Consider the following 113457-nt stretch of genomic DNA (forward strand, 5'->3'; position numbering starts at 1 on the left):
CTCAAGCGCTGAAGCAAGCCGCCTCTATTGCACGTAACGACAAAAGTTTTATCGGTGCCAGCCACCGAGCGCGCCTGACCCGGATGGACACCTGTTGCGCGATTAAGGCGACAGCGCATCAACTGGCACGACTGATCTACGCGATGCTGACCAAAGGTCAGCCTTATGTTGAGAAAGGAATAGAGGAATTTGAAGAGCGTAGCCGGGACCGGCAACTGCGCGCCTTGGAGCGCAAGGCGCGAAAGTTGGGGTTGCAGCTGGTTAAAGCGGCTTGATTTTTAAGAGCAAAAACAATGAGTTATTTTTTGTTTGATAAGAGCTGGCTTGCCTGCGATAGCGGTCCGTCAGTTACAAATGTGTTGGCTGATACACCGCTATCGCAGGCAAGCCAGCTCCCACAGTTTGATCCGTGTTATTCAGTTAAGCACCGAGTCATAGGCAAACAACGCCGGTGCCCCGCCGGTGTGCAGGAAAATGATCGGGCCGTCCTCAAACCGCTGACGCCCGATGCCATCGAGCAAACCGGCCATGGCCTTGCCGGTGTAGACCGGGTCCAGCAGCAAGCCTTCCTGGCTGGCTAATAGCTTGACCGCTGCCAGGGTGCCGGCGTTCGGTTCGCCGTAGCGCGGGCCGAAATATTCGTCCCACAGAATCACTTTGAAGGCTTCGGGAATGTCCACGCCCAGCAACTCGGCGGTGCGTTCGGCCAAGCCTTGTACCTTCGGGAACTGGGCTTCTTCGGTGCGCGACACGGTGATGCCCACCACCGGCAGATCCGGCAGCACCTCACTCAACGCCAACGCCAGGCCGCTGTGGGTGCCGGCGCTGCCCGAGGCCAGTACCACGGCGGCAAACTCAATGCCGCTGTCTTCGATCTGCCCGGCCAGCTCCAGCCCGGCGCGCACGTAACCCAAGGCGCCCAAGGCATTGGAGCCGCCGATAGGGACGAGGTAGGGCTTCTTGCCGTTGCTGCGCAGGCGGTCGGCGAGGGCGTTGAGCTGGTCGTCGACGTTATCGAGGTTTTCGACCAATTCGACTTTGGCGTCGAACAACTCCAGCAGCAAGCGGTTGCCATTGCCCAGGTAGTTGGGGTCTTCGGTGCCGGTGGGGTTTTCCAGCAGCGCCACGCAGCCCAGGCCGAGCTTGGCGGCCAGCGCGGCGGTCTGGCGCACGTGGTTGGACTGGATGGCGCCGGCGGTCACCAGGGTGTCGGCACCTTGCGCAAGGGCATCGGCGCCCAGGTATTCAAGTTTGCGCAGCTTGTTGCCGCCCATGGCCAGCGGTGTGGTGTCGTCGCGCTTGACGTAAACGTCCCTGCCCAGCCAGGCCGACAGCCGCTCGAGTTTTTCCAGGGCGGTGGCGCCGCCCAGCAGTTCCAGGCGGTTAAAACGGTCGAGCTGTTGTTTGATCATGGCGACGTACAGTGGCTAAGTGATGGGGGGACTATAGGCAGGCACTTTTCATCGGGCAACCGCCAATCGCTTATGCCGGATAGTTCTTAGCATCACACCATTGGTTCTTAAGGGCGGCCAGGGTGCATACCGTAAAGTGACGGCCATATCGTCAGGAGTGAATACCGTGAGTGAGCGTTCCAGTCATTGGCAATTACAGACCATCGTCAGCCAGCTGCGCAGCGCCCGGGACCAGTGGCGCACGCGCAATGGTCGCCTGAGTGGCGAACACGGTGGCCGTGAGTTGCCGTCCCGCGAGGCGGTGGCGCAGATTCTTGAGTCCTTGTGCGGCGCGCTGTTCCCGATGCGCCTGGGGCCGGTGGACCTGCGTGAAGAAAGTGAAGATTTTTACGTCGGGCATACCCTCGACGTCGCCCTGAATGCCTTGCTCGCCCAGGCCCGTCTGGAGCTGCGCTACGCCGCGCGCCAGGGCGCCAAGGATGACAGCGAGGTCGATGCACTGGCCATCCGCCTGATCCAGGACTTCGCCCTGGCCTTGCCCTCACTGCGCAGCCTGTTGGACACCGACGTGCTCGCCGCCTATCACGGCGACCCGGCCGCGCGCAGTGTGGATGAAGTGCTGCTGTGCTATCCGGGGATTCTGGCGGTGATTCACCACCGCCTGGCGCACCACCTGTACCGCGCCGGGCTGCCGTTGCTGGCGCGGATCAGCGCGGAGATTGCCCACTCGGCCACCGGCATCGACATCCACCCCGGCGCGCAGATCGGCCCGAGTTTCTTCATCGACCACGGGACCGGTGTGGTGATCGGCGAGACCGCGATCATCGGCGAGCGCGTGCGCATCTACCAGGCCGTGACGTTGGGCGCCAAGCGCTTCCCGGCGGATGAGGACGGGCAGTTGCAGAAAGGCCATCCGCGCCATCCGATTGTTGAGGACGATGTGGTGATTTACGCCGGGGCGACGATCCTGGGGCGCATCACCATCGGCAAGGGCTCGACCATCGGCGGCAATGTGTGGCTGACCCGCAGCGTGCCGGCGGCGGCGAACATTACGCAGGCGAATTTGCAGCATGACGACGGTGCGCAGAAATAGTATTTGAGCCAAACACCGATCAACTGTGGGAGCTGGCTTGCCTGCGATAGCGATCTGTCAGTTACAGATTTGCTGACTGACCCACCGCTATCGCAGCGATGCGGCGACCCGACAAGCCAGCTCCCACAGGTTTAACCGCATTTCAAATTAGACCCGTAATCGCTGAACGATTTACCTCTCGCGCCCGTCATACCAATCCTTGAGCTAGTGTAGGAATTGTCTACCACTCAGCCCTGCGATTAGTCCCAAACCGCCTACCTATGTTTAACTTGAATGCTCGTTCAAGTTAAACCCGGTGGTTCGCTGCCCGCTCACAACAGGAGGCTTACCTTTGCTGAGTCCGTTATTTACAGCCACATCACACACCTTCGGGGTGCATCGTTCATGAGTGCATCGTCCACCCCATCCAGCGGCCTGGTGCGCATGAATGCGCCGGTTTTCTACTTTGCCGCAACCTTCATCCTGCTGTTCGGCATCACTGTCATCGCTATCCCGCAACAGGCCGGTGCCTGGCTGCTGGCGGCGCAAAACTGGGCGGCCAACACGGTCGGCTGGTACTACATGCTGGCGATGACGCTGTATCTGGTCTTCGTGGTGGTCACCGCGCTATCGGGCTACGGCAAGATAAAACTCGGTGCCGACCACGACGAGCCCGAATTCAGTTACCTGTCCTGGGCCGGCATGCTGTTCGCTGCCGGGATCAGCATCACGCTGTTTTTCTTCTGCGTCTCCGAGCCGCTGACGCACCTGGTGCAGCCGCCTCAGGGCGCGCCGATGAATGCCGACGCCGCTCGCCAGGCCATGCAGATCCTGTTTCTGCACTGGGGGCTGCATGGCTGGGGCGTGTTTGCCTTTGTCGGCATGGCCCTGGCGTACTTCGCCTACCGGCATAACCTGCCGCTGGCGCTGCGTTCGGCGCTGTACCCGCTGATCGGCAAACGCATCAACGGCCCCATCGGTTATGCGGTGGACGGTTTCGGCATCATTGCCACGGTGTTCGGCCTGGGCGCCGACATGGGGTTTGGCGTGTTGCACCTCAACTCCGGTCTCGACTACCTGTTTGGCATCGCGCACACGCAGTGGATTCAGGTCGGCCTGATCACCCTGATGATGGGCGCCGCGATCCTCGTGGCCGTGGCCGGTGTCGACAAGGGCGTGCGAGTGATGTCCGACATCAACATGCTGCTGGCCTGTGCGCTGCTGCTGTTCGTGTTGTTCGCAGGCCCTACCCAGCACCTGCTCAACACCCTGATCCAGAACATCGGTGACTACCTCGGCGCCTTGCCGACGAAGAGCTTCGATGTGTACGCCTACGACAAACCCAGCGACTGGCTGGGCGGTTGGACGGTGTTCTACTGGGCCTGGTGGATCGCATGGTCGCCGTTTGTGGGCCTGTTTATCGCGCGTATTTCCCGTGGCCGGACCATCCGCGAGTTCGTGTTTGGCGTGCTGCTGATCCCGCTGGGCTTTACCCTGGCGTGGATGTCGATCTTCGGCAACAGCGCCATCGACCAGGTGCTCAACCATGGCATGACCGCGCTGGGCCAGTCAGCCATCGATGACCCGTCGATGAGCCTCTACCTGCTGCTGGAAACCTACCCGTGGAGCAAGACGGTGATCGCCGTCACGGTGTTTATCAGCTTCGTGTTTTTCGTCACCTCGGCCGACTCCGGCACCGTGGTGCTGTCGACCTTGTCGTCCAAAGGCGGCAACGCCGATGAAGATGGGCCGAAATGGCTGCGGGTGTTCTGGGGCGCGATGACGGCGCTGGTCACCAGTGCCCTGCTGTTTGCCGGCAGTATCGACTCGCTCAAGTCGGCGGTGGTGCTGACTTCGTTGCCGTTCTCGCTGATTTTGCTGCTGATGATGTGGGGGCTGCACAAGGCCTTCTACCTCGAATCGCAGAAGCAGATTGCCCAGCTGCATTCGCTGGCACCGGTGTCGGCGGCGCGTAAAGGCCGTGGCGGCTGGCGTCAGCGTTTGAGCCAGGCTGTGCACTTCCCTTCACGGGATGAGGTGTACCGCTTCCTCGAAGCGACGGTGCGCCCGGCGATCGAAGAAGTGACGGCGGTGTTTGTCGAGAAGGGCCTGAATGTGGTGACTCAGCCTGACCCGTCCAACGACAGCGTCAGCCTCGAAATCGGGCATGGCGAGGAGCATCCTTTCGTTTACCAGGTGCAGATGCGCGGCTACTTCACGCCGTCGTTTGCCCGAGGTGGCATGGGTTCCAAAGAGATCAACAACCGCCGCTATTACCGCGCGGAAGTGCACTTGAGTGAGGGCAGCCAGGACTACGATCTGGTGGGCTACACCAAGGAGCAGATCATCAACGACATCCTCGACCAGTACGAGCGCCACCTGCAGTTCCTGCACCTGGTGCGCTGACCCGCCGATCGTTCCCACGCTCCGCGTGGGAATGCCGCCTGGGACGCTCTGCGTCCCGCCGCAGAGGTGACGCAGAGCGTCAATGGATGCATTCCCACGCAGAGCGTGGGAACGATCAAATGCCCGCAAACCCGCGTAATTTAAGGCTTTCTTAAACTTAATTTCATTCGTGAACTAAGTGTTTTGACTCCGAACTGTCATCTGGCCACTGCGTAATTGTGTGAAGCGTTTGACGCTTTCATTTCAGAACAGTGACGGAGACCGGTAACAATGAAGACGTTAATAAGCCCTATGGTGGGTGCCGCCATGGCGAGCTTTATGCTGTCCGCCCATGCCGATTTTATCGACGACAGCCACGCCGACGTGACCCTGCTCAACCGCTATCTCAACCAGCAGGGTCGTGACGTGGTGGGCAGCAACGCCAAGGCGCACAGCGTGCGGGATTGGGGCCAGGGTTTCGAGTTCAACTTCAAGTCCGGCTACACCGACGGCCCGGTAGGTTTTGGCCTGGATCTGCAGGCGTTTTACGGCTTGAAGCTCGATTCCGGCGGCGATCTTAACGACAAAGACCACCAGGGCCGCTACCCCGGCAGTATGTTCCCGCTGGACAACGGCAAGTCCGCCGACCAGTTCGGCGTACTCAGCCCAACGTTCAAAATGCGCTTCGCCAAGGATGAGCTGCGCCTCGGCACCTTGTTCGGCAACAACCCGGTGCTGGCCAACACCGACGGCCGCCTGTACCAGCAGACCAACACCGGCGTGCAACTGGTGTCCAAAGACCTCAGCGACTTCACCTTCACCGGCGGCGATATCTTCAAGACCAAGATCCGCAACGAAACCGGCGACCAGGGCATGATCACCGCCGGCGGCACCAAAGACAGCGATCGTTTCCTGTTCGGCGGGGCGGATTACACCGGCATCCAGAACACCACCGTGAGCCTGTGGTATTCCAACCTTGAGGACTACTACCAGCAGTTCTTCCTCGGCGCCAAGCGCCATGACGCGTTGAGCGTGGGCGCCATCGACACCGACGTGCGCGTGTTCCGCAGCCTCGGTGTGGGCGCCAACGCCGATGGCGATAAAGACTTCACCGGCGCCGGACTCTACGGTGACGGCACCAGCAAAGGCCGCATCAACCAGACCACCGCCAGCCTGCTCGAGAGCTACAGCCTGGACGGCCACACCGTCGGCCTGGGCATCCAGAAAAACAGCGGCGACAGCGACTTTCCGTACCTCGATTCCGGCCTCAACAGCGGCGACAACCGCCAAGGCCCTGGCTCGGGCGCCGACACCCCGGCGCTCACCAACATGCAGTTGAATAAATTTCAACACGCCGGTGAGCGCACTTGGCTTGCGCAGTACAAGTACGACTTCGGTAAGCTGGGCCTCACCGGCCTGACGTTCTCGGCCGCCTATGCCCACGGTGATGACATACGCACCGTGCAAGGCACCACCAGCGAGTGGGAACGCAATATTGCCGTGGCTTACCAGGTACCCACCGGCACCCTCAAGGGCCTGGGCGTGACCTGGAAAAATGCCCACGCCAGCCCGGACATTACCGGTGCCACCGTCCAAGATGAAAATCGCTTTTATGTCAGCTATGTCGTTCCACTCTGGTAGCAAATTGCTGTAGAACGGAACGGCAGGCTCAAGCGATTCAGCTGGTTAAAAGGCCTGGGAATAACCTTATTCCCAGGCCTTATTTGCCTACGTCCAAGAGAGGATTCGATGACTTACATTGCTGCCGAAAACCGCTATGAATCTATCCCGTACCGCCGCGTAGGCCGCAGTGGGTTGGTGCTGCCGGCACTGTCCCTGGGGCTGTGGCACAACTTTGGCGACAGCACCCCGATCGACACCCAGCGCGCCTTGCTGCGCACCGCATTCGACCTGGGGATCAACCACTTCGACCTGGCCAACAACTACGGCCCACCGTACGGCAGCGCCGAGATCAACTTCGGCCGTTTGCTGCGTGAAGACTTCAAGCACTACCGCGACGAGCTGATCATCTCCAGCAAAGCCGGCTGGGACATGTGGCCCGGCCCTTACGGCCAGGGTGGCGGTTCGCGCAAATACGTTCTGGCGAGCCTGGACCAGAGCCTGCAACGCCTGGGCGTCGACTACGTGGATATTTTCTACTCCCACCGTTTTGACGCCGACACCCCGCTGGAAGAAACCGCCAGCGCACTCGCCACTGCCGTGCAACAGGGCAAGGCGTTGTACATCGGTATCTCGTCTTATTCGGGGGTGAAAACCCGCGAAATGGCCGCTCTGCTGCAAGAGTGGAAAGTGCCGCTGTTGATTCACCAGCCGGCCTACAACCTGCTCAACCGCTGGATTGAAAAAGACCTGCTGGACACCACCGATGAACTGGGTGCCGGTGTGATTGCCTTCACGCCGCTGGCCCAGGGTTTGCTCACTGACAAGTACCTCAACGGCGTGCCGGCCGATGCGCGCGTCAACCGCCCGGGTGGCGGCTCGCTGCAGGCCAAGCACTTGTCCGAAGCCAACATCGCCCATGTGCGTGGGCTGAATGAAATCGCCAAGCGCCGCGGCCAGAGCCTCGCGCAACTGGCCCTGGCCTGGACCCTGCGTGACCCAAGGGTGACCAGTGCCTTGATTGGTGCGAGCCGGCCGGAGCAGATCATTGAAAACGTCGGCGCGTTGAAGAACCTGAACTTCAGCGCGGAAGAACTGGCGGAGATCGACCGGTTTGCGCAGGAAGGCGGGATTAACCTGTGGGAAAAACCGTCCACTGCTGAATAAACCGGCACAACCCGGTCAAAAATGTGGGAGCCGGGCTTGCCCGCGATGGCGGTGTGTCAGTCGATGAATGTATGGGCTGGTACGCCGCTATCGCAGGCAAGCCAGCTCTCACTTTTGATCATCGCCAGGCGCTAGAACGGGACGTCACCCAGGATCGTGGCGCGATGCATCACGCGTCGCTGCGGTCGGTAGTCATCCACGGCGTAGTGCTGGGTCACGCGGTTGTCCCAGAATGCCACGTCGTTCTCCTGCCAGCGCCAGCGTATGGTGAATTCCGGCCGCGTTGCGTGGGCAAACAGCAGCTTCAGTATGGCCTCGCTTTCCGCCGGCTCCAGCTCGTTGATTTTGGTGGTGAACCCGTCACTTACAAACAGCGACTTTCGCCCGCTTACCGGATGCGTGCGCACCACTGGGTGTGACAGCGGTGGATTCTTCTTGCGGGTCTCCTCCCAACGCGCCAGGTCTTCGGCGGTGTTGCCAAAGCGCTCCAGCGGGAAGGATTTGGTGAAGTCGTGCGTTGCCGTCAGGCCATCGAGCAGGCGTTTAAGCGGCTCCGACAAGGCTTCATACGCCGCGATGCCACTGGCCCACAACGTGTCGCCGCCAAAGGCCGGCAGCAGCTTGGCGCTGAGCACCGCACCGAGCGCAGGCGTCGGCAGGAAGGTCACGTCGGTGTGCCATACGGCGTTATCGCGTACGTCGGTCACGGCGGTGTCGAGGATCAGCACTTCGGGCTGCTCCGGCACGTTGGGGTAGATCGGGTGAATATGCAGGTCGCCAAAATTTGCTGCAAACCGCGCCTGTTGCTGCGGGGTGACGGCCTGGCCACGGAAGAACAGCACCGAGTGGCTGAGCAGCGCCTGCTCAATGGCGTCACGTTCTTGGAGGCTCAACGGTCGGGTGATATCGACGCCACTGATCAGGGCGCCCAGGGCGGTGCTTATCGGCGTAACGGTCAGGCTGCTCATGCGGTTCTCACTCAATGTGCCTGGCCATGCCAGGGCACCAATTTGCGCTGCAGGGCACGCAGGCCCATTTCCATGGCGAAGGCGATCAGGGCGATCACCAGAATCCCCAGCACCACCACGTCGGTGACCAGGAACTGCGCCGCCGACTGCACCATAAAGCCCAGGCCGCTGGTGGCGGCGATCAGTTCGGCGGCAACCAGGGTCGACCAACCCACTCCCAGGCCGATGCGCACGCCGGTAAGGATGTCGGGCAGGGCGCTCGGCAGGATCACATGGCGAATCAACTGGGCGCGGGTGGCGCCCAACGACTGCGCGGCACGCAGCTTGGCCGGGTCGACCGTGCGCACGCCGGTCGCAGTGGCGATGGCGATAGGCGCAAAGATCGCCAGGTAAATCAGCAACACCTTGGACAGCTCACCGATGCCGCACCAGATCACGATCAGCGGCAGGTAAGCCAGGGGCGGAATCGGCCGGTAGAACTCGATCAGCGGGTCGAGGATGCCACGGGCAATGCGGTTGGAACCGATGGCAATCCCCACCGGCACGGCGGTCAGCACCGCAAAACCCAGGCCCAGGCCGATGCGCGTGAGGCTCGCGCCCAGGTGCTGCCACAAGGTGGAATCCATATAGCCGGTGGTCGCCAGCAGCCAGCCTTTTTGCAGCACGGCGGACGGCGGCGGCAGGAACAGTGGTTCGATCACGCCAGTGGCGGTGACCGCCCACCAGAGCGCCAGCAAGGCGACCAGGGTGAGTACGCTGATCCAGCGCGTGCTCAGGCTACGACGTACCGCAATGACCTTGTGCGTTACCGGCTTGGCAGCCGTGGCGGGAAGTTCGTAGCTGCTCATGCGGACACCTGCCGTTGCGAGAACACTTTGCCCAGCACGTGTTCACGGGTTTCGATAAAGCGCGGGTCGGACTTGATCGCCCGCGCCGATTCACCGGCGGCGTAGCGTTGACCGAAGTCCAGGTGCAGGCGCTCGACGATCTGGCCTGGGTTGGGCGCCAACAGGATCAGGTCGGTGGCGAGAAATACCGCCTCTTCAATGTCATGGGTAATCAGGAACACCGGCTTGGCCGTGCGCCGCCAGACTTGCAGGAGCAATTCCTGCATCTGTTCGCGGGTGAAGGCATCAAGGGCGCCGAAAGGCTCGTCCATCAGCAATACGCGAGGGTCAGCCGCCAACGCGCGAGCCAGGCCCACACGCTGTTTCTGGCCACCGGAAAGCTGCCAGACACGGCGGCTGTCGAAACCGGCGAGGTCGACCAGTGCGAGCATTTCCCGGGCGCGCACTTCACGTTGCGCCTTGGGCACACCGGCCAGCTCCAGGCCGAAGCCGACGTTGGCCAGCACGTCCTGCCAGGGCAGCAGAGCATCGTCCTGGAACACCACGCCGCGTTCGGCGCTCGGGCCTTTGACCGGCACGCCATCGAGGGTGATGAGCCCGGCAGAGGGTTCGACGAAACCGGCAATCAGGTTCAACAGCGAAGTCTTGCCACTGCCGGACGGGCCGAGGGCCACCAGCAATTGCTGAGGCCCAAGGTCGAGTGAAATATCGGACAGTACCGGTTCTGTGGCGCCTGGGTACTGTGCGCTGATGCGCTCCAGTTGTAGCAAGGCCATCGCGAGGAACTCCTTGAGTCAGTTAGTGATGAACTTGGCGCTGACGTAAGGGGCGTAGTCCGGCAGCACGGCCTCGACTTTGCCTTGTTCCTTGAGGAACGCGGCGGTGTCGGTCACAGCCTTGGTAGTCGGTGCGCCCAGCAGGGTCACTTGGTCAGCCGCCAGTGGGTAGACGTTGCCTTGCAGCAGCAGTGGGATGTCACTGGCCTTGGCGCCGGAGAGCTTCACCAGTTTGTCGACATTGCCTTTGTCGGCCAGCCAGGCTTGTGGGTCTTTGCGGTAGGCGGCGTAGGCGTCCAGGGTGACTTTGGCGAAGGCGGTGACGATTTCCGGGTGTTTTTCGGCGTAGTCTTTGCGCACGATCCAGGCATCGAAGGTGGGCGCGCCGAACTTGGCCAGTTCGCCGGAGGTGATCAGCACTTTGCCGTTTTCCTTGGCGATGCCCAGGGCCGGGTCCCACACGTAAGTCGCGTCGATATCACCGCGCTTCCACGCCGCGATGATTGCCGGCGGTGCGAGGTTGAGAATGGTCACTTTGGACGGGTCGATGTTCCAGTGCTTCAGCGCGGCCAACAGGCTGTAGTGGCCGGTGGAAACGAAGGGCACGGCAATCTTTTTGCCGATCAGGTCCTGTGGGCTGTTGATCCCCGAACCATTACGCGCCACCAGCGCTTCGGCGCCGCCGATCTGGGTGGCGACCAGGAAGGTTTCCACCGGCACTTTGCGCGTTACCGCAGCGGTCAGTGGGCTGGAACCGAGGTAGCCGATCTGCACGTCGCCGGAAGCAATGGCGGCAATAATGTCGGCGCCATTGTCGAATTTGCGCCAGTCGATCTTGGCATTGGTAGCTTTTTCATACGCGCCGTCAGCCTGGGCGACTTTCGCCGGGTCCACGGTGGTCTGGTAGGCGATGGTCACATCTGCCGCCTGGGCAAACAGGCTGGCACCGGCCAGGGACAATGCGGCCAAGAGGCGCAATGGGGTAAGCAGTTTCAAGGGGGAAGCTCCTCAATCAGGCGGCCGAGGGTCGGCGTGTGAGGAGACTAAATGATCTAAGAACTCGAAAATAAATAACATTTTCGAATTAGCTTATGAGTAGAAGAATGAGCGCAATCTTCAACCCAATGAAGACAAATGTGGGAGCTGGCAAGCCAGCTCCCACAGGGGACCGAGCAAGGCTTTAGTTACTGATCGCCAGAATGCTTGCCTGGTACGAGCCGACAAACACGTCAAAGTCGCCCACTTCGTTCTGCTCAAGCTCCACCTGCTGAGCCAGCGACTTACGCGCCAGCTCTTCAAAGCGTGCCTGCTCATCGGCCGGTAACGGCTCCTGACGGAAGTGCGCGGCGTGCACCTCGCTCTGGTGCAGGGAGAACTGCGCAAAACTCTCTTTGCGCTCGGCCATCGTTGCCAGTACTTGGGCCGACGGCGTCAGGGACGAGTCCTTGACCTTCGCCAACTGAGCGTCCAGCGCCTGGCTGTGCTCGGTGATGCCATGGCTCTCATCCAGCAAGGCCGCGAGCGGGGCGATCTGCTCCAGCAGCTCGGTGGCCCATTCCTTCATGTCCACCGCCTGGCCGTCACGCTGCAATTGCAGGCCTGGGCGACGGCCCTCCTTGACCACACTGAGGAAGTTGGAGGTGGCATTGCCGCACTCGTTGTTGGCGAACAGCGGGCTGTCGTTCAACGCGCAGTACAGCAGGAACGCATCGAGGAAGCGTGATTCCGGCAGGTCGATGCCCATCGGCAGGAACGGGTTGATGTCCAGGCAGCGCACTTCGATGTATTGGATGCCACGGGCCATCAGCGCCTGGATCGGCCGTTCGCCGGTGTAGGTCACGCGCTTGGGGCGGATATTGGAGTAGTACTCGTTTTCGATCTGCAGGATGTTGGTGTTGAGCTGTACCCACTCACCATCCTTATGGGTGCCGACTTCGACGTAAGGTGCGTAGGGCGTTGCCACCGCTTCACGCAGGCTGTCGGTGTAGCTGCTCAAATCGTTGTAGCACGGCGTCAGGCCGGCTTGGGCGTTGCTCTGGTAACCCAGGTCGCTCATGCGCAGGCTGGTGGCGTACGGCAGGTACAGCGTGTCGGCGTCCAGTACGTCCAACTGGTGCGACCGACCGCGCAGGAAACCCGCGTCCAGCGCCGGTGAGGCACCGAACAGGTACATCAGCAGCCAGCTGTAGCGGCGGAAGTTACGGATCAGCGCGATGTAGGCCGTGGACTGATAGTCGCGGTCGGTGCCGACGAAGCCTTCAGTCTCCTTGAGCAACGGCCACAGCTGTTCCGGCAGGGAAAAGTTGTAGTGGATGCCGGCGATGCACTGCATGGTCTTGCCGTAACGCAGGGCCAGGCCCTTGCGGTACACGTACTTGAGTTGGCCGATATTGGAGGTGCCGTAGTAGGCGATCGGAATATCTTCCTCGGCCGGCAACGGGCACGGCATCGAAGGGCTCCACAGGTACTCGCTGCCGAGCTTGCTGTAGGCAAACCGGTGGATCTTGTCCAGGCTGCTCAGGGTATCGGCCGGGTTGGGCAGGGCGGGAGTGATGAACTCCAGCAGCGATTCCGAGTAGTCGGTGGTGATCAATTCGTTGGTCAGCGCGGCGCCCAGTGCTTCGGGGTGCGGCGTTTGTGCCAGGCGACCCTCACCGGTGACGCGTAGGCATTCACGCTCGATGCCGTGCAAGCATTGCTCTAGCAGGGAGAGGTGTTCGCGCTTGCCGAGCAGGGCCAGGCGGCGGTTGAGAAGTTCGCTCAAGTTGGATTCCTTCACGCGTCAGTCGCCCCAATATGGGGGTGGGCAGGACGGTCTACAAGGGTGAAGTTGAAACTGGCGTTATCGCCTGGTTTAGAGTCGATTTGGCTCACATTGAAAAAGCCTACTTCACTCCATGAATTGGGCTATAGCGCAGCAAGAAAATTCCGACGCTGTTGTCGCAGCGCCGAAATTAACTCAAATCGAGGGCGGGGAGCTAGAGGACAGCGAAGGTGCCTTGTGCTTTTGCGACAAGTCTTTCGCCTTGATACACATCGGCTTCCACCACCAATGTGCGTCTGCCGGCGTGAATCACCCGGCTGGTGCACAGCACATCCCCGTCTTCAACGGCGCGGATATAGTTGATCTTGCACTCGATGGTCGCGCTCTGCTGGTCAAAACCATGGGCGCTGGAACAGGCCAGCCCCATGGTGATATCGACCAGGCTGAAAATCGCCCCGCCATGGAGCTTGCCCGCGCGGTTGCGCAGTTGCGGCTCCAGGGTCAGGGCCACCTCGGCAACGCCCTCGTCCAGGCGTTGCAGGCGGCAGCCGATCAGCTCGCTGAACGCGCTCTGGGTCAAACCGGCCGGGATTTCCATCAGCGTTTCTTCAACTGTTTGGCGTTGGCGAACAACGACGCCATGGCGTTGTTGCTCGGCGCGGCCGTCGCGGTAGGCTCTTTACGCGGCGCACTGCCCTGGGACTGGCGCGGTGCGGAGCCTGGGCGCGCACCACGGGCGCCGTCGATTTTCTCGCCGGGGGTGTCGCTCATGCGCATCGACAGGCCCACGCGCTTACGCGGGATATCGACTTCCATGACCTTGACCTTGACCACGTCACCGGCTTTGACCGCTTCGCGCGGGTCCTTGATGAACTTCTCCGAAAGCGCAGAGATGTGCACCAAACCGTCCTGATGCACGCCGATATCCACAAAGGCGCCGAAGTTGGTCACGTTGGTGACCACGCCTTCGAGGATCATGCCGGGCTGCAGGTCCTTGAGGTCTTCAACGCCGTCCTGGAACTCCGCGGTCTTGAACTCGGGACGCGGGTCGCGGCCAGGTTTTTCCAGCTCTTGCAGGATGTCGGTGATGGTCGGCACGCCGAAGGTTTCGTCGGTGTACTTTTTCGGGTCCAGGCGCTTGAGGAACGCGGCGTCACCGATCAGCGAACGGATATCACGGTCGGTCTCGGCGGCAATGCGCTGTACCAGCGGGTAGGCCTCCGGGTGGACCGCAGACGAATCCAGCGGGTTATCGCCGTTCATGACGCGCAGGAAGCCGGCGGCCTGTTCAAAGGTTTTTTCGCCCAGGCGTGCCACTTTTTTCAGCGCGGCACGGGTTTTGAACGCACCGTTCTCGTCACGGTGAGTAACGATGTTCTGCGCCAGGGTGGTGTTCAGGCCCGAGATACGCGCCAGCAGCGCGACCGAGGCGGTGTTTACATCCACGCCCACCTTGTTCACGCAGTCTTCCACTACTGCATCCAGGCCGCGCGCCAGTTTCAGCTGCGAGACGTCGTGCTGGTACTGGCCGACACCGATGGATTTAGGGTCGATCTTCACCAGCTCTGCCAGCGGGTCTTGCAGGCGGCGAGCAATGGAGACGGCGCCACGGATCGACACGTCGAGGTCCGGGAATTCCTTGGAAGCCAGTTCCGACGCCGAATACACCGACGCGCCGGCCTCGGAGACCATGACCTTGGTCATCTTCATGGCGGGGTACTTTTTGATCAGCTCGGCGGCCAGCTTGTCGGTTTCACGGCTGGCGGTGCCGTTGCCGATGGCGATCAGGTCCACGGCGTGCTTGGCGCACAGCGCGGCCAGGATGGCGAGGGTCTGGTCCCACTTGTTGTGCGGCACGTGCGGGTACACGGTGGCGTGGTCCAGCAGCTTGCCGGTGGAGTCGACCACCGCCACCTTGCAGCCGGTGCGCAAGCCCGGGTCGAGGCCCAGGGTGGCGCGCGGGCCGGCCGGTGCGGCCAGCAGCAGGTCGTGCAGGTTGTGGGCGAACACGTTGATCGCCTCGGTTTCAGCGCCGTCGCGCAGCTCGCCGAGCAGGTCGGTTTCCAGGTGCGTGTAAAGCTTGACCTTCCAGGTCCAGCGCACGACTTCACCGAGCCACTTGTCCGCAGGACGGTTCTGATTCTGGATGCCGAATTGTTGACCGATCATGCCTTCGCACGGGTGCATGGTGCCCGGCAACTCGTCGCCGACTTTGAGTGCGGAGCTGAGAATGCCTTCGTTGCGACCCCGGAAAATTGCGAGTGCGCGGTGCGACGGCATGCTCTTGAGCGGTTCGTCGTGTTCGAAATAATCGCGGAACTTGGCGCCTTCTTCCTCTTTGCCGGCGATAACGCGAGCGCTGAGAATGGCTTCCTGCTTGAGGTAAGTGCGCAGTTTTTCCAGCAGGCCGGCGTTTTCGGCGAAACGCTCCATGAGGATGTACTTGGCACCTTCGAGGGCGGCCTTGACGTCGGCGACGCCTTTTTCGGCATCGATAAAGCGTGCGGCTTCGGTTTCCGGGGTCAGCGACGGGTCGTTGAACAGGCCATCGGCCAACTCGCCCAAACCGGCTTCCAGAGCGATCTGGCCCTTGGTGCGGCGCTTCTGTTTGTAGGGCAGGTAAAGGTCTTCGAGGCGGGTCTTGGTGTCGGCGAGCTTGATGTCGCGTTCCAGCTGCGGGGTCAATTTGCCCTGTTCCTCAATGCTGGCGAGGATGCTGATGCGCCGTTCGTCGAGTTCTCGCAGGTAGCGCAGGCGCTCTTCCAGGTGACGCAGTTGGGTGTCGTCGAGGCTGCCGGTCACTTCTTTACGGTAACGGGCGATGAAAGGCACGGTGGAGCCTTCATCCAATAGCGCGACGGCCGCTTCGACCTGTTGTGGGCGTACACCGAGTTCCTCGGCAATGCGGCTGTTGATGCTGTCCATAAAACCACCTGAAATTCTTGAAAAGCAGCTCGCAGGCCCGGAAAACAAGGCGTTGCGAGGCTGGTTGAGCGGCGCCAGCGGCGCCGCTGCCTGGGTCAAAAGGCTGCCTGTTGACCCTCGAAATCGGGAAATTGCTGCCCAGCGCTGAAAAAACGGCTGAGGCTGCAAACAGTAAAGTCTGACAGTGCCCTGCATGAAGGCGCCGCATTATAACCAGCGTTCTGCCCTTGAGGGGTACTGCGCCGGTGGTGTAGGACGCGGGTTCGCTGGCGGTGGAGGAAAAATCTGCTAACAATGCACACGGTGCGTATAACGGCAGCTACGCCATAATGCGCGCCGAGATAAGAGGAGCATCTAATGAGCAGCACTGCACAAACTGCTGAAGGCGAAAAAATTCTCATCGTTGACGACGATCCGGGGCTGAGCAGCCTGCTGGAACGTTTTTTCAACTCCAAGGGCTACCGTGCCCGCGCGGTGCCGAACACCGAGCAGATGGACCGCCTGTTGGGGCGTGAAGTGTTCAACCTGGTCGTACTCGACCTGATGTTGCCCGGCGAAGACGGCCTTACCGCCTGCAAACGCTTGCGCGGTGCGAACAACCAGATCCCCATCATCATGCTGACCGCCAAGGGCGATGAGCTGAGCCGCATCAAGGGCCTGGAACTGGGCGCTGATGACTACCTGGCCAAGCCGTTCAACCCTGACGAGTTGATGGCCCGGGTCAAAGCCGTATTGCGTCGCCAGGCACCGCCGGTACCGGGCGCACCAGGCAGCGAAGACGAGAGCGTCACCTTTGGTGAATACGAGCTGTCACTGGCGACACGCGAGCTTAAGCGTGGCGAAGAAGTGCACATGCTGACCACCGGCGAGTTCGCCGTGCTCAAGGCATTGGTGATGAACGCTCGCCAGCCGCTGACCCGCGACAAGCTGATGAACCTGGCCCGTGGCCGCGAATGGGACGCCCTGGAGCGCTCCATCGACGTGCAGATCTCCCGGTTGCGCCGGATGATCGAGCCGGACCCGGCCAAGCCGCGGTACATCCAGACGGTGTGGGGCGTGGGTTATGTGTTTGTGCCGGATGGCACTGCTACCAAGTGACCGATGACTTGCAGGCGCGGGCATCCCGGCGTTTGACTCCATGAGGGTCGACGGGATGCCCGGCGTCTGCAATTCTGCGAGCGCCGCTCGTTCCTGCAAGGTGTTTAGCTGTCTCCTATGAAAACCCCGTTGTGGTTCCCGCAAAGTTTCTTCTCTCGCACCCTTTGGCTGGTGCTGATCGTCGTGCTGTTTTCCAAGGCACTGACGCTGGTTTACCTGTTGATGAACGAAGACGTGCTGGTAGACCGGCAGTACAGCCACGGCGTGGCGTTGACGTTGCGTGCCTATTGGGCGGCCGACCCCGAGAACCGCGAGAAAATCGCCAAGGCCGCCACCCTGGTTCGTGTGGCGGGCGCGGGTGTACCGGAGGGCGAGCAGCATTGGCCCTACAGCGAGATCTACCAACGGCAGATGCAGGCTGAGCTGGGTGAAGACACCGAAGTGCGGCTGCGTATGCACGTGTCGCCCGCCTTGTGGGTGCGTGCGCCGAGCCTGGGGCAGGACTGGCTGAAAGTGCCGTTATACCCGCACCCGCTGCGGGGGCAGAAGATCTGGAACGTGCTGGGTTGGTTCCTGGCCATCGGCTTGCTTTCGACGGCGTCCGCGTGGATTTTCGTGCGTCAGCTTAACCAGCCGCTTAAACGCCTGGTATTTGCCGCGCGCCAACTGGGGCAGGGGCGCAGCGTGCGCCTGCCGATCAGCGATACGCCCAGTGAGATGACCGAGGTGTACGGTGCCTTCAACCAGATGGCGGAGGATGTCGAACAGGCCGGGCGCGAACGCGAGCTGATGCTGGCGGGCGTATCCCATGACTTGCGCACGCCGCTGACGCGTTTGCGGCTGTCTCTGGAGTTGATGGGCAACCATAACGACCTGACCGACGACATGGTGCGCGACATCGAGGACATGGACGCGATTCTCGACCAGTTCCTGGCGTTTATCCGCGATGGCCGTGATGAGGTGGTGGAAGAGGTCGATCTCACGGACCTGGTGCGTGAGGTGGTGGCGCCCTACAACCAGAATGGTGAACAGGTGCGTATGCGCCTGGAGCCGATCCAGCCGTTTGCATTGCGTCGGGTGTCGATGAAGCGCCTGTTGAACAACCTGATCGGCAACGCCCTGCATCACGCCGGTTCAGATGTGGAAGTGGCCGCCTATGTGTCCGGCGACAGCACTGCGCCCTATGTGGTGTTGAGTGTGATGGACCGTGGCACGGGCATCGACCCGGCGGAGCTGGAAGGCATTTTCAACCCGTTCACCCGTGGCGACCGTGCGCGGGGCGGCAAAGGTACGGGGCTGGGGCTGGCGATTGTGCGGCGAATTGCTTCGATGCATGGCGGCAATGTTGAGTTGCGTAACCGCGAAGAGGGCGGCCTGGAAGCGCGGGTGCGCTTGCCGCTGGGCTTGATGTTGCCTAGAGACGCCGTCTAACAACCGACATAGTTCAAAGGTGGGAGCTGGCAAGCCAGCTCCCACAGGTTTTTTCGGTGGTGGAAGGCCGGGTTGTATCAACCCTTGCCCTTGGTCCGGGTCATATTCGGCCCACCATTCTTCTCCAGATGCTGAATGATGATCCCCGCCACATCCTTGCCGGTGGTGGTCTCGATCCCTTCAAGCCCCGGTGATGAATTCACCTCCATCACCAGCGGGCCATGGTTGGAGCGCAGGATATCCACGCCCGCCACTGCCAGGCCCATCACTTTGGCGGCCCGCAGTGCAGTCATGCGTTCTTCCGGGGTGATCTTGATCAGGCTGGCACTGCCGCCACGGTGCAGGTTGGAGCGGAACTCCCCTGGCTTGGCCTGGCGTTTCATGGCGGCAATCACCTTGTCGCCAACCACGAAGCAGCGGATATCCGCACCGCCGGCTTCCTTGATGTATTCCTGCACCATGATGTTCTGCTTGAGGCCCATGAACGCCTCGATCACCGACTCGGCGGCAGTTGCCGTCTCACACAGCACCACGCCGATACCTTGGGTGCCTTCGAGTACCTTGATCACCAGCGGCGCACCGTTGACCATCTCGATCAGGTCGGGGATGTCATCGGGGGAGTGGGCAAAGCCGGTCACCGGCAGGCCGATTCCCCGGCGTGACAGCAGTTGCAGGGAGCGCAGCTTGTCCCGCGAGCGGGCAATGGCCACCGATTCGTTGAGCGGGAACACGCCCATCATTTCAAACTGGCGCAACACCGCGCAGCCGTAGAACGTCACCGAAGCACCGATTCGCGGGATCACCGCGTCAAAGCCTTCCAGCGGCTTGCCTCGGTAGTGGATCTGCGGCTTGTGGCTGGCAATGTTCATATAGGCACGCAACGTGTCGATCACCACCATTTCATGGCCACGTTCAGTGCCGGCCTCGACCAGGCGGCGGGTGGAATACAGACGCGGGTTTCGCGACAGCACAGCAATCTTCATGCAGCACCTGGGGCAGAAATAGTAGAGACCGGGAACACCGGCTTGTCTTGAACGTACTTGACGCCGGGGTTGACCACCAACTGGCCGTCAATCAGCGCCTTGGAACCCAGCAACAGGCGGTAACGCATGGCCTTGCGGCAGGCCAGGGTGAATTCCACCCGCCATACTCGGTCACCCAGTGCCAGGGTGGTGCTGATTACATACCGCACCTGCGCGTGGCCGTTGGAGCTCTTGATGGTTTTCATCGTCACCAGCGGCGCTTCGCAGCGACGATGACGCAGTTGCACCACGCTGCCCAGGTGCGCGGTAAAGCGCACCCACTTCTCACCGTCGCGCTCAAAGGGCTCGATATCGGTGGCGTGCAGGCTCGAGGTGCTGGCACCGGTGTCGATCTTCGCGCGCAGGCCGGCCACTCCCAGGTCGGGAAGGGCCACCCACTCGCGCAGACCCACAACGGTCAAATGGTCAAATGTCTTCAATATGGGTAACCGGTCAGTTCGCCCAGGCCTGGGGTGAAACCTCGGCCAAGGCTTTAAACGCAGGCTTGGCGAACCAGTAGCCCTGCATCAGAAATATTCCGCAGTTGGACAGGAAGTCACGCTCGCCGGCACTTTCGATACCTTCAGCAATGACAGTAATCCCCAACTGCTCACAGATTGTGACAATCCCCTGGACAATTACCTGCCGGACACGATCCTGGTCGACATCGCGAATCAGCGCCATGTCGAGTTTGATCAAGTCGGGTTGGAAATCGGCCAGCAGGTTCAGCCCCGAATAGCCGGCACCGAAGTCGTCGATGGCGGTCTTGAAGCCGAATTCGCGGTATTCACGCAGAATATTGGTCAAATGGCGATAGTTATCTACATGCTCGTTTTCCAGCGTTTCGAAAATCAGCCGATCCAGCGGGAAATTATGCGCGCGGGCCGCCTCCAGCGTGCTGCGAATGCACAACTCCGGCCGGTACACGGCATTGGGCATGAAGTTGATCGAAAGATAGCTTTGCATTCCCAAGGCGGCGGCCCCCGCAATCGCCTGAGTACGGCAGCGTTGGTCAAAGCGATAACGGTTGCTGTCGTTGACCTGCTCCAGCACCGACAACGCCCCTTCACCGTGAATACCGCGCACCAATGCTTCGTGGGCAAAAATCGACCGGTCGCGAAGGTCTACGATAGGCTGGTAGGCGAAGGAAAAATCGAAACCCAAGGCTTCGCTTTGCTGGCAACCTACGCAACGCTGGTGGGGCGAGGTGAGTGAGGTGGGAAAGTCGGTCACAGCGTATCCTCGCGAAAACAGGGGGTGTCTGGCGTATCTTAGGTGAGGCTTGGGATTTATGCGTTGAAGAGGTTCAACGGTAAAGTTGCGACATTTTTCAGAGCGAGGAATTCAAGTGGCTCAAAAGCAGGAAGAGGAAGAAAAGGTCCGTTTGGACAAGTGGCTGTGGGCCGCGCGTTTTTACAAAACCCGTGCCCTGGCCAAGGCCGCCATCGAGAGCGGCAAGGTGCACCATCGCGGCGAGCGCTGCAAGCCGGGCAAGGAACCGCGCGTCGGAGACGAGTTGCAGATTCGCACCGGGTTTGACGAAAAGACTGTGGTGGTGCAGGCGCTGTCCGTCGTGCGTCGTGGCGCGCCTGAGGCGCAGGCGTTGTATGCCGAAACCGAAGCCAGTATCGCCAAGCGCGAAAACGCGACCGCTATGCGTAAGGCCGGCGCAACCGGCATGACCACCGATGGCAAGCCGAGCAAGAAGCAGCGTCGCGATTTGTTCAAGTTTCGCGGCAGTGGCAATGATGATTAATGATGAAAATCTTTGCTCAAAAGGAGATCAAAATGTGGGAGCGGGCTTGCTCGCGAATGCGGTAGGTCAGTTAATGAATTCCTCAGCTGACACTCCGCTTTCGCGAGCAAGCCCGCTCCCACATTGAACCTGCGTTGTTACGCGGCTATGCGCATGACACTTAAGCGCCCTATGACTGGCAGCTTCCCGAGCAACCCGAAAACCGGCGCCGTCACCCGCATCAGCAACCCGGACACCTTCGCCGCGAACGGCGTGTAATACCCCCAACCCAACGCCAACAACGCCAGCAACACCCCGCCGATGTAATCGTCCTGGCCCCAATGCGCGCCCGCCACCAGCCTTGGCATCATGAACAACAGCGCCAAGCCCCAGATCACTACCACCTGGGTGAAACGCTGGGAAAACACCGTCATGAACATGCCCCAGATCAGCAGCACCGACGCATGATCGCCCGGGAAACTCTGGCTGGAACGGTCCTTCAGTTCCCAGGTTTTCTCCAGTCCCGGGAAATAATCACTCATATGAATCGCGCCGCTGATCACCATCGACGGGCTGCTGTGCTGCCAGCCCATTTGCGCCGTGAGCTTGGAAAACAGCATGCGGATAAACAGCAACAGCAGCAGAATGCTGAGGAAACCAAAGAACGCCTGGCGCACCTGGATGGCCTTGAACACCCAGTCACCGCGAATCAGCAGCATCAGCAAAATCACCCCGACCACGGCATCGAACGGTCGCAAACTGGCCACTGCCCACACATGCAACCACGTCGAATGACTTGCCAGTGGGTCATTGAGCAGATGAAACAGCCATTCGTCGAAAACCACACACAGCATCTGTCCCGTGGGCCACAGCCAAAAACACAGCAGCCCGATAGCGACTAGATTGCACAAGGCCAACCTCCCGAGGTTCCACCTGGCTTGGAACAAACCCGGATTGTTCATAAACTGTCCCTCTTCGCTCTATAAAAACGCACCAAAAAGGTGCCAAAGCGTTTAATTCTATAAACCTTGTAACCAATTTGTCATCAATTCAGATACCCAGACCTATGACTGATCTACCGGATACCGACTTCACCCAACGCTTTATCTTCGATGAGAACGACGCCCGCGGCGAACTGGTCTCGCTGGAGCGCAGCTATGCCGAAGTCCTCGCCAAGCACCCCTATCCGGAGCCGGTCGCGCAACTGCTCGGTGAGCTGATGGCGGCGGCCTCGCTGCTGGTAGGCACCATGAAGTTCGACGGTTTGCTGATTTTGCAGGCCCGTTCCGAAGGCCCGGTGCCGATGTTGATGATCGAGTGCTCCAGCGAGCGCGAAATCCGTGGCCTGGCCCGTTACGAGGCCGACCAGATCGCGCCGGATGCAACCTTGTCTGACCTGATGGCCAACGGCGTGCTGGCGATCACCGTCGACCCCACCGAAGGCCAGCGTTACCAGGGCATCGTCGACCTTGACGGCGAAACCCTCTCGGACTGCTTCACCAACTATTTCGTGATGTCCCAGCAGGTCGGCACCAAATTCTGGCTCAACGCTGACGGCAAGCGCGCCCGTGGCCTGCTGCTGCAGCAACTGCCGGCCGACCGCATCAAGGACGACGATGAGCGCACCGACAGCTGGCGCAAACTGACCGCCCTGGCCGGTACCCTGACGGCTGAAGAACTGCTGGGCCTGGACAACGAAACCATTCTGCATCGCCTCTACCACGAAGAGGCCGTGCGCCTGTTCGACGCCCAGGGCCTGCGCTTCCGTTGCAGTTGCTCGCGTGAGCGCTCCGCCAACGCCTTGGTCAGCCTGGGCCTGGAAGATGCGCAGCAATTGGTGGTGGAACATGGCGGCAATATCGAGATCGACTGCCAGTTCTGCAACCAGCGCTACCTGTTCGATGCGGCCGATGTCACCCAATTATTCGCCGGTGCAGGCATCGACACCCCTTCCGATACCCGCCACTAAAACGTTTAAGCACAGGTAAATCACCTGACAAACGCCGGATTAGCGCAGTTCTGACGGGAGGGCCCTACTCTTTTTGGGCTTTTCTGGCATAATCCGGCCCACTTTTTTCGCGGTAGTAGTGCGCAACTTTCTACTACAAAACGTTTGGAGCACTCGGCCATAGGCCGACGGGGAACCTCATGACGCAAGCCAATAACGCCGTATACACCGATCTGAGTGTTGACGATCTGGTCAAAGAAGCCCTGCAGCGCGGTGAAGGCGTGCTTGCCGATACTGGCGCGCTGGTCGTAGAAACCGGTCACCGCACCGGTCGTTCGCCGGTTGACCGTTTCATCGTTGAAGAGCCTTCCACCCAGGACGCAATTGCCTGGGGTCCGATCAACCGCAAGTTCCCGGCCGACAAGTTCGATGCTCTGTGGGCTCGCGTCGAGGCATTCAACAACGCGCAAGAGCATTTCGTTTCCCATGTTCACGTAGGGGCTGCAGAAGACCACTACCTGGCCGTGAAAATGACCACCCAGACTGCCTGGCAGAACCTGTTCGGTCGTTGCCTGTTCATCAACCCTGCCCAGTACAACCCGGCCGGCCGTGATGAGTGGCAAGTGCTGAACGTCGCCAACTTCGAATGCGTGCCAGAGCGTGACGGCACCAACTCCGACGGTTGCGTGATCCTCAACTTCGCCCAGAAGAAAGTGCTGATCGCTGGTATGCGTTACGCCGGTGAAATGAAAAAAGCCATGTTCTCGGTGCAAAACTTCCTGCTGCCGGCCGCCGACGTGCTGCCAATGCACTGCGCCGCCAACATCGGCGAAGCAGGCGATGTGACCCTGTTCTTCGGTCTGTCGGGCACCGGTAAAACCACCCTGTCGGCCGACGAAAGCCGTTACCTGATCGGTGACGACGAACACGGCTGGGGCGAAGGCGTGGTGTTCAACATCGAAGGCGGTTGCTATGCCAAGTGCATCGACCTTTCCGAGAAGAACGAGCCGGTAATCTGGAAAGCCATCAAGCACGGCACCGTGCTCGAAAACGTGGTGATCGACGAGGCCAAGCACGCTGACTACACCAACGTCAGCCTGACCCAGAACAGCCGCGCCGCTTACCCGCTGGAGCACGTTGCCAAGCGTTCCGAGAAGAACCTGGGCGGCGAGCCAAACGCTGTGATCTTCCTGACCTGCGACCTGACCGGCGTACTGCCGCCCGTGTCGATCCTCAGCGAAGAACAAGCGGCCTACCACTTCCTGTCCGGCTACACCGCTCTGGTGGGCTCGACTGAAATGGGTTCGGGCAGCGGCATCAAGTCGACCTTCTCCACCTGCTTCGGCGCGCCGTTCTTCCCACGCCCGGCCGGTGAATACGCCGAGCTGCTGATCAAGCGCGTGCGCGGCTTCGGCTCCAAGGTCTACCTGGTCAACACCGGCTGGACCGGCGGCGGCTACGGCGTCGGCAAGCGCTTCAACATCCCGACCACTCGCGGCGTGATCGCAGCGATCCAGAGCGGCGCGTTGATCGGTGCAGAAACCGAACACCTCGACACCATTAACCTCGACGTGCCTTTGGCCGTACCGGGCGTTGATACCGGCCTGTTGAACCCACGTAACACCTGGGCTGACAAGGCTGCCTACGACGAAGCGGCGAAAGCGCTGGCGGGTCTGTTCATCGAGAACTTCAAGAAGTTTGAAGTGAGCGATGCGATCAAGGCGGCCGGGCCTAAGTTGTAAGGTTCGGTTGTTGTGAAAAAGCCGCCTCTTGCAGGCGGCTTTTTTTTAGCTACGTTTTCGTTTACTGGAAAGCTCTTTGTCGAAATCCTTAATTTTCTTTATATCGTTCTCGATTTCATCAGAGTCCGGCATGCTTTCATAAAGACCCGGCGCGGTATCATGGCCTTTGAATAAAGCACTGCATTTACTCATCGCCGACTCAACGAGTTCAATATCTTCGTCGCTAATATCTTTTAAGCGTTTTAGACGATTGGTCTGAATTGCTCGGCCAAAGCGTTCTACGACCTTGTTGAGTAGTTTTTCTTCAACAAGCCTTTCCCATGCCTCCCTTAAATAGCCGTAAAATGAGCCCGCCTGATTGTTATAGTTGGCTTCACTTAGTTGCTCTGTTTTCCTAAGCTCTCGAAGAAGCTCCTCTAGTTGAGTAATCCTTTTTGAGGTGGGCAGAGCATCCCAAGGAAGAGAGTTTTTTACGATCCCTGAGTTTTTTAAGCTACGATCCAGACTTGCGATTTGAATGCTGGAGTTATTAACGGTTTCGGACTCTTCAAGTAATAATTTTAGGAATACGATTTCGTGTGTGAAAATTATAACTTGCCTGTCAATTGACTCTTTTATCAATCGGCGAGCAATTTTTAAGCGCCATTTATGATCTAGCGAGTTAACTGGGTCGTCAAAGATAACGCCAGATCTACGGTTGTCAGCTTTTAACTCCGCAAGGATACTTGCGAGAGCTAAACATTTCTGTTCTCCCTCACTTGCTATCTGATGCACGCCGATGGAATTGGATTCAGCTAAAGATATTTTGAATAGTTGGGAGCCGTTACTGCTTCTAGTATTTGCGGCTACGGTATAATTTTTAAAGCCAAGTTCTTTTAGCTCGTTAGTGAAGTGATCTTTTAAGGAAGCAGTTAAGTAGGTATCACTGATGATGCCACTAAGTAATGTAATGCTTCTTGGGTTGGTTTGAGACTTTATTGTTGAATAGGCCTGAAGTTGTTTTAGTCTTTGTATCTCTGACTCGATGTTTGTTTTGTTTTCAAGTATGGATTTTTTTGCATTAAGTTCGAGGTGTAAGTTTTGCTTGGTTAGGAGCAGGTTTTCTAGCGCGTCATCATCGGTTATTTTTAGTAAGTCGGACTGTAGTAGTTCGGAGTAAGCTATAAGTTCATTGTATGTGGATGAGTCGAACTCTGAAATACATTTGGTGAGATCTTCAATATTCCCATTTAGTATATTTGATTTTATTTCAGAAAAAGATTTTCCTAGAATATCCATTCTGGTTTTGAAGTTAAGTATTTTTTCATTTATTTGTAGAATTATTGACTCGTATGGTCGGAGATCTAATTCAATGGATTTAACGACTAGGATCTTATCGGCTAAGGCTTTGCTGGCTTTATTTGAATTCGTCTGCGTTTGGTCTTTAGCATAGGCTTCAAATCTGGCTAGTCTTGTACCTGCGTTATCAGATATTTTTTGTAAGCAGAGAGGGCAGTTTGTATCAGGCTGTGGTGGGAATGTAGTTTTTTGTCCCGTTGTAAGGAAGAAACTCTCTGCGGCCGTCCATAAAGATTTCCATACTGGAGAACCGACATTTTCAATTGGAAGATCGGAAAACGCATACGCTCGAGCTAATTCTGCCGCGTCATGCGTCGTGACTTTATCATCGCAAAGCTTAATATAGTCCTTGAGGAATTCATTTGAAGTGATGTCTTGAGTTTTTTTTATTGCGTCAGCGAAAGGAGTAATAGATTTAATTTTTAAATTTATTGTTTTTCTTAATTCCTCTGCTGATTTTGACTTTATTAAAAATATTTCGGCTTTAAGTGATTCGAGGTCTAGTGTTTCTTGACCTGAAATGCAGGCGGAGTCCAATTGTGTGGACGTGGTTTTGTGCGAAAGGCTTTTGAGGAATTTACTGCTGCTTGTGGCTCCTTCAAGTGTGGGCAAAGTCAGTGGTTGGTTGATTAATTTTATTTTGTCATCAGCTATTTTTCTTATTTTTTCATTTGAAAGTACTAGCTCGTCCAAGAGGTGTAGGCCTGCGGGTCTATAGTCCAGCTCTCCCTCTTTTTCTAAGTAATGAAATGCTGATTTTGCGTCAAATACGCGTATTGATTTCAGTTCAGTAATTTCATCTGATTTATATTCCCACTCGACATGTGATGGGGCTGCCTCGCCAATTTGATAAGATATGCTAGCGGATAGTTTAGTTGGCTGTGCAAAAAAAGCGTTCCCTATAACTACGGGTTTTTCTCCTCTGGTTAAACACGCATTTTTTAGTATTTTCGATAGGCTGGACTTACCAGAGCCGTTGTCGCCGTAAACTACAGTCAGTCCTGTTCTTGAGAATTCCAATACTTGATCGTTTGCTAAGGCTGAAATGTTATAGATTGGCCCTAAGGATTTCAATGTAACGGCGTGCTCTTCTAGCTTGTATCCGGCTGATGAGATTGGGGTTAAGTATGCCTCGTAGTTATCTATCTTTTCAGGAAATCCTGCCTCTTTTCGCGAAATTTGGTAAAGGAGTTTATGATCTTCTGCATCCAGCTTTTGCTTTTCAATCAGTAAGCGAATTGCATGTTTCCACCATATCGGCCTTGCCGGTTCGTTAATCCAGTCAACAATCTGTGCAATTGCGCTCATTTTAGTATTCCGTATTTTGAGTTAGATTAAGTGCGGGGCTAACGTGGTGCGTTGCTAGTAGGCATACTGTTAAAAAACTGCAGAAAAGAGATTGTTGAAAATTATTAATGAGGGAGGAGTTTTTTGTGTTCGCTTTATTTTTATATGGCTTTGATAGCTGAAAGTTTTTATTTTCTCTTTCAAATATTTGATCGGCCGAGTTTTTTGGGGGGTGACGTTTGGAGCGCACTCCCGTTATCAGCTTCGTAAAGCTTCCATGTTGTAAGGACCATCTTTTCATCCTTGGAATCCCCTTAAGTGGTAAATCCTATCCTTGAGTTCATATGCCCAGACTAAGTCGGAATGGTGTCAATATGCTAGCGCTTGCGCAGTCGTTAGGCTGCGACTTTGGTCGCATTTCAGTTGGCTGTACTCCTTAATCATGCTAGGAAATGTAGAAACATCGCTCCAAGCAGCACTAACACTACGCCCAGCACCTGCACCGCCGACAACCGCTCCCTGAAAAACACAAACCCCAAAATCGCCGCAATCCCCCCCGACAACGTACTGATCACCGTCACCACCGAAACCGAGCCGGCCATCGCGCCCCACGAAAATGCCGAGAAGCCCCCCAGGTTCATCAAGCTCGCGCCCGTCAGTGTTGCGCAGTTTTTCAGTGGCGGAATCTTCAGGCCGTCCTGGATCTTCAGCACCATCACCACCAGCACGCACAGGCCCACCAGGTAACCCAGCCACAGCATGGTGATCGGCCCCAACGCCGGCAGCGTGTAGCGGCCTTGCAACCAGAAACTGGTGCCGTACAGCAAGGCGGCGAGCATGGCGTAGGCGATGGACTGGCGCGGGTTGTTGTGGGGCGTGCCGTTGTCCTTGTGGATGCTGGAAAGGATTACGCCGATTACGCAGAGGCCGATGCAACCGAGTTGGATCAAGTTGATGTGTTCGCCGCTGGCCCAGGACAGCAGGGCGGTGACTACGCCGTAAGAGGTCACCAATGGCGCGACGATGGCGGCTTTGCCCAGTGCGAAGGCCTTGGACAGCGCCAGCGCGCCGGAGACGGTGAGCAGGGCGGCGGTGATGCCCAGGAGCCAGACGCTCAACGGGGCATTCAGGGATTTGAACAGGAAAGCCGGGAAGATCACCAGCAACAGCGTCATGATCAAAAAGCCAAGGGCTTGGCCGAAATACACCGCGCGTTTAACGCCGACGGCTCGGGCGTTGAGGCCCACGAGAAAATCCGTACCGCCCCAGAGCAGAGCGGCCAGCAGGCCCATTATTACGTCCATGTAAGGTCCTTGTTGTTGGCTCAAATCGCCAGATTAACGCATAACCCCTGTGGGAGCGGGCTTGCTCGCGAATGCGGTAGATCAGTGAGAAATGCTCTACCTGACACACCGCTTTCGCGAGCAAGCCCGCTCCCACATTTGATCCTCGGTGGTCTTGGGATCAGCTCAGGTTTTCCAGGGTTTGCGTGTCCCAGCTATGGGTCTTGATCGCCAGGTAGAGCATGCCGATGGTCAGCGGCACCTTGTCGCCACGCCCTTTGGCGCGGCGCTTGAGGAACACATCGAACACCGGCGGTTTGAAGTAACGATAAGCATCGTAGTCGCCCAGGTCGAGGGCAAACTCTTGCTCCATCGCGTCCATCAATTGCTTGGCCTCGGCGCCGTCGCAGCCCAGCTCAAGGTTGATCGAGGTTTCGAGGCGAAGGGTCTTGTGCTTCGGCAGGCCGATTTCTTCGTGCAGCAGTTGCAGAAGCTGCTGCATCACGGGGTCTTCGGGGAAGTTGGGGGCCAGGTTCATGGTGGGCGCACGCAGGAGTGGGTGAGGGGGAGGGTTGCGTTGGCGGCGGTACTTGTTGCGGGTTATGAAGAGTGCCAAGCCTATCAAGAATACGAAGATAGGGAGCAAGGGCATTCTAAGGATTACTGCCATGTAGGGTAATAAGAACGTCAATGCCAGGCCGGTTACGAGGCACGTGGTTGCAAGGCGTTTTCTCAGAATAGAGTCAGTGATCTGGTAATGCAGTAAAACGTAAAAACCAAAGAAACAGGCTATTTGCAGGACGATATTCATGACTCTTGAAATCTCTTTGCTTCGAGTGCCCGTGTGTTCCAGCGTTTGGCTTTGACGGCCTGGTAGAGCATGTCGATGGTGAGCGGGATTTTGCCTTTGCTGCCTCTGTCCACATGTCTCAAATACATGTCAAAGCCTCGACGCTTGAAATAGCGATTGCTCCTGTAGTCTCCGAACGTCATGCCGAAATCTTGCTTCAGTGCGGCCATCAATTTTCTAGCCTCAGAGCTGCTGCATCCGAGATCATGATTTATTGAAGTGCTGAGGCTGAGAGCTTGATGTTTGGGCAGGCCCACGTCTTCATTCACGAGCTGCAGGAGGTGACGCATGACGGGGTCGTCGGGAAAGTCGGCTGCCAGGTTAAGTGTGGGGGCGATGAGCAATGGGTGAGAGGACCTGATTCGGCTATAACGGTGCCGATCCAGATATAGGCCCGAGCCTAATAGCAACGCACCTATAGGCAGGCTTGGGAGTCGGACTTCCTGTGCCCAGTAAGGGAGCCATATTGCGCAGATCAGGCCCACAGCGAACAGTAATAAACCGACATATTTTCTAAGGTTTTTGGACCTCATTTTGTTGTCCAGGACAACGCTCACCACGATAAAAATGATCCATTGGACGTATTCCATCAACGTCTCCCTCCTCCCTGAAATTGAATGACCATTGCAGACATTGAGCGCTGAGGACCTATTCCTCCGTCTACCTGAGCTTCACTTCCGACGATCACATCACCTGCGTGATAACTGCGAATGATGTTTTTGGTGAATAGACCCACTGTGACGCCGACAACGCGTGCTACAGGTTTCGAAAGCGGATGAAGGGGAGCGCTGAAGGCCCCAGCCAGCAGCAAGGTGACGATGGTCCCGCGTTCGTTAAGCAGTTCAGCTTGTTGTCGGGTCAGTGGCTTGGAGATCGCGACTGTCATCTTGCAAGGCAAATCTCGGGCGAACATCTTTTCGTAGAGATCCACCAGTCGATAGCGCACTTCGTTTGCCGAAGTACCAGCTTCCAGCAAGCAGAGGTTTGTCAAAGCCTGCTTGTGGGTGGGCAAAACGGTAAGGCGAATCACCGTGAAGGTGACGCCGTAATGGCCGATGTATTGAGTCCTTTCGATATTCACGGGTTTTTGCCGGGACAGTTGAGAGGTCACCAGTTTCGGTCATATGAAGGGAGGTTATGTAGAGGGTGAGATAGCTGTTTTAAGCAGTTTGGGAAGAGGACTACACGGGGTTTGTCTGCTTCCCACAAAGCTTTCCGGCATTTGCGGTTTGACAGTGATTTTTTTGGCAACACCCAGCCAATGTGGGAGCCGGGCTTGCCCGCGATGGCGGTGTGTCAGGCAGGGAAATATTGCCTGACACACCGCCATCGCGGGCAAGCCCGCTCCCACAGGTTTAGCTCAGGGGTTGGCTTGGTTGTGGCTGCGTGTCGACTGCCGGTTGCAGTTGAACGTGCTGCGTTGCTTCCAGCAGATCACAGCCATCCTGCACCAGCAGATATAGGGCATTGATGATGTGGGAAATGTCTTTGAGGTCGGCGTGTTCGTAGGTCAGGCAGGTGAAGGTTTCCAGCAAGTCAGTGGCAGCGCGGATGCGCTGGTGTGCGGCGCACTGGATATCTTCGGCGGCGGCTTCGGTGTCGATGACGAGAGGGTGGGTGTTGGTGAAGTTGGTGCGTAGCTGACGATAGCGATTGGCAGGGACATTGAGCGTTGTCATAAAAGGGCACTCCGACAAATCAAAGAAATACGCCAAAAAAATTGGCACGTTTATCTCTGCTGTTGTTCGAGTGACCAAGCTCGGTCGCCGTATTGATAGCGACGGAGCGAACCTTAGAAGTCAGCGTAATTTCGAGCAATAAACATATGGTTTAACCACTTAGATCGTTCCCACGCTCCTGCGTGGGAATGCCTTCCGTGACGCTCTGCGTCACCACTGCCGAAGGGTAAAACCGGGCGCGGATGGCGGGACGCTGAGCGTCCCAGGCGGCATTCCCACGCAGAGCGTGAGGAACGATCAGGTGGGCCGGTAATCGCCAAGCCTACAGGCGCGAAGCCGCATCCAGGTCCATCAATCCGCGTCCGTAGGCTTCGCTGTTGGCATAGATCCCCGTCCGATTGGCGGTGCTGAGCAAGCGTTCGCGAACCTGCTGCGGGGTCATTTCGGGAAAGCGGCTCTGCAATGCCGCCAAGGCACCGCTGACCAGTGCAGCGGCCGGGGAAGTGCCTGCGGTCGGCCCATAGCTGCCATCTTTCTGTGTAGTCAGCAGGCCCGCCCCGCCATCGCCGCCCGGCACGGCAATGCACCAGCGCGCGGCAAGTCCGCAGTAGTTGGACTTGAGGTTGATCGCGCTGCCGTCGTTCTTGAGGGCCATGACGGCGATCCAGCCTTTTTCCAGCTCTGGCACCAGTGCAGGCAGGCCGGGTTCGGCAAGAGGCTCGCGTTTGACCTCGTTGCCGGTGGAGAACACAAAGACCGCGCCTTCAGCCACCAGGTGTTTGGCCGCCTCCAGTGAGTCGCCCATCAGGCGTTCATAGATCGGCACTTCATTGGTGTTGGCTTCAATGGGGTTTGCCCAGGAATTACTGAAAAAGCGTGCGCCTTGGGCATGTGCCAGGCGCCAGCCCTGGGCAATTTCGCTGTCGAAATAAAACGGCTCCTTATCGTCGCCGAAGCGCATGGGGATTAACTGGGCGTTGAAGGCGATCCCGTGCATGCCTTGAGCGTTCTTGTTGGCGGCGAGAATACCGGCCATTTGTGTGCCGTGGCCTTTGATGTCGACGGTGCCTGGCTGTTGGCGCACGAAATCGTAACCGATATCGGCCAAGCGCCCTTGGAACTCAGGTAATTCACTGTTGAGGCCTGAGTCTATCAGCGCCACTTTCACGCCTTGGCCAGTGCCGCCACGCGCATAGAGGGTGGAGGCCTTGACGATAGGCAGGGCGTTAGCGGCGAAGTATTCGGGCGTTTCAAAGGCACGCACGGCCAATTGCTCGGAAGTGGGTTTTGGCGGCGCTGCACAGCCCATCACCAGCAAGGGCAATGCGAGAAGCAAAGAAAACGATGGCATGCGAGACATTCACGACTCCTTGTCGGGGCTTGTAATCAAGCGTGCTACTGTCTGCATTTTTGCGCGGGCTTGCTGGTTTTCTCTGTATCAGTTTGTAGCGTTTATCCCCGACCGTTTACCGATCGCTGGTCTATGTTTTTGACTCGTTCAGCGGTCAACGGAGTGACAGCTTATGCACAACACCCTCCAGCAGGTCTTTGGTTATCCACAGTTTCGTTTGGGCCAGGAAGAAGCGGTCAGCGCAGTGCTGGCCGGTCGTTCGGCGGCCGCGATTTTTCCTACCGGGTCGGGCAAGTCCCTGTGTTATCAGCTGTCGGCGGTGCTGTTGCCGCACCTGACGCTGGTGGTGTCGCCGCTGTTGGCGCTGATGCAGGACCAGTTGGGTTTCCTGCAGCGCCATGGCATTTCTGCCGGCAGTATCGATTCGGCGCAGAGCCGTGAAGACGCCAATGAGGTGATGGCCCGTGCGCGTTCGGGGGAGTTGAAGATTTTGATGATTTCCGTGGAGCGCTTGAAGAACGAGCGCTTCCGTAACTTCCTGCAAAGCGTGCAGATTTCCTTGTTGGTGGTGGATGAGGCGCACTGTATTTCCGAATGGGGCCACAACTTCCGTCCGGACTATTTGAAGCTGCCGGACTACCAGCGCCAGTTCAATATCCCACAAGCGCTGCTGCTGACGGCTACAGCCACGCCCAAGGTGATTGCCGACATGCAGGCCAAGTTCGCCATTGCGCCGGATGACGTGATCACCACGGGCTTCTACCGGCCCAACCTGAACTTGCTGGTAGAGCCGGTGAGTGGTCACGACAAGCGTCGGCGCCTGGTCGAGTGGATGAGCGCGCGGGCCAATCAGCCAAGCATCGTTTACGTCACGTTGCAAAAAACTGCTGAGCAGATTGCCGAGCACCTGAATCGCAATGGCATCCAGGCCGAGGCGTACCACGCCGGGTTGCCCCACGATAAACGTGAAGGCATCCAGCAGCGCTTTATGGGCGGGCGCTCCAACTGCATCGTTGCCACCATCGCGTTCGGCATGGGCATCGACAAGAGTGACATCCGCAACGTGGTGCACTTCGACCTGCCCAAATCCATCGAGAACTACAGCCAGGAAATCGGCCGCGCCGGGCGTGACGGGCAGCCGTCCGACTGCCTGGTGCTGGCCAACCGTGACAGCCTCAATGTGCTGGAAAACTTCGTGTATGGCGACACGCCGGAGCAGCAGGGCATTCGCCGTGTACTCGAGGAGTTGCAAGCAGCGCGAAGCGAGGGCCAGTGGGAGTTCCTGTTGAGGTCGCTGTCGGACCACAGCAACATCCGCGAGCTGCCGCTCAAGACGCTGCTGGTGCAGTTGGAACTCAGAGGCGTGATCGCACCGCGCTACGCGTTTTACGCCGAATACCGCTTTAAGTACCTGATCGAACCCGCGGCGCTGCTGGCGCGTTTTTCCGGTGAGCGGCAGCAGTTTGTCGCGGCGATCATCCAGGTATGTAAACGCGCCAAAACCTGGGCGACGGTGGATTTCGATGCGCTGTACCAACAGCACAATGCCGAGCGCAGCCGCGTGGTGAAGGCGCTGGATTACTTCCAGGAACAGGGCCTGATCGAGCTGGAAAGCAAGCAGATGACCGAGGTCTACAGCCTGCTCGATACCGACTTTGATCCACAGGCGCTGAGCGCCGAGTTATACACAGGCTTCAAGCACCATGAAGTGACGGAAGTGGCGCGGATCCACGCCATGCTCGATCTTTTTGCGACCGAGCAGTGCCTGGGGCAGCGTCTGGCCAAATACTTTGGTGATGAAAATGCCCCTCAACGCTGCGGGCATTGTTCGGTATGCCACGGCCACGTCGCACATTTACCGCCGCCACCGAGTCTGCCGCCACTTGTGGATAAAAACTTCATGGGGCTGTGCGGTGATTTTATCCACAGGCATCATGAACACACCACGCACTTGCCAGAAGCGGAACGGCTGACGCGGTTTCTCGGTGGTATCAGCGTACCGTTGTTTACCAAGATGAAGGCGCGGGGCATACCGGGTTTTGCTGCGCTGGAGGATTACCCTTACACCGAGGTGCGTGAGTGGGCGCAAGCCCATCTGAATGACCTGTAAACCCACTTTCCAGAGAGCCGCCCATGCCTGACTCAATGCCGCAACGCGCTGACTACCGTCATTTCCAGCCGATCATCACGCGTTGGCACGACAATGACGTGTATGGCCATGTGAACAACGTCACCTACTACAGCTTTTTCGACACGGCGGTGAATACCTACCTGATTGAAGAAGGTGGGCTGGATATTCATGACGGTGAAGTGGTGGGGTTTGTGGTGAGTTCGGCGTGCGATTATTTCGCTTCGATCGCGTTTCCGGATCGGCTGGATATCGGCCTGCGAGTGGGCAAACTGGGTAACAGCTCGGTGCAATATGAGTTGGCGGTGTTCAAGGCCGGCGAGAATGAAGCCTGTGCGGCGGGGCGCTTTGTGCATGTGTTTGTCGACAGGGCGTCGAACCAGCCGGTGGCGATTGCGGGGAAGTTGCGCGAGGCGTTGGAGCGGTTGGTGGTATGACCTGGCCTTGGCAGGCACCCTGAACCTAATGTGGGAGCGGGCTTGCTCGCGAAAGCGGTGTGTCAGCCAGCAAATTAGTTGACTGACAGTCCGCCTTCGCGAGCAAGCCCGCTCCCACATGGGTTTTTCAGTGTTCTTTAGGCCTTACCGATGGCGGTAGTGGTGTTTGTTCTTGCGATGCCCATAGGCATGCCCGCGTCCACGGTGGTCATCACGGTCATAACGACGGTTGTCGCGCCCGCGGTAGCGGCGGTCGTCGTCATCGCTTCTGTTGCCCATGTAGTTGCCCAGCGCACCGCCTGCGCCACCGCCGGCTGCTGAGCCGACCAGTGCGCCGGTGCTGCCGCCGACACTGCGGCCTACGACGTTGCCGCCGGCTGCGCCCAATGCGCCGCCAATAGCGGCTTCGCCACGGCTGCGCTTGTCGGCACCCACCGCGCTACCGCCTGCGCCACCCAAGGCTGCGCCGATGGTGGAACCGGTGTTGCCGCCCAACTGCTGGCCGACAACCGAACCTAGAACCCCGCCCAATGCGCCGCCCACACCGGCTTCGGTGGTGCCACCGGCCATGGCTGCGCCACTGACCAGGCCAAGGGACAACAAGAGAATCGAGGAGAACTTCATAGAGAGACCTCAAGAGGATGACGGCGCGATCCTGAGGTTGTATCGAGACGCTGACAATCGAAAACCGACCGGCGGTACAGGTTGTATACAATTTGCTAAGTTGCTGTTTTTTATAGGGAACTTAAGTCTGTTTTGTGAGTCTTTAGCTACTTCGGAAGGGCCGCTTTTATGCAAAAGCGGCTTTTTTTGTGCCTGTTGAAAGGGGACGCGGAGCGTCCAGGGCGGCGTTCCCACGCAGAGCGTGGGAACGATCGACTTAGGCTGAGCGGGCCATGATCAAACCACTGTCGCTCGCCGCTTCCAGGCAAATCGCCACGAACTTCGAGGTCGGCGTATGGCTGCCATCCCCGGTGCTTTCCAGCGGCACCAGCGGGTTCACTTCCGGGTAGTAAGCCGCCGCCTGGCCCGCCGGAATATCAAACGCCAGCAAGGTGAAGCCCTTCACGCGGCGCTCGCGGCCGTCTTCCCACAGCGACACGATGTCAGCCTTCTGCCCCGGCTTGAAGCCCAGGCGGATAATGTCGGCTTCGTTGACGAACAGCACGTCACGCTGGCCCTTGACCCCACGGTAGCGGTCGTCTAGGCCATAAATAGTGGTGTTGTACTGATCGTGGGAGCGCATCGACTGCATGATCAGGTCCGGCACCCGGCCTGTGGCGTGGGTGCGTTCGTGGATCAGGTCTTTGGGCAGCACGTTCGGGCGGAAATTGGCGCGGCCCGACGGCGTGTTCCAGCGGCGTGCGCCGGCGGAGTTGCCCAGGTAGAAACCGCCTGGGTGCTTGATACGCTCGTTGAAATCCTTGAAGCCTGGGATGGTGTCGGCAATCAGGTCGCGGATGCGCCCGTAGTCAGCCACCAGCCAGTTCCAGTCCACCGGCTTGCTGCCCAGCGTGGCGGCGGCAATCCCGGCCAGAATCGCTGGCTCGGACTTCATCAGCTTCGACAGCGGCTGCAGTTGGCCGTTGGAGCCGTGCACCATGCTGAACGAGTCTTCTACTGTCACGGCTTGCGGGCCGTCGGCCTGGATATCGATATCGGTACGGCCCAGGCAAGGCAGGATCAGCGCGTCTTTGCCGTGCATCAGGTGGCTGCGGTTGAGCTTGGTGCTGATCTGCACGGTCAGGTCGCAGTTACGCAGCGCTTCAAAGGTGCGCGGGCTGTCTGGCGTGGCTTGGGCGAAGTTGCCGCCCAGGCCGATAAACACCTTGGAACGGCCTTCGAGCATGGCGTGGATCGCTTCGACCACGTTGTGGCCGTTGGTACGCGGCACCTGGAACTGGAAGCGGCGCTCCAGCGCATCCAAAAACGCCACCGGCGGGCGTTCGTTGATGCCCATGGTGCGGTCGCCTTGCACGTTACTGTGGCCGCGCACCGGGCACAGGCCGGCGCCTGGGCGGCCGATGTTGCCGCGCAGCAGCATCAGGTTGGCGATTTCCTGGATGGTCGGCACCGAATGGCGATGCTGGGTGATGCCCATCGCCCAGCACATGATCACGTTTTTGCCTTTGGCGTACATGCGCGCCGCTTGCTCGATCTCGACCAGGCTGAGGCCGGACTGCGCGACGATTTCATCCCACGAGGTGTCGTCGATCTGGCCCAGGTACTCCAGCACATTGACGCTGTGTTCATTGAGGAAATCGTGGTCGAACACCGCTTCCTTGCCTTCGGCCTGGGCCTGGCGCTCCCACAGCAGCAGGAACTTGGCCATGCCGCGCAGGATGGCCATGTCGCCACCCAGCGCCGGGCGGAAGTACGCGGTGTTGGTGGGTTTGTCACCGTTGGTAAGCATTTCCAGCGGGTGTTGCGGGTGCTGGAAGCGTTCCAGGCCACGCTCTTTGAGCGGGTTGATGCACACCACCTGGGCGCCACGTTTTACTGCTTCGCGCAGCGGTTCAAGCATGCGCGGATGGTTGGTGCCGGGGTTCTGGCCCCAGACGAAAATCGCATCGGCATGTTCGAAATCATCAAAGGTCACGGTGCCTTTGCCGACGCCCACGCTTTGCGCCAGGGCGACGCCGCTGGCTTCGTGGCACATGTTCGAGCAGTCCGGGAAATTGTTGGTGCCATAGGCGCGCACAAACAGCTGGTACAGGTACGCCGCTTCGTTGCTGGCCCGGCCCGAGGTGTAGAACTCGGCCATGTCCGGGCTTGGCAGGGCGTTGAGGTGCTTGCCGATCAAGTCAAAGGCGGCTTCCCAGCTGATGGCTTTATAGCGATCGGTCTCGGCGTCATAACGCATCGGCTCGGTCAGGCGGCCCTGGTATTCCAGCCAGTAGTCACTCTGTTCCAGCAGCGCCGTCACGCTGTGCTTGGCGAAGAAGGCGGCGTCCACGCGGCGCTTGGTGGCTTCCCAGTTGACCGCCTTGGCGCCGTTCTCGCAGAACTTGACCATGCCGCTTTCTGGCGAATCGCCCCAGGCGCAGCCAGGGCAGTCGAAACCGCCGTTCTGGTTGGTCTTGAGCATCATGCGCAGGTTTTTCATGGCGTTGTCGCTGGTCAGCCAGGCCTGCGCCACGCTGATCAGTGCGCCCCAGCCGCCGGCCGGGCCTTTGTACGGCTTGTAGCGCGGGGTCGGGGTTTGGTCGGCTTGGTGATGCATGCTCATGGCTGGTTCTCCATCGCAGGGCTGTAAACCCGCGGCGCACTTTTCTGCGGCAGGTGGATGAGATTGAGGTTGTGCCGGCGCGCCCATTGCAGGGCCAGGCCGGTGGGCGACGACAGGCTGACCAGGGTCTGGATGCCTGCGCGCAGCACTTTTTGAATCAATTCGAGGCTGCAACGGCTGGTGACAATGGCCAGGCCACCGTCGGTCGGAATTTTTTGGCGGATCAGCGCGCCGATCAATTTATCCAGGGCGTTATGCCGGCCGATGTCTTCGCGACCCATCAGCAACTCGCCCTGGTTATTCATAAAGATCGCCGCATGCACCGCGCCGCTGTGCTGGCCCAAAGGTTGAAAGGCGCTGATGCGTTGGCGCAGGCCGTCGAGCCATGCGGCAGGCGGCAACGGCGCACCGGGCAGCACTTGCAGGTCTGGCAAGGCTTGCTCCACGGCTTCTACCCCGCACAGGCCGCAACCGCTGGTGCCGGCCAACTGGCGGCGTTGCTGCTTGAGGTTCCAGAAGGCCCGGCTGGAAATCTGCACCTGAGCGTACTGGGCAGAGCCAGCACCGCTGAGTTTTAGATCATAAATGTCGCTAACGTCGGCGATAATGCCGCTGCCGATGCTGAAGCCGACGATGAAGTCTTCCAGGTCGGTGGGCGTCACCAGCATCACCGCCTGGCTGATGTCGTTATAGGCAATCGCCAACGCCACTTCTTCGGCCAATGCAGTGCTGGCGATTTCCGTGTGTTCGAGATTGCAAAACTGGTAGCTCTGGCTGGCGGCTGGCGCGGGCGTTTCGAGGGCAGGCGCCGCGCAGACTGGGCGCTTGGCGTTCATGGGGCAATACCACCGAGGGAATGATCAATCTTTAGACTAGGCGCGACAAAGGGTCGCGTCTAATCGGCTGTACTGATCTATTGATAGATGGCGTCGATCGAGGCGTCTGTAGCGGGCTTATTCCAGGCAGCGCGCAGGCTAGCGTGTTTGGGTCTTTGGCGGGCCTGGAACCCAAGTCTGCAGGACTGGTCTAGTCTTGGGCATCTGGAACTTAAACCCCAAGGAGAGCGCACCATGAGTATTTTTAGCTTTGTTAAGGAAGCAGGCGAGAAGTTGATTGATCTGTTGACGCCGGGTAACGCCAATGCTGGCGAAGAGTTGAAAAAGCATATCGAAGCCGTAGGGCTGGGTAACCCGAACGTTCACGCCACCGTCGACGGTGACAAAGTGACGATCACCGGTGAAGTTGCCAGTCAGGAAGAGAAAGAAAAAATCCTTCTGGCGGCGGGTAATATCGCTGGCGTTGCCAGTGTGGATGACCAGATCACCGTGACTGGCCCAGCCGTGACAGCTGCCCGTTTTGTCACCGTTGAAAAAGGTGACACGCTCAGCGCTATTTCCAAGCGCGTATATGGCGACGCCAACAAATATCAAAAAATCTTTGAGGCCAACAAGCCGTTGTTGTCGCATCCGGACAAAATTTACCCAGGGCAAGTACTGCGTATTCCTGAGTAACACACAGACCTAACTGTGGGAGCAGCTTTATATGGGAGCTGGCTTGCCTGCGATAGCATCACCTCGGTATCACTGATACACCGAGGTGCCTGCATCGCGGGCAAGGCCAGCTCCCACATTTACATTAGAGCCCGGCGATGAGATCTCTGTAATCATCGACTGCCGCGAACTCCCCTGTGTCCTTTGGCCCCTTCTTGCTGTCCGGCTCTTTGACCGCCAGCAAATGCCCCACGCCAAACTCGCGTGCACTGCGCAGGATCGGCAAGGTGTCATCGATAAACAGGCTGCGGGCCGGGTCGAACTGGATGTCGGCTTGCAAGGCGTCCCAGAATTGCGGGTTTTCCTTGGCGAAACCGTAGTCGTGGGAACTGATCAATCGTTCGAAATACGGCGCCAGTTCAATGCGCTCCAACTTCAATGACAGCGAATCACGATGGGCGTTGGTGATCAAAATCACACGCTTGCCGGCCTGTTTGATCGCCGCCAGAAAGGTGTCCGCGTCCGGGCGCAGGGCGATCAGGTGCGCGGTTTCCAGTTTGAGTTCGCGCACCGGGATGTTCAGCTCGGCACTCCAGAAATCCAGGCAATACCATTGCAACTGTCCGGCGTTACGCTCGAACAGCGGTTGCAACTCCATGTCGGCCATGGCCCGGCTCACGCCGTGCAATTGCGCGTAGCGCTGGGGCAGGTGCTCCATCCAGAAGTGGTTGTCGAAGTGCAGGTCGAGCAAGGTGCCGTCCATGTCCAGCAGGACGGTGTCGATGGCGTGCCAGGGCAAAGAGGGCATGGGGCGTTCTCATGTAAGTAAAGATATCCGACACAGACAATCGGAAAAGCCACGGTATAGTAACCCGATCACGCCAAGGAGCCGCTTATGCGCCAGAAACCCACCGTCCTCGCCCGCGAAATAGTCGCCAGTAGCCGTTTGTTCCGCGTGGAGGAAGTGCAATTGCGCTTTTCCAATGGCGTTGAACGGACCTACGAGCGCCTGGTAGGCCGCGGTGCCGGTTACGGCGCGGTGATGATCGTGGCGATGATCGATGCCGACCACGCGTTGCTGGTGGAAGAGTACTGCGGCGGCACCGACGAATATGAATTGTCGTTGCCCAAGGGCTTGATCGAACCTGGCGAGGACGTACTGGCGGCGGCCAACCGCGAGCTCAAGGAGGAGGCCGGTTATGGCGCGCGCCAGTTGGAGCACATCACCGAGCTGTCCTTGTCGCCTGGTTATATGAGCCAGAAAATTCAGGTGGTACTGGCCACCGAGCTGTATGAAGAACGCCTGGAAGGCGATGAACCTGAACCGATGCGCGTGGAGCGCGTCAACCTGCGCGAGCTGTCGATGCTGGCGCAAAACGAGCAGTTCAGTGAAGGCCGTGCATTGGCGGCCCTGTATTTGGTACGAGACCTGTTGACCCAGCGTGGAGCTTTTGTCGCATGAGCGAACTGTTTTTAGGCCATCCGTTTATTGCCCCTGTGATCGAGCTGGCGCGCCAGGCGGGTGAAGTCATCCTGCCGTATTGGCGTGCGGACGTGGCGGTCACCTCCAAGGCGGATGATTCGCCGGTGACGGCGGCCGACCTGGCGGCTCACCACCTGATCCTGGCGGGCCTTACCGCCCTGGACCCGAGCATCCCGGTGCTGTCCGAGGAAGATGCCGATATCGACCAGAACGTGCGCGCCGGCTGGCAGCGCTGGTGGTTGGTGGACCCGCTGGACGGCACCAAGGAATTTATTTCCGGCAGCGAAGAATTTACCGTCAACATTGCGTTGATCGAGCAAGGCCGCGTGGTATTTGGCGTGGTGTCGATGCCCACCAGTGGCCGCTGCTACTTCGGTGGCGCGGGCCTGGGCGCGTGGCGCTCGGATGTAAGTGAAGCACCCAAGCAGATCCAGGTACGCCAGACCCCGGCTGCGGGCGAGGCCTTTACCGTGGTCGCCAGCCGCCGCCATAGCAGCCCGGAGCAGGAACGCCTGCTCAGTGGCTTGAGCGAAGGCCTGGGTGAGCTGAAGCTGGCGAATATCGGCAGCTCGCTGAAATTCTGCCTGCTGGCCGAAGGCAGCGCCGATTGCTACCCGCGCCTGGCGCCGACGTCACAGTGGGACACGGCCGCAGCCCAGGGTGTGCTGGAAGGGGCGGGTGGTGAGGTGCTGGAGTTGAGTGGTGCGCCGTTCAGCTATCCGGCGCGGGCTTCGTTGTTAAACCCGTTTTTTCTGGCGTTGCCGGCCAAGGCAGCGTGGCGTGAAAGGTTACTGACTTTGGCCAGATCTTAAAGCCACAGCAAATCAAAATGTGGGAGCGGGCTTGCTCGCGAATACGGTGTATCAGACACATACACAGTGACTGACACTCCGCTTTCGCGAGCAAGCCCGCTCCCACAGTTGGTTTGTGTTGTGGCAGTTAGCGGTGCAGGACGTATTGGCCAATAAAGTTAACGGCCCGTTCCTCACTGCCCTCATTCACAATCCACGTCTCCAACGCCAGCCGCGCCCGGCCATGGCGCTGGTACGTCGCCACAAAGCGCTTCCACACCTTGTCTTGCGGCGCCGCGCAAATGGCGATCGCATCCTGAGTCACCGGCAGCGGATAACTGATCTGCCCTTCCTGAATCACGATATGCCCGTCTTCAACACCTTCTTCACGCAGTCTCAGGTGCAGCCAACCCCAACCCGCCAACACGGCGCCGCAATAGAGGCTGCCGCCAAACATGGTGCTCTTGTGGTTGATATTGGCCTGCAAGGGCAGGTGCAACTGCAGTTGGCTGTGTTGCCAGTCGAGCACCTTGAGGCCCATTTCCCGGGTGAGGGGAATGTCGTGGTGAAGGATCGATTCCAGGTAGCGGCTGTCGCGGTTCATGGCGGTCTCTTGGCGGGTCATTCGTCGTCGGCGCTGTGGCTGGCGCTGTCGGCGAAATTCAGGCCGTGCTTGCGCAGTTTGTCGTGCAGGGTTTTGCGCGGGATGCCCAGGGCTTCGGCGAGGCTGCGCACCGAGCTGTGGGGGCGGGTCAGTTCGGCGGCGATCAGGCTTTTTTCGAACTGCTCGACTTGATCGCTCAAACCGCCAGAGGTTGACGTCAGCACGCCCGCGGCGGGGTTGTCCGCCGTGGCATCGAGTGCCAGCTCCAGCCCAAGGGCAAAGCGCTCGGCTGCATTTTGCAGTTCACGCACATTGCCCGGCCAGCTGTGGCGCAACAGCAGGGCGCGTTGGCCCGGTTGCAGTTCGTGCAACGGCAGGCCGTGGCGGCTGCTGGCTTCATCGGCAAAATGCTGGAACAACATCAGTGCATCTTCACCGCGCTCGCGCAGCGGCGGAATGCGCAGCGGCGCCACGTTGAGACGGTAATACAAGTCGGCCCTGAAGCGTCCCTGGTCGGCGGCCTGGCGCAGGTCTTCCTTGGTGGCGGCGATGATGCGGATATCCAGCGGGATCAACTGATTGCCGCCCAGGCGCTCGACCACTCGCTCCTGCAACAGGCGCAGCAGCTTGACCTGCACGTCCAGGCTCATGCTTTCGATTTCATCGAGGAACAGCGTGCCGCCATTGGCGAACTCGAACTTGCCGATACGGCGTTTCTGCGCGCCGGTAAAGGCGCCGGGCTCATGGCCGAACAGCTCGCTTTCGACCACCGATTCCGCCAGGGCGCCGGCGTTGATCGCCACAAACGGCCCGCTGCGGCGGCTCGACAGGTCGTGCAGGGCGCGGGCCACCACCTCTTTGCCGGCGCCGGTTTCACCGAGGATCAACACGTCGGCGCGGGTCGCCGCCAGGGCGCCGATCTGTTCACGCAGGCGCAGCATCTGCGGCGAATGCCCGACCAGGCGCGTGCTCAGTTGCTGACGATCACTGAGGGCCAGGCGCAGGCTGCGGTTGTCCAGCACCAGGCGGCGCAGGGCCAGTGCGCGGCGCACGCTGTCGAGCAGGGCGTCGCTGGCGAAGGGTTTTTCGAGGAAGTCATAGGCCCCGGCGCGCATGGCTTGCACCGCCAGCGGCACATCGCCGTGGCCGGTTATCAGCAACACCGGCAGGTCCGGGTCCTGGCCGTGCAGTTCGGCCAGCAGCTCCAGGCCGTCCATGCCGGGCATGCGGATATCGCTGACCACCACGCCCGGCCAATCGCGGGACAGGCGCGCCGTGAGGCCGGTGGCTTCGCCCAGAGTCAGGACTTTCAGCCCGGCCAGGTCCAGGGTCTGGCACAGGGCCTGACGCAAGTGTGGATCGTCGTCGATCAACACCACCTGGATCTGGTTATCGATACTCATACACTGCGGTCCTCGGACGGTTGCAGACTCACGCCCGGCGAGCCGGCACGCAATTTCAGGGTTAACAGCGCGCCGCCTTCCTTGTGATTGGCGAACAGCAATTCGCCGCCAAAGGCACGCATCAACGTCTCACAGATCGCCAGGCCCAGCCCCAAGCCCTGGGTGCGGGTCTTGGTGGTGTAGAACGGCTCGCTGGCGCGGCCCAGGGCTTCCATGCAAAAACCTGGGCCGTTGTCGCGAATGTACAGGTTGACGCCCTGTTCGGTGGTTTGGGCACTGAGCCACAATTTGCGCGGCGGGCCTTTTTCGGTAAGGGCGTCGAGGGCGTTGGCCAGCAGGTTGCCGAGCACCTGGCGCAGGCGGGTTTCGCCGGCTTGCACCCACAAGGTCGCCTCGGGTAAATCGCGGATCAATTCGACTTCCATCGAACGCCGCCGTTTGGCCAGTAACGCCAAGGCATCGTCGAGCGCCGGTTGCAGGGCCACGCTTTCCGGGGCGTGGCGGTCGCGGCGGGCGAAGGCGCGCAGGTGCGCGATGATCGAGGCCATGCGCCCGGTCAGTTCGCTGATCAGCTTGAGGTTGCCACGGGCGTCGTTGGTGCGTTCGTGGTCGAGCAGGATCTCGGCGTTTTCCGCGTAGCTGCGGATCGCCGCCAGCGGCTGGTTGAGTTCGTGGCTGATACTCGCCGACATGGTGCCCAGCGCCGACAGCTTGCCGGCCTGCACCAGGTCATCCTGGGCGCGCACCAGTTCCTGCTGGGCGTGTTCACGCTCCAGCACTTCCTGTTTGAGTCGGCGGTTAAGGCCTTCGAGGTCGCTGGTGCGCTCGATCACACGCGCTTCCAGCTCGCGGCGGGCCTTGGCTTCGAAGGCGATGCGTTCCAGGTAATGGCGACGGCGCTGCATCATCAAACCCAGCAATAGCATCAACACCAATAACGTCGCGCCGCCGACGGCCACCACGGTGCGCACCGGGCGATTGATCAGCGAGCGCGGTGCGAGGATTTCCACGGTCCAGCCGGTTTCGGCGATGGCCGTGGATTGGCGCAGCCACGCCGTGGTGCTCAACGCCAGCGGCTGCGGGTCGCGGGTCGGGTAGGGCTGGATGGCGATGATTGCCTGGCGCTCTTCTTCCGTGAGCGGCCGGGTCGCCCGGAAGCGCCATTGCGGGCGCGAGGTGAGGATGACCACGCCGTTATGGTCGGTCACCAGCAGTTGCTCAGGGGTTTTGCCCCACAGGCTTTCGGTGTGGTCCAGGTCGACCTTGACCACCAGCACGCCGATTATTTTGGCGCCGTCGCGCACGGCGGCGGCGAAGAAGTAGCCGCGTTTGGCCGAGGTGGTGCCCAAGCCGAAAAACCGCCCCAGACGCCCGGCCATGGCTTCGCTGAAATAGGGCCGGAACGAGAAATTACGGTCGACAAAACTGTCCTGCTTGTCCCAGTTGGAGGCGGCGAGGGTCTTGCCGGTAGTGTCCATCAAGTACATCACTTCCACCCCGGCCTGAGCGGCAACCTCCTTGAGCAGCAGGTTGGCGTTGGTCAGGTTGGCGCTGACCTGGGGCGCATCCAGCGCGGTGCGCAGGGCCGGCAAGTCACCGAGTATCTGCGGCAGCACTTCATAGCGGTGCAAGGTGCCGAGCAGGTTGGCGACATACAGGTCGAGGGTTTGGCGGTTCTGCCCGGCCAGTTCGCTGCGGTAATAGCGCTCGGCCAGATGCTCCAGCGGCCACAGCAGCGGTGCCAGGCACAACGCCAGTAAGGCGAGGCTGCGCCAGCGAGGTCTACGCGGGAGGGGTGGAGTCATGGGAGTCATGCGCCTGTGGGGACAGGCGCATTATGCCTAGGGCCGGCGTGCAAGGCACTCGCCGGTCATGCAAACAGATCGGCGTCTGCCAGGGCCTTGCCGATCTGATCCTTGGCGGACAAGGTTGGGGTGCCCTCAAACTGCCAGTCAATCTTGAGCTCCGGGTCGTCCCAGCGAATACAACGCTCAGCCGAAGGCGTGTAGTAGTCAGTGGTCTTGTAGAGGAACTCGGCGTAGTCGCTGAGCACTACAAACCCATGGGCAAACCCCTCTGGAACCCACAGTTGGCGGTTGTTTTCGGCGGACAGGCGCACGCTGGTCCACTGGCCGAAAGTGGGCGAACTGCGGCGAATATCCACCGCCACGTCCAGGACCTCACCGGCGGTCACCCGCACGAGTTTGCCCTGGGTGTTTTCTATCTGGTAGTGCAAGCCACGCAGCACGCCCTTTTGCGAGCGAGAGTGGTTGTCCTGCACAAACTCCAGCTGCAGGCCGGAGGCTTGGGCAAACGCCTTGGCGTTGAAACTCTCATAAAAAAAGCCACGCTCATCGCCAAATACCTTCGGCTCGAGGATCAAGACTTCGGGCAGCTTGGTCGCGATTACATTCATTGGTTTCCCTCGCCGGGTGAACGGGTCGTGTGATCAGAACCTTATGCGATCAGGTCTTTTGGGTCGGTATTGCCCAGGCGCTCGCCTTGATAGCTGCCGTCCTGGACCCTGCGGCACCAGTCCAGGTTATCGAGGTACCACTGCACGGTTTTGCGCAGGCCGGTTTCAAAGGTTTCTTCCGGGACCCAGCCCAGCTGGTGTTCGATCTTGCTCGCGTCGATCGCGTAGCGCTGGTCGTGGCCCGGGCGGTCTTTGACGAAGGTGATCAGGTCGGTGAATTTCTCCACACCGGCCGGGCGCTGTGGCGCCAGTTCTTCGAGCAGGCCGCAGATGCCGCGTACCACGTCGATGTTCTTTTGCTCGTTGTGACCGCCGATGTTGTAGGTCTCGCCGACCACACCTTCGGTGACCACTTTGAACAAGGCGCGGGCGTGGTCTTCGACGAACAGCCAGTCGCGCACTTGCAACCCGTCGCCGTAGACCGGCAGTGGCTTGCCGGCGAGGGCGTTGAGGATCACCAGCGGGATCAACTTTTCGGGGAAGTGGAATGGCCCGTAGTTGTTCGAGCAGTTGGTCAGCAGCACCGGCAGGCCATAGGTGCGCTGCCAGGCGCGCACCAGGTGGTCGGAGGCGGCTTTACTGGCCGAATACGGCGAGCTGGGTGCGTAAGGCGTGGTTTCGGTGAACAAGTCGTCCACACCGTGGAGGTCGCCGTACACTTCGTCGGTGGAAATATGGTGGAAGCGGAACGCGCTCCTGGCCGGTTCCTCCAGGGTCTGCCAATAGGCGCGGGTGGCTTCCAGCAGGCTGTAGGTGCCGACGATGTTGGTCTGGATAAAGTCCGAGGGGCCATCAATGGAACGGTCGACGTGCGACTCGGCGGCCAGGTGCATGATGGCCTGCGGCTCAAAGCGCGCCAGCACGGCGCTGACGGCGGCCTGGTCGATGATATCGGCCTGCACGAACTCATAGCGGCTGTTGGCGGCGATGCTGGTGAGTGACTCCAGGTTGCCGGCGTAGGTGAGTTTGTCCAGGTTGAGCACTTCGTGCTCGGTGTGTTGAATCAGGTGACGAACCAGGGCAGAACCGATGAAGCCGGCGCCGCCGGTGATGAGAATGCGCATTCAGAGAGCCTTTTTTCCAAGACAGACATTAAGCCAGAGCATAGCTTGAGTTGCGCAACGGGGCGGCGCAAGCATACTCGGGTGAAGAAGGGTTGCCTTGATCGCCTGCGCGAGTTGGGTTTCCATGCTGCCGACCGGCGACTGCCTCAACATCCTCAAGATCAAGCCGCCGAGGGTGACGTCTAAACGCAGCGTGGATTTCTTTGTCGACAGGGTGTCGAAGGTGCTCGATGAGCCACTGTAGGTTTTCGATTGTTATCGACTAACCGCTGTCATATTTGTCATTAATGATCTTTTATCACTTTTAAAGCCGATTTTTATCCGTTATAAAGTCGGCCTTCACCCCATTCGGAGTCCTGAACGCCATGACCACCCTGCACAGCACACCTCGCGCCGATGGCTTCTACATGCCTGCCGAATGGGCGCCGCAAACCCAAACCTGGATGATCTGGCCCGAGCGCCCGGACAACTGGCGCCTGGGCGGCAAGCCGGCGCAGGCCGCTCACGTGGCGGTGGCCAAGGCGATTGCGCGCTTTGAACCGGTGACCGTCGCGGTGTCCGCCGGCCAGTACGAGAACGCCCGTGCGCGCCTGGATGTGCCCAATATCCGCGTGGTGGAAATGTCCAACGACGACGCCTGGGTGCGCGACACCGGCCCGACCTTTGTGATCAATAACAGTGGCGAAGTGCGCGGCGTGAACTGGGATTTCAACGCCTGGGGCGGCTTTGACGGCGGCCTGTATGCGCCGTGGAACCGCGATTCGCAGGTGGGCGGCAAGATCCTCGAGATCGAGCGCGTGCCGCGCTACCGCACCGAAGGCTTCGTGCTGGAAGGCGGTTCGATCCATGTCGACGGCGAAGGCACGGTGATCACCACCGAAGAGTGCCTGTTGAACCGCAATCGCAACCCGCATCTGGACCGCGCGGCCATCGAAGCGGTGCTGCGTGACCATTTGGCGGTGGATAAAGTCATCTGGTTGCCGGATGGCCTGTTCAACGACGAAACCGACGGCCATGTGGATAACTTTTGCTGCTACGTGCGCCCCGGCGAAGTGTTGCTGGCCTGGACCGATGACCCGCAAGACCCTAACTTTGCGCGCTGCCACGCCGCCATGGCCGTGCTGCAAAGCAGCACAGACGCTAAAGGCCGCCCGTTCACAGTGCATAAAATGCCGATCCCGGGCCCGTTGTACGCGACCGAAGAGGAATGCGCCGGTGTCGACCCGGTCGACGGTTCCCAGGAACGTAATCCGACTGTGCGTTTGGCCGGTTCCTACGTGAACTTCCTGATCGTCAACGGCGGCATCATCGCGCCGAGCTTCGACGACCCGCTGGACAGCCAGGCCAAAGAGATCCTGCAGAACCTGTTCCCGCAGCACGAAGTGGTAATGGTGCCGGGCCGTGAACTGTTACTGGGCGGCGGCAATATCCATTGCCTGACCCAACAACAGCCGGCACCGCACAAAAATTGAGTGCGGTTGTAACAGCGTTTGAGTGAACGCCGAGCGCTACCTGTTTAAAGCCCTTACAGCAAGCCCGCAGCCTGGCTAGGTTGCGGGCTTTTTTGTGCCCGAATGCCTATAAACACGGGACATTGGCATAGCTCTTGTATCGGTGTTGCCACAGTGGCCCAAGGTGATGACTGCACAGTTCTGTCACAAACCTTGAGTAAGTTAGCCGCTCACGCAGTAGGAGAGAGCGCTGGAATGAATGCCGATATCAACCTGATCTACACGCGCCCGTTCCACCCGACGCGGGTTAGCGGTGATGCGATCCATGCGCTGGCGCTATGGTTGAAGGCAAACGGCTCGCGACAGGTGAGGCAGCAACAGCCTGACGTGCGCAGCGTGATGAGTGAACGCTACCCGGCGGGGTTGTTCAGTGAGGATGAGCTGCAAGCGCTGTGCGAACTGCTGAAAAACTGAAGCCCACCTAGATCCATTGTGGGAGCTGGCTTGCCTGCGATGGCATTCTGTCAGCCAGCGACTCTCCAGCAGGTATACCGCTTTCGCAGGCAAGCCAGCTCCCACATTGACCGCGTGAAATTTAGAAGTTGTAGGTGCCTGTTGCCCACGAGCTCGCAAACACACCCTCGGCTAAAATGTTACATAATGTGTTTTCTTGACTAATCAGACGATTTTTCAGGCCTGAGCGAAGGCCTTGGAATGCACCGCTTAGAATTATTTCGCCTAAATACAGACGATTCACGAAATTGACACATAGTTCAACGCGCGCATAGGATTGCGCCCAACGCCTGTGGCTCACCGCCATGACTCATCCAATAAAAAAAGGCCCGCGGCAGTTCAGTCGTCCGCGGGCCTTCTTTTTTTGGATAACGTCGACACCAGAAAAGCGACACGGAGCCTGGTGTCACAGCGCGTACTCAACCAGTAATAAGGAATATAAGAAATGTTGAAGCAACGGATGAGTCTGATCGCTCTGGGGATTTTGAGCGCATCGGCAGCAATGGCTAACGACCAGGAGCAATCCAAGGGTTTCGTGGACGACAGCCACCTGAACATCGCAGCACGTAACGCCTACATCAGCCGTGACTACAAAAACGGCAAGCAAGACAAAGCCGAATGGGGCCAGGGCTTCATCGGCAAGTTCGAGTCCGGCTTCACCCAAGGCACCGTCGGTGTGGGTGTGGACGTGATCGGCCAATACGCCATTCGCCTGGACGGCGGTAAAGGTCGCAGCGGCGCTGGCGGTATCGACTTCTTCAAGCAAGGCGACAGCGGCGAAGCAGCCAACGACCTGGCCAAGGGCGGCGCTGCCGTCAAGTTCCGTGTCTCTAACACTGTACTCAAGTACGGTGACCAGATGCCGGCTGTGCCTGTGTTGCAGTACGACAACTCCCGTCTGTTGTCGGAAACCTACACCGGTACGTCGATCGTTTCCAAAGAGATCGCCGGCCTGCAACTGGACGCTGGTCACTTCACCAAGGAAGCTCGCAAGAGCGCCGAGGGTTCCGACAGTGGCGCGCTGAAAAGCATCGACTACATCGGTGGTAGCTACAAATTCACCGAAAGCCTGTCGGCCGCGTTGTACGCCTCCAACATGCAGGACGTGCTGAAGAAGCAATACGTCAACGTCAACTACGTGCTGGCCCTGCCAGAAAAACAATCGTTGACCTTTGACTTCAACGGCTACAAAACCAAGCTGGACCGCAGCTTCGCCCTGGAAAACCAAGGTGATGCGGACGCCCGCGACAACAAAATCTGGAGCCTGGGCGCTACCTGGGCTGTTGGCCCGCACAGCTTCACCCTCGCTCACCAGCGCAGCACCGGCGACACCGGCTACCTGTACGGCGGCTACCGCAACGCTGGCGGTATCGGCGACGGCGGCAATACCATCCTGCTGGCCAACTCCTACTGGTCCGACTTTAACGGCAAGGACGAGCGCTCCTGGCAAGCAGGCTACGGCCTGGACTTCAGCGCCTTCGGCGTGCCTGGCCTGACCTACAACATCGCTTACGTGCGCGGCACCAACATTGACGACGGTTCCAACCGTGGCAGTGGCACCGAACGTGAAATCTTCAACCAGTTCAAATATGTCGTTCAAAGCGGCCCAGCCAAAGACCTGAGCCTGCGCGCTCGTGCGTCCTGGTTGCGCGTCTCCAGCAACGCCAGCAACTACAACGTAGGCGGTAACGAAATCCGTCTGTTCGCCGACTACCCGATCAACGTTTTCTAATTGATCGCACGTCGCGCCTGATGCCAGGCGATAAAAAACCCCGACTGGTTCGGGGTTTTTTTATGCCTTTGGATCAGCGCCGGTGATCGTTCCCCCGCTCTGCGTGGGAACGCCTCTTGGGACGCTCCGCGTCCCGCCGTCAACGATCAAGCATGGTTTTTTATCAGTTTTGCGGACGCCAATAGGTGGCGTCCAATCGTGTAGAAGTACCGTAAGAACTTGTTACACCACATCACTAATGTAGTACTCAAACCCCCATTTATCTCACCTCAGCGCACGCCTAAATTGACCCCACTGCCGGCCCATCACCCCGATGGCCGACCACTGGAGCCATCACCATGCCCTTCGTCAGCCTGCGCATCACCCGTGACGGCGTGACCCCTGAGCAAAAAGCCCAGGTCATTGCCGAGTTCACCGAAACCCTCGAACGCGTGCTCAACAAGCGCTCGGACCTGACCCACATCGTCATCGAAGAAATCGACACCGATAACTGGGGCTACGCCGGCGTCACCACCACCGAATACCGCAGATCCCAAGCCCTTACCGGAGAAACACAATGAGCAAAGTCGTGATCATCACCGGCGCCTCCCAAGGCATCGGCGCTGCCGTTGTCCAAGCCTACCGCGCCCTCGATTACCGCGTGGTTGCCACCTCGCGCTCGATCCAGCCATCCACCGACCCGAACATCCTCACGGTGCCCGGCGACATCGCCGACCCGGCCACCGCCCAGCGCGTCATCCGCGAAGCCCTGGCCACTTTCGGGCGCGTCGACAGCCTGATCAACAACGCCGGCATCTTCATCGCCAAACCCTTCACCGCCTACACCCAGGACGACTACGCCAACGTGCTGGCGGTGAACCTCAACGGGTTTTTCTACATCACCCAACTGGCCATCGCCGAGATGGAAAAACACGGCGCCGGCCACATCGTCAATGTCACCACCAGCCTGGTCGATCACGCCATCGACGGCGTGCCTTCGGTACTCGCCAGCCTCACCAAAGGCGGGCTGAACGCCGCGACCAAATCCCTGGCGATTGAATACGCCAAACGCGGCATTCGGGTGAACGCGGTAAGCCCGGGCATCATCAAGACGCCGATGCATGGCGAAGATTCCCACGCCGCATTGGGGCAATTGCACCCGGTAGGGCGCATGGGCGAAGTGAGTGATATCGCCCAAGCGATCACCTACCTGGAGAGCGCCGGGTTTGTCACCGGTGAGATCCTGCATGTGGACGGCGGGCAAAGCGCCGGGCACTGATACACCGGCACGCCCGGCCTAGACTGGCCGGGCGTTATCATCCCGAGGCGAGCGCCCGAAAAAGGCTTTATAAGCCCGACTGAACGCAGCCTCGGACTCATAGCCAATCGCAAAACCCACCTCACCGATGCGACCTTCCTGCTTGGCGAGCATGCTTTTGGCCAAGGTCAGCCGCCACTCATTCTGGTACCGCAACGGCGAGCGCCCCACCAACGCGCTGAACCGCTCGCAGAAATTGGAACGCGACATACCGGCCACTTCCGCCAGCGCATCAATGCGCCACTGCTGGCCCGGCGCTGCATGAATAGCCCTGAGCGCCCGCGCGATACGCGCATCCGACAACCCGCCCAGCCATCCCGACGCAGCCCCTTGCTGCACCCAAGTGCGCAGGATGCGGATCACCACCAAATCAATCAGGCGGGAAATCATCAACGCCCCGCCCGGCTGCGTGTCATGGGCCTCAAGCAACATGAAATGCAGGATGCCTTCGGCCCAGGCGGCGGCTTCGGTTTGCCGAATATGAATAAGCCGGGGCAGGGCAAACAGCATCGCCTGGAAACTGCTCGCGTCGAACCAGAACCGACACACCACCACACTGGCCGGCCCATCGCACGCCGTCAGCGTGATGCCCGTGGGGTCGTGAGGAAGCAACAGTACATCGCCCTGTTGCAGCGTACTCGGCGCGTGGCCGCCGCCCTCCAGTTGCAACTGGCCTTGCTGAAGCACGCAGATATGCGCGCTGTTTTCATCCAGCTCGAGTGGCTGCTGGTCGGCCAGCGCAGAGGAATACACCCGGTCCCCCGTCAGACGAATCTGCGCCAGCACCTGCGACAACAGATCGCCTTTGGCCAGCCCCTCCAACTGCATTTCCGGATGAATGATCAAATTATCGAGGGGATTCATCATGTCTGCGCGGCCACGCCTTCACTAAGCTGATCCCCAGATCATAGCGCGCCGCCGCCATCGCGATGAACGTTTCCAGCGCGGCGCGTTTATGCACATCATCCACCCACACGGGACACACACCATGTTCGGAATCTCCCCCCTCGGCTGGCTCCACACCCTCGGCAGCCTGCCCGCCATCCCCCTGGCCGCCTACATGTTCATCCGCCACGGCCGCATCGTGCCCCGCTCAACACCCGGCAAGCTCTACCTGGCATCAATGCTGATCGGCGCCTTCAGCGTATTCCTGGTCGCCAAACAGCCCGTGAGCAACATCATCGGCATCATCACCCTTGCCCTGCTCGCGGCCGGATATGCAGCAGGGCACATAACCTGGCTGGGCCGCGCACGCGCATACCTGGAAACAATCTTCCTGAGCCTGACCGCGTTTTTCCTGATGGTACCCACCGTATCCGAAACACTGCGCCGCGTGCCCGACGGGCACCCGTTCGTGACAGACCTGCAATCCCCCGTGCTGCTCGGCGCACAAGGCAGCATAGCGCTGGCGCTGGTTATTGGCGTGACTGCGCAGATGATCTACCTGCGCAAAAAAGGCGGCCAATTCGCCTAAAAGCGCTTTTATGTGGGAGCCGGGCTTGCCCGCGATAGCGCCCGCCCGGCCACCCCATTTACCCCTTACTGCTCAGCATTACAGGGCGACGCCAACACCTTCACCACATCATCAATCACCGCCTTGCTCATCTCCTGCAAATAATGCGACGCCCAGGCATAACGGTCCGTCTCCTTCGTCATCGCCGCATCCTCTGCGAGCAACTTGGCGACGTGGAGCAAATCGGAAACGTGGTGCAAGGCTTCATGCAGGGAAACGCCGCTGTTGACGCGGAACAGAGGTTGGTCGGAATGAAAGGAGAAAGGGGTGACGCCGAGGGTGGTGAGTGCGGGTGGATTTGTTGCGGTCATTGGTGGAACTCCCATATTGAGTGAGAGCAGCACGTTCGTTGTGAAAAACGAATGCGTGGCGCTATTGGCGCCTGCATCAAATCGGGTTCTCAGGCCCGGTCGCTGGGTGGCGGCGACGGGGGGAGGTTAGCGTGGTGAGGGGTGGGGAGCAATCGGGAAAATTGATGGGTTTTTTTTTCGGTCGGGTCAGGTGGCACGGATAGGTGGCTGGGGGAATTATTGGTTTTATGAGGGCGGCATAATTATTGGCTAGCCATAATTTTGAATAAAACCTGGGAGGCGGGGTTGAGGGTGGTTTTTGGTGGGTCGGTGGGTTTGGGGAGTACGTCTACCGGGACTGACGTTGAGCTGAGCAAGGCGTCATAGAAATCGAGATTTGGAATGAGGCAAGCAACCCGAGATTTTAAGTGTGGACGCTTTTTGGGCATTTCGGCCGAAAAGGTGATTTGACTTTTTTGCGGTTTCCCAAATCCCAGAAACCACAAAGCCCCGCATTGCGGGGCTTTGAGATATGGTGCGGCACCAGGAGTCGAAAAAACAGAATTGTTCTATATATATCAACGTGTTAAGAATAAAAACATTTCATTTCTATCTCTAATCCTACCCTTTAACTAATTTTAATGGGGTGTGTGAGCTATATCATCCGCATGTACAAGTACGACGCCCCTCACTCTTAATTCTGCGTAATAACCAACATATGTCCGCATACTAAAACCTTGAGTCGGCTGGCATATGGCCAGTTTTGCGCTAAGCTTGAGCCCGTCAAAACAGAGGGGGCCTAGCCATTTCATAGCCTTATTTGCTTCTCACAGGTTCCGCTCAGAGTGTTTTGTGGACTTGGTATTGGGATGCGCTTATTTTAAATACCTAATTACTAGGCTTTTAGATGGGGGGTTAATGGAAAGCAATTGCGCGATAGTAGTGATCAATCTTTGATTATTAATCAGTTCGACCGTTTATTTAGGTTCGGGCGACTATTAACTTTATACGGATATAAGATAATCACGTGAAAATTACAAAAATATCGGCAGGGAATTTTAGAGCGTTGCAAGACGTAACTCTAGACTTGAGAGATAGCTTGTCACTATTGATTGGTAGGAATAATAGCGGGAAAACATCGTTGCTTGTGTTGTTCGAAAAATTCTATGAGCCCGGGAGTGGCTTTAATTATAATGACTTTCCACTCGCTGCTCGTAAAGAAATAATTGCTATTGATCACGCGAGTGATGTCTTTTCTTTGTCAATCAATATGCGTTTGGAAATTGAGTATGGCGAAGGTGATAATCTTCGATATTTGTCAGAGTTTTTACTGGATCTTGATAGCAAAACCAATAAAGTCAAAATCCTCTTTGAGTGCGTTATAAATAAGGATTTTTTACTTCGGGATCTAGAGCAGTTCGATGGCGAGAAAGAAAGGTTCTTTCGTAAAAATTTAGAAAAATATTTGCAAACAAATGTGTACGCGTACCTCAACGATGATGACCTTCTAAAGGATAATAGGGGGAGGCTTGTAAAGAAAGATATTTCTTTAATTAGGGATCTAATAAATTTTCAAATAATCCATGCCAAGCGTGACGTCGCAAGCAGTGAAGGGGGCAAAAAAATGCTTTCCAAGCTTACGACGCAATACTTTAATAAGGCAAACAAAGACACTACTGATTTTGATCCAATTAATAATTTGCTTCTAAAAATAGATGAAAGTCTTGAACAGAGTTATACAGAATTTTTTGAGCCGTTCTTGAAAACGTCCAAGGCGTTTTTGGGGATAGAGGATATTAAAATTGTTTCAAATCTAGAGTCTAATGAGATTTTAGAGAACAGTTCCCAGGTTGTATACGGCGAGCGCTCTCAGTTTCTACCAGAGACGTTCAATGGTCTTGGGCACATGAATATCCTATATTTGCTTTTGAGTGTAGAGATAAAGAAAGAGTCTTTCGCTAAAAGCGGAAAAAATATAAATTTGCTTTTTATTGAGGAGCCAGAAGCGCACACTCATCCACAAATGCAATATGTCTTTGCCAATCAAATAAAAAACATTTTAAAGGAGATAAATAACATACAGGCTGTGATCACAACCCATTCATCTCATATTGTCTCTCAGTGCGACTTTAAAGATATACGATATTTGCAGAATTCAGATGGGCGCACCCGCATAAAAAACTTTTACTCGGATCTTAAAGAAAAATACGGAGATGATAAGGCATCGTTTAAGTTTCTTGAGCAATTTTTAACCCTAAATTCATGTGAGTTGTTTTTTGCAAGTAAAGTAATTTTTATTGAGGGTGTCACGGAGCGTATGCTTTGGCCTTATTTTGTGGAGCTGTTTGATAAGTCCCCACAGCGTGATCAGAATCACATATCCCTGTTTTCTCAAAATGTCACCATCCTGGAAGTCGGGGCAAATGCCAAAGCGTTTAAAAATTTTCTTGAGTTTTTAGAGATAAAAACTTTGGTCATAACTGATATAGATACAACCAAAAAAGGGTATGACTCAACAAAGCCTGTCCCTAAAATTATCTATCCCGCATCTAAGGTCGCGGAAGCAGATCATATAAGTAATGCGACGTTAAAATATTATTACGAGGCTCCTGAGTTCTCAGAGAGTGTAAAGTTTACTGACTGGTTTGGTAAGTTGGTAAAGCATGAGTTGGCTCACTCCTACGACAATATGTTCATTGCATATCAGAAGTATGAAGTCGGTTACCATGCACGAAGCTTTGAGGATGCATTCGTACATTTAAATAAAGATATTATTATTAATAATTTGGATGGAATTAATGGCTTGAAAAACAGGGAAGCGTTTAAAGAAAATCTCGATGCTTATGATCTAATAGATAAGGTTTTGGATAAGAAATCTGCCTTTGCTTCGTCCTTGTTGTACTTGGCGCTAACTGATGATCAAGTTACTTGGCGGATACCTGCTTACATTGAGGAGGGTTTGGTATGGATATCAAAATAACGCCTTTTAATCAGGTGCTATCATGCCTGGAAAGTGAGACGAGTTTTTTGCTTCAGGGGGGCGCGGGTAGTGGAAAAACCGAAACTTTAAAGAAGTTGCTTGATCATTTATCTAGAAGTATGCCAGACAAAAAGGTCGCCTGTATTACTCATACAAATCTGGCCGCAAATGAAATTAAGGCGCGTGCTGGCGACTTACATAGCATAAGCACCATTCATTCCTTCTTGAATGGAATTATCAAATCCTACAAGCTTGATATACATAAAATAATTCATGAGATTTTTCAGCTGGATGAATTTGTAGCTGGGGAGGCAATGGAGGATGAGAAAGAGTATAAAAAGTTAGAGCATGATCGATACAAAAAGAAATATGAAAAATACGCTGATAAGGCATATTTTATATTGGGATATAAAGAAGATAAGGTTTTGGGAAAGCGTGACTATGATAATAAGTCATCGACCGCGAATGAAGCGCTAAATGAAAAAATTCGACATTTGAATGGAGAGATAAAAGACGCTATCAATCGTGTCCCAAGTCATAAGATAACTTATAATGAAACAGCGTTTGATAGTTTGCGCGAATTGAGTTTTGGACACGATGGGCTAATAAAGGTTGCAGTTTCACTTTTTAGGAAATATCCAAAATTAAGGAAAATTCTATCGGATAAATACGACTATATTTTTGTTGATGAGTATCAAGACACTTCGCCTGATGTTGTTAAGGTTTTTCTTGATTATGTTGCGGCGGGTACCGATGTCACATTTGGTTTTTTTGGAGACTCTATGCAGGGGATTTATGAAGATGGCATCGGAGATGTCGACGCGTATGTCCTTTCAGGGGCTCTTCATAAGATTAACAAGGAGGATAATTTTAGGTGTTCAGAACAGGTTATAAAATTTATAAATAAACTAAGAGATGATGGTCTAGAGCAGAAAGTTGCACTCAAAAAGATGGATGGGGGTGAAAGTGAAAGCTTGGAGTCACGTCAAGGACGAGTGAAGCTTTTTTGTGCAGTTCATACGGATAAGCCGCATAGTAGTAGTTCGTCTGAACAAAAGGAGGCATACCAGAATAAACTATACAGGTTGATTGAAAAGACTCAGGCTTCAGTCGATTATAAAACTTTAATGCTAACCAATAAAGCGATTGCTTCAAAGGCGGGCTTTGGGCGGCTTTATGAGATTTTTAACTCTAGGTTTGGTCAGTCAACTAATGAGAACTTAGAGAAAATTCTAAGCGCTTGCCATTTTTTGGATTTGTACAATTTGTACGAAGCTTTTGCCTCTAATGAACATTGGAAAGTTATTGAGCAGGTTAAGAAGTCTGGTTTTTTGATAGATAGCGTAAATGATAAAGAGATTTTGTTAAGGTCATTGAGTAGTATCTTTGATTTGACAGTGCCGATCCATGATTTAACCCGTCGTGCCTTTGAGTTAAAATTGATTAAAAGGTCAGAGGCTTACGATCGATTCATTAAGAGAAAAGACCTGTTCCTAGAACAACTTGAAGGCTCTCACCGGTACAGGGAGTTCAAAGAGGCGTTCATAGGAGGGCTGAATACTCACAGTAGGCTATCGAAGTCTGGATTTGAAATTGATGAGTATGAGTTCCGAGATCTAGAGCGTGATTGCAAACGGGAAATTTTCTATACCAATTACTTTGGTTTTGATCTGACTCTGAAGGATGTAATTTGCTACTACGATTATCTTGGTGAAAAAACAAATTATATTACGATGCATAAAACTAAAGGCTCTGGGATACAGAATGTGTTAGTGGTGGTTGATGAGTTTTTTTGGAGGGATTACAATTTTAAGAACATATTTTCTTCCAAGGATATATTGTCAGAAAATCGTAAAATCATATATGTCGCATGCTCTAGAGCTATTGAAAATCTAATATGTGTGAAACTGGTCGATGAGGTTGAATTATCAACGGTTAGTGATTTTTTTGAAGACGTTGAAGTTTTGGAGTTTGATTGAATTTTTGAGAAAGATTGGATTTTTTTGCAGTTCCAGAGGGGGGCCTAATTTGGTCTCCCTCCATATATTTATAAATTTCAGCTGCCAGTGGGCATGAACCATTCTCGTTGTTCTGGTTGGTAATTGCGCCCATCCCACGAATCTCGATCAATCAACAAATCGCTTGTGGCTAATTTTGGGCAGGCAGCAAAAGATAGGCTTGGGATGAAGGAAAGTTGTTCGTCAAATTGATGCAAAATTTCCTTATTTTCTTCTTCATGCTGTACGACGAATGTTCGAATTATTCCCTTTGTTTTGAATTCCTTCTTGCACGCATTTTTCCATAGGTCGTGAACATAGTTTGCGTTTTCAATGTCGTCAAAATATGCAGCTGAGGCAGCGCTGTGAAGCTGCAAGCTGTTTAGCTGGTCTATATCTTTGGCATGTCGAACGTCAATGTTGCCATTTTTGTTTGGCCTCACTTTGTATACATTCCTGTCGTATAAGAAAATCGCAGTGCGAGGGCTAAGCGGAAAGAAAATAATTAGTCCAGGGTTTCTCATACCAAGAACACCTCTGGAGCAAATATTTTGCTGGAAAGGGTTGGAAAAAACTACTGGTGCATCGCCAAAAATAAAAGGTTTGTTTGTCCTGTTTTTAAGTATTGCACGCCCCAGGTCGAAGAGAAAATGAGCGTTGGAGACCGACTCGATTATCTCGATTTTCTGAAACTCCTTTGCGTCTGGGACTACTGTTGTTGATTCTCGAAGCTGCTGCTTAATCTCATCTGATAAGTCTTCGCAATTGTTTATGGCGATCTCGAGAAATAAGTTTGCTATGTGTTGGCTTTGATTGCGTCTGTCGAGTCGAGTCGCTAGTGTTCTTGAGCGTTGGAACATAATACTTTGAAGGATTAAAATCACCTCTGAGTCGGCTAGTGAGGCGAAGGATTTGCAATCTTTTAGCTTTTTTAGCGGAGCTAAGAAACAACTTTCTAGTTTTGTTATGCTGTCCTCTACTACCTTATCCCCATAGAAGTAGCTTTTAGATGCCTGACCTTTGATTGAAGCCTTAGTTACCAGTTTTCCCGTGGATTTGTTTATTAGAGATATGCTTTTGCCGTTGTTTGAAAAGAAACGGAAGTAATACTGTGGTACATAGTGTTGATTCTCTTTGTCTGCCATTTCTTGGGCTCTGGGGGGCTTGGTTTAAGGTCAGGGAGTCGAGCCTATCGAAAATGTTGGCTTTTAACCATGACAGGTGTCTTTGGATCGTTCTCAGGCGCTGCCTCCTTTTACATACCATTGTCAAAGCGAACGCAAGCGATGAGCAATACCGGTGCAATCGCCTTTTATTTAGAGGCACTTCATCCGATACTTTGTATCAATCTCGGTCCCCGCCTATCGCTTTGAACCGCCAAGCCTTGCCTAATCGAATAGTGAGCAGCCGCACTGTCAGCAGATAGTAGTAGCGCGTTGACTCAGCGCGCTGGTTTAAGTGTTGATTTATAAACCAGGTGAGATGTTTTTGCTGCCAAGACCATGGATTGGCTCGTTGCCAGCGTTCATCTATAGCTGATTGGATAACCTTTGCCTGACGGATGTGGCGATGCCGCGTGGCTGGTGACCCGGTGAGTGCACCCTCTAGGAATAGTGCCATATCGAATGGCTTGCTCAAGTGCGGCCACCGATGTAAGCCGATACCACGTCGATACGACCGTGCCCCAGCTCATAGCTGATTTGTGCTCGGGCCTCCTGATCGAGGTGCCGATCGAGTTGGTAGCAGCTGCCACCGTTGATGGGTGCAGGATGCTGTGTGATTTGTTCATAGCGTTCGCACGCGTAGGCCGCGCGCAATTCGTGGAAGCCCTTGAGATTGTGCGTATGAAGAATCTCCCGTGCAGGACGAACGATTCCCCGTTGGAATTCGAGGTAGCTTTCGTTCGGTGCCAGCAGGTTGCGGCTGCTATGCGGTAAGACCTGCTTGGCATATCTGAGTGCTTCGCGAGTATGCTCGTCCACTATGATCCAGCGAGGTGCTGTCGCACCGCAGCGGCCACCTTTGGTGCCGTCCTGGATGTTGACCTTGCCCTAGTGTTCGGCTTCACGTTTGAGACGTGGCAGGTCGGCTAGTATGGCCTCGCGCAAGCGCATGCCGGTGGCGCGGGCCAAGAGGGCGATGGCGGCCGCACGGGGATGCTGTTCGCGAAGCGCTTCGACGATGCGCATAACTTGCTCATGATCTTGGCCTTGGGGAGCGGTTGTGCGAACGTTGGTCCGCTGCATTCCCAACGCGTCACTCGGGCTCGGCACTTTCACATACTGATCACCACGAAGCGCGGCCATGGTCCGGTTCACGCTGGACAACCGGTTTTGCGCGGTGGCGGTGCCTATAACGCTTTGTTCGACTTGTTTACGCAGATGTACTGCGTAGTCCAGCAAGGTCTGCCGATCAATCTGGCGCGCATCGTTAAACCCGGGCCCATCCTCCGACCGTCACCAGCGTACAAACGCCTGCCAGCGATCACTGTGCGCTTTGACCGTGCCGTAGTGCCCACCGCCAAACAGATCGCGCAATGCCTGCGGCCCGGCGTAGCTCAACTGCCGACCATAGCCAAAATTGCGCCCATCTCGTTTACCGACCAACGCCATGATCGAACTCCTCTCGAAGCCAAAACCGTTGAAACCTTCCCCACGTCATCCCGCCTATTGGGATGTTGAGTGTTATCAGGGACCAAGGCCCCTGCGGCCTGTGAGGGTTGTCCACTCACGCGGGACTTACGGCTCCCGACCGGGGGCTTGGGCATCTCATGATCTGGCCTCCTGAGCACTTCCGAAGACGTGGGCGGGTGGAGGCTGCACTGGCGGACGAGACCTGCGCCGCGAGATCCTGAGTCGGGTGAAGGCAGTGAAGCGATGATCGGGGCATACCTGACTGTCAGTCAGGTGCAGTCCATTCCGTGGGCTACGGCACCATCATCTGCATCGCTGTTGCTGGTGACTTCGGTGTTTGTCACGCCGATTGTCACGATGGGGAATGCCGCAATGCCTTGTACGAGTTGGGCTGCAGCAGTGGTAGGAGTGCCCGTCTCTTTCCGGGAGAAAGAGACGGGCGCAGGTTGGCGCACGGGAATGGCCAAGTGGATAGGTTGCTGCAGGGCAGCTATGAAAGGGGATGAGTTGCCGCAGTGGGCACACTGGTAAAAGTAGGCATCCATCACATCGCTGTGACCGTGCGAGCCGCCGGACGCTAATCGCACTTTGGGAGAACCACTACGGTGTGGCGTAGCCTTAAAGGTTCTGGCTACCTGGGTTGCTGTCAGCGACAGCGCTTTGCCCGATCTTTTCTACGCCTGTGGATAATTCGGGTCAAGGCTCGAATTTTTGGGTGTTCTGCGGCTGTGGATGAAATTATCCACCGGTGGAAATCAGTGGTTTTCCACAAACAGTTGTGTGGGCTTGAGATTTTTTAAGTGAGGTCCATCCAAGCAGGGTGGGTTTGCAGCCCTGTTTGGATGGACCCGCAAATGCAATAGGGCTCGTCATGCTCTACGGGACTAAGCCTATAAAAACCGAACCATAAAAATTCTCTCAAGAGTTCATTAGCCGAGTTATATAGAATTAACAATAGTGTATTGTTAATAAATCGAGCGTTCAGCAGCTGATCGGGCCATATTGTGTTTCGTTGGTGAAAGGCTTTTGCTCGCCGAGCACGCTGGAAAATTGACGCACTATTTTTTCTCGCGCACCTGGGTGGCAAGATAAAAGCAGTAGCATTTATCTTTTTAATACAGTAGCGTTGTGACTTCGGTAGGACGTTACCATTGGGTTCAAATTCTACTGGTTGATATGGCTTCCGCTAGTATTTAACGATATAAATCGAAGCGTTGATGCACCCGTAGAGTTAAAGAGGTGGCGATTGAGTAATTTTATTAAAAAAGTTGAGCAGTCATGGATTGATCGCAAGATACAGTTGCTGACGGGTAACGATTCTATTCGTGTCGATCTCGAGAAGATATTTAATGTAGTTCTTAGCGGAAGCCAGAAGATATTAAGCTTCCTCGATATCGGCTGCAAGGTACTGATATACGGTCCTCCAGGACATGGGAAAACGGCAATAGCTTATGAATTGGCCAATAAGCTTAAAAAAAAGGAGGGTATAGAAGCGTCAATATATGAAGTGGATTTGCCGCAGCTAATTTCGAGTCGAATGGGGGATACAGCAAAAAATATTACCGAATTGTTCAATGAAATAAATGAAGTAACAAAGAAATATTATGTGGTTGTCATCATGGATGAGATAGAGGTGTTTTTCCTTAATAGGGAAAATACGCACGAACACCCTGATATGAATCGTGCTGTTGCGGAGTTGATGAATCAATTAGATAAGGCCAGTTTAAATAAGAATCTTTACATAATTGGCCTTACAAACTATGTAGACAAAATAGACTCGGCAGTCCGTCGGCGTTTTTCATTTCAATACGAAATTGAACCTCCGCAGAAAGAACACTTTCTAGAGTTTTTCCGTACTGGTGGCTTTCCAATCGAAGATTTTATCGATGACGAACACGCTGTAGATGAAATCTGTTCAAGTTTTTCTGAGCGCGCTGCTTCATTCGATGCCTTAAAAGCAGAACTCAGAAGGTGGTTCGTCCGCAGCAACCTTGATCAGCGTAAAGCGACAAATTTTTTGCAGTATTTAAGGAGTATTAAATGACTACCTCTGTTGAGTTGGCCCAATACCATCTAAATGACGCCGGGCAATTGATGGAAGCTACGCATGAATCTATTTTCATAGTAGAGGTCGGTAGCTATGTAATTGATATGTTGGAGCCTTATCTTATTGAACGTGAGGCTTTGGAAAGCGATGGGCAGGATACATTCAGTATAGATGTGGTCTCGGAAACGGAAGCTTCCCTTAGGCATAGCATTAATAGGGTGATTGGTGAGATTATTGAAGAATATCAGTCTAAGGATCGCGAGCAGAAAGATGAGCTCGAAAATGTCATGTGTGAGTTAGTTCTTCTAAAAAAGCTAATAGCTAAATCTATGGCTGAACCTGAAGATGGTGCTGTCCTTGTTATAAGCCTAATATAAGGTTTTCTATGAGTAAGGGAAAAAAGGGCGAAGGAAGGGCCGCCGAAGCTCATGCTCTTCTTCAGCAAACTTTAGAGGAGTATGAGTTTACAAAGCCAACTAGAACCAATACGCCAGAAAGCGGCGTCGATTTTATGGTTTATACAACAAAAAAAGAGTTACAGCACGTGGCAAACTCATCGCTTCAAAGAGTCGAGTTCGAAGCTCTTCCTGATGGCGAAGTTGTATTGCGACAAGATCATAAACAATCCAAGCATAAGATAAGTAAAGCTACCGCGAAAAAATTTGTTGATGACATTCAGAGTAATAAAAAGGTAGATGGACACCTACTTACTGGCGGGCAGGGGCTAACAAGCGGTGCCGCTGATGAAATTCAATCAGCACGGGATAGTGGGCATTCGGTTACATACCTAAGCGATGCCGACTTAACGCTAATAATTAATGTTGCTAGGGATGTTATAGATAACTTAGTCTAGCCGCCGTGCCCAGTAAAACCACTTCTGCACAGACACCTGTGCAGCAGTGTTCTGCTTAAAATACTATCACAATTTTCAGGTTTCTATGGAAGTCTAGCTTTATCATTAGGGGAGTAAAAAATATGCCGGAGCATGACCTTATTCGTGAATTCTTCATGTGTGCATCCAAGCTCTTGGACGCGGGGGTCGTACGCTCTGACAAGCTACTTGGTGACATTGGAGAGTGGCTTTGCGTGCAGCAGTATGGGTTGTTACTAGAAAAAAGTGGTCGTCATCCCGGATATGATGGAACAATTGGCGAGTCTCGCGTGCAAGTAAAAGTACATAACTCGCCAGAAGGTACTAATCTGAATGTTGGTAATCCTGCTAGGTATGACGAGCTGATTGTTGTTCTTGGGCCTCGAAGCAGGTTGAGGGTTTCTGCTGAGTTATGCGCATTTCATATTTATCGTTTTTCAAGTCCTGAAGTTTTTAGCCTTATGAAAAGAAAGTCTGGGTATTATTGCGCAAAGAAAATTTTTGCGAGTGCAGATCCGGATTTTCTCAGTATCGAATCAATGCTCTAAGTTTTTTTGGGGGGTAAATGCACGGCGCAACGCTTCGATTGTAAAAACGACGCAATAGTCACAATTAATTTTGTCGTGGCTATTGTACTCATATGGAAAAATAATTTTCAAACGTTATTGTTTTCGGTTGTTATTGATTCAACTTCTCGAAAAAGTATAGGCAGCAGCCTGGGACAGTATCTGAAATACCACAGCAGCGTTATTACTGTTGCTCAACACAACGTATTCAAAATGTCATCAGAGTTCGTCAGCCATTGCCAATACTCCGAATTACTAAGATCGCCTCGCATTTAAATAAGTGGTTGTATGCGCGTGTATTTTTAAAATGCTCTTAAGGCTATGAATAGCCTTAGATATTTGGTGGCGGCAGATAAAGCGACAAACATCGGCATTCCGAAATAGATTTGTAGCATGTTGTTTGACGACCCAGAAGCTGAAATGACGAATCGTGTCATGGCCTACTATTAATCTTTTCAATACTGTTTTTCGTCCCTAGGTATTTTCGCGAGTTGTGTTAACTTGATTGGGCTAATTTTTTTTCCCATATTTTAGCAAATTCATGTGGAGCCAAATGCTTCCGTCGATTGACCTCAAGATACCGGCTCCACCAGTTCATGATCAGCCTCCGCTCTTCGATGAACTCAGCCTTGTGTATGTAGGCCGCACGGACGTTGTTCCGCTCTTTGTGGCTCCTCTGCCTTTCAATGGCTGTCTCGGACCACAGCCCTGACTCAATCAGCGCACTACAGGCCATCGACCGAAACCCATGCCCGCAAATTTCGGCTTTGGTGTCGTACCCCATCTTTCTGAGCGTGCTGTTCACCGTGTTTTCAGACATGGGTTTCCAGGGCTTGGCATCGCCTGCAAATACCAGGTCGAATTCGCCGGTGAGGACGTGGATCTGTTCAAGCAGAGTCACGGCTTGCGGCGATAAGGGTACAAGGTGGATGTCCCCGGCCATCTTCGTACCCCTTGTTGAAAAGGGTACTCCGTCCAACGCGGGTCGAGTGTCCGGTATCTCCCAGGTGCCGCGCTTGAGGTCGAACTCGCTCCAGCGGGCGAAGCGCAGTTCGCTGGAGCGGACAAACACATGTAGCGAGAGCATGACTGTCAGCCGAGTCAGCGTTCGTCCTTTGTAGGTGTCGATGCGCTCCTGCAATTCAGGCAGACGCAATAAGGGTAAAGCTGGGCGGTGAACTACCCTCGGGGCTTTGTTCAAGCCTTCAAGGTCGGAGGCAGGGTTTGCCGCGATCTGTCGAGCACGTTTCGCCTCGCGCATGATGCTTTGCAGGTAGTTTTGTACCCTTAACGCGACGTCAATCGTGCCACGCTTCTGGATTGCTTCCAGAGGTTGCATCAAGTCGTGAGTGTCTAGGTCGACAATAGCGCGATCACCGATTAGTGGAAAAAACATGGGTTTTGAGACGGCTCAGGACCGTCTTGGCATGGCCCGGAGCCCATTTGGCAGACATCGCTTTGTGCCAGTCCAAGGCTACGTCCTCAAAGGTTCGGCCACGGATTGTGGCTTGCGTCTTGGCTTGGTGTTTGGACTCGATGGGGTCGATGCCTTCTGCCAGCATCCGCTTGACCTCCAGGCGCTTCTTGCGCGCATCGGCGAGGCCGACCACGGGGTAGTTGCCGAAGGAGGTCAGTCCTTCACGACCATCAGGTTTTACATACCTGAAACGCCAGCCTTTACGGCCATTGGGTTGGACTAGAAGGTAGAGGCCGTCGCCGTCGAAAAGCTTGTAGGCGCGGTCGGTGGGCTTGGCTGAACGGCAAGCCGAATCGTAGAGTGGGGCAGTGGTGCGCGACATAAGGGTACTCCTCCCTTTATCGAATGACCTTACCCCTATCTTTATCCTTAAAACGGCTGGTATCCATAAGATTTTGGCGGAATCCGACGGAACGCCAAAACGAAAAAACCCGCCAGAAGGCGGGTTTTTTGGGGGTTCCAGAGATTTTGAAAGCCTTCTATGGAACCTTGTATGGTGCCGGCACCAGGAGTCGAACCCGGGACCTACTGATTACAAGGAAGGTGCTTCAAGCATATAAATCAATGGGTTATGTGATTTCTTATTACGTCCAGACGCGCCAAGGCCCGCGTAGATGGCGGGCCCTGTGTCGCTTGTTACGTCCGATTTGCTCAGTCTGCGGAGGGGGAGACGGTAGGTATGCTGTGGTCGTAGACGTCCATCATCTTCGGGTCACGGTGGCCGCTGGCCTCCTGTTTATCCGCGCGCGTGCCCACCGTGTCAGTGATTCCACGTCTTTTAAGGTCGTGAAGCGCGAACCGCTGGTCCGGCGTGATGATGTCGTCAGCCAGAGCCAGGGTGATGAAACGTTGCCAGGCCGTATCCAGGCTTGACTTGCGAAGCGGGCCGCCATGGCTGGCCACGATGATGGTGCGGCGTGACGGCGCAATCGGTATCGCGGTTTTGCGTTTGGCCCAAACCTTTGCCCGATAGGCCTTTGCATGGTCCCAAGCTTTGCGCAGGCGCGGTGTCCAGCGAACAATGTTGTCCCGACTTCCCTTTCGACGGTTGGTTAGAATTCCGGTCTCCAGCTCGTTTGCGTCGGTCAGGGTTACGACTTCGATTCCGCGTAGCCTGCAGAGATAGGCCAGCTCCATGACATAGCCAAGGTATTCGGGGCAGCCGCCTTTCTCGCCACGTATCAGCAGTCCGCGTGCAATGGCCCGATCGATGAGCGTGTCCATTACCTGGTGATTCGGCAGGCGACGCTGTTTTCGTTCGACTGGGGCTTCTATGCCCAGAGCGGGGTTCACTTCCAGATAGCCGCGGTTGCGGCCCCACTGCAGTACGCGCCTCAGATAGCGAAGGGCGTGCGCGGCTTTGGATGGGGTGCCTTCGTCCGCTAGCCGATCGACGATGCGCTGCACCAGGGCAGAAGTAAACTTGCGCACCGCCAGATCTCCCAGGGGCTTGCCCAGCTTTGTAGGCAAGGTCAACAGGACATCACGTGAATAGCAGTAGTCGTCATGGGTTTTGGGGCTGAGCTTCTTATATCGGTCGCTCTCGTGAAACTGGCCACAAACGTAGCGAAGCGTTCCACGGTCGACGTTGGATGCCTCATCCATGATTTGGTGCAGATCGGCCAAAGAAACATCGGCCGGCGCAATGTTTCGCCGGCGCTGCTTTCCCGTTTCGTCATAGTGCAGCGTGTACCAGACCTGGCCCTTTCGGTGGTCGAAGTAAACGGCCGCTGGGAGAGCGGCCTGGTCGATATGTCCGGGAATGTGCGGATTATGCTTCCGCTTCCGTGCTTTTTTCATAGGATGTCGGAGTCGTACCTGTCAGAGCTGGTAGGGGTGACGCCACCGGCATGGTTGACCAAATCGATGGTTGTCCATGGGCCTGTTCGCCCACGAAATAACCTCACGCCCTGGTCAATAAGTGTCCTCTCGACATCTGATCGCCGCTGATAACCAGTTATGTGCTGTAGATCTTGAAACGTCAGAACGCCGGTTGTTGCTTCTTTCACAGTGCAGCCCTCGAGGCTTGAGCCTGCCGATCGATGCTGCTTACCAGTTTAGCCGGCGGTGGATAAATCGATGTAGTAGAAGCTTGGTCGAGCATTTCTGTCTCAATGCTGATGACGTCGGCCTCGCCATCGCACAGGCCATATGCCGAGTTACATGCATTGGCATCGGTGGCGATCAGCAGGTCGTATTGGATGCCACCTCGGGCCGTCTTCGACCATTCGACGGCCTGGCGGATGCTGGCAACCGCCATTACCTCAAGCGCGGTCATATCGGCAATTGAGCCTTTCGGGTGTTTGGCGTTTGACCCAGCGAAGAATGTGGCTGCACCGCGCTTGCTGGCCTGTTGAACGGTCCGTTCCCACCGATCGATCCGGTCAATGACTTCAGGGAAGCGCAGGGCGATTTCCCGCAGTTCATCCTTACGGCAGTTGATGCAAGGCATGCACCCCACCCGTCCCATGCCCTGTGAGTAAAGTGGATTTGGCTCAATGCCCATGAACCGGTGCGCCTCGAACACGGCCGGGATATTCCACTTGAGTATCGGTCGGTAATTGAAAAGCCCGCCGCCGACTTCATCGCATTCAGGTAGGTAACGCCTGTTCAGCGATTCATCAGCCCGCACGCCCTGCCAGCTGATCAACATGTTTCCTTGCCCCATCAGCGGCATCACCACTTGCTCAAGCATAGGGTCCCGTTTCAGTTCCATGGTGCAGAACTGGGCCTTACGGCTGGGGAAGCGGCCCTTCCAAATGCAAAGGTCGAGGAATGGATTGCCGGTTGGCTGCAAGACTTCCAGCGCGGCCAGCACTATGGGTTCGTCGACGCCTTGCTCACGCCATTTGGTTTCTATGAACTTCCGCTTTCCGGCGATCTGCCGGCTGAAGTCTGCTTTTACCCTGGTGATTGGTACGCCTGTGGCTTGCTCTAGGTAATCAAGATACTGGTAGGTCTGTTCGTGCTCGTTGCCAGTGTCAGCAAACACGGCCTGCAGGTTGGGCGTCTCAAGGGCGATGGCCACCAGTAGCGTTGCGGTACTGTCTTTCCCGCCGCTTACACTGACGATGTTGTGGGTAGTCATAAGGAACGACCTTAAATTGGAAGAGTGCTTTCGGAATATGGCGCCGGCCTGCACAGGGCAGGCCGGCTAGTCAGAGGTCAGCGGGAGTAGCGACGTGTTTTAGCCAGCCTTGCGGTGAGCTTCTCCGCCATCAAAGAAGCCCACTCCTCGGCTTTCCGCTGCTGACGTAGCTTGCTGCACCCCTGGTGCCGGCGGGTCGACCGAGCGAAGCCGCATATATCGCAAATGCTAGGAAGATCTAATCGCGTGCTGGCCATCGTGGGCCTTGTTCGGGAACTCATACGGATGCTCTCGCGGACGCTAGTGTGGTCAGCAGTTGGGACACAAATGCCGCTTCGTTTGCTGTGAGATCACCTTGCAGGTGTGCCATGGTGGTGAATGCCTCGAGGCGGATCCGGGTGTCGGGCGTCTTGTGGACCTGGTAATCGAAAAGCGCGGTACCGACGATTCGGATGGCCATCAGGTGCCGCGCCGCCTGCATTCCTTCTGCCGGCACTGTGGTAGCCTTCGGGTCGCTGCCGCTCTGGTGCTGTGCTTGCATGGTGTTGCCCTCAGTGGTGGTTGGTGTCGGGGAGGTGCAACTCCTCGACACCGTTCTAATTACCGGCCTTCGCCGGCAGTGGTTGGTTGCACTTGCCGAACCAGGTGAAGCACCAGGTTCTCCAGCTCGATCACTTCGTCAGTCGCTGACTGCCACTCCAGCACCGCCTGGATCTGTTCCCTGGTGCACTCCAACACCAGGAGCTCCTGCTCCGTGGCACCACGGACTTCCAGAATCTCGACCAAGCCAGCAGCGCTATATGCCTCGGCGTGTACCATTTGGCTGGCCTCGCCGATCCACTCCTGCAGTTCCTTCAAATGCTTGAGCTGTTTCGTCGCACCGTCCCGACCTTCGCCGGTGATGATTTGTACGTGCATGATGGTTTCCCTTTTTGGTGCGGCGTTGCAGCACTAGGCTGTGCGTGTCAGAACGGAATGGACTCGGAAGCGATGTCGTGCATGACCTTCACTGCTTCATTACGGAGTGCGTCGGGAATCGAAAGCAGTGTGCAAAGGAGGTCCAGCAGCGCGAGCATTTGCGCGCAATTCTTGGCAGTTCTTGGGCTGAGACCATCCCCATATGTTTGGGTCAACTGGCCCTGGTACCGAGGCAGGAGCCTCTCCAGGCTGCTGGTTACCCAATCTTCCGATTGCGCCACTTTGATACCGAACGCGATGGCCTTATCCGCGCTGACATCGGTTATCGCCTCGGGCCGGACCCTGGTTGCGTGTGGGCTCTCGTCTGAAAAGTTGATGGTGACCATGCGACTGGCGACGGCATCACTGCATTGCACTGGATGATTTGCGGTGATCGTTAACGCACCTTTGAATGTGTGGTGCTCGGCCATGACGCCCTCCGATCTGATGGAGAACTCGCCGTTGTAGAGCGGTTTCAGTTCGTCCCAATCAAACTTCTGATTGAACTCACCTTCGTTCTCGCAGATAACCACACGGTTTTCCGCGCTCAAGACGGACCGTGCTCGTGCTGCAGGAGTGGGGTATGCCAACGAATACGCATAGGGAACTTGGCCCGTCAGCTTTTGCAGGTAGTCCAAGATCAGAGACTTGCCCCTGTCAGCGGCGCCGTTGATCTGGATAAACGGAAAGCTATTGTGGTCCTTGCGAATTTGAGCGGCGTGTATTGCCCCCAGCCACCAGGCCATGGCGACCACCCCCCGAGGTCCAAAGTAGGCGACAAAGTCATTGAAGCGAATGGCCGATTTGAGTTCGTTCTGCATGTGGTTACTCCTGGTTACTACGGTTAAGCACTCTGGAACATCCAGCAGCGCACGGTTTTTGCTTTGTCGAAGGCGTCTTTCATCCGTGCCGAGCAAACGGTGCGGTTGGTTTCGATGAACTTGGGGCACTTGCTGGTCTTGAGGTGGCGTTTGAGTTCGGTCAGATCCGGGACTTTCTGCCGTTTATTCGCCGCCATTTCTGCGAATTCGTTCAGGTTGACGGCGATCAGGCCGTCGGTGCGGGAGTGATTGAGGTCGCCTTCGGGGCCGTTGAGGTAGTCGAACAGCTCCCAAAATTCCACAACGACGGAGTGGTCGGCGTTAATGGCCAACTGACGATCCTTGGCCATGTTCTGGATCTCTGCATGGGCCGCGTCCACTTGGTTTTTTTTCAGTGGGACGACGTGCACCAGAGCGTCGACCAGGGCGTGCAGTTGGGCGTGATTCTTCGCGATGCGCACCGTGCGGATCTCGGGCAGGGCCAACAGTTGCTGTTCGTACTTCGGGCCCTTTTCGCGGACGGTCTCCATTACCACGGTTTCCATCATGGTGGACTTCACCAGGAAGCCGCTGACCCGATCGACCGGCATGCGCTCCAGCTTTTCCACCAATACTTTGGTCTGAGGTGTCTGGCCTTCCTTTGTCATTGCGATGTGCACAAGTCGCTGCAGGATAGGTTCTGACGCGTTGACAGCGTGGTTCTGGCCAATGACCACGGCCGCACGGAAGGGCGGTTCCCGGGTGTCATTGCCGTTGTTCTTCACACCGGTGGAGCGGACGCTACGCCCGTTATAAGCGGTTTTCAGTTCGTCCCAGTCGTACTGTCTGGTTTGGCTGCCGTCGGTCTTTTCCCGCTCGGATTCAATCAGCACCACCGGCAAATTGGCGACCTGGGCGAAGTTGCGAGCCCGGGCTACCGGTGTGCCCTTGGTTGGGTCGAAGCCCTCGTAATCGCTCCGGCCGCACAGCTTCCACAGGAACTCAATCAAGGTGGATTTGCCGGCACCTGGTTCGCCGATGATCTCCATGAACGGGTAGCTTTTCTGGTGTTGCCGGATTTGCTCGGCAAACAGGGAGCCAAACCAGAAAGCGAGTGCTACCAGGCCCTTGGCGCCGAAGCACTCCCATATGATTTCAAGCCATTCAGTCTCAAACTTCTGCAGGTCGGTGTTTAGATTGAGGATCACGGACTGGCTCAAGGTCTTGATGCTGAGCCGGTCCATATCGAAAAAGTCTTCCTCGTTGAGCTTGAACACCTTCCCGTCGCGCACCGCCACGTCGCCGTAGACGTACGCACCGTGTTCACGGGTATATCCGGTGAAGTCAATGGTCTGCACAGTTTTCAGAGCGTCGGTTTGTTCTTCAATGAACGCATCCAGTTGTTGCGTGGTGCCGGTGAACATCCCGCCCGGGGCAATGCCGAGTAAGCGCTTTTTGAACTCTGCAGACGAAGCAATCTGAGAGCTGGTGAAGGTGTTCTTAATAGGTGCAGCGTCATGTGCAAAGGTGATGCGGAAGTAGTACCAGGACTCGTCGGTGAGCTTGTTTTCCTGGTAGTACAAGGCTTTGGGATTGCATGTAGCGATACGCTGCAGGGCGCCGCACTGCTGCATGGCCTTGGCACGCATCTGCTTATTGTTCAATTGCTGGTCGTCGTGGTGTTCGCTGTCCTCAAGTTCCTGAATCGCCTTGTTGTACTTCTCCAGGTCGAGCTTGAACCAGTAGAGGCGGTTGCCGAACTCCAAGTGGAATTCGCTACGGCGTTTCCAATCGAACATCACCAGGGCCTTCTCCGTGGCGTTGTCGGCAATAAGCAGCGCGCCGTGGTGGCGGGCTGTGGTGATGTCCTTGTCAAACTGGGCTTCGCGTTTAGCGCCCTCGTCCAGGAACTGCCAACGCTGGTGCAGATCGTTCCAGTCGACCTTCCGGTTGTCCCGCTGGGGGATTTGTGCAGCCTCGCAGGTGAAGCCCAGTTCACGCGCCATACGCACCCAGCGCTTCGTATAGGCGTGTGCACCTGGCTCGTTATCCAATGCCCACACCAGCTTCGGCAAGCTGCCTGGACGGGCTGCCACGATCGCCTGCAGCGAGTCGGCCGGGAAGGCGTTCGAAGACATAGCCGATACGGCAGCAATATTGTGATGGACCAGGGCGATGGCATCGAATATGCCTTCAACGATCCAGATTTCTTTCGCTTCCAGGACGTCGACGCACGGCGGGCACCACCACGTGCCCCGGTAGCTTTCACCTGGAGCGAACCGGGCTTTCATCTTTCCGAAGCGGGCCGGTTTGTCGATCAGGCGTTCCCAGTAGCCGCCTTTCTCCAGAGCGAAACGAACCGTGGCGCTGCCGGCGTTGTGCTGCCCTGAATAGTGGGAGTCCTGGGTGAACCAGCCGGCGATCAACTCGATGTTGAATCCGCGCCCAAACTCCAGATAGGCGCGGGCTGTGGCCGTGGGTGCGTTGTCCGTCGCCGGCGCACGCTTGCTCCAGTCTTCAAACAGATCGTTGTAGATTTCTTTGACGTGCAGGGTGTGACCGCACTTTTCAGACCGGCCGCAGATCACCAGCCAGGGTTTGTCATGACGCGAATACAGCTCACGCTTGTGGCACTTAGGACACTCACCACCGCGCATGTAATCGGTATCTTTGCGATGTTTCAGGCCATAGTCAGATTCCAGGCGCTGCAGCACGTCGTGACGAAGATCTTCTTTCATGGGGTTACTTCACTGCTTTAAGGCTGTGGGACAGGGCTGCCATCAGGCGTTTTTGCGCTGCCATTACCGGGACGTGGGCGAGGATTGCGCCGTGGCGAAGACCGTCCGCTACAAAGCGGAACTGGTCGTCGTACCAATGTTCATTGAGGCTCAAGCGGTACTGTTCACGCAGCGCGGCCAGCAACGCTTCGGCCTCGGCCGGGGGCAGTTGGGCTGTGACAATTACGGCGTTTACCATCTGGAAACCTCGATTTCGGGCGCAGTTCACCCAAACCCACGAGACGTGGGGCCGGCGTTTGGTTTGGGTTGGGAGTTACGAGTGCGCGGAGCGCAGACGGACGTTGTCCGGGGTGTTCAGGACGCGTTGATAGATCAAGCTGACAGGCACGGACCAGCAATGTCCTTTAACAGGGTCGCGGATCACCACAACGGTTTCGGTGCTGTGGTCCAAGATGAGACGCTGACGGAAAGCGATTTCCATTAGCTCGATGTGGGCGAGGGAGGTCAGTTTTGTTGCAACCGATTCGGCGACATCGAAGCTGGCCACCAGGTGGTTGATGGCGCGGTTTAGAAGCGCCGACAGGTCGCCCAGGTGCTCGGCTTGATGGCGCTCAAGGAAAGCCAGCGCGGCGTTCTGCATGCATTCCTGATAGTCCAGGGCATTGGTTTGGGTGGTCATTTGGCTTTCCCCAATTTGGCGCGGTAAAGATCGATCGCGGCATACACTTCGGCGGTGCGTGCGGCCATGTGCAAGGTATGGGCGTTCTGGATCAGTTCGGCCTCAACGTCGGTGATCACCCCGTCATCAAGTGCCTGGGCAATGATCTGGTCGACCGTCCCGTGTTTGGCTGAACTCTGCATGGCCCGTGCGTACATCTCCACGTTATCCAGTCTGTCTGGATGGACCACTGGGACGAACATGCCGCCGTACATTGCTGCGACATAAGTGGGCAAGTGGTGAGTGCCCGTCACTTGCTCCAGCTGGAAGATCTGCGCATCGGTCAGTGGGCGGCAGCTGTTGTTCTCATAAGCGTGGTTATCAAACTTTTTGAGCGGCAGGCCGATTCGTGCGGCGGCACATTCGCGGCCACCTGAGTAGCTGCAAATGATTGCGCTGACCACTTCCCGACGTGTTTTTAGAACTCGACTTTTCATCTTCTGCTGTTCCCTCAGTGCACTGGCCATTACTGTGCAATCACGCCGTCTTTGATGCCGAGCAGCACGGCGGCGCGATGTGCCTCCCCCCGGCGACCTTTTTTACGACCGTTCAAAAGGTCGCTGACCAAATTCTTATTCAGTGAATGAGTGCGGCTGAATTCCGCAATGCTCATCCCTTTGCGATCCAGAGCCTCCCGGGCTTGCTCGGGTGTAAGGGTGGCGGGCATAGTGTTCGCTCGTGTGCGTTCGTGTGGATTCGTGTTTGTACGGCGCCGATTATGACCAGTTTATTTGTCCTGTAAAGGGGCTAAAGCTTGAAAAATTTGTCATCGGGAGAACTCCCAGATGTGAGTGCGGGCGAATGCTTGCGCGAAGAAAGGGGTCGTTTGGGCCTCAAACAAGAAGAAATGGCACAGATTGGCGGCGTAACCCGTAATACCCAAGGCAGCTATGAGCGTGACGAGCGGCGCCCGGATACTGGTTATTTGAAAGCCTTGCACGCTGTAGGATTGGACGTCCTTTACGTCGTAACAGGCGTGCGGACCCCCGTGCCTGTTGGGGATCTGACCGAGGACGAAGAGGTGCTGGTTAGGCGGTACCGAAGCATGCCGTCGGATGACCAAAAATCTGTGCGTCGCTTCATCCAGGCGATCGCCGACGACGTAGCAAAGAGTTCGAATTAAGTTGTAACAAAACTTGTATCCCATTCGGGCCTCCCCAGTCCTAAAGCCAATCCCTGCTCCGATAACGTCGATTCAGCAATGCATTTCATGGAGTAATAAGCATGTTGGATCGCACGAACAATGAACGCGCCTGCGCCGAGATCCGCGAGTTTGAATGGCTCGCCCTTTCCAGAATTGAACGTAATTTCATTGGCTTATATCGGCAGTTAAATGAAGAGGATCGGAAGCAACTCAGGCGTCTTACTGAGGCTCTGGCCACCGTTCCAGAAGAGTCGGTAGCTAGTTAAACGCCATAACAGAAGGCTGCAGACGTAGCCTGGTCGCCGGCCTCATAGGTCGGCGTTTGGGCCAATTTCACGCTGCCCCAAGTTGGTCAAATAACTCTCGCTGCTTGGCCCTGGGCATATCTCTCAAACGATCAAACAACATTCTTTCGTAGGATTGAGCTGAAGGGCTGAGCGTGTGCGAAAACGTCAGATTCGCTACCCATGTGTGCCCGCACGTTGCGTCGAGGCACTGGCAATAGAGCTTGGCAAAATCCCGCGATAGTTCTTCGCGTGAAGCAATCCGGCCCTTGTTCCCGCATTTGCATACAACTCTCATTGTGTCCCTCCCCAGGGCAGCCAATAGCCACTATTTTGCCACATTTTGTAGTGGCAATAGCTGCTTTAAGACGTTTGCCCAGTGTTATCGACTGGTGTTTTGGTTTCTTGCCAGGATATTTTCCTGTCGTGTCGGAGCGTGTCGTTCAACTGGCTGAATAGCTGGCAAATCGGTCTGATCTCGTTGCTGGTGTACACACGATCGATCTTCTCAATGTCACCAAACCCGCCGCTGTTTTCCGGAATAATCCCGGCCAGGGCAGGGTTCATCCGCCAGGCGGCGATCACGTCATTGCGGGTGATGTTCTTCACCTTCTCCAGCTCGTCCTTGGCCTGAAAGTCGCCCACGGGAATGATCTGGATCGCGTTCTCCTTGCCGTTGGGAATGTTGACGAACATCGAGCGGAAGTTGCCCACGCCCTTGCTGGCGCTGATCTGGGCGCGCAGGTTGTCTTCGTCTTCCTCGGTCAGGTCCGGGTCGTTGGTGTAGAAGATGTAACCCGCATGCGCACCGTTGCTGTAGTAGCGCCGGCGGAACAGGGTCGCGGCTTCGTTGAGCAACAGCGCCTGCAGACCTCCCAGATAATCGGGCACGCCATAGATGTTCTGTTCCACGTCGTAGTCTAGGACGTGTTCGATTTCCTCTTGGTCGAAGTCCATGTACTTGCTGTCTGGCAGCAGCATCCGAAACCCACCGTCGACCTTCACCCGCATGTTGATCGCTGGCAGGTGCTGCATCTCCAGCACCTCGCCGAATGCGTTGGTGTCGCGGTAGAAATAGGCCTCTCCAAACACCATGTAATCCAGGCTCGCCCGTCCCATGGTCTGTGTGCTGCAGCCCTCGGACGGGATGAATTCACGCAACAGCAAGTTGCGCTTGAACTTGGGAATGGCGCCGTGGTGCGCGTTGGCGCGTAGCAGCTTGGCCAGGCCCGCCCGGGACACCGGTGGCTTGTAGATTTCGCCGTCGTCGCTGAGAAACACCCCCAGGTACTCGCCGATGTTGCCGGACAGCACCTGTTCGGGTTCCCCGAAGGTAAACGCCCGCATGGGCTGTGGCTGTCGCGCCTGCTGGCTGGTTTGGGGCTTTTTGTGTCGTGGCTTGGGCATTGTTTCCGCTCGTGACGTAGCGGCTACGGCGCCGCTTGTTGGTGTTGAGGGGTTCGTTGAACAGGGCGTGCATGATCGACCAAGCGATATCGGCGTGGCCGGTGGCGTCAGTGCGCGAAGCGCTGTACGTCACTTGGCCGCTGGTGGTGGTGCCGCGTTTAATGGTCAGAAACGCCTGGGCGATGTCGGTCCAGCCGGCGTCCCATTCGATGCGGCTCCCCTGGATCGTGTCCTGGGCCTTGAGTACCAGCGTGTTTTTGGTTTCAAGGCTGTAATGGATCGCGGTCGCTCGCGGATAGAAGTCGCGCACCAGGTCAAACACGCCGTAGCCAATACCGGTCGTGTCGATGCCGATGTGCTGCACGTTGAAACGCTCGGTAAGTTTCTTAACCTGTTCGGCCTGGTACTTGAACGACTGCCCACGCCAACTGTGTTTTTCCAGGATGCGGAATTTCGCCCCGGGTTCCAGTGGCGGAGCGACCACCACGCACGTGGCGTCGTCGCGGGTGCGGCTGGGATCGTAACCAAGCCACACCGGGCTGTTGCCGAACGGCCGATCCAGATCCGGGTTGAAGTCTTCCCACAACGACAGGTCGGAGTAGCACCGCTCCAGGTCTTTGAGGCCGAACGCGCTCTGGCTGCTGTCGATGAACTTGCAGTAAAACAGCTGCTGGAATTTGTCTTCGTCGTACTCCAGCTGCAGCTGCTCCAGGTCGAACAGATCGCACCCGCCATCGATCGCGTCCTGGATGGTGATGGTCTTGCGCCATTGACCATCTGGGCACAGCGCGCCCTGCGTGTAGGACGCCTCGGTAGGCCAGGTGCCGCCGGCTTTCTTGCCGCGTTTGCTGTTGCGGAATTCCTCCCCGGACCAGAACGGGTATGCCTGGTGCGAGACTGCGCTGGGAGTCGAAAAGTAGGTTTTTCGCCACTTCTTGTGGGTACCCATGGCGCTGGCCACGGTGCTGAGCTTTTCGAAGTCGCGGATCCAGAAGTACTCATCCACGTACACATGGCCGTGGTAGCCCTGGGCGGTGCTGCTGTTGGTCGAAAGGAAGCGCAGCTCGGCGCCATTGCTGAGCGTGATCGGGTTGCCGGTCAGCTCGATATCGAACCACTGTTTGGCAAACTGGATGATGTAGCTGCGGAAGATCTCTGACTGCGAGCGGCTGGCCGATAGGAATACCTGGTTGTCACCAGTCAACACCGCGTCCATGAACGCTTCGCCGGCGAAGTAGTAGGTCAGGCCTACCTGGCGACTTTTGAGAATGTTGCGGATCCGGCTCGTCAGCGGGTTTTGCTTGGCCGCGAACAACTCCTGCTGATAGCGGTACATCTTGCTGATGAACTTATCCAGGAAGTCGACTTCGGTCAGACCGCTGATGTCGTTCTTGGCCTTCTTTTCCTTTTTCCTGTCGCCGCCCTCGCCACGGCTGGAGCGTTCGCCACGCGACCGCCTGCGCGGTTCCTGGGGCTCGCCCATGTCGTCGCCGTTCGATGCTGCCACCGGTGCGGGTTTGGCCGCTTGTTTCAGCAGGCGTTCGCGAACGATGGTCAGTCGGTCCAGTTCGTTGAGGTCGTCTTTGGACAGGCTGCCAACCTTGTCCAGGAGGAGGGTGATCCGCCGGCCAACGGCAGTCAGCGGTTCTTCGTCCGACAGCATGTCCTCCCAACCGCCCTGGCGGATCCAGTAATAGACGATCCGGATATTGGGTAGGTTGAGCTGCGCCTGAATTTCCTTGGCCTTACAGCGGCGCAGAAACAGGCGTTTGGCGGCTTCTTTAACTTCGGTCGAGTAGTACATGGGACGCAGTCTATGCGGCGAAAACGCTGTAAACGCGGGGTTAAATTCCGTGATCCACCTATATCGCGAATATAGGAGAAACGCGCATTTGAACCGTTTGTTTGAGGCTTGGCGGCTCCCTATCGTGGCGGCTCATTCAACGATTGAGCGCAGTTATCGCCCATGCCCCGTTCCCTTGTTTCGTACTGGAAACGTGTCGCCACCAGCGGCACCACCGCCGATGGCCGCGAGATCCTTCCCCAGGAACTGCGCGATATCGCTGAAACCTACAAGCCGTCCAGATACACGGCGGTGATCTGGTGCGATCACGAACGCTGGAGCGGTTCCCACGGCACCGTCTTTGCTGTGCGACTGGTGGAAGAAGGTGAAGACCTGGAGCCCGGGCAAATCGCCTTGGAGGCGCAGCTCAAGCCGAACGACCGCCTTCTGCAGCTGAATGATCAGGGCCAAAAGCTTTTCTCCAGCATCGAGATCACCCCGAACTTCGCAGGCAGCGGAAAAGCTTACCTGACAGGTCTGGGCGTCACCGATGAGCCGGCCAGCCTGGGAACCCAGGAACTCTATTTTTCGAAGCAAACCCACAAAAACTCCTTTTATGCCGCCTCCGTCGAACTGGGCTCCTTTGAAGCTGAACCGCAGAGCGAGGTCGGCAAGCTGATCTGCTTGCTCACTGGCCTGTTCAAGCGCTTTGCCACGGACGCCGAGCCCGCCGAACCCACCACCCCAACCGAGAGCAAACCCCCAATGGATGAAGCTACCGCAACGGCCCTCAAAGCCCTGCTGGAGCAGCTGCTTGTCGTCGCTGCCGGCATTCAGGCTGTGATTGAACCCGCCGCCGCAGATGCACCAGAACCCGATCAGGCGCCAATCGACGATGTGAGCGCTGCCGTAGACGAGATCGTCACTACAGCCGAGGAAGAACGTGAGTTCCGCCGTAGCGGTGGATCGAACAAGGCCGTTCTGGCTCAGTTGGAAAAGCTGCAAAAGCAGTTCTCCGCCCTGCGGAACGACTCGACCGGTCGCCAGTTGCCACGCAATCCCGGCCCAGTGACCACCACCAAAAAGCGGGTGCTCTGATATGGCCCAGCCATTAAGCGCCCGTGGCGCCAAACAATATGCCGAGCTGCAGGAAGCGATGGCCGAAGCGTACGGCGTCGAGCGATCGAGCCGCATGTTCAGTGTGGACCCGACGATTGCCCAAGAGCTGAACGACGCTATCACTGCGAAAGCTGACTTCCTGGAGCGTATCAACGTCGTTCCGGTGAGTGAGATCAAAGGCGAAAAAGTCTTCATCGGTGTGAATGGTCCGGTCACTGGTCGCACCAATACCAAAACCACCGACCGCGAAGCCAAAGACGCATCAGCGTTGGACAATACCACCTACGAGCTGGCCGATACCCAGTCGGACGTGGGGCTGCCGTACGCCAAGATCGATGCCTGGGCGAAGTTTCCAGACTTCAAAGAGCGCTATTCCGCGGCGGTGCAAAAACGCATTGCTCAGGACCGTATTGTTATCGGTTTCCACGGCACCAGTGCGGCAACTCAGACCGATCTGGCGGCTAATCCCAAGCTGCAGGACGTGAACAAAGGTTGGCTGCAGCAACTGCGCGAGCAAGCCCCGCAACAGGTGCTGAAAGAGGGTAAGACTGCCGGTAAGGTCACGCTGGGCGCCGGTGGCGACTACGCCAACCTTGATGCCCTGGTGCACGACACCAAGCAAATGGTGGACGAAATCCTGCGCGAAGACGGCGACCTGGTCGCGATCATCGGCACCGATTTGCTCGCCGCTGACAAGGCTAAGTTGTACACCAAACAGGGCGACACCCCGACTGAAAAGGAGCGTATCGAAAACGCCCAGGTGATCGCGACCTATGGCGGCCTGCCGGCGTTCAGCGTCCCGAACTTCCCGGTCAACGCGGTGCTGGTCACCAGCTGGGACAACCTCTCGATTTACTACCAGGACACCAGCTGGCGTAAGCAGACGATCGAGAACCCGAAGCGCTCACGCGTTGAGGACTACAACAGCCGCAATGAAGGTTATGTGATCGAGCAGCTGGAAAAGATCGCGTTCACCGAAAACGTTGAGTTGGTGGCCGCGTGAGCCTGGCCCTGGCGCACAAGCGCCGCACCCTGGCCATGGGCAGCACAGCAGTAGCGGCGCTCGCCGCTGCCGCTGACTTGGCCTACTCGCCGGCGGATGCCCTGAGCAGCCCCGCCAATGCGCGCAAACACCTGCTACTGCAGGAGGCGGCGTTGGACCAGGATCTGGAGCGCCTGAGCGCGATGAAAGGCGCGTTGGCAGGGCGCCAATTGCTCAAGCGCGACGAGTTGCTGCCCAAATACCAGGAATACGTCCAGCGCTATTGCGAGTCGGGGCTGAACTTCACCAATCGCGTTGCGGTGCAGGTGATGGTGTGGCTGTTCGATACCGCCCAGTTTGAAGACGCGCTGGAGCTGGCTGACTTCCTGATGGAGCAGGGCCAGAAGATGCCGGAGCGATTCAAGCGCCGTGACATCCAGACCTTTGTTGCTGATGCGATCGCAGACTGGGCCTACGACGAATACAACGCGGGCCGCAGCCCTGAGCCCTATCTATCCGATCTGCTGCCCCGTGTTGACGGCGAATGGGACCTGCCTGAGCAGATCCCGAGCAACTACCACAAGTTAATCGGTATGCGGGCTATGGAGGCTGAGCAGTGGGAAACCGCGCTCAAGCATTTGGAGCGCTCTACCGAGCTGTACCCGAAGGCCGGCAACGACACACGCATTAAAAAAGTCCGCAGGGCCTTGGAAAAACAAGCGGCCGTTACCCCGGCCACCGAATAACCGACTACCCCCCCAGCGGGGACCTGTGGAAGTGAGCCGCCCATTTATGGACCGTCCCACTGAAAACAGGCTCCCCGCCCTATTTGAGCGGCCAGCAATGAGCTTTTCCGGGAAACCCACCACCTTTGTGGAGCAGACGATAGAGAACGACGGCTTTTGGCCCGACCTCTCTGTGTCCGAATTCCAGAAGGAACAACGCCTGCCGGCGGAGTACCTGGTGGAGCTGCTGGCCGACGCATTGAACGCGGCGATGGTCGAGGTCAATACGGACCTGGCCAAGTGCAAAGCTCGCTGGCAAGCCAATGGCGTCACGCGTGTCGAGACCGCGGATTCCAGGCTGCTGCCGGAACGGGCATTTCAGGTGAAGTTGTACAAGCGCGCCGTGTACTGCCGCGCCAAGGGCAATTCCCTGCCGCAGTTCGCCACCATCACCCGCCGCGAGAGCGCCGAAAACACCGGCAAGGAAGCGCCCGAACGTGCCGAAACCTTCCTGGCGTTCAGCCAGCAAGCCGTGCGTGCCCTGCAGGGCCGTGGCCGCATCACGGCGGCGCTGTTGTGATCCAGCTGCAGGCGCTGACCGCCTACCTGATGGCCCGCAACCTGGTGGAGCCTGAGCAGTTCGACAGCTGGACCGAACAGGTCAGCCTTGAGCTGATCTGGAAGCCCGACCGCGACGGCCTGCACATGGCTGACATGCGTTATCGCGCGGTGTTCTCCCTGGAGCGTTTCACCGGCAACCCGGCCAGGCTGATGGCGCTGGTGGGCAGTTGGCTGGAAAACCACGATCCCGATCGGGACCGCCACGAACTACCGGCACCACTGTTTGCCGTTGAACCCCTCGACCAGGACAGCTTCGACGTGGACCTGTCCCTGGAGTTCGTCGAGCCGCAATACCTGGCTCAGGACCCTGACGGCGAGATCGAGGCGTTCGGCAAGACTTGGGCATTCGTCCCGTTCGATCTGTGGGTTGCCGAGCATGGCGAGGTGGGCAGCAATGGCCGCTAACCCGCTCGACCTCGATGTCAGGGGCTTGCTCGATGTCGACGCTCAGTTGGCGTTGCTTGAACTGCCGCCCCAGCTGCGCCGGCGTTTGCTCAACAGAGTGACCACACGCGTACGGACGATGAGCCGTAAGCGCGTGCGGGAGCAGAAGAACACCGACGGCACCCCGTTCGCTGAGCGCAAGGGCAATGCCAAGGGCAAAAAGAAGATGGAAGCCGGCCTGGCCAAGCTGCTGCAGGTCACTCGCGTCAGTTCGGATGAAGCTGAACTGGGCTGGAAAAACGCCTTGACCCGTTGGGTCGCCGCCCAGCAGCACAACGGCGTCAGCGAACGGCGAACCGCTGCACAGATGCGCCGCTGGAACAAAGTCCCGCCCGGTATTGCATGCACCGACAAACAGGCCAAGCGCCTGCGCCGGCTGGGCTTCCGTGTTCGCCAGAAGGGCAAAAAGGCGCTGGCCAGGCCGTCGGTGGCGTGGATTCAAGAGCACGTGAACTACGCCAAGGCCGGCTTGCTGATCCGCATCTTGAACGACGAACAAACAGAAAAAACGGGCGCGCAAAGCTGGGACATCACCCTGCCAAAACGCCAGTTCCTCGGCGTGGAAACCAGCGGCGAAACCCGCGAGCTGGTTAACCAGGTCTTCGAACAAATCCTTAATTCACCCCGCTAACGAGGCACAGCATGGCACTTGGCAAAGTCAGCGTTAACAATCTCAATCTGGGCCAAGGGGCCGTGACTGAGATCGAGCGCTATTTCCTGTTTATCGGGCCAGGCCCGAAAACCGGCCCAAAAAACATCGGCAAACTGTTGCCGCTCAATACCGAAAGCGACCTGGATGCTGCCCTGGGCACTGCAGCCAGTGACCTGAAAACCCAGATCACTGCAGCGCGCTTGAACGGCGGCGACCGCTGGGCGTGTCTGGCGGCGCCGATCGCGGCCGATGCCGACTGGCGCGTCTCTCTGGAGGCTTGCCAACAGCAGGGCTTTTCCGTCGAGGCCGCAGTGGTCACCCAACCGGTGACCAAGGGCGAAGACCTGACCGCCATGCATGACGCGGCTGTGTTGGTGAACAACGTTTACGGCCGCCGGTTGTTCGTGATGGCCGCGACTGCCAGTCCGACCGTGCTGCAGTCCTGGTCGGAATATGTCGCCGAACAAAAGGCGATCACCGCAAACGTGGCCGCGCCCCGTGTGCTGGCTGTACCGCAGCTGCATGGCAATGACCTTGGCGTGCTGGCCGGTCGCTTGGCCGATGCAGCCGTGAGTATTGCCGACAGCCCAATGCGCGTGGCCACTGGTGCTGTAAACGGCCTCGGCAGCGTGCCGGTCGACAAAGATGGCGTGCCGCTGCCGTCCGCGATCCGCGCCGAGCTGGACAAGGCCCGCTTTTCTGTTTCCCAGACCTACCCGGATTACCCGGGCGTGTATTGGGGTGACGGCAACATGCTGGACACCCCAGGCAGTGACTACCAGGTCGTTGAATATCTGCGCCTGGCGGACAAGGCCGCACGCCAGGTACGGCCTCTGCTGATTCGCCGCGTGGCCGATCGCCGCTTGAACAACACCCCCAACAGCATGGCCGTGAACGTTAACGCGCTGATGGCGCCACTGCGCCAGATGGCCAAGTCGGTCAAGTTCGCCGGCCAGGTGTTCCCGGGCGAGATCGAAACGCCAAAAGACGGCGACATCGTGTTGACCTGGAAGAGCAAAACCGCCGTCGAGGCGTACATCAAGCTCAAGCCCCACAACTGCCCGAAAGACCTCACGGCGAACATCGCCCTGGACCTTTCCAACGACGATTCGGAGTAACCCCCCATGTCACGTATTGGCGGCAAGAACTTTGACGTGAACCTGGGCGACATGCAGGTCCACGTCGAGAGCTGCACCCTGGACATCACCGACAACAGCAAGACCGCGCAAACCCGGGGCGTGCCTGACGGCTACGTCGACGGCGATGTTGCGGCGGCCGGTGAAATCGAACTGGACTCCATCAACTTCAACCTGGTCGTCGAAGCGGCGCGCACTGCCGGCAGCTTTCGCAAGCTGGATGCGTTCGACGTGGTGTTCTTCGCCAAGGCCGGCGACGACGAGCTGCGTATTGAAGCGTTCGGCTGCAAATTGAAGGTTTCCAGCTTGCTGAGCATCGATCCCAAAGGCGGCGAGAAGACCAAGCACAAGGTGCCTTTCGAGGTGACCAGCCCGGACTTTATCCGCATCAACGGCGTGCCTTACCTGGATGCCACCGAGATAGAGGGCATTAGCTGATGGTATGCCCGTTCGATCGCGCCCAAGCACTGGAACAACGTCAGCGGGACCAGGCTATCAAAGCCCAGTTGGCCCAGGCCCGGCGTGAGTCAGCGGGCCAAAGCCTTACTCACTGCCAGGACTGTGATAACGAGATTCCGGCAGCGCGCCAGGCGCTCGGCGGCAAGACCCGCTGTGTCCCGTGCCAGTCTTTTTTCGAAAAAGGAGTGCAGCGATGAGCACGAATCAGGCGGCCCAGGACACCGCCATTGCACTGGCGAAAGCGTCACCTGCGATCGGTGTAGCCGCCACTGGAGCGACAGGGGCCATCGACTGGTCGGCTGTCGCCTACATGCTGACTGCCGTTTACATGGTGCTGCAGATCCTGCTGTTGGTTCCCAAGTATCGCCAGATGCTGCGCGACTGGAAGGTTAAGCCATGAGCCTGCGCGGCAAGATCGCCGCCGGCGCCATCGCGCTCTGCAGCTCCACACTCGTTGTGTTCCTGGGCACCTGGGAAGGCAACGGCCAGAACACGGTTTATGCCGACAAGCTGGCCCGTGGGCTGCCAACCGTGTGCAAGGGCATCACCGGCCATACCAGTCCGTACCCGGTGGTTGTTGGTGACTACTGGTCGGATGCGCGCTGCAACGAGGTGGAGCAGCTGGTGATCAGTAAAGGCCAACTGCAGCTGGCCGACTGCATCACCAATCAGGACGTGGGCCAGAACACGTTCGACGCCCTGAGCAGCCATGGCCACAACTTCGGCACTCCCAGCACATGCGCCAGTCGCGCCGTGGGCCTGATCAATGCCGGCCGCATTAAAGAGGGCTGCCAGGCGCTTGCCTGGGCGCCTGACGGCAAAACACCGGTCTGGGCCTTCATCAGCAAGCCCGATGGCAAGAAGGTATTTGTCCGGGGTTTGCATAGCCGCCGCTTGGCCGAGGCCGAGCTTTGTAAGGCGGGCCTGTGATGCGCGAAGGCACCTTCATCCTGGTGCTGTGCCTGTTGGCCTGGTTCGGCTTTGACCTGCTGCAGGGCCAGCGCGATACCGCACGCACCGAGCGTGACGCGGCGCTCTTCGAAGTGAACGGCCTGCGCGAGGCGGCGCGCATCAGCGGCGAAATGCTGGCTGAGCGTGACGCTATCGACCTCAAACGTACCTTGGAACTGAACGATGAACGCGCCAAAAACGATGCCCTGCGCCGCGCTGTTGATGCTGGCTTTAACCGGCTGCGCCTCAACGCCACCTGCAGCGCCCCAGCCACCCCAGCGGCCGGCGCCGGCGGCGTGGCTCATGCAGCCGCCCCCGAACTCACAGCAGACGCTCGACAAGATTATTTCACCCTCAGAGACCAGCTCGCCCTCAGTCGCCAAATGATCCTGGGCCTGCAGGACCACGTGCGCAGGGTATGCCTGCGCTGATTCACCCACTTTCTAACCCTGAACGGAGCAACACCATGACCGATACACGCGATATCACCCTGGAAGTAGGCGACAAAGAATTCACCTTCGCACTGACCCCGCAGGACGTGACGAAGTACTTCAACGCTGTTACCCAGACCAACAAGGTTTCGCCAGCCAACAACTTGCTGGTGACCACCGTTAAGCAGGAAGAACGCGCCACCCTCAAGGCCCAGTTGGGCAACCCGGTGTTGGTCATGCAACTGGCCGGCGCGCTCCTGGAAGAGTACGGCCCGGACGTTGAAATCACCGTAAAAAAGCCCTCGACCACGCCGAACGACTGACCGAAAACGGCCTTGGCCAACTCGTGGCCCTGGCCGGCCGCTGGTTACCTGGTGCCGAACCCACCGCCGAGGTGATGGGGACGGCCAAGTGGCTGGAGGACGAGCACTGGCGCCGCATGGAAATCGCCATTGCCAACGGCATCGCCTACGCACTCAACGGATAAAGACTGATGGCTGACAAAAGCGCCCGCCTGGCCTTCATTTTGAGCCTGACCGACAAGGTCACCGCCCCGCTGGGCAAGGTCAAAATGGGCTTTTCTGACCTGGCCGAACAGGGCCAGAAGAACATCACCCAGATGGGCCTTGGCCTGGCCGGGATGGTGGGCGCCGGCGTGGCTATCACCCAGTCACTGGAACCGGCCCTGGATATGAACCGCGCCCTGGGCGAAGTCCGATCGCTGAACGTGGCCGAAGACGCGCTGAACTCGCTTAATCGCAAATCCCTGGAGTTTTCCGTGGCCTACGGCGAGAACGCCCGGGATTTTGTGGCCTCGGCGTATCAGGTCGAGGGCGCCATTAAAGGAATGGTCGGCAGCCAGTTGGCGACCTTCACCAATGCCAGCAACGTGTTGGCCAAGGCCACAAAGTCCGATGCGGCCACCATGGGCACCTACGTCGGCACGATGTACAACCTGTTCAAAGGCCAGGCCGACGCCATGGGGAAGGGCCAGTGGGTCGAGACCTTGGCGGGCCAGACGGCCACGGCCGTGCAGTTGTTCCGCACCAGTGGCGAGCAGATCGGCGAGGCGTTCAAGGCTGCCGGTGGCTTGGCCAGCACCGCCGGCGTGAGCCTGGCCGAGCAAATGGCCGTGCTGGGTACGCTGGGCAGCACCATGGATGGCGGGGAGGCTGGCGGCCTCTACAAGTCGTTCTTTGAGAACGTCAGCGGGGCTTCTGAAAAGCTCGGCATGAAGTTCGTGGACCAGCAGGGCAAGTTGCTGCCGATGCTGGACATCCTGGACAAGCTCAAGGGCAAGTTCGGGGATCTGTCGATCGAGGCGAACGGTAAGAAGCTGCGTGATGCTTTCGGCGGCGAGGCGGCGCGCCTGATCACCACATTGATGGGCGACACCGGCCGCTTGAAAAACGGCATGGAACAACTGGGAAATGTGCGCGGCCTGGAAAACGCCGAGCGCATGGCTAAGGCCATGGTGGACCCGTGGCAACAGTTCGGCGCCGCCGTGCAGGCGTTGCGTATTGCCTTTGGCCAGTCATTGATCCCGATCCTGGCGCCGTTGATGGACCGCCTGGTGGCGATCGCCGGCACGCTAACCCGCTGGACGCAGTTGTTCCCAAACATCACCCGCATGGTCGGCATCGCTACGTTGGCAGTGTTCGGGATCATCGCCGTCATGTCGCTGCTGACGCTGACTGTGGGCATGTCGAAAATGGTCTGGCTCGGGGCTGTCGTGGTGTGGAACGCCTTGACCTGGTCCGGCTATCGCAGTATCGCCATGTTCCTCTACCACACCGTCATGGTGACCGGATTCGTGGCCGGCCTGGTGCTGATGGTCGCCTGGATGGGCTTGGTCAAGGGCGCGATGCTGTTGTGGCAGGGCGCGATCTGGCTGGTCAACACCGCGTTACTGGCCAACCCGGTGATCTGGATTGTGGTCGGCATCGTTGCCCTGGTCGCGGCCGTGGCGGCGGTGATCGTCTATTGGGACCAGTGGACAAGCGCTCTACTCAACAGTGAGGCGTTCAAGTGGGTCAGTGCTCAACTGACCGCACTGTCGGACTGGTTCGATTCGATGGGCGGCTGGTCGGGGATGGCCAGCGCCGCCTGGGACGGCATCGTCAACATCTTCAAGAGCGCTATCAACGGCCTGATCGCGATGTTGAACAAGATCCCGGGCGTACAGATCGATGCGGCCTTTGGTGACATGCCGGCAGCGCCGGAGCTGCCCACCATCAGCGCGCCGCAAGTCGAAGCGCCATTGCTGCCTCAACTGGTGAGCGCCCCCCAGCAGCCGATCCAGGCACCGCCCCTGGTGCTGGCTCCCACGCCGAAAGCACCGGCGCCGGTGATGCCAACGCTCGAAGCACTGCAACCCCCAGCACAGGCGCCGGCATTGGTTTTGGCGACCGCGCCCAAAGCACCTGCCTTGCCGATGGCCACGCCTGCAGCCTTGCAGCCGCCGGCACCGGCGGCACAAGCCCAGATGCCCCGGGAAGTGCCTCGCGCCTTGCCGACTTTGGTGGCGGCACCGCCCGTTAAATCGCCGGCGCCGATCGGCCCGCAGTTGACCGTCCCGCAGCCGCTGCAGGCGCCACCCCTGGTCACCGCTCCTGCACCAACCGAGAAGGCCGAACAGAGCCAGCAGCGCATCAATGGATCGGTATCAAGTCTATCGCCCAAACGGCCTGACGCCGTGCCCCGTGGCGGCTTCCTGGCCAGCATCCAGAACAACAATCAAACCCAGAACAAGGGCACGCATGTGGAGAACGTCAACATTCACACCGCCAAGCAAATGAACCCGCTGGAGCTGGAAGGCATGTTGGCCATGGCGGTGGGCGGATGAGCGAATACATCGACCTGTTGATCATGGACAACGACCTGGTCCTGGACCCCTCGCGTCAGCCTGTGCTGATTGAGGACCGGGCCAGCATCGCCCAGGACATCGCGCACATGATCCGTGAGAGCGGCTTGCTGGTCACGTTGGTGGCCGAGCGTAGCCGTCTGCGTCAGCGCGACTGCATCCAACAAATGGAGCTGCTGGTAGAGGCCGATGCGCGCCTGGTACCGGGTACGGCGCTGATTAAACAAGTGGAGTCTGGCCATTACCTGGTCACGGCGAAAACGCTGAAATTTGGCGACATCGAGGTGACGTTGTGAGCGACGTAGATTTTAAACAGGCACTGGCAGACAGCGGCATTCCGGTAACAGAGGACGGCTTGCGCAAGGCCTGGGAAAAGGAAGTCGCCGAGCAAGGTAGCAAGCTGAGCAACACCAGCGCCTACTCGCCGTTCTGGCGCCTGATCACCGCGCTGGTCACCAAGCCAGTGATGTGGCTGATCAACTTTGTCAGCGGCACCGTGCTGCCCAACTTCTTTGTGAAAACAGCCGTGGGCAAGTGGCTGGACATGCTGGCCTGGGCGGTCAACGTCGAGCGCAAAGGGGCGACCAAGGCCAAAGGCGTGCTGCTGTTTACCCGCGATGTCGCCGGCGGCGCGCTGGAGCTGCCCGCCGGCGTCCTGGTGCAATCGGCCGCGATCAACGGCCATATTTACCAGTTGATCACCACCCAGGCCGTGACTTTTGCGGATGGCGTGCTGCAGTTGGAAGTCCCGGTAGAAGCCCAGGAGGTGGGCAGCGGTTACAACCTGGCGCCGGGTTACTACGCCATTTTGCCCGTGCCCATTGCCGGCATTGCCCAGGTGGTGAACGCGGACGGCTGGCTGATTGCACCAGGTGCAGATCCTGAGCCGGACGACCAGCTGCGTTTGCGCACGCGCAACCAGTTCTCGGCGGTCAACCAGTGGCACACAGACTCCGTGTACCGCGCCATGATCTCTGCGTTCCCAGGCGTACGGCCGGACGGCGTGTATTTCCTGCACGGCGCGCCACGTGGCCCGGGTAGCGCCAATGCCTATGTGCTGTTTGATGCGGACGTGCCGGCGGCGACTTACCTGGAGCAAATCAACGGGCATATCCGCGACCAGGGCAACCATGGCCACGGTGATGACCTGTTGGTGATGGTCATGCCGGAGACCCAGCACGCGCTGAGCCTCACCTGGTGGCCACGACCATTGCTGACCGTCGAGCAGCGCGACAAGCTGCAGGCGGAAGTGGAACAGTTCATCCGTGCGGCCTTTCGAGAGAGCGGTACTGGTGACTATCAGCCGACGCTGACCTATCCCCAGTCGCGGTTTTCGTTCAGCCGCTTGGGCGAAGAACTTCACCAGCAGTTCGCTGGCATCGAGTCGTTGCATTTTGACAATGCCGACATCGTGTCAGAGCTGACCATCCCCAGGATCAAAAACCTGCAGGTGGTGGCGGCATGATCAAGCTCAATTTGCCTTTCTGGCTGGACGGCCCGCAGTTGGCCAAGTTGAAAGCCGCCGCCCAGTCCTGGTGGGAAAAGGTCGAAGGTTGGCTGCAGTGGCCGCTCCTGCAGATGGACGCCGACACCTGCCACCTGACCGTCCTCGATTTGCTGGCCTGGCAGCGCGACATCAGCCGTTTCAAAGACGAACCCGAAAGCCTTTACCGCTTACGGGTGAAGTTCGCCTTCATCAACGCAGTCGACGCCGGCAGCACGGCCGGACTCAAACGCATCCTGCAGCGCCTGGGCGTGGGGTATGTGGAGATCAACGAGCGGTTACCCGATCGGGACTGGGACGTGGTGCTGCTGCGCCTCTCCGACTCCCAGCTGTCGCAAAACCCTGAGCTGATGCGCGTGCTGATTCAGCAGTATGGCCGCACCTGCCGGCGGTATGACTTCGTGACCATCACCCCCGTATCACTGCGCATCGTCGCGGTGGACTTCAACGACGACCAGCAAACGCTGGTCGCCAGCCTGTAGGAGCCCCCCAATGGGAGCCAGCATTACCCTTGCAGGTGAAAGCCTGATCGCGCAGAAACTTGGCGCACAACAAACACTGAGCGTTGCCCGATTTATTCTGGCCAATGTGCCCGGGCTTGATCCCAACGCCGCCGTGGATCGCAAAGCGGGCAAGCCGTTGCCGGCGCATATCGTTGGCACGTATGAAGTTACCCAGTCCGGCTTCGTCAACCCGAACCAGGTGGTCTACAGCCTGATGCTCGGTAGCGATGTTGGGGACTTTGACTTCAACTGGATCGGCCTTGAAACGAGCGAGAACGCTTTGCTGGCCGTGGCGTATTTGCCGGTACAGCAAAAGCGCCGGAACATTCCGCCGCTCCAACTGGGCAACAACGTAACGCGTAACTTCCTGGTGGTGTTCGACGGCGCCCAGGCGCTGACCGGGATCAAGATCGATGCCAGCACCTGGCAGCATGACTTCACTGTGCGCCTGATCGGCATGGATGAGCGTGAGCGTCTGAGCAATCGCGATGTTTACGGGCGTGCATGCTTTCAGAGCGGCGCTTTCGAGCTGGAAAAGGTCGGTGATGATTATCGCCTCAAACCCGGCATAGCCTATGTGGAAGGCATCCGACTGGAACGCAAAAGCGTGCAGGGCGTTGTTGTTCCTTCGATTCCCAACACCGCCTGGCTCGATGTCAGCCTGCAGCGCGAACTGAGCGATGTAGTCGGCACGTACCAGGTTGTTTTCGGTGCGGGTAAGCAGGACTACGCCGACAGCGCCGGCGTGCGGCACTACGTTGTGCCGCTGGCTGACTTGCCCACCACCAGCGTGGTCAATGACCTGCGAGCCGTGGAGCCGATCGCCGGCGAGCTGATCAAGCACCTGGCCGCCCGGACAGGCGATTATCCTGGCTTGCGTGCACGATCCACGACCAAGGATGACGTGGGCTTGGATCAGATCCCCAACGCCATCAGCAATGATCCAGCTGCGGATGACCCTTGGGTTCTCGCCACCACCCGGATGGTGCAGGCCGTCCGAGCCAACCTGTATGCCGGTATCAAAGCGTTGATAGACGGCACTACCGCAGCGGGTAAAGCCGTAAAGCTGGCCACGGCGCGCACGTTCAAGTTCAGCGGCGCGGCCACCGGTAGCGCGACGTTTGACGGTTCTGCAGACGCGGAGATCGCGCTGACGTTGGCCGACACCGGTGTGACGCCTGGCCCGTATACAAAGGTGGCGGTCAACGCCAAGGGACTTGTGTTCGCGGGTTCTAATCCGACGACTTTGGGCGGTTACGGCATTACGGACAGCTATACCAAAACCGAAGTAATGAACGGATTCGTCAAGCAGGGCGGGGGTATTGGCCAGACCTTTAACAGGGTCTGGATCGGCTGGTCAGCCATTGGACTGAAGGCAACGGTTGATGAACTGGATTTGGGACGAATTTGGACCGAGTACAGTTTCAATCCCAACACCAAAGCCGATAAAGCGAATTCGCTTGCAGGCTATGGCATTAAGGATGCCTACACAATTGATCAAGCAAACCAGCAGATCAATTACAGAGTAATTCGTGACTCGATCACCTACGCCGGATTCGCAGGCAATGATGCGAACTTGCCTTATTTTCGACGAGAGTCAGATAATCAAGTTTACTATCTCCAACCAAGATTGGGCTTCACACCCATACAACAAGGCACCGGGGTTGGCCAATCAACCAATACGGTGAAAATCGGTTGGGCGCCCAATGTCGGACTCAAGTTGACTGTGGATACATCCGATCAGGGGACGTTTTGGTACTCAGGTAACTTTAACCCCGACGAAAAAGCCAATAAGGGTACGTCGCTGGCGGCTTACGGCATTACAAATGCCTACACCATAGAGCAAACCAATCAGCAACTTTTGCTACGAACGGTGGGCGACTCAGTCTCGACGGTAGGGTTTGCCAGTGGGAATCCGATTTACCCGTACTTTCGCCATAAAGAAAATGGGCAGGTTTACTACCTACAAACACAGATTGGTTTTACGCCTGTGGAGCAGGGTGGCGGCGCGGGCCAAGCGCCTAACAAAATTAAATATGGCTGGGATAATCAGGGCCGTGGCATGCGTACCCAAGTTGATAGCTCAGACATGGGGCTTCAATGGGGGGAGATGAACTTCTATCGCCCCGATGGCAACAATTTCATGCCTGTCGGAGTGACCGGTACATCAGTGCAACTTCCAGCTGGCGGATCGTGGTGCTATTCGCTCATGCATTACTACGTGGGTGGTCAGGGTGTAGTGGGCAAAAGTGGCCACGCACCTGGTGGCACTGTAATTTCTTTTAGTGGCGGAGCGACTATTTACGGCTTCGCTTGGAGGTACGCACCGTGATTCTTGAAAAAGCGTTGGAAGTTGAAACGGTAATTGCGCCCGTCGATGAAAGTCCAAAGGGTGAACCAGGTGAAGTCCTGGTGGCATTTAGCGATGTGTCGGTGAAGACAGATAAAACCTTTGTGGTGACTGTAGCGGGCAACCGTTGCCATGTTACTCAGGACTACAACAAGCCTTTGTATCAGGCTGTTCGTGCCTACCTGGATAAGGGCGGAAAATTTACAAAATACGCAGAAGACGTTTTTGTCGAATCAGATCCGCTTGTACTTGCACGGCTTTGGGCTGAGTCGAGTTTGCAAACATCGGAAACGCTCGTTGCTCAATACCGAGACGCCCGCGACCTGGGCGAGACCCCTTCGATTACTTCGGAGCAGTTTGCAGCTCTGCTGACGTGGCGCCAGGCCGTGAGGGAATGGCCGAAAGCCGCGCAGTACCCGGCGGAATCGAGCCGTCCCGATAAGCCCGAATGGCTGGACGCGGTGCTACAAAATGACGAGTGATTGGGCGCCGGTGACCATGCGTTGGCCTGACCAGGCCACGCAGTGGATGGGGCAACTGTCGGAGGCACAGGGCCTGGCCGGTGGCGAGCTGGTCAGCACAGCCAAGCGTCTGGCCGACCTCAGCGGTAAAACCGCTACCAGCCCGGGGCCGGTGGGTTACGCCGCCCAGGGCGTGATCGAGGCGGGCCGTGCGGCGCTGGCGGATCAAATGGGCGAAGCCCCGGCGTGTTTGGTGGTGACGCCGTTTCAAAGCGGCATTGGTCAGGGCCGCGGCTACCAGCGCTTCCTGTCTGCACCGAACTTGCTGCAGCAGCTGGCCGGCAAACTGGTGGACGTGAGCGACACCGGCCGGCCAGACGGTCCGCAGTTCGCCGTGTGCCTGATGTTCCTGGCTACACGCTTTGATCAGATGGCCGCGAGCCTGGCGCGCTTCAATGCGTTGTTGCCGATGCCTGACCTGGTGCGAGCGGAACGCCGTGCGCGGCACCTATCAAAACTGGAAATGGAAAAGTGGGAGATCCCCGCCGCCGGCACCCTGCCGCGTTGGCAGGCGCTGCCTCTGGAGCGCTGCACCGTAGTCAAGGCCGCGCAGCAATCCATGGCCGGCCAGCTCGCCGTTCTGGAGGGTTACGCCGCTGACAGTTCGCCCATGGCAGACCTTGCCGCCTTGGCCAGCCGCAAGGCCGCTCAACAGCAGGGCCGTGACCAGCAACTGGCCGACCTGAAAACCCTACTGGCCGAGGGCAACCTAGACAGCAGCATGCGCGCGCGCCTGATCGGGCCGGGTAACGCCACCGAGCTACGCAAGGCGCTGTTGGCCGGTGATGCCCCAGGACACGAGTGGGTGCTGTGTGCCGGCGCACTGTTGGTGGGTTCTGAAAAGGGCTTGAGCTTCGTGCGTGAGCTGGTGGGCCTATGACGCTGTTACTCGACGGGCAGGAGGTGCGCGGGAAGAACCTCAAGGTCACCGGCAATCTACGGATCGAGAGCGACGATCTGTCGGGCCAGACCAGCAACACCGACAAGGGACACAAGGGCTTCAAGCCCAAGACCCTGACCGTCAGCCTGATGATTCCGTTTGTTGACCAAGTGCAATTGCGCGACCTGATGCGCCTGGTGGAAGCCACCGAAGGCGGGGGCCAGCTCAAGACTTACCGCATCGTCAACGACACCGCCGCCGCGTTCGGTATGCGCCAGGTGACGTTCACCGAAGGCGTTAGCGCCCGTGAGGATGACAACCTGCGCGGCTGGCTGATTCAGTTCACCCTGGCTGAAAAACTGTCGAACCCGGAGAAAGTCGAGGGTCGGCGATCGGGCAACGCAGTCACCGCACAGTCCGGCCCAGGCGGGGCAGTTGGTGGCACTGGCGGCACCGGTGGCGACTCCAGCGACGGATCCGAGGAACTCACCGGTTTCGAAGCGACGCTGAAAAAGGTGGACGGCTGGCTGGGCGGGAGTGACAAGGCATGAAGCTGCACAAGGAATTGGCCATCAACGGCGTGCCCTATGTCCTGGTCAAAAATGAAGTCCGGCTGGACGCAAAAAGCCCCGGCCGGGCGACGTTCACCATCCAGGCCAAAGCGCCGGTCAAGGGGCTGGTAACGCTCGATATCGGCTACAACGGCAGCACGCTGCAGCGACACTTCATCGGCTACGTCGAGCGCTCCACCACGGCCAGCAGCGGCCAGCAGGTGCTGTTCTGCCGTGAGCTGGCCGCGATCTTGGCAAACCCGTTGCCGCTGAACCTCCGGCATGTCGACCTGCGCGCCGTCCTGGCCGAAGTCAGCCAGCACACGGGCCTGCGCTTTCGTGTTCCGCATCAGCCTTACGCCGGCGTCAAAGCACCATTTTTCTACAGCCTGGCTGCTGGCTATCAAGCGATGGACAGCCTGGCCCGGGTTTTCGATATCCCTGACTTCATCTGGCAGCAGCAGGGCGACGGAGAGGTATTCGTAGGCAGTTGGGCCGACAGCTTCTTCGGCGTCCGTTCGCCGCTACAGCTGCCGGTCGAGCTGTTCGACGACTACCAGGGCAACCAAAGCGCAATGATTGCAGCCCTTCCCGGGTTGCGACCAGGCGCAACGATCAACCACGGCGAGCGCATCACCAGTGTGGCGCTCATCGACAACCAGATGGCCATCCGATGGACGACGCAATTCGCCGCAGCGTAGAACGACAATTTCCTGAACTCACCGGCGGTTACCACCTGCCACGCTTTGCCCGGGTTGTCGCCGTGGCGGACGCCCCGGCCGGCGCCGGCATCTGTGACGACTTCCGCCCGCGCTATGCCGTCGACATCGAGGTCATGGGGCCAGACGGCGAGCCAGATACCAAACTGCCGATCCTGGCCGGCGTGCCGCTGCCGTTGCCCACTGGCGGCGAAGAGATGGGCATCTATGCATTCCCGGAGGAGGGCACCCAGGTGGTGGTGTGCTTTGCCTACGGCTTGCCGCACAAGCCCTATATCCAAACGATCCTGCCGCACGGCTTGAGCATGCCCAGCGTGCCGAAGGGCGACCAGGTGTGGCAGCACAGTGAAGCCTGCCAGCAGCGTGTCGACGCGGACGGCAACTGGCTGCGCCAGACTGACGGCAAGATCCGGGACAAGGCGATCGAGCGGGAAGTGGAGGCGATGGGGAACACAGAGACGTTCCAGAATCACACCAGGACAGTGGATGACCATTCCACCGAGTCAGTGGGTGGAATCAAGACGATCGAGGCGCTGGGCGCGCTCAAGCTGCTTTCAGGTGGATCTGCGAGTCTGGCGGCAGTGGATGACTTGCACCAGGCGACTGGGCGTGACTTCAACCTGGTGGTGGGGCAAAAGCACAACGCTACGGTAGGTGGCGATATGGCTGAGAGCATCGAGGGGCTACGCCGAAGCGTGGCGGCCGTCAGCCAGCGGCTGCAGGCGCCGAAAAGCTGGATCGGGTCCGAGAGCGTCAACTTGTTCCAAGTGGTCTGTGACACTCTCGATCTGCTGCAGCAAATGAACATGCAGTTAGCGGCACATACTCACGGACCGACACCGCCACCTGGTAACGCGGCTGCATTCTCGGCCAACGCCGCCACTGCCACTCAAATGGCGGGGAATCTAAAGCCCGTCACGCTATAGCGACAGATGCCCCAATCGTGTTGCTTGCAACTGCACCAAGCTTCTACCAAGATGCGCGCCCGGAAAAGCACTAGCGTAAAGGACAAAACACTGTGCATAAGATTTCGTCACTACAGGCGGCCAGAGGACTGGCCGCACTTGCAGTAATCGCGTTTCACTCGATATTCATCAATGCAAAATACGTTACTGGTGCCACTTGGCTTCCTGATATGTTCGTATTCGGGCAAACCGGTGTAGATCTGTTTTTTGTTATAAGCGGCTTCGTTATGGTTCTGGCGTCGGCAAGTAAGTTTGGTTTCCGTGGAGAGGTTTATAATTTTCTCAAAGGCCGCTTCTTGCGCATATATCCGGTCTATTGGATATACTTTTTCGCTGTTTTGTTGGTGTTCTTGCTAAAGCCCGGAATGGTCAATAGTTCTCAGGGTGGCGAAGTAAATATTGTAAATTCCTTTCTGCTGTTGCCCGACGCGAACTTACCACTCGTGATGGTCGCTTGGTCACTTATTCATGAGGTTTGGTTTTACCTGGTGTTTGCGTTCATTCTGCTGCTGCCACGTCGATTGGTACCGTTGGCATTCGTCGTCTGGCTCTGCGCTATCATTTCCGTATCTGTGCTTTACACCGGTTCGGTTAACCCCTATCTACGGGTTATTAAACATGAATTTTCTGTCGAGTTCATCCTCGGCGCGCTTGCCGGTATCTTCTACTTGAAAGTGACTGGTGGTTCATTTAAGACACGGTTGCCTAGTGCCCTACTAGGCGGGCTCGGTCTCTGTCTGGTGGCCTATGAGATGCTGTGGGGGGCAATAGATGGGGCGGATGTAATTCAATCTATTTCTTTAGAGCGAGCGCTTATAGTTGGTGGCGGCTACATGCTGATATTGCTGGCATTAGCTCTCCGAGAGTTTGAGTCTCAATGGGAGGTGCCCGGATTTCTTAAGTCTCTAGGTGATATGTCCTATTCGCTTTACCTTTCGCATATCCTCACGCTAAGTGTATGTGGTCGACTTTGGATTGCGTTCGGAAGTGCTGAGGGTGGGCTTGTCGCATCTGCGATTTTCTGGGCCCTATCCTTGCCTGTAGTCATTGTTGTTGGATATGTAAGTTATAGATTTGTAGAGTGTCCGCTAACTAAGTACCTTTCCCAGCTCGGGAAAAATCGTACGAGTAGCCAACAAGTAGCCAACTAAATATCGGCCGGACCTTATTCCCTATAAGGTCCGGTTGATCGAAATTTCATTCCTGTCGACACCACCAAGATTGTGCGTAAGCACACCCATCTACGTATTCAATACCGCTCAAAACAAACCCAGTGGGAGCCATTCCCGACAGCGTTGCATCGAGCAAACACGGCAGCGGGGCAGGCTCCAGCGGCCATCCCGCGGATATTGTTGCGATATTCGAACTACGACCCAGTTCTTCGCTGATTCCAGCATTGACCCTAACGTCCCCTCTGATCGCAGGATACTGCCGCCTCTCAAGCGCAGTCAGCGCAACACCTTTGCAGCGCATGGGGGTAATCAGCATGTGCATTGCAATGCCCTCCTATTCGCCACAGGGTTCGTCTAAGAGGGCTTCAACGGCGTATGCCAAGGCGCCATCGGCCTGTTCCAGAAAATCGCTTAGCTCGTAGCGGTCAATTGATCCCGCTCGGTGTAGCGCGTGTGCTTCCTGGATCAAAGCCTTGTGATGTGTTGCTGGATGTCGCAACAGCTCAGCCTGATCCTGCAGTAGCGCGAGCCAGGCGGCTTTGGTGGGGGCTGGGGAATTTGGGTAGGTGTCCATCGCTGACGCCTCAATAATACTGTATATGCAGACAGTATAGAGGCGTGTCATTAGGCATACGTGAGAGATCCGACGGAATGCGACGACTAAGCGTACGAAAACTGCCCTGACAGAAAAAATCTGCTTGAAAAAGCACTTATCCCCCTCCCGCCGACGGGGTTTGTGTCCTTTTTTTGTGCAAAGTCGGAAGTAGTGCAAACGAAGCTGCAGACCAAGCGGGCCGTGGGGCTCTGCAGGCGATCGGCAATTTCACAGATTGCAAAGTTTGGAAGAGAAGTGCAGTGCAGTTGCACAGCGGTGCAGCAGGCTGTCACGAACAGCGCAAGTCTGAAGGCCCCGGTTTCATTGGAGGCGAGTTTTGAAAACGTTTGAATTCGGTAGTTTTCGAAAACGTGAGCGGTCTTTTTCAGATGATAACTGCCTATGAGCGCGGAAGGGTAAATTCCGATACAGCCCTTGTTTTTCGGGGGCTGCAGCCATTTTGGGCCATTTCAATTGAGCGCACTGCGTTGGACGCGGATCGGCGGTTACTGGATGTCCACCATACCTGCGAGAAAATGCTGGCAAGATGATAGCGATTCTCAGCTATAGGGTGGGCATTTCAAAAAGAGTGATAAAGGCAATATCGGATAGAAACTGGGCTAGAGGCCACGGTTTTACTGGGGTTCTGATATTACATCGAGAAGTGATATGAAGTGATATGAAAAGTAATATTTTGGCCAAACCCCCGGTTTCATTGGGTTTCGTTCCTTCGGAATATCACCTTATAAAAGAGTAATACAATTACTTCTATATCACGTAAATATCACTTTCCCCGAATACCGCTCAAAGCCTTGTAATGCGTGGGTTTCAGCCTGATTCCAAGAGCGATATTACCTTTATCACTCTTTTTGCAAGCCCCCACACATTTTAGAAACTCCGTCCTAGCATCGCCCCCGTCATCAGTGGCGCGCTGCAGTGTGCGACGACGTGTTGCCGCTGAGGCGATCCGACGAGTGGGAGCCAGGCCAGGAAGGCCGTGGGAGTGGCTTATTACGTCGCTTGTTACGTCTAGCGCAAAAAACAAGGGCCTGCATCGCTGCAAGCCCTTGATTTGATTGGTGCCGGCACCAGGAGTCGAACCCGGGACCTACTGATTACAAGTCAGTTGCTCTACCAACTGAGCTATACCGGCGTGTTAGGGCGACGATTATAGCGATTGCCAAGCTTCTGTAAACCCCTGAATTCTGACTATTTTTGCAGATACCAAGGTTTTTTTACGCTCGCTGCTTTTTCCTACCCTCGACAGCCTCAAATCCGACTCAATTGCCGTCGCCACACTGGTCCGTAAATTTCATGTACGCCAACACCTGCGTATCGCCTTTAGAGTCCAGATAGGTCATGCGCGCGTTCACCACGCCGCATCCCGAACGTGTGTCTTCGGTGGTCGACAGTACGCGCTGGATATCCGGCTTATGACTTGCCTCGGCATGGGCGGTGAAGGTCAAGCCAAGCAGGCTGGCGGCGATTAGGGTTTTCCAGTTATTGGTGTTCATGGTGATGGCCTCGCAGGTGCGATGGTGGGGTGAGGCCATTGAATGCCTGGGAGGTATCCGGGCTGTGTCGCGCAGGGCGGGTTTTGTTTCGTTGTGTATGGCGTGTGAATCTGTGTACTTGTTGATACGAGCGGCGAGCTTGCATTGGTTAAAAAACACACAGTGATCGCCTAGTGCATTGTTTTATAGAGGTATATCACCTGGCAGAAGAAGAGCCATAAAAATGGCGCCATGCCGCTCATCTGAAAGGTTTTGGATACAAACACCAGAATACTGACACCATCACTGTGATATCACACAATGCGGCCCAGTTATTCATTGGTCCAACAGGGAGGAGCAGCCGGTGGGGCGTGCAGATCACATCACTAAGCTATACGCCGCGCTGGCTGAGCCTTGTTTGCGGGAGTCGCAGGTGGCGGTGCCTTTTCAGCAGTTGCTGGATCAGCTGAATCAGGGCGCCGCGCCCTATCGTCATGAGGCGGTAGAGGGGCCGCATGGCGTGGTGTATACGGATGCGGTGGCACCCAAGGTCGTGGTGGTGGTTTCCGCCACTGGCGGTGTGGGGCGCAGCACGTTGGCGGCTGCGCTTGCCAGTGGTTTGCAGCGCCAGGGCCACCCGGCGCTGGCGTTGGAGCTGGACCCGCAAAACGCGCTGCGCCATCACTTGTGCCCAGGCTTTGATGTGCCCGGTCTGGGCAGCACCAGCCTGCTTAATCAAACCTGGCAGGCGTTGCCCAAGCGCGGGTTTGCCGGCTGCCAGCTGGTGACTTTTGGCGAGACCGATGCCGTGCAGCAGCAAAGCCTTAATCGCTGGCTCGGCCAGGACCAGGCATTTCTCGCCAAGCACTTGGCCGGGTTGGGGCTCAATGCGAGTGACACGGTGGTGATCGATGTGCCGGCGGGTAATACGGTGTACTTGAGCCAGGCGCTGTCGGTGGCCGATGTGGTGCTGGTGGTGGTGCAGCCGGACGCCGCTTCGTTTCGCCGTCTGGCCAAGATGGACGAGCTGCTCGCGCCGTACCTTGCGGGGGCGGCGCCACCCCTGCGGTTTTACGTGATCAACCAGGTCGACGCTGGCCAGTCTTTTAGCCAGGACATGGCCGGAGTGTTCAAGCTGCGCCTGGGCGATGCCGTACTCGGCACCGTCCAGCGTGACGTTTCGGTCAGTGAGGCGCAGGCCTACGGGCGCGACCCGTTTGACCCTGCGTTAAATAGCGGCGGCTCCCAGGATGTGAGTGCATTATGCCGGGCGCTGAGCGTTCGGATGCATCTGTCGAGCAATGGCCATTAAATTGACCAATTACCGCTTGTCTAAAAAATGATCAGCAAAAACAGCAAAATAATGACACTTTCCCGCGTCTGTCACAGAATGCGTCACTAAGACGCCCATAATAAGACCTGCGGTAAGTGCCTGCTTGCCGACCTTCACGTCTTTAGCTGCGTCGTGAGGAGCTGCCTATGAGCCTTAGCGAAGAGCTGTTGACGTTGTTCGGCAAGAACGTCAGCCATGATGCCAACGGTATTAATGCACGCATGCACTTTTTTGGCAGTGTGCCCGCAAACGAAAACACCCTTCCCCAATCGACTCATCTCGTAGCGCTGTGCCCCAAAGTGGTGGCGTTGGTCTCGATCAATGGCGGTGTCGGCCGCAGCACCCTGGCCACGGCGTTGAGCAGCGGTTTGCAGCGCCATGGCGAGTCAGTGGTGGCGCTGGACCTGGACCCGCAGAATGCCCTGCACCATCACTTTGGCGTCAGTGGCACCTTGCCGGGCATCGGCCGTACCAGCCTGGAGCATGGGCAGTGGAGCCCGCTGCAGCAGCTTGGCTTTGCCGGTTGCCAGGTCATTACCTTTGGCGATATCGACATCGAGCAACAGGAAAACCTCGAGCGTTGGCTTAAGCACGAACCCAGCTGGTTGGCGCAGCGCCTGGCGGCGCTGGGTTTGAGCGAGCGGCAGACGGTGATCATCGATACGCCCGCCGGTAACAACGTGTACTTCCATCAAGCGCTGAGCGTGGCCGATGTGGTGCTGGTTATTGCCCAGGCGGATGCCGCGTGCCTGGGCACCCTTGATCATCTGGATGGATTGCTCGCGCCGCACCTGGAGGGTGAACGCCCGCCGGTAGTGCATGTGGTGGTCAACCAAGTGGATGAGAACAGCGCCTTCAGCCTGGACATGCTGGAAGCGTTCAAACAGCGCCTGGGCAAAGCGCCGCTGGAGGTGCACCGCGATATGGCGATCAACGAAGCGTTGGCGTTTGCGGCCGACCCGTTGGACAACGCCACAAAGCGGCTGGCCGGCGACGATATCAACGAGATCTGCCGCGTGCTGAAGGCACCTAAAACAACTGCATAAATCGCGCTTTATGCACTTGGCGCCAAATGCTTATGCACAATCGGTTGGTTGCGCCTGTCACGAAACAGCCACTTTGTGGAGCCGTTCTCAACACGCTGCAACTGCCTGTTTTGTGTGCGTTTTATTTTATGAACAAAAAATGACCAGGGTGGGTTTTGGTCTGTAGCGCTGATAGCTACAGGCTCTGTAAAGAATTCATCAACAGAGTTATCCACAGGGCGCGTGTAGGAAGTTTCGCCCCTTAATCGCGCTCCGCCAGCACCATCAAGTTGCGCGGCGTTAGCGTGGGTTCGCAGAAGGTGCCTATCTCAACCTTGTAGCCCTGTTCTTTCAAGAACAGCGCCCTATCCAACACCAGCCACAGCTCAAGCGGCCGCCGAAACAATCCTCTGACCAACTCCAGGTTGCGCACCTCGGCCAAGCGTCGCCAGCCGTGTGCTTCCAGCGCCGCCCAATCCTGTTCACCTGTGGATAAATTCTTGAGGCGGGCCAGTTCCTGGCAGTAATCAGCGAAGGGCTTATCCAGCCAGCTGGCGGGCAGCGATGGCGTGGGCAGGTACTCATCGCCGCCACGCAGTTGGCGTTGCAACTGGTCGAAACCCAGGCGCCGGGCCATGGACGTGTCCCGGTGCTGGCGCACGCGATTGCCGGCGGTGACGGTTTCGCTCAGCGGTAACCCCAGGTCATCGATTGAAAGCTGTAGTTGCGAGGCACGCCCGGCGCTCGACAAGGCGTGATAGCGCTCGGCGCCGATGCGGTTATAGCAGCAAGGTGCCAGCGCCAGGCGTTTGCAGCCCGCCGCACTGGCCACGTGCAACAGCCGCACATGCAGATCGCCGCAGGCATGCAAGGCGACGGGCGTGTGGTCTGCACTGATCGCCACATCGGCCATCACGTCTTGCAGGCGATGGGTCACGGCCAGGCTGTGATGGTCGCTCAAGGCCTGGCCCGAGGCGATCAGCGCCGGGTCGTATTCAAGGCAGGTCAGTTGTTGGCCGGGTTGCAGCAAGCGGCGGCCGAGGTGGCCTTTGCCGGCGCACCAGTCCAGCCAATGCAGGGGTGTTGCAGCAAAATTCAGCGCGGCGCCGAACGCCTCGATTTGCTGCCATTTGCGCCCGGGCACATCCACGTTCAGGCGATGGCGGGCAGGCTCCAGGGTGTGTGCGGGTAACTTATCCACAGCGCTGAGCTGCGCGGCCTGAAAAGCCAGCTGTGGAAAAGGCGCGGGCGCCGGCAGGTCATACGGGTGGTTGTGACAGGTTTCGGCATCGGCCAGCGAGCGCTGGCGCAGCCATTGGGCCAGCTCGGGGTGCTGGTGTTCCCAAGGTAAGTGCAGGTGCGTAAAGGGCCGTGGTCGCCACAGCCCTTGGTGCTCGATTAAAAACGCATCCAGCGCCGCGAAGCGCGCTTCAACGTCCCTGGCAAGCATCGACGCGCAGCCAGCGTTCGAGCAGTTTGAAACCCCGCACCAGGATGTAGGCCATCAGCAGGTAGAACAGCCCCGCCGCGAAGAAGATCTCCACAGGTAAATAGGTGCGGGCGATGATGGTGCGCGCCATGCCGGTCAGTTCCAGCAGGGTGACGGTGCTGGCCAGGGCGCTGGCCTTAAGCATCAGGATCACTTCGTTGCTGTACGCCGGCAGGCCGATGCGCGAGGCGCGCGGCAGGATGATGTAGAACAGCGTCTTGGGTTTGGACATGCCCAGGGCGCGCGCCGCTTCGATCTCACCCGGCGGGATGGCCTGGATCGCACCGCGCAGGATCTCGGCGATATACGCGGCGGTGTGCAAGGTCATGGTGGCCGTGGCGCACCAGAACGGATCGCGCAGGTAGGGCCACATAAAGCTGTTACGCACCGCATCGAACTGCGCCAGGCCGTAATAGACCAGGAACAACTGCACCAGCAGCGGCGTGCCACGGAAGAAGAAAATATAGGCGTAGGGCAGGGCGCTCACGTACCAGCGGCGCGAGGAGCGCGCGATACCCAGTGGAATCGCCAGCAGCAAACCGGCGATTACGGCGATGGCCACCAGTTCCAGGGTCAGGGTTGCGCCTTGGGCCAGTTTGGGCAGCCACTTGATGATCACGGCCCAGTTCAGGCCCAGGTCGAAGTGCGACAGCCAGCTGTAGTCACCGCTCATTGGGTGCTCCTTGCAAAGCCGCGGGCGGCGCGTTTTTCCAGGAAGTGCATGCCGGTCATGGCCAGCATAGTGAGGCCCAGGTACATAAAGGCCGCGACCATAAAGAAGGTGAACGGCTGCTTGGTCACGGTCACGCCGATCTGTGCGTGACGCATGATTTCTTCAAGGCCGATCACCGACACCAGCGCGGTGTCTTTCATCAGGATCATGAACAGGTTGCCCAGGCCCGGCAGGGCGATGCGCCACATCTGCGGCATGATCAAGCGGGTGAAAATCCGCACCTTCGACAGGCCCAGCGCCACACCGGCTTCGCGGTGGCCCTTGGGAATGGCGAGAATCGCGCCGCGAAACACTTCCGTGGCGTAGGCGCCAAAGCACAGGCCCAGGGCGATTACCCCGGCGGCAAAGGCACTGAGAGAAAGGTCAGGGTTACCCAAAAACTCGCCCAGGGCACGCATCAGGTTGACGGTGCCGAAATAAATCAGCAGCACCCACAACAGCTCGGGAATGCCACGAACGATGGTCGAGTAAGCACCGCCCAGCCATTGCAGCGGCTTGTACGGTGAAGTCTTGGCCAAGGCGCCGGCAAGGCCGAGCACCAGCCCCAGGCACAGGGCCGTGAGTGCCAGTTTGACGGTCATCAGCGCGCCAGCGGCAAGCGCCGGGCCGAATCCGTAGAGATCGAAATTCATGGTGTTTTCATATCGCGGCAGGCATTGCTGAAAGCCGGCGCGCTACTAGTAGAAGCGCGCCGGTCAGGCCGTTCAGATCATTCGATGCTGAACGGGAAGTACTTGTCGTTGATCTTCTTGTAGGTGCCGTCTGCCTTGATCTCTGCCAGGGCTTTGTTCAGGCGCTCGCGCAGCGGGTCGCCCTTGCGTACGGCGATACCGATCTTGTCGCTTTCTACCACCGGGTCGCCTTTGAATTCATAAGGCTTGCCGGCATCGCTCTTGAGCCATTCATACTGCACGTACTTGTCGGCCAGGATGCCGTCGAGGCGGCCGGAAGTCAGGTCGAGGTAGGCGTTTTCCTGGGTGTCGTAGAGGCTGGCCTTGGTGTCCGGCAGCTTGTCTTCCAGGTAAGTGCCGGCCAGCGTCGCGCGCTGTGCACCGATGGTCTTGCCCTTCAGGTAATCCGCGTCGGTCTTGAAGTCGGCTGTGGCTTTGGGTGCGATGAATTGCAGCTTGTTGGAGTAGTACGGGTCGGTAAAGTCCACAGCCTGCTTGCGTTCATCGGTGATCGACAGCGAAGAAATCAGGAAGTCGAACTTCTTGGCGTTCAGGGCCGGAATGATGCCGTCCCAGTCGGACACATACACGTCGCACTTCTCGACTTTCATCTTGGCGCACAGGGCGTCGCCGATGTCTTTGTCGAAGCCCACAACGTTGCCGCTGGCGTCTTTATTGTTGAAGGGCGGGTAGGCCGCTTCGATCCCCATGGTCAAGGTCTCTGCCATGGCCGTGGCGCTGAACGCCATCGAAACGGCCGCGGCCAGAAGGAATTTTTTATAGTTCTGCATGCATGTTGCTCCGTTAGCGGTTGCTGGACATGAATTGTTTGCAGCGCGCCGAAAGCGGGTTTTCAAACACCTGCTGTGGCGATCCTTGCTCTTCGACCAGGCCCTGGTGCAGGAACACCACTTCACTGGAAACCTGACGGGCAAAGCCCATTTCATGGGTGACCAGCAGCATGGTGCGGCCTTCTTCGGCCAGCGCGCGGATCACATTAAGTACTTCCTGGACCATTTCCGGGTCAAGCGCCGATGTCGGCTCGTCGAACAGGATGACCTTGGGTTGCATCGCCAGGGTGCGTGCGATGGCTGCGCGTTGTTGCTGGCCGCCGGACAGTTGCGCCGGGTACGCGTGGCGCTTGTCACTGATGCCGACCTTGGCCAGCAGGGCTTCGGCCACTTCTATCGCTTCGGCCTTGCTCTGGCCGAGCACGCGGCGGGGCGCCTCGATGATGTTGTCGAGGATGCTCATGTGCGGCCACAGGTTAAAGTTTTGAAACACAAAACCGATTTCGCTGCGCAGGCGGTTGATCTGTTTGCCGTCTGCCGCCATCAGCTCACCGTTTTTCGCGGCCTTGAGCTTGAGCTCTTCACCGGCCACCAGGATCTGGCCCTGATGGGGGTTTTCCAGCAGGTTGATGCAACGCAAAAAGGTGGACTTGCCGGAACCGGAGGAACCCAGGATCGAGATCACGTCGCCGTCGCGGGCGGTCAGCGAGATACCTTTAAGTACCTCCAGCTCACCATAGCGTTTATGCAAGTTGCGGATTTCAAGCGCGGGCGCGGCCTCAGCCATGTGCGGTCCTCATTGTGTTCAGTGCATTCTTGCTGTTGGGCCGCCTTCCTGGCGAGGCGCCAAGCTAGCATAGCGTTCGGATGGCAGCCAACAGCGCTGCGGACGGTTAACGGGTGGTCTGCGGCAGGGTGTCGCATCGGCACAGCAGTGTGTCGCGCTATCAACAACCTACAGACGTTTGAACCCGATAAATCCACAGGCTTCGCGTAAAAAAGGGCGCGATGGTGCCAGCTTTGGCCGGGTGTTGGAAGGGTTAACCGGGCAAACGGTCCTTATCAGCCCTTTTATGGAGCGTCACGTACTTTTTGTGTGTGTTTTTGGTGCGTATTTTCGTGTCGCAGTTGGGTCGCACGGTAACGCTATAGCGCAATGCCATAGTTCTCAACGACTTGCGTGAGCTAATGAATTGTCCTACAGCCCGCGTCAATCGCGGCTCTGTAATATTTTGGCGCAAATCTTGCGTAAAAAATAAAGAACGCCCCGTTGGTTTCTTTTCACGAGAAGGATCGCAGGCCGGGCGGACCGTTTTCGCAATTCCTCGCAAAGGTGTGTCAATGAGTAGTACGCAAAGCTCCAATGACCTCGAACAGGGGCTCAAACCGCGTCACGTCACCATGCTGTCGATTGCCGGCGTTATCGGTGCCGGTTTGTTTGTCGGCTCCGGCCACGCGATTGCAGCCGCCGGCCCCGCTGTACTGCTGGCGTACGCCGCTGCGGGCACGCTGGTGGTGTTGGTGATGCGCATGCTCGCCGAAATGGCCGTGGCCTCCCCGGACACCGGTTCGTTCTCCACCTATGCCGACCGTGCGATCGGTCACTGGGCCGGTTTCACCATCGGCTGGCTGTACTGGTGGTTCTGGGTGTTGGTGATTCCGCTGGAAGCCAACGCCGCCGCGACCATCCTGAATGCCTGGTTCCCCGATGTGGCGATCTGGGCGTTTACCCTGATCATCACCTTGCTGCTCACGGCCACCAACCTGTTCAGTGTGAAGAACTACGGTGAGTTCGAATTCTGGTTTGCGCTGATCAAAGTCGTGGCGATTGTGGCTTTTGTGATCCTTGGCCTCGCGGCGATTTTCGGCTTCCTGCCGACCAGCCAGGTCAGCGGTGTTTCGCACCTGTTCGACACCCAGGGCTTCATGCCTAACGGTATGGGCGCGGTATTGGCGGCAATTCTGACCACCATGTTCTCCTTTATGGGCACCGAGATCGTCACCATTGCAGCGGCCGAATCGAAGAACCCAGGCCAGCAAATCACCAAGGCCACCAACTCGGTGATCTGGCGGATTGGTTTGTTCTACCTGCTGTCGATCTTCATCGTGGTATCCCTGGTGCCATGGAACGATCCGACCCTGGCGGCGGTAGGTTCCTACCAGACTGTGCTTGAGCGCATGGGCATCCCGAATGCCAAGCTGATCGTCGACCTGGTGGTATTGGTTGCCGTGACCAGCTGCCTCAACTCGGCGCTCTACACCGCCTCGCGCATGCTGTTCTCCCTGGGCCGTCGCGGTGATGCACCGGCCGTGGCCAAGCGCACCAACAAAAGTGGTACGCCTTACTGGGCAGTGTTGCTGTCGACCGGCGCTGCGTTCCTGGCGGTATTCGCCAACTACGTGGCCCCGGCTGCAGTGTTCGAATTCCTGCTGGCCAGCTCCGGCGCCATTGCGCTGCTGGTGTACCTGGTGATCGCCGTGTCGCAACTGCGCATGCGCCAGAAACGCACGGCAGCGGGCGAGAAGATTGTGTTCAAGATGTGGCTGTTCCCGGGCCTGACCTATGCGGTGATGGTGTTCATCGTCGGCACGTTGACCATCATGCTGTTCCAGGAAGCCCACCGCGTCGAGATCATCGCGACCGGCATTCTGAGCTTGCTGGTGGTGTTGGCTGGGCTGTTTGTGGCGAGCCGTCGCAAGGCGCAGAAGGTAGGCGCTGCGGTGCTCAATTGACGTGATGAACTGCGGTGCCATATGCGCCGCAGTTCAAAAAGTGTGGGAGCGGGCTTGCTCGCGAAAGCGGTGTGTCAGTCGCCAGATGTGTTGGCTGATTCACCGCATTCGCGAGCAAGCCCGCTCCCACATTGTGTTGTGTGTCAGTCCTTGGAGTTGACCAGCGCCTGGGATGCCGCCACGTAATCGGCCTGGAACTGCGGGGATTCAATCCACGCCAGCGCCGCGGCTTCATCCTCGGTATCCGTGGCCCACTGGCGATACTCGATCAGCGCCGCCAGGATAAAATCTGTCGCGTCTTCCTCGCCTTCCTGCTCCAGCACCACGGCCAGCAGTGGGTGCGTCAGGAATGCCGCACACAACGCCTGCTGGCTGATTTCGCCGGCGGCGCGCATCTCGACGAACAACTCGGTCAAATCCACCGACTCAAGGTCAATGCGGCTGTCGTCGCCAGCAAACGCATCCGGCTTGGTCGCGACGGCGCGCTGGGTGCGGTTTTGCTTGGCCTTGGCCTTGGCCCGGTGGGCACGTTTTTGCTGCTTGTTCGGCGAGGCCATGGGCTCAACGTCCTTGGGTACTTAATCGGTGTGGGGTATTGAAGCGCAGGTTGGGGGAAATCCCAAGGGAATCTAGACGCGCTGACCGGGTGTGCTTGGCGCCAGCTCGCCTTTTTGCAGCCATTGCAGCGCAATCGGCCACAACCGGTCCTGATATTCACTGCGAAAAAAAGCGAAATGCCCGACGGCTTTTTCGCCGATATCCTCGGGCGCGATTCGCAGGTGAGTGCGCGCGCAGTTTTCAAAATAGCCCAGCAGTCGCTCAATAGCCGCCACAGTCCCAAAAGGGTCGTCGGTGATGCTAATGGCCAGCAATTGCGCCTTCACTCGAGAAAAAGGCAGCACACCCAGGCCGCGCCCGCTGGGGCGCGTTTCATAGTGCGGCGTCGGCAGGCTCCAGTCGCGCACCACGCCTGCCGGCGTGTCCTCCAGCCAGCCCATGCGTTTGCCGGGGAAATACCCGTACAGGGCCGTCACCAGCGGCATCACCACATGCCATTTGGCAAACATGCGCCAGCGTCCTTTCGCCGCGTAATCGCGCCAGTACGCAAACTGGGCGCCGACCGTCACGATGCGCCGAATCACCGCGCCGCAAGCACCGAGCCCCGCCGCGCACCCACCGAAACTGTGGCCGACCACATCAATCGGCTGCCCCGGAAACTCCCGCTGTGCGCGCTGCAGCATCGCCTCGAAATCCAGCACGCCCCAATCTGACCACGACGCCTTGAAGCCTCGTAACGCGCCGCTGCGGGATTCGCCGATGCCACGGTAGTCGTAGGTGATCACGTCGAAGCCGTTGGCAAACAGGTAGTCGGCGAAGCGTGAATAGTGACGGCAGCGCACCGAGGTGGCGGCGTTGATGATGACGACTGGGCGTTCGAGGTCGGTGCGCGGGTGGCGCCAGGTGAAGCCGCCGATAGGGTAGCCGTCGGCAGCGGGCTCGCAGAATGTTTGTGGGGCAGGGCGGGTGGGCAGGTTCATGGGTCGGCTCGATACTTGCGCTTTTGGGGTGGGCTTGGGGCCGCGCGCTTTTATAAGAAGCCGAAACTAACAAATTTGGCGCGTGATGGGCGCAGGATATGTCGCGATGCTCGACCTCGGCGCTCCCGGTGCTTAGGCTTGCGATCAAATGATCAGCCAGAGTCAGCCCATGACCCGCGACACCCTCGAACACAACCAAATCCCGATCTACTTCGTCGCCGTGCTCCTGGCGGCCGCATTTGGCGTGTTCGCCCCCTTGTCAGCCCAAGGCCTCGGTGTGTTGGTCACGCCCGCCATTGCAGTGCTGATGTACGCCATGTTCCTGCAAATTCCGTTTCTGGACTTGCGCCAGGGCTTGGGCAATAAACGCTTCATCGGCGCATTGCTGCTGGCCAATTTCATTCTGGTGCCCTTGCTGGTGTGGGCATTGACCCGAGGCCTGGTGGAGCGCCCGGCGTTGCTGGTGGGCGCGTTGCTGGTGTTGCTCACACCGTGTATCGACTACGTGGTGGTGTTCACCCATATCGGCAAGGGTGACTCGCGGCTGATGCTGGCGGCGACGCCGGTGCTGTTGTTGCTGCAACTGGTGCTGCTGCCGGTGTACCTGAGTTTTATGCTGGGCGCGCAATCCGCCGTGGTAGTGGCGGTGGGGCCGTTTGTCGAGGCGTTCCTGTTGCTGATTGTGCTGCCGATGATCCTGGCGGTGTTGACCACCTCCCTGGCACGGCGCTCAAGCACTATCAATCTTTGGAACAACGCCTGGGCCTGGCTGCCGGTGCCGGCGATGGCGCTGGTGCTGCTTGTGGTGATCGGCTCGCAGATCACTTCGGTGGTGCGCGATATCGCGTTGTTGCTGCCGGTGATTCCGGTGTACCTCGGCTTCCTGTTGCTGGCGCCGCTGATGGGCGCGCTGGCTGCGCGGCTGTTTGCGTTGCCTGCGGTAACCGCGCGGGCGGTGACCTTCAGTGCTTCGACGCGCAACTCGTTGGTGGTGCTGCCACTGGCGTTGGCGCTGCCTGAAGATGTGCGCGGTCTGGCCGCCACGGCGGTGATTCTGCAAACCCTGCTTGAACTGGTGGGCGAGCTACTCTACATCCGGCTGATTCCCGCGCTGGTGTGGCGCGCCGGTCGATAGGTACATAAATACTCGGATTTGTTCAGGCGTTATTCAGCGGCGCAATCGGCACCATGGAGTCGGCGTTCCCCACCTGAAAGGACATTCGATGGACCACCGCAGCCGTTATCGCCTGGAGTCGCTGGGCCTGTTTCTGATCGCTTTATTGCTGTTCACCTTGGGCATTTGGGGCGAGCAACCCCAAGGCTTTGACGGGCGCTGGGCGTTGTTCATGCAGGAAATGTTTCGCCATGGCGCGAGTCTTTTCCCTACCACCTACGGCCAGCCGTACCCGGACTACC

The 113457-nt window shown here is 57.5% G+C and carries 113 protein-coding genes, 1 tRNA gene and 3 pseudogenes (1 of these 117 only partly in view); 60 read left to right on the forward strand and 57 right to left on the reverse strand.

Annotated features, from left to right (window positions below; translation table 11 throughout):
• A pseudogene (locus tag BLV67_RS09990) lies at positions 1-275 on the forward strand (IS110 family transposase); the annotation flags it as partial.
• A 141-nt stretch (positions 276-416) separates the two neighbouring features.
• On the opposite strand, the gene BLV67_RS09995 reads toward BLV67_RS09990, so the two are convergent.
• Complete coding sequence (locus BLV67_RS09995; protein WP_069786685.1) at positions 417-1412, reverse strand: D-cysteine desulfhydrase; 996 nt, start codon at positions 1410-1412, stop codon at positions 417-419.
• Positions 1413-1578: 166 nt separating this feature from the next.
• On the opposite strand from BLV67_RS09995, the gene epsC reads away from it, so the two are divergent.
• From epsC to mgrA, 4 genes are all read left to right on the forward strand, one after another.
• Positions 1579-2505 carry a serine O-acetyltransferase EpsC gene (gene epsC, locus BLV67_RS10000; RefSeq protein ID WP_065930852.1) on the forward strand — a complete coding sequence of 309 codons (927 nt, stop codon included), beginning with the start codon at positions 1579-1581 and terminating at the stop codon, positions 2503-2505.
• A 423-nt stretch (positions 2506-2928) separates the two neighbouring features.
• The gene (betT, locus tag BLV67_RS10005) at positions 2929-4890 is read left to right on the forward strand and encodes a choline transporter BetT (protein ID WP_163005536.1); all 1962 of its coding nucleotides are present in this window, start codon (positions 2929-2931) and stop codon (positions 4888-4890) included.
• A gap of 291 nt (positions 4891-5181) precedes the next feature.
• Positions 5182-6510 (forward strand): OprD family outer membrane porin, encoded by a 1329-nt coding sequence (locus BLV67_RS10010; protein WP_083269337.1) that lies wholly within the window; start codon positions 5182-5184, stop codon positions 6508-6510.
• A 108-nt stretch (positions 6511-6618) separates the two neighbouring features.
• Positions 6619-7656, forward strand: coding sequence for an L-glyceraldehyde 3-phosphate reductase (mgrA, locus tag BLV67_RS10015; RefSeq protein WP_065930849.1), 1038 nt, complete (start codon positions 6619-6621; stop codon positions 7654-7656).
• Positions 7657-7787: 131 nt separating this feature from the next.
• Here the strand turns inward: mgrA and tauD are convergent, their stop codons facing one another.
• The 7 genes from tauD to BLV67_RS10050 all read right to left on the reverse strand — a co-directional run bounded on the left by tauD (position 7788) and on the right by BLV67_RS10050 (position 15937).
• A complete protein-coding gene (gene tauD, locus BLV67_RS10020; RefSeq protein WP_069786687.1) occupies positions 7788-8624 on the reverse strand; it encodes a taurine dioxygenase in 837 nt (278 codons plus the stop codon).
• 11 nt (positions 8625-8635) lie between these two features.
• Positions 8636-9472, reverse strand: coding sequence for a taurine ABC transporter permease TauC (gene tauC / locus BLV67_RS10025; protein ID WP_056858184.1), 837 nt, complete (start codon positions 9470-9472; stop codon positions 8636-8638).
• Positions 9469-10248, reverse strand: coding sequence for a taurine ABC transporter ATP-binding subunit (gene tauB / locus BLV67_RS10030; RefSeq protein WP_069786688.1), 780 nt, complete (start codon positions 10246-10248; stop codon positions 9469-9471). The genes tauC and tauB overlap by 4 nt, the downstream gene beginning before the upstream one ends.
• Before the next feature lie 18 nt (positions 10249-10266).
• Positions 10267-11244, reverse strand: a complete 978-nt coding sequence (tauA, locus tag BLV67_RS10035) for a taurine ABC transporter substrate-binding protein (RefSeq protein ID WP_069786689.1) — start codon at positions 11242-11244, stop codon at positions 10267-10269.
• Positions 11245-11428: 184 nt separating this feature from the next.
• On the reverse strand, positions 11429-13012 hold the full coding sequence (gshA, locus tag BLV67_RS10040; protein ID WP_069786690.1) for a glutamate--cysteine ligase: 1584 nt from the start codon (positions 13010-13012) through the stop codon (positions 11429-11431).
• A 214-nt stretch (positions 13013-13226) separates the two neighbouring features.
• Positions 13227-13610 (reverse strand): PaaI family thioesterase, encoded by a 384-nt coding sequence (locus BLV67_RS10045; RefSeq protein ID WP_017135364.1) that lies wholly within the window; start codon positions 13608-13610, stop codon positions 13227-13229.
• On the reverse strand, positions 13610-15937 hold the full coding sequence (locus BLV67_RS10050) for a Tex family protein (RefSeq protein ID WP_069786691.1): 2328 nt from the start codon (positions 15935-15937) through the stop codon (positions 13610-13612). Before BLV67_RS10050 ends, BLV67_RS10045 begins: the two co-directional genes overlap by 1 nt.
• A 357-nt stretch (positions 15938-16294) precedes the next feature.
• Between BLV67_RS10050 and ompR the strand changes: the two genes are divergently transcribed.
• Positions 16295-17035, forward strand: a complete 741-nt coding sequence (ompR, locus tag BLV67_RS10055; RefSeq protein ID WP_017135366.1) for an osmolarity response regulator transcription factor OmpR — start codon at positions 16295-16297, stop codon at positions 17033-17035.
• A 117-nt stretch (positions 17036-17152) separates the two neighbouring features.
• The gene (locus tag BLV67_RS10060; protein WP_056858189.1) at positions 17153-18466 is read left to right on the forward strand and encodes an ATP-binding protein; all 1314 of its coding nucleotides are present in this window, start codon (positions 17153-17155) and stop codon (positions 18464-18466) included.
• A gap of 77 nt (positions 18467-18543) precedes the next feature.
• On the opposite strand, the gene rimK is transcribed toward BLV67_RS10060, so the two are convergent.
• The 3 genes from rimK to rimA are packed head-to-tail and all read right to left on the reverse strand — an operon-like array spanning position 18544 to position 20721.
• Positions 18544-19449, reverse strand: a complete 906-nt coding sequence (rimK, locus tag BLV67_RS10065; protein ID WP_003171022.1) for a 30S ribosomal protein S6--L-glutamate ligase — start codon at positions 19447-19449, stop codon at positions 18544-18546.
• Positions 19446-19928 (reverse strand): retropepsin-like aspartic endopeptidase RimB, encoded by a 483-nt coding sequence (rimB, locus tag BLV67_RS10070; protein ID WP_005783815.1) that lies wholly within the window; start codon positions 19926-19928, stop codon positions 19446-19448. Before rimB ends, rimK begins: the two co-directional genes overlap by 4 nt.
• 13 nt (positions 19929-19941) lie before the next feature.
• Positions 19942-20721: a S6 modification regulatory phosphodiesterase RimA gene (gene rimA / locus BLV67_RS10075; RefSeq protein WP_069786692.1), complete on the reverse strand. Its 780-nt coding sequence runs from the start codon at positions 20719-20721 to the stop codon at positions 19942-19944.
• 115 nt (positions 20722-20836) lie between these two features.
• Here rimA and BLV67_RS10080 point away from each other — a divergent pair, with 115 nt between their 5' ends.
• Entirely contained in the window at positions 20837-21244 is a 408-nt protein-coding gene (locus BLV67_RS10080; protein ID WP_069786693.1) for an RNA-binding S4 domain-containing protein, read from the forward strand.
• 137 nt (positions 21245-21381) lie between these two features.
• On the opposite strand, the gene BLV67_RS10085 is transcribed toward BLV67_RS10080, so the two are convergent.
• Complete coding sequence (locus BLV67_RS10085; protein WP_069786694.1) at positions 21382-22185, reverse strand: phosphatase PAP2 family protein; 804 nt, start codon at positions 22183-22185, stop codon at positions 21382-21384.
• A 104-nt stretch (positions 22186-22289) separates the two neighbouring features.
• Here BLV67_RS10085 and hslO point away from each other — a divergent pair, with 104 nt between their 5' ends.
• On the forward strand, positions 22290-23192 hold the full coding sequence (gene hslO, locus BLV67_RS10090; protein WP_065930842.1) for an Hsp33 family molecular chaperone HslO: 903 nt from the start codon (positions 22290-22292) through the stop codon (positions 23190-23192).
• Positions 23193-23371: 179 nt separating this feature from the next.
• Positions 23372-24913 carry a phosphoenolpyruvate carboxykinase gene (locus tag BLV67_RS10095; protein ID WP_056858192.1) on the forward strand — a complete coding sequence of 514 codons (1542 nt, stop codon included), beginning with the start codon at positions 23372-23374 and terminating at the stop codon, positions 24911-24913.
• 45 nt (positions 24914-24958) lie between these two features.
• Here the strand turns inward: BLV67_RS10095 and BLV67_RS32375 are convergent, their stop codons facing one another.
• From BLV67_RS32375 to BLV67_RS10130, 7 genes are all read right to left on the reverse strand, one after another.
• Positions 24959-27559: an AAA family ATPase gene (locus BLV67_RS32375; RefSeq protein WP_074854452.1), complete on the reverse strand. Its 2601-nt coding sequence runs from the start codon at positions 27557-27559 to the stop codon at positions 24959-24961.
• Between the two features lie 419 nt (positions 27560-27978).
• Entirely contained in the window at positions 27979-28830 is an 852-nt protein-coding gene (locus BLV67_RS10105) for a DMT family transporter (protein ID WP_069786696.1), read from the reverse strand.
• A 172-nt stretch (positions 28831-29002) separates the two neighbouring features.
• Complete coding sequence (locus BLV67_RS10110) at positions 29003-29359, reverse strand: DUF1493 family protein (RefSeq protein ID WP_065930839.1); 357 nt, start codon at positions 29357-29359, stop codon at positions 29003-29005.
• Positions 29360-29628: 269 nt separating this feature from the next.
• Positions 29629-30261, reverse strand: a complete 633-nt coding sequence (locus tag BLV67_RS10115) for a DUF1493 family protein (RefSeq protein WP_244160709.1) — start codon at positions 30259-30261, stop codon at positions 29629-29631.
• Positions 30261-30782, reverse strand: a complete 522-nt coding sequence (locus BLV67_RS10120) for a hypothetical protein (protein WP_244160710.1) — start codon at positions 30780-30782, stop codon at positions 30261-30263. The genes BLV67_RS10115 and BLV67_RS10120 overlap by 1 nt, the downstream gene beginning before the upstream one ends.
• 244 nt (positions 30783-31026) lie before the next feature.
• Positions 31027-31350 carry a hypothetical protein gene (locus BLV67_RS10125; protein WP_065930838.1) on the reverse strand — a complete coding sequence of 108 codons (324 nt, stop codon included), beginning with the start codon at positions 31348-31350 and terminating at the stop codon, positions 31027-31029.
• Between the two features lie 322 nt (positions 31351-31672).
• Positions 31673-32710, reverse strand: a complete 1038-nt coding sequence (locus BLV67_RS10130; RefSeq protein ID WP_425272303.1) for a S8 family peptidase — start codon at positions 32708-32710, stop codon at positions 31673-31675.
• Positions 32711-32873: 163 nt separating this feature from the next.
• Between BLV67_RS10130 and BLV67_RS10135 the strand changes: the two genes are divergently transcribed.
• A complete protein-coding gene (locus tag BLV67_RS10135) occupies positions 32874-34811 on the forward strand; it encodes a RecQ family ATP-dependent DNA helicase (RefSeq protein WP_069786698.1) in 1938 nt (645 codons plus the stop codon).
• A 23-nt stretch (positions 34812-34834) separates the two neighbouring features.
• Positions 34835-35266, forward strand: coding sequence for an acyl-CoA thioesterase (locus tag BLV67_RS10140; RefSeq protein WP_069786699.1), 432 nt, complete (start codon positions 34835-34837; stop codon positions 35264-35266).
• Positions 35267-35410: 144 nt separating this feature from the next.
• Here BLV67_RS10140 and BLV67_RS10145 read toward each other — a convergent pair whose 3' ends face one another.
• From BLV67_RS10145 to fdhD, 3 genes are all read right to left on the reverse strand, one after another.
• Entirely contained in the window at positions 35411-35890 is a 480-nt protein-coding gene (locus BLV67_RS10145) for a glycine zipper domain-containing protein (protein WP_065930835.1), read from the reverse strand.
• Positions 35891-36146: 256 nt separating this feature from the next.
• Positions 36147-38495: an FdhF/YdeP family oxidoreductase gene (locus BLV67_RS10150; RefSeq protein WP_069786700.1), complete on the reverse strand. Its 2349-nt coding sequence runs from the start codon at positions 38493-38495 to the stop codon at positions 36147-36149.
• Positions 38492-39331 carry a formate dehydrogenase accessory sulfurtransferase FdhD gene (fdhD, locus tag BLV67_RS10155; RefSeq protein WP_056858200.1) on the reverse strand — a complete coding sequence of 280 codons (840 nt, stop codon included), beginning with the start codon at positions 39329-39331 and terminating at the stop codon, positions 38492-38494. Before fdhD ends, BLV67_RS10150 begins: the two co-directional genes overlap by 4 nt.
• A 234-nt stretch (positions 39332-39565) precedes the next feature.
• Between fdhD and lysM the strand changes: the two genes are divergently transcribed.
• Entirely contained in the window at positions 39566-40006 is a 441-nt protein-coding gene (gene lysM / locus BLV67_RS10160) for a peptidoglycan-binding protein LysM (protein ID WP_065930833.1), read from the forward strand.
• 124 nt (positions 40007-40130) lie between these two features.
• Here lysM and yrfG read toward each other — a convergent pair whose 3' ends face one another.
• Positions 40131-40793 carry a GMP/IMP nucleotidase gene (gene yrfG, locus BLV67_RS10165; RefSeq protein WP_069786701.1) on the reverse strand — a complete coding sequence of 221 codons (663 nt, stop codon included), beginning with the start codon at positions 40791-40793 and terminating at the stop codon, positions 40131-40133.
• Between the two features lie 87 nt (positions 40794-40880).
• On the opposite strand from yrfG, the gene nudE reads away from it, so the two are divergent.
• Both nudE and cysQ read left to right on the forward strand, forming a co-directional pair.
• Positions 40881-41447 carry an ADP compounds hydrolase NudE gene (gene nudE / locus BLV67_RS10170; RefSeq protein ID WP_017135384.1) on the forward strand — a complete coding sequence of 189 codons (567 nt, stop codon included), beginning with the start codon at positions 40881-40883 and terminating at the stop codon, positions 41445-41447.
• Entirely contained in the window at positions 41444-42280 is an 837-nt protein-coding gene (gene cysQ / locus BLV67_RS10175) for a 3'(2'),5'-bisphosphate nucleotidase CysQ (RefSeq protein ID WP_056860705.1), read from the forward strand. The genes nudE and cysQ overlap by 4 nt, the downstream gene beginning before the upstream one ends.
• A gap of 127 nt (positions 42281-42407) precedes the next feature.
• Here cysQ and BLV67_RS10180 read toward each other — a convergent pair whose 3' ends face one another.
• The 5 genes from BLV67_RS10180 to rfbB all read right to left on the reverse strand — a co-directional run bounded on the left by BLV67_RS10180 (position 42408) and on the right by rfbB (position 47806).
• Complete coding sequence (locus BLV67_RS10180; protein WP_069786702.1) at positions 42408-42863, reverse strand: thioesterase domain-containing protein; 456 nt, start codon at positions 42861-42863, stop codon at positions 42408-42410.
• 17 nt (positions 42864-42880) lie between these two features.
• Positions 42881-44266: a sigma-54-dependent transcriptional regulator gene (locus BLV67_RS10185; protein ID WP_065930830.1), complete on the reverse strand. Its 1386-nt coding sequence runs from the start codon at positions 44264-44266 to the stop codon at positions 42881-42883.
• Positions 44263-46071 (reverse strand): sensor histidine kinase, encoded by a 1809-nt coding sequence (locus BLV67_RS10190; RefSeq protein WP_069786703.1) that lies wholly within the window; start codon positions 46069-46071, stop codon positions 44263-44265. The genes BLV67_RS10185 and BLV67_RS10190 overlap by 4 nt, the downstream gene beginning before the upstream one ends.
• 65 nt (positions 46072-46136) lie before the next feature.
• On the reverse strand, positions 46137-46682 hold the full coding sequence (rfbC, locus tag BLV67_RS10195) for a dTDP-4-dehydrorhamnose 3,5-epimerase (protein ID WP_069786704.1): 546 nt from the start codon (positions 46680-46682) through the stop codon (positions 46137-46139).
• A gap of 41 nt (positions 46683-46723) precedes the next feature.
• Positions 46724-47806 carry a dTDP-glucose 4,6-dehydratase gene (rfbB, locus tag BLV67_RS10200; RefSeq protein WP_069786705.1) on the reverse strand — a complete coding sequence of 361 codons (1083 nt, stop codon included), beginning with the start codon at positions 47804-47806 and terminating at the stop codon, positions 46724-46726.
• A gap of 97 nt (positions 47807-47903) precedes the next feature.
• Between rfbB and BLV67_RS32930 the strand changes: the two genes are divergently transcribed.
• The 6 genes from BLV67_RS32930 (at position 47904) to BLV67_RS10225 (ending at position 52760) form a co-directional block, all read left to right on the forward strand.
• Positions 47904-48050, forward strand: coding sequence for a hypothetical protein (locus tag BLV67_RS32930; protein ID WP_158235247.1), 147 nt, complete (start codon positions 47904-47906; stop codon positions 48048-48050).
• 121 nt (positions 48051-48171) lie between these two features.
• Positions 48172-49278: an agmatine deiminase gene (aguA, locus tag BLV67_RS10205; RefSeq protein ID WP_058422624.1), complete on the forward strand. Its 1107-nt coding sequence runs from the start codon at positions 48172-48174 to the stop codon at positions 49276-49278.
• Between the two features lie 234 nt (positions 49279-49512).
• Complete coding sequence (locus BLV67_RS10210; protein WP_056860698.1) at positions 49513-49731, forward strand: hypothetical protein; 219 nt, start codon at positions 49513-49515, stop codon at positions 49729-49731.
• Between the two features lie 484 nt (positions 49732-50215).
• Positions 50216-51502, forward strand: a complete 1287-nt coding sequence (locus tag BLV67_RS10215) for an OprD family porin (protein ID WP_069786706.1) — start codon at positions 50216-50218, stop codon at positions 51500-51502.
• A gap of 338 nt (positions 51503-51840) precedes the next feature.
• A complete protein-coding gene (locus BLV67_RS10220) occupies positions 51841-52062 on the forward strand; it encodes a tautomerase family protein (RefSeq protein WP_069786707.1) in 222 nt (73 codons plus the stop codon).
• On the forward strand, positions 52059-52760 hold the full coding sequence (locus BLV67_RS10225; RefSeq protein ID WP_068931360.1) for an SDR family NAD(P)-dependent oxidoreductase: 702 nt from the start codon (positions 52059-52061) through the stop codon (positions 52758-52760). Before BLV67_RS10220 ends, BLV67_RS10225 begins: the two co-directional genes overlap by 4 nt.
• An 18-nt stretch (positions 52761-52778) precedes the next feature.
• Here BLV67_RS10225 and BLV67_RS10230 read toward each other — a convergent pair whose 3' ends face one another.
• A complete protein-coding gene (locus BLV67_RS10230; RefSeq protein WP_069786708.1) occupies positions 52779-53666 on the reverse strand; it encodes an AraC family transcriptional regulator in 888 nt (295 codons plus the stop codon).
• An 88-nt stretch (positions 53667-53754) separates the two neighbouring features.
• Here BLV67_RS10230 and BLV67_RS10235 point away from each other — a divergent pair, with 88 nt between their 5' ends.
• Positions 53755-54273: a hypothetical protein gene (locus BLV67_RS10235; RefSeq protein ID WP_244160711.1), complete on the forward strand. Its 519-nt coding sequence runs from the start codon at positions 53755-53757 to the stop codon at positions 54271-54273.
• A 65-nt stretch (positions 54274-54338) separates the two neighbouring features.
• Here BLV67_RS10235 and BLV67_RS10240 read toward each other — a convergent pair whose 3' ends face one another.
• Positions 54339-54623: a DUF3077 domain-containing protein gene (locus tag BLV67_RS10240; RefSeq protein ID WP_068931363.1), complete on the reverse strand. Its 285-nt coding sequence runs from the start codon at positions 54621-54623 to the stop codon at positions 54339-54341.
• A 1006-nt stretch (positions 54624-55629) separates the two neighbouring features.
• Between BLV67_RS10240 and BLV67_RS10245 the strand changes: the two genes are divergently transcribed.
• Together BLV67_RS10245 and BLV67_RS10250 are read left to right on the forward strand one after the other, a co-directional pair.
• Positions 55630-57582, forward strand: coding sequence for an AAA family ATPase (locus BLV67_RS10245; RefSeq protein WP_069786710.1), 1953 nt, complete (start codon positions 55630-55632; stop codon positions 57580-57582).
• Complete coding sequence (locus tag BLV67_RS10250) at positions 57567-59561, forward strand: UvrD-helicase domain-containing protein (protein WP_069786711.1); 1995 nt, start codon at positions 57567-57569, stop codon at positions 59559-59561. The genes BLV67_RS10245 and BLV67_RS10250 overlap by 16 nt, the downstream gene beginning before the upstream one ends.
• A 77-nt stretch (positions 59562-59638) precedes the next feature.
• Here BLV67_RS10250 and BLV67_RS10255 read toward each other — a convergent pair whose 3' ends face one another.
• Together BLV67_RS10255 and BLV67_RS33315 are read right to left on the reverse strand one after the other, a co-directional pair.
• On the reverse strand, positions 59639-60724 hold the full coding sequence (locus tag BLV67_RS10255; protein ID WP_069786712.1) for a DUF4238 domain-containing protein: 1086 nt from the start codon (positions 60722-60724) through the stop codon (positions 59639-59641).
• Between the two features lie 489 nt (positions 60725-61213).
• Positions 61214-62191: pseudogene (locus BLV67_RS33315) on the reverse strand (integrase domain-containing protein).
• A 1267-nt stretch (positions 62192-63458) separates the two neighbouring features.
• On the opposite strand from BLV67_RS33315, the gene BLV67_RS10280 reads away from it, so the two are divergent.
• The 4 genes from BLV67_RS10280 (at position 63459) to BLV67_RS32380 (ending at position 65678) form a co-directional block, all read left to right on the forward strand.
• Positions 63459-64256 carry an ATP-binding protein gene (locus BLV67_RS10280; protein WP_069786713.1) on the forward strand — a complete coding sequence of 266 codons (798 nt, stop codon included), beginning with the start codon at positions 63459-63461 and terminating at the stop codon, positions 64254-64256.
• Positions 64253-64636, forward strand: a complete 384-nt coding sequence (locus BLV67_RS10285; protein ID WP_069786714.1) for a hypothetical protein — start codon at positions 64253-64255, stop codon at positions 64634-64636. Before BLV67_RS10280 ends, BLV67_RS10285 begins: the two co-directional genes overlap by 4 nt.
• Before the next feature lie 8 nt (positions 64637-64644).
• Positions 64645-65112 carry a hypothetical protein gene (locus tag BLV67_RS10290; protein ID WP_069786715.1) on the forward strand — a complete coding sequence of 156 codons (468 nt, stop codon included), beginning with the start codon at positions 64645-64647 and terminating at the stop codon, positions 65110-65112.
• A 122-nt stretch (positions 65113-65234) separates the two neighbouring features.
• Entirely contained in the window at positions 65235-65678 is a 444-nt protein-coding gene (locus BLV67_RS32380) for a hypothetical protein (protein ID WP_141722707.1), read from the forward strand.
• A 514-nt stretch (positions 65679-66192) separates the two neighbouring features.
• Here the strand turns inward: BLV67_RS32380 and BLV67_RS10295 are convergent.
• The 12 genes and pseudogenes from BLV67_RS10295 to BLV67_RS10355 form a co-directional block, all read right to left on the reverse strand.
• Positions 66193-67495: pseudogene (locus BLV67_RS10295) on the reverse strand (tyrosine-type recombinase/integrase).
• 329 nt (positions 67496-67824) lie between these two features.
• Positions 67825-68973 (reverse strand): site-specific integrase, encoded by a 1149-nt coding sequence (locus BLV67_RS10300; RefSeq protein ID WP_069786716.1) that lies wholly within the window; start codon positions 68971-68973, stop codon positions 67825-67827.
• On the reverse strand, positions 68970-69182 hold the full coding sequence (locus tag BLV67_RS33320; protein WP_074854457.1) for a DUF4224 domain-containing protein: 213 nt from the start codon (positions 69180-69182) through the stop codon (positions 68970-68972). Before BLV67_RS33320 ends, BLV67_RS10300 begins: the two co-directional genes overlap by 4 nt.
• Complete coding sequence (locus BLV67_RS10310; protein WP_083269341.1) at positions 69179-70261, reverse strand: phosphoadenosine phosphosulfate reductase domain-containing protein; 1083 nt, start codon at positions 70259-70261, stop codon at positions 69179-69181. The genes BLV67_RS33320 and BLV67_RS10310 overlap by 4 nt, the downstream gene beginning before the upstream one ends.
• 277 nt (positions 70262-70538) lie before the next feature.
• Positions 70539-70802 (reverse strand): hypothetical protein, encoded by a 264-nt coding sequence (locus BLV67_RS10320; RefSeq protein ID WP_069786717.1) that lies wholly within the window; start codon positions 70800-70802, stop codon positions 70539-70541.
• Positions 70803-70861: 59 nt separating this feature from the next.
• A complete protein-coding gene (locus BLV67_RS10325; protein WP_069786718.1) occupies positions 70862-71179 on the reverse strand; it encodes a hypothetical protein in 318 nt (105 codons plus the stop codon).
• Between the two features lie 47 nt (positions 71180-71226).
• Entirely contained in the window at positions 71227-72039 is an 813-nt protein-coding gene (locus BLV67_RS10330) for a hypothetical protein (RefSeq protein ID WP_069786719.1), read from the reverse strand.
• Positions 72040-72062: 23 nt separating this feature from the next.
• Entirely contained in the window at positions 72063-74756 is a 2694-nt protein-coding gene (locus BLV67_RS10335) for a toprim domain-containing protein (RefSeq protein WP_069786720.1), read from the reverse strand.
• 4 nt (positions 74757-74760) lie between these two features.
• A complete protein-coding gene (locus BLV67_RS10340; RefSeq protein ID WP_069786721.1) occupies positions 74761-74994 on the reverse strand; it encodes a hypothetical protein in 234 nt (77 codons plus the stop codon).
• A 75-nt stretch (positions 74995-75069) separates the two neighbouring features.
• Positions 75070-75435 carry a hypothetical protein gene (locus BLV67_RS10345; protein ID WP_069786722.1) on the reverse strand — a complete coding sequence of 122 codons (366 nt, stop codon included), beginning with the start codon at positions 75433-75435 and terminating at the stop codon, positions 75070-75072.
• Positions 75432-75911 (reverse strand): YmfL family putative regulatory protein, encoded by a 480-nt coding sequence (locus tag BLV67_RS10350; protein ID WP_279627591.1) that lies wholly within the window; start codon positions 75909-75911, stop codon positions 75432-75434. The genes BLV67_RS10345 and BLV67_RS10350 overlap by 4 nt, the downstream gene beginning before the upstream one ends.
• A gap of 29 nt (positions 75912-75940) precedes the next feature.
• Positions 75941-76141, reverse strand: coding sequence for a DNA-binding protein (locus tag BLV67_RS10355; RefSeq protein WP_069786724.1), 201 nt, complete (start codon positions 76139-76141; stop codon positions 75941-75943).
• Positions 76142-76228: 87 nt separating this feature from the next.
• Here BLV67_RS10355 and BLV67_RS10360 point away from each other — a divergent pair, with 87 nt between their 5' ends.
• Both BLV67_RS10360 and BLV67_RS10365 read left to right on the forward strand, forming a co-directional pair.
• Positions 76229-76597 carry a helix-turn-helix domain-containing protein gene (locus BLV67_RS10360; protein WP_083269343.1) on the forward strand — a complete coding sequence of 123 codons (369 nt, stop codon included), beginning with the start codon at positions 76229-76231 and terminating at the stop codon, positions 76595-76597.
• Positions 76598-76698: 101 nt separating this feature from the next.
• Complete coding sequence (locus tag BLV67_RS10365) at positions 76699-76884, forward strand: hypothetical protein (RefSeq protein ID WP_069786726.1); 186 nt, start codon at positions 76699-76701, stop codon at positions 76882-76884.
• Positions 76885-76951: 67 nt separating this feature from the next.
• Here BLV67_RS10365 and BLV67_RS10370 read toward each other — a convergent pair whose 3' ends face one another.
• From BLV67_RS10370 to BLV67_RS10380, 3 genes are all read right to left on the reverse strand, one after another.
• Positions 76952-77200: an ogr/Delta-like zinc finger family protein gene (locus BLV67_RS10370; protein WP_071483122.1), complete on the reverse strand. Its 249-nt coding sequence runs from the start codon at positions 77198-77200 to the stop codon at positions 76952-76954.
• 65 nt (positions 77201-77265) lie between these two features.
• On the reverse strand, positions 77266-78144 hold the full coding sequence (locus BLV67_RS10375; RefSeq protein WP_069786727.1) for a phage portal protein: 879 nt from the start codon (positions 78142-78144) through the stop codon (positions 77266-77268).
• Positions 78056-80113 (reverse strand): terminase large subunit domain-containing protein, encoded by a 2058-nt coding sequence (locus BLV67_RS10380; protein ID WP_069786728.1) that lies wholly within the window; start codon positions 80111-80113, stop codon positions 78056-78058. The genes BLV67_RS10375 and BLV67_RS10380 overlap by 89 nt, the downstream gene beginning before the upstream one ends.
• A 162-nt stretch (positions 80114-80275) precedes the next feature.
• On the opposite strand from BLV67_RS10380, the gene BLV67_RS10385 reads away from it, so the two are divergent.
• The 25 genes from BLV67_RS10385 to BLV67_RS10500 all read left to right on the forward strand — a co-directional run bounded on the left by BLV67_RS10385 (position 80276) and on the right by BLV67_RS10500 (position 99619).
• Positions 80276-81190 carry a GPO family capsid scaffolding protein gene (locus BLV67_RS10385; RefSeq protein ID WP_069786729.1) on the forward strand — a complete coding sequence of 305 codons (915 nt, stop codon included), beginning with the start codon at positions 80276-80278 and terminating at the stop codon, positions 81188-81190.
• 1 nt (position 81191) lies between these two features.
• The gene (locus BLV67_RS10390) at positions 81192-82214 is read left to right on the forward strand and encodes a phage major capsid protein, P2 family (protein WP_069786730.1); all 1023 of its coding nucleotides are present in this window, start codon (positions 81192-81194) and stop codon (positions 82212-82214) included.
• Complete coding sequence (gene gpM, locus BLV67_RS10395) at positions 82211-82939, forward strand: phage terminase small subunit (RefSeq protein WP_069786731.1); 729 nt, start codon at positions 82211-82213, stop codon at positions 82937-82939. Before BLV67_RS10390 ends, gpM begins: the two co-directional genes overlap by 4 nt.
• 97 nt (positions 82940-83036) lie before the next feature.
• Positions 83037-83498, forward strand: a complete 462-nt coding sequence (locus BLV67_RS10400) for a head completion/stabilization protein (RefSeq protein ID WP_069786732.1) — start codon at positions 83037-83039, stop codon at positions 83496-83498.
• On the forward strand, positions 83495-83944 hold the full coding sequence (locus tag BLV67_RS10405; RefSeq protein WP_069786733.1) for a phage tail protein: 450 nt from the start codon (positions 83495-83497) through the stop codon (positions 83942-83944). The genes BLV67_RS10400 and BLV67_RS10405 overlap by 4 nt, the downstream gene beginning before the upstream one ends.
• Positions 83934-84614 (forward strand): phage virion morphogenesis protein, encoded by a 681-nt coding sequence (locus tag BLV67_RS10410; RefSeq protein ID WP_069786734.1) that lies wholly within the window; start codon positions 83934-83936, stop codon positions 84612-84614. Before BLV67_RS10405 ends, BLV67_RS10410 begins: the two co-directional genes overlap by 11 nt.
• Positions 84615-84625: 11 nt before the next feature.
• The gene (locus BLV67_RS10415) at positions 84626-85753 is read left to right on the forward strand and encodes a DUF2586 domain-containing protein (RefSeq protein ID WP_069786735.1); all 1128 of its coding nucleotides are present in this window, start codon (positions 84626-84628) and stop codon (positions 85751-85753) included.
• A 6-nt stretch (positions 85754-85759) separates the two neighbouring features.
• Positions 85760-86209, forward strand: coding sequence for a phage protein (locus tag BLV67_RS10420; RefSeq protein WP_069786736.1), 450 nt, complete (start codon positions 85760-85762; stop codon positions 86207-86209).
• On the forward strand, positions 86209-86427 hold the full coding sequence (locus BLV67_RS10425) for a TraR/DksA C4-type zinc finger protein (protein ID WP_069786737.1): 219 nt from the start codon (positions 86209-86211) through the stop codon (positions 86425-86427). Before BLV67_RS10420 ends, BLV67_RS10425 begins: the two co-directional genes overlap by 1 nt.
• Complete coding sequence (locus BLV67_RS10430) at positions 86424-86630, forward strand: hypothetical protein (RefSeq protein WP_053253846.1); 207 nt, start codon at positions 86424-86426, stop codon at positions 86628-86630. Before BLV67_RS10425 ends, BLV67_RS10430 begins: the two co-directional genes overlap by 4 nt.
• Positions 86627-87160, forward strand: coding sequence for a lysozyme (locus BLV67_RS10435; protein WP_069786738.1), 534 nt, complete (start codon positions 86627-86629; stop codon positions 87158-87160). Before BLV67_RS10430 ends, BLV67_RS10435 begins: the two co-directional genes overlap by 4 nt.
• The gene (locus BLV67_RS32075) at positions 87160-87612 is read left to right on the forward strand and encodes a lysis system i-spanin subunit Rz (RefSeq protein WP_069786739.1); all 453 of its coding nucleotides are present in this window, start codon (positions 87160-87162) and stop codon (positions 87610-87612) included. The genes BLV67_RS10435 and BLV67_RS32075 overlap by 1 nt, the downstream gene beginning before the upstream one ends.
• A 35-nt stretch (positions 87613-87647) precedes the next feature.
• A complete protein-coding gene (locus tag BLV67_RS10445) occupies positions 87648-87935 on the forward strand; it encodes a putative phage tail assembly chaperone (protein WP_069786740.1) in 288 nt (95 codons plus the stop codon).
• A gap of 23 nt (positions 87936-87958) precedes the next feature.
• Positions 87959-88099 (forward strand): DUF6890 family protein, encoded by a 141-nt coding sequence (locus BLV67_RS32935; RefSeq protein ID WP_019360422.1) that lies wholly within the window; start codon positions 87959-87961, stop codon positions 88097-88099.
• A gap of 6 nt (positions 88100-88105) precedes the next feature.
• Positions 88106-90457: a phage tail tape measure protein gene (locus BLV67_RS10450; RefSeq protein WP_069786741.1), complete on the forward strand. Its 2352-nt coding sequence runs from the start codon at positions 88106-88108 to the stop codon at positions 90455-90457.
• The gene (locus BLV67_RS10455) at positions 90454-90771 is read left to right on the forward strand and encodes a DUF2590 family protein (RefSeq protein WP_069786742.1); all 318 of its coding nucleotides are present in this window, start codon (positions 90454-90456) and stop codon (positions 90769-90771) included. The genes BLV67_RS10450 and BLV67_RS10455 overlap by 4 nt, the downstream gene beginning before the upstream one ends.
• The gene (locus BLV67_RS10460; RefSeq protein ID WP_069786743.1) at positions 90768-91940 is read left to right on the forward strand and encodes a baseplate J/gp47 family protein; all 1173 of its coding nucleotides are present in this window, start codon (positions 90768-90770) and stop codon (positions 91938-91940) included. The genes BLV67_RS10455 and BLV67_RS10460 overlap by 4 nt, the downstream gene beginning before the upstream one ends.
• Complete coding sequence (locus BLV67_RS10465) at positions 91937-92461, forward strand: phage tail protein (RefSeq protein WP_069786744.1); 525 nt, start codon at positions 91937-91939, stop codon at positions 92459-92461. Before BLV67_RS10460 ends, BLV67_RS10465 begins: the two co-directional genes overlap by 4 nt.
• A 10-nt stretch (positions 92462-92471) precedes the next feature.
• On the forward strand, positions 92472-94814 hold the full coding sequence (locus BLV67_RS10470; protein ID WP_069786745.1) for a phage tail-collar fiber domain-containing protein: 2343 nt from the start codon (positions 92472-92474) through the stop codon (positions 94812-94814).
• Complete coding sequence (locus BLV67_RS10475; protein ID WP_244160712.1) at positions 94811-95314, forward strand: hypothetical protein; 504 nt, start codon at positions 94811-94813, stop codon at positions 95312-95314. The genes BLV67_RS10470 and BLV67_RS10475 overlap by 4 nt, the downstream gene beginning before the upstream one ends.
• Positions 95304-96233 carry a hypothetical protein gene (locus tag BLV67_RS10480; protein ID WP_069786746.1) on the forward strand — a complete coding sequence of 310 codons (930 nt, stop codon included), beginning with the start codon at positions 95304-95306 and terminating at the stop codon, positions 96231-96233. The genes BLV67_RS10475 and BLV67_RS10480 overlap by 11 nt, the downstream gene beginning before the upstream one ends.
• Entirely contained in the window at positions 96230-96784 is a 555-nt protein-coding gene (locus BLV67_RS10485; protein WP_069786747.1) for a baseplate complex protein, read from the forward strand. The genes BLV67_RS10480 and BLV67_RS10485 overlap by 4 nt, the downstream gene beginning before the upstream one ends.
• Entirely contained in the window at positions 96781-97485 is a 705-nt protein-coding gene (locus BLV67_RS10490) for a hypothetical protein (protein ID WP_069786748.1), read from the forward strand. Before BLV67_RS10485 ends, BLV67_RS10490 begins: the two co-directional genes overlap by 4 nt.
• Positions 97458-98429: a hypothetical protein gene (locus BLV67_RS10495; protein WP_069786749.1), complete on the forward strand. Its 972-nt coding sequence runs from the start codon at positions 97458-97460 to the stop codon at positions 98427-98429. Before BLV67_RS10490 ends, BLV67_RS10495 begins: the two co-directional genes overlap by 28 nt.
• A gap of 92 nt (positions 98430-98521) precedes the next feature.
• A complete protein-coding gene (locus tag BLV67_RS10500; RefSeq protein ID WP_069786750.1) occupies positions 98522-99619 on the forward strand; it encodes an acyltransferase family protein in 1098 nt (365 codons plus the stop codon).
• A 46-nt stretch (positions 99620-99665) separates the two neighbouring features.
• On the opposite strand, the gene BLV67_RS33330 is transcribed toward BLV67_RS10500, so the two are convergent.
• The 3 genes from BLV67_RS33330 to BLV67_RS10520 all read right to left on the reverse strand — a co-directional run bounded on the left by BLV67_RS33330 (position 99666) and on the right by BLV67_RS10520 (position 101749).
• Positions 99666-99962 carry a hypothetical protein gene (locus BLV67_RS33330; protein ID WP_074854461.1) on the reverse strand — a complete coding sequence of 99 codons (297 nt, stop codon included), beginning with the start codon at positions 99960-99962 and terminating at the stop codon, positions 99666-99668.
• A gap of 1350 nt (positions 99963-101312) precedes the next feature.
• Positions 101313-101388: transfer RNA gene (locus BLV67_RS10515), tRNA-Thr, on the reverse strand.
• A 127-nt stretch (positions 101389-101515) separates the two neighbouring features.
• Positions 101516-101749: a DUF2790 domain-containing protein gene (locus BLV67_RS10520; protein ID WP_017138663.1), complete on the reverse strand. Its 234-nt coding sequence runs from the start codon at positions 101747-101749 to the stop codon at positions 101516-101518.
• A 412-nt stretch (positions 101750-102161) separates the two neighbouring features.
• Here BLV67_RS10520 and bcsQ (BLV67_RS10525) point away from each other — a divergent pair, with 412 nt between their 5' ends.
• Both bcsQ (BLV67_RS10525) and bcsQ (BLV67_RS10530) read left to right on the forward strand, forming a co-directional pair.
• A complete protein-coding gene (gene bcsQ / locus BLV67_RS10525; protein WP_244160713.1) occupies positions 102162-103040 on the forward strand; it encodes a cellulose biosynthesis protein BcsQ in 879 nt (292 codons plus the stop codon).
• A 167-nt stretch (positions 103041-103207) separates the two neighbouring features.
• Positions 103208-104107 carry a cellulose biosynthesis protein BcsQ gene (bcsQ, locus tag BLV67_RS10530; protein WP_069786752.1) on the forward strand — a complete coding sequence of 300 codons (900 nt, stop codon included), beginning with the start codon at positions 103208-103210 and terminating at the stop codon, positions 104105-104107.
• Between the two features lie 241 nt (positions 104108-104348).
• Here bcsQ (BLV67_RS10530) and BLV67_RS10535 read toward each other — a convergent pair whose 3' ends face one another.
• From BLV67_RS10535 to BLV67_RS10555, 5 genes are all read right to left on the reverse strand, one after another.
• Entirely contained in the window at positions 104349-105536 is a 1188-nt protein-coding gene (locus BLV67_RS10535) for a methyltransferase (protein WP_069786753.1), read from the reverse strand.
• Complete coding sequence (locus tag BLV67_RS10540; protein ID WP_058422651.1) at positions 105517-106206, reverse strand: ABC transporter permease; 690 nt, start codon at positions 106204-106206, stop codon at positions 105517-105519. Before BLV67_RS10540 ends, BLV67_RS10535 begins: the two co-directional genes overlap by 20 nt.
• Positions 106207-106244: 38 nt before the next feature.
• Positions 106245-106940 (reverse strand): ABC transporter permease, encoded by a 696-nt coding sequence (locus tag BLV67_RS10545; protein WP_069786754.1) that lies wholly within the window; start codon positions 106938-106940, stop codon positions 106245-106247.
• Between the two features lie 77 nt (positions 106941-107017).
• Positions 107018-107770 carry an ABC transporter substrate-binding protein gene (locus BLV67_RS10550; RefSeq protein ID WP_065930815.1) on the reverse strand — a complete coding sequence of 251 codons (753 nt, stop codon included), beginning with the start codon at positions 107768-107770 and terminating at the stop codon, positions 107018-107020.
• A 13-nt stretch (positions 107771-107783) separates the two neighbouring features.
• Positions 107784-108557, reverse strand: a complete 774-nt coding sequence (locus BLV67_RS10555) for an ABC transporter ATP-binding protein (RefSeq protein ID WP_017138656.1) — start codon at positions 108555-108557, stop codon at positions 107784-107786.
• A 554-nt stretch (positions 108558-109111) separates the two neighbouring features.
• Here BLV67_RS10555 and gabP point away from each other — a divergent pair.
• Positions 109112-110503 (forward strand): GABA permease, encoded by a 1392-nt coding sequence (gabP, locus tag BLV67_RS10560; protein WP_056860683.1) that lies wholly within the window; start codon positions 109112-109114, stop codon positions 110501-110503.
• 143 nt (positions 110504-110646) lie between these two features.
• Here gabP and BLV67_RS10565 read toward each other — a convergent pair whose 3' ends face one another.
• The gene (locus tag BLV67_RS10565; RefSeq protein WP_065930814.1) at positions 110647-111060 is read right to left on the reverse strand and encodes a hypothetical protein; all 414 of its coding nucleotides are present in this window, start codon (positions 111058-111060) and stop codon (positions 110647-110649) included.
• Positions 111061-111132: 72 nt separating this feature from the next.
• Positions 111133-112041, reverse strand: a complete 909-nt coding sequence (locus tag BLV67_RS10570; RefSeq protein WP_065930813.1) for an alpha/beta hydrolase family protein — start codon at positions 112039-112041, stop codon at positions 111133-111135.
• A 169-nt stretch (positions 112042-112210) separates the two neighbouring features.
• On the opposite strand from BLV67_RS10570, the gene BLV67_RS10575 reads away from it, so the two are divergent.
• Together BLV67_RS10575 and BLV67_RS10580 are read left to right on the forward strand one after the other, a co-directional pair.
• Complete coding sequence (locus BLV67_RS10575) at positions 112211-113176, forward strand: arsenic resistance protein (protein WP_065930926.1); 966 nt, start codon at positions 112211-112213, stop codon at positions 113174-113176.
• Positions 113177-113264: 88 nt separating this feature from the next.
• Positions 113265-113457, forward strand: partial view of an ArnT family glycosyltransferase gene (locus BLV67_RS10580; protein ID WP_069786755.1) — the start only. Its footprint extends 1415 nt past the window's final position; only the first 193 of its 1608 coding nucleotides appear in the window; its start codon is at positions 113265-113267; the stop codon falls past the right edge of the window.

Origin of the sequence: Pseudomonas salomonii, from assembly GCF_900107155.1 — a bacterium.
GTDB lineage: Bacteria > Pseudomonadota > Gammaproteobacteria > Pseudomonadales > Pseudomonadaceae > Aquipseudomonas > Aquipseudomonas salomonii.

What these genes read in the sequence shown, in the direction of transcription:
- BLV67_RS10140 (WP_069786699.1), top strand. Translation starts at nt 34,835, where the DNA reads ATGCCTGACTCAATGCCGCAACGCGCTGACTACCGTCATTTCCAGCCG.
- BLV67_RS10145 (WP_065930835.1), bottom strand. Translation starts at nt 35,890, where the DNA reads ATGAAGTTCTCCTCGATTCTCTTGTTGTCCCTTGGCCTGGTCAGTGGC.
- BLV67_RS10535 (WP_069786753.1), bottom strand. Translation starts at nt 105,536, where the DNA reads ATGCTTGCCAGGGACGTTGAAGCGCGCTTCGCGGCGCTGGATGCGTTT.
- BLV67_RS10340 (WP_069786721.1), bottom strand. Translation starts at nt 74,994, where the DNA reads ATGGTAAACGCCGTAATTGTCACAGCCCAACTGCCCCCGGCCGAGGCC.
- rimK (WP_003171022.1), bottom strand. Translation starts at nt 19,449, where the DNA reads ATGAAGATTGCTGTGCTGTCGCGAAACCCGCGTCTGTATTCCACCCGC.
- yrfG (WP_069786701.1), bottom strand. Translation starts at nt 40,793, where the DNA reads ATGCCCTCTTTGCCCTGGCACGCCATCGACACCGTCCTGCTGGACATG.
- rfbC (WP_069786704.1), bottom strand. Translation starts at nt 46,682, where the DNA reads ATGAATGTAATCGCGACCAAGCTGCCCGAAGTCTTGATCCTCGAGCCG.
- BLV67_RS10430 (WP_053253846.1), top strand. Translation starts at nt 86,424, where the DNA reads ATGAGCACGAATCAGGCGGCCCAGGACACCGCCATTGCACTGGCGAAA.
- tauC (WP_056858184.1), bottom strand. Translation starts at nt 9,472, where the DNA reads ATGAGCAGCTACGAACTTCCCGCCACGGCTGCCAAGCCGGTAACGCAC.
- BLV67_RS10220 (WP_069786707.1), top strand. Translation starts at nt 51,841, where the DNA reads ATGCCCTTCGTCAGCCTGCGCATCACCCGTGACGGCGTGACCCCTGAG.
- BLV67_RS10190 (WP_069786703.1), bottom strand. Translation starts at nt 46,071, where the DNA reads ATGACTCCACCCCTCCCGCGTAGACCTCGCTGGCGCAGCCTCGCCTTA.
- BLV67_RS33330 (WP_074854461.1), bottom strand. Translation starts at nt 99,962, where the DNA reads ATGCACATGCTGATTACCCCCATGCGCTGCAAAGGTGTTGCGCTGACT.
- BLV67_RS10105 (WP_069786696.1), bottom strand. Translation starts at nt 28,830, where the DNA reads ATGGGCCTGCTGGCCGCTCTGCTCTGGGGCGGTACGGATTTTCTCGTG.
- BLV67_RS10465 (WP_069786744.1), top strand. Translation starts at nt 91,937, where the DNA reads ATGATCAAGCTCAATTTGCCTTTCTGGCTGGACGGCCCGCAGTTGGCC.
- BLV67_RS10425 (WP_069786737.1), top strand. Translation starts at nt 86,209, where the DNA reads ATGGTATGCCCGTTCGATCGCGCCCAAGCACTGGAACAACGTCAGCGG.
- BLV67_RS09995 (WP_069786685.1), bottom strand. Translation starts at nt 1,412, where the DNA reads ATGATCAAACAACAGCTCGACCGTTTTAACCGCCTGGAACTGCTGGGC.
- BLV67_RS10085 (WP_069786694.1), bottom strand. Translation starts at nt 22,185, where the DNA reads ATGAACAATCCGGGTTTGTTCCAAGCCAGGTGGAACCTCGGGAGGTTG.
- rfbB (WP_069786705.1), bottom strand. Translation starts at nt 47,806, where the DNA reads ATGCGCATTCTCATCACCGGCGGCGCCGGCTTCATCGGTTCTGCCCTG.
- BLV67_RS10130 (WP_425272303.1), bottom strand. Translation starts at nt 32,710, where the DNA reads ATGTCTCGCATGCCATCGTTTTCTTTGCTTCTCGCATTGCCCTTGCTG.
- BLV67_RS10210 (WP_056860698.1), top strand. Translation starts at nt 49,513, where the DNA reads ATGAATGCCGATATCAACCTGATCTACACGCGCCCGTTCCACCCGACG.
- BLV67_RS10380 (WP_069786728.1), bottom strand. Translation starts at nt 80,113, where the DNA reads ATGTACTACTCGACCGAAGTTAAAGAAGCCGCCAAACGCCTGTTTCTG.
- BLV67_RS10230 (WP_069786708.1), bottom strand. Translation starts at nt 53,666, where the DNA reads ATGATGAATCCCCTCGATAATTTGATCATTCATCCGGAAATGCAGTTG.
- tauB (WP_069786688.1), bottom strand. Translation starts at nt 10,248, where the DNA reads ATGGCCTTGCTACAACTGGAGCGCATCAGCGCACAGTACCCAGGCGCC.
- BLV67_RS10185 (WP_065930830.1), bottom strand. Translation starts at nt 44,266, where the DNA reads ATGAGTATCGATAACCAGATCCAGGTGGTGTTGATCGACGACGATCCA.
- BLV67_RS10400 (WP_069786732.1), top strand. Translation starts at nt 83,037, where the DNA reads ATGAGCTTTTCCGGGAAACCCACCACCTTTGTGGAGCAGACGATAGAG.
- BLV67_RS10110 (WP_065930839.1), bottom strand. Translation starts at nt 29,359, where the DNA reads ATGAACCTGGCCCCCAACTTCCCCGAAGACCCCGTGATGCAGCAGCTT.
- fdhD (WP_056858200.1), bottom strand. Translation starts at nt 39,331, where the DNA reads ATGAACGCCAAGCGCCCAGTCTGCGCGGCGCCTGCCCTCGAAACGCCC.
- BLV67_RS10410 (WP_069786734.1), top strand. Translation starts at nt 83,934, where the DNA reads ATGGCCGCTAACCCGCTCGACCTCGATGTCAGGGGCTTGCTCGATGTC.
- BLV67_RS10225 (WP_068931360.1), top strand. Translation starts at nt 52,059, where the DNA reads ATGAGCAAAGTCGTGATCATCACCGGCGCCTCCCAAGGCATCGGCGCT.
- BLV67_RS10435 (WP_069786738.1), top strand. Translation starts at nt 86,627, where the DNA reads ATGAGCCTGCGCGGCAAGATCGCCGCCGGCGCCATCGCGCTCTGCAGC.
- BLV67_RS10290 (WP_069786715.1), top strand. Translation starts at nt 64,645, where the DNA reads ATGAGTAAGGGAAAAAAGGGCGAAGGAAGGGCCGCCGAAGCTCATGCT.
- BLV67_RS10310 (WP_083269341.1), bottom strand. Translation starts at nt 70,261, where the DNA reads ATGACTACCCACAACATCGTCAGTGTAAGCGGCGGGAAAGACAGTACC.
- nudE (WP_017135384.1), top strand. Translation starts at nt 40,881, where the DNA reads ATGCGCCAGAAACCCACCGTCCTCGCCCGCGAAATAGTCGCCAGTAGC.
- BLV67_RS10180 (WP_069786702.1), bottom strand. Translation starts at nt 42,863, where the DNA reads ATGAACCGCGACAGCCGCTACCTGGAATCGATCCTTCACCACGACATT.
- BLV67_RS10135 (WP_069786698.1), top strand. Translation starts at nt 32,874, where the DNA reads ATGCACAACACCCTCCAGCAGGTCTTTGGTTATCCACAGTTTCGTTTG.
- BLV67_RS10385 (WP_069786729.1), top strand. Translation starts at nt 80,276, where the DNA reads ATGCCCCGTTCCCTTGTTTCGTACTGGAAACGTGTCGCCACCAGCGGC.
- BLV67_RS10050 (WP_069786691.1), bottom strand. Translation starts at nt 15,937, where the DNA reads ATGGACAGCATCAACAGCCGCATTGCCGAGGAACTCGGTGTACGCCCA.
- hslO (WP_065930842.1), top strand. Translation starts at nt 22,290, where the DNA reads ATGACTGATCTACCGGATACCGACTTCACCCAACGCTTTATCTTCGAT.
- BLV67_RS10240 (WP_068931363.1), bottom strand. Translation starts at nt 54,623, where the DNA reads ATGACCGCAACAAATCCACCCGCACTCACCACCCTCGGCGTCACCCCT.
- BLV67_RS10255 (WP_069786712.1), bottom strand. Translation starts at nt 60,724, where the DNA reads ATGGCAGACAAAGAGAATCAACACTATGTACCACAGTATTACTTCCGT.
- betT (WP_163005536.1), top strand. Translation starts at nt 2,929, where the DNA reads ATGAATGCGCCGGTTTTCTACTTTGCCGCAACCTTCATCCTGCTGTTC.
- BLV67_RS10485 (WP_069786747.1), top strand. Translation starts at nt 96,230, where the DNA reads ATGACGCTGTTACTCGACGGGCAGGAGGTGCGCGGGAAGAACCTCAAG.
- lysM (WP_065930833.1), top strand. Translation starts at nt 39,566, where the DNA reads ATGAGTATTTTTAGCTTTGTTAAGGAAGCAGGCGAGAAGTTGATTGAT.
- BLV67_RS10125 (WP_065930838.1), bottom strand. Translation starts at nt 31,350, where the DNA reads ATGACAACGCTCAATGTCCCTGCCAATCGCTATCGTCAGCTACGCACC.
- BLV67_RS10355 (WP_069786724.1), bottom strand. Translation starts at nt 76,141, where the DNA reads ATGCCCGCCACCCTTACACCCGAGCAAGCCCGGGAGGCTCTGGATCGC.
- BLV67_RS10575 (WP_065930926.1), top strand. Translation starts at nt 112,211, where the DNA reads ATGACCCGCGACACCCTCGAACACAACCAAATCCCGATCTACTTCGTC.
- BLV67_RS10520 (WP_017138663.1), bottom strand. Translation starts at nt 101,749, where the DNA reads ATGAACACCAATAACTGGAAAACCCTAATCGCCGCCAGCCTGCTTGGC.
- BLV67_RS10565 (WP_065930814.1), bottom strand. Translation starts at nt 111,060, where the DNA reads ATGGCCTCGCCGAACAAGCAGCAAAAACGTGCCCACCGGGCCAAGGCC.
- BLV67_RS10345 (WP_069786722.1), bottom strand. Translation starts at nt 75,435, where the DNA reads ATGACCACCCAAACCAATGCCCTGGACTATCAGGAATGCATGCAGAAC.
- BLV67_RS10555 (WP_017138656.1), bottom strand. Translation starts at nt 108,557, where the DNA reads ATGGCTGAGGCCGCGCCCGCGCTTGAAATCCGCAACTTGCATAAACGC.
- aguA (WP_058422624.1), top strand. Translation starts at nt 48,172, where the DNA reads ATGACCACCCTGCACAGCACACCTCGCGCCGATGGCTTCTACATGCCT.
- BLV67_RS10450 (WP_069786741.1), top strand. Translation starts at nt 88,106, where the DNA reads ATGGCTGACAAAAGCGCCCGCCTGGCCTTCATTTTGAGCCTGACCGAC.
- ompR (WP_017135366.1), top strand. Translation starts at nt 16,295, where the DNA reads ATGAGCAGCACTGCACAAACTGCTGAAGGCGAAAAAATTCTCATCGTT.
- BLV67_RS10495 (WP_069786749.1), top strand. Translation starts at nt 97,458, where the DNA reads ATGGACGACGCAATTCGCCGCAGCGTAGAACGACAATTTCCTGAACTC.
- BLV67_RS10570 (WP_065930813.1), bottom strand. Translation starts at nt 112,041, where the DNA reads ATGAACCTGCCCACCCGCCCTGCCCCACAAACATTCTGCGAGCCCGCT.
- BLV67_RS10060 (WP_056858189.1), top strand. Translation starts at nt 17,153, where the DNA reads ATGAAAACCCCGTTGTGGTTCCCGCAAAGTTTCTTCTCTCGCACCCTT.
- BLV67_RS10215 (WP_069786706.1), top strand. Translation starts at nt 50,216, where the DNA reads ATGTTGAAGCAACGGATGAGTCTGATCGCTCTGGGGATTTTGAGCGCA.
- BLV67_RS10150 (WP_069786700.1), bottom strand. Translation starts at nt 38,495, where the DNA reads ATGAGCATGCATCACCAAGCCGACCAAACCCCGACCCCGCGCTACAAG.
- BLV67_RS10370 (WP_071483122.1), bottom strand. Translation starts at nt 77,200, where the DNA reads ATGAGAGTTGTATGCAAATGCGGGAACAAGGGCCGGATTGCTTCACGC.
- BLV67_RS10115 (WP_244160709.1), bottom strand. Translation starts at nt 30,261, where the DNA reads ATGGAATACGTCCAATGGATCATTTTTATCGTGGTGAGCGTTGTCCTG.
- BLV67_RS10365 (WP_069786726.1), top strand. Translation starts at nt 76,699, where the DNA reads ATGTTGGATCGCACGAACAATGAACGCGCCTGCGCCGAGATCCGCGAG.
- BLV67_RS10445 (WP_069786740.1), top strand. Translation starts at nt 87,648, where the DNA reads ATGACCGATACACGCGATATCACCCTGGAAGTAGGCGACAAAGAATTC.
- gabP (WP_056860683.1), top strand. Translation starts at nt 109,112, where the DNA reads ATGAGTAGTACGCAAAGCTCCAATGACCTCGAACAGGGGCTCAAACCG.
- mgrA (WP_065930849.1), top strand. Translation starts at nt 6,619, where the DNA reads ATGACTTACATTGCTGCCGAAAACCGCTATGAATCTATCCCGTACCGC.
- BLV67_RS10325 (WP_069786718.1), bottom strand. Translation starts at nt 71,179, where the DNA reads ATGCACGTACAAATCATCACCGGCGAAGGTCGGGACGGTGCGACGAAA.
- bcsQ (WP_069786752.1), top strand. Translation starts at nt 103,208, where the DNA reads ATGAGCCTTAGCGAAGAGCTGTTGACGTTGTTCGGCAAGAACGTCAGC.
- BLV67_RS10550 (WP_065930815.1), bottom strand. Translation starts at nt 107,770, where the DNA reads ATGCAGAACTATAAAAAATTCCTTCTGGCCGCGGCCGTTTCGATGGCG.
- BLV67_RS32375 (WP_074854452.1), bottom strand. Translation starts at nt 27,559, where the DNA reads ATGAGCGCAATTGCACAGATTGTTGACTGGATTAACGAACCGGCAAGG.
- BLV67_RS10455 (WP_069786742.1), top strand. Translation starts at nt 90,454, where the DNA reads ATGAGCGAATACATCGACCTGTTGATCATGGACAACGACCTGGTCCTG.
- BLV67_RS10010 (WP_083269337.1), top strand. Translation starts at nt 5,182, where the DNA reads ATGGTGGGTGCCGCCATGGCGAGCTTTATGCTGTCCGCCCATGCCGAT.
- BLV67_RS10250 (WP_069786711.1), top strand. Translation starts at nt 57,567, where the DNA reads ATGGATATCAAAATAACGCCTTTTAATCAGGTGCTATCATGCCTGGAA.
- BLV67_RS10390 (WP_069786730.1), top strand. Translation starts at nt 81,192, where the DNA reads ATGGCCCAGCCATTAAGCGCCCGTGGCGCCAAACAATATGCCGAGCTG.
- cysQ (WP_056860705.1), top strand. Translation starts at nt 41,444, where the DNA reads ATGAGCGAACTGTTTTTAGGCCATCCGTTTATTGCCCCTGTGATCGAG.
- BLV67_RS10350 (WP_279627591.1), bottom strand. Translation starts at nt 75,911, where the DNA reads ATGAAAAGTCGAGTTCTAAAAACACGTCGGGAAGTGGTCAGCGCAATC.
- BLV67_RS10285 (WP_069786714.1), top strand. Translation starts at nt 64,253, where the DNA reads ATGACTACCTCTGTTGAGTTGGCCCAATACCATCTAAATGACGCCGGG.
- BLV67_RS10335 (WP_069786720.1), bottom strand. Translation starts at nt 74,756, where the DNA reads ATGAAAGAAGATCTTCGTCACGACGTGCTGCAGCGCCTGGAATCTGAC.
- BLV67_RS10330 (WP_069786719.1), bottom strand. Translation starts at nt 72,039, where the DNA reads ATGCAGAACGAACTCAAATCGGCCATTCGCTTCAATGACTTTGTCGCC.
- BLV67_RS10300 (WP_069786716.1), bottom strand. Translation starts at nt 68,973, where the DNA reads ATGAAAAAAGCACGGAAGCGGAAGCATAATCCGCACATTCCCGGACAT.
- BLV67_RS10490 (WP_069786748.1), top strand. Translation starts at nt 96,781, where the DNA reads ATGAAGCTGCACAAGGAATTGGCCATCAACGGCGTGCCCTATGTCCTG.
- BLV67_RS10235 (WP_244160711.1), top strand. Translation starts at nt 53,755, where the DNA reads ATGCACATCATCCACCCACACGGGACACACACCATGTTCGGAATCTCC.
- BLV67_RS32075 (WP_069786739.1), top strand. Translation starts at nt 87,160, where the DNA reads ATGCGCGAAGGCACCTTCATCCTGGTGCTGTGCCTGTTGGCCTGGTTC.
- BLV67_RS32380 (WP_141722707.1), top strand. Translation starts at nt 65,235, where the DNA reads ATGCCGGAGCATGACCTTATTCGTGAATTCTTCATGTGTGCATCCAAG.
- BLV67_RS10470 (WP_069786745.1), top strand. Translation starts at nt 92,472, where the DNA reads ATGGGAGCCAGCATTACCCTTGCAGGTGAAAGCCTGATCGCGCAGAAA.
- BLV67_RS10545 (WP_069786754.1), bottom strand. Translation starts at nt 106,940, where the DNA reads ATGAATTTCGATCTCTACGGATTCGGCCCGGCGCTTGCCGCTGGCGCG.
- BLV67_RS10095 (WP_056858192.1), top strand. Translation starts at nt 23,372, where the DNA reads ATGACGCAAGCCAATAACGCCGTATACACCGATCTGAGTGTTGACGAT.
- BLV67_RS10045 (WP_017135364.1), bottom strand. Translation starts at nt 13,610, where the DNA reads ATGGAAATCCCGGCCGGTTTGACCCAGAGCGCGTTCAGCGAGCTGATC.
- BLV67_RS10320 (WP_069786717.1), bottom strand. Translation starts at nt 70,802, where the DNA reads ATGCAAGCACAGCACCAGAGCGGCAGCGACCCGAAGGCTACCACAGTG.
- BLV67_RS10420 (WP_069786736.1), top strand. Translation starts at nt 85,760, where the DNA reads ATGTCACGTATTGGCGGCAAGAACTTTGACGTGAACCTGGGCGACATG.
- BLV67_RS10415 (WP_069786735.1), top strand. Translation starts at nt 84,626, where the DNA reads ATGGCACTTGGCAAAGTCAGCGTTAACAATCTCAATCTGGGCCAAGGG.
- BLV67_RS10480 (WP_069786746.1), top strand. Translation starts at nt 95,304, where the DNA reads ATGACGAGTGATTGGGCGCCGGTGACCATGCGTTGGCCTGACCAGGCC.
- tauD (WP_069786687.1), bottom strand. Translation starts at nt 8,624, where the DNA reads ATGAGCAGCCTGACCGTTACGCCGATAAGCACCGCCCTGGGCGCCCTG.